At 67.7% G+C, this 112,988-nt stretch carries 103 protein-coding genes, 1 tRNA gene, 1 other RNA gene and 1 riboswitch (2 of these 106 running past the window's edge); of the genes, 56 read left to right on the top strand and 49 right to left on the bottom strand.

Annotated features, from left to right (window positions below; all coding sequences use genetic code 11):
- The 5 genes from Q0P60_RS12425 to ilvC all read right to left on the bottom strand — a co-directional run.
- On the bottom strand, positions 1-1,149 hold the 5' portion of the coding sequence (locus Q0P60_RS12425; RefSeq protein WP_294993575.1) for a 2-isopropylmalate synthase. The gene continues 438 nt to the left of window position 1, outside the view; the window shows 1,149 of its 1,587 coding nt (coding positions 1-1,149); the start codon lies at positions 1,147-1,149; the stop codon falls past the left edge of the window.
- Positions 1,146-2,237 (bottom strand): threonine dehydratase, encoded by a 1,092-nt coding sequence (locus Q0P60_RS12420; RefSeq protein ID WP_294993573.1) that lies wholly within the window; start codon positions 2,235-2,237, stop codon positions 1,146-1,148. The genes Q0P60_RS12425 and Q0P60_RS12420 overlap by 4 nt, the downstream gene beginning before the upstream one ends.
- A 96-nt stretch (positions 2,238-2,333) precedes the next feature.
- Entirely contained in the window at positions 2,334-2,585 is a 252-nt protein-coding gene (locus Q0P60_RS12415; RefSeq protein WP_049428486.1) for an ACT domain-containing protein, read from the bottom strand.
- On the bottom strand, positions 2,569-4,305 hold the full coding sequence (ilvG, locus tag Q0P60_RS12410) for an acetolactate synthase 2 catalytic subunit (protein WP_294993568.1): 1,737 nt from the start codon (positions 4,303-4,305) through the stop codon (positions 2,569-2,571). The genes Q0P60_RS12415 and ilvG overlap by 17 nt, the downstream gene beginning before the upstream one ends.
- 39 nt (positions 4,306-4,344) lie before the next feature.
- The gene (gene ilvC / locus Q0P60_RS12405; protein WP_294993565.1) at positions 4,345-5,319 is read right to left on the bottom strand and encodes a ketol-acid reductoisomerase; all 975 of its coding nucleotides are present in this window, start codon (positions 5,317-5,319) and stop codon (positions 4,345-4,347) included.
- A gap of 675 nt (positions 5,320-5,994) precedes the next feature.
- Here ilvC and ggt point away from each other — a divergent pair.
- Positions 5,995-7,713: a gamma-glutamyltransferase gene (gene ggt, locus Q0P60_RS12400; protein WP_294993562.1), complete on the top strand. Its 1,719-nt coding sequence runs from the start codon at positions 5,995-5,997 to the stop codon at positions 7,711-7,713.
- Positions 7,714-8,107: 394 nt separating this feature from the next.
- On the opposite strand, the gene Q0P60_RS12395 is transcribed toward ggt, so the two are convergent.
- Positions 8,108-9,685, bottom strand: coding sequence for a BCCT family transporter (locus Q0P60_RS12395; RefSeq protein ID WP_294993559.1), 1,578 nt, complete (start codon positions 9,683-9,685; stop codon positions 8,108-8,110).
- Positions 9,686-9,996: 311 nt separating this feature from the next.
- Positions 9,997-10,098, top strand: a riboswitch (TPP riboswitch).
- An 82-nt stretch (positions 10,099-10,180) separates the two neighbouring features.
- Here Q0P60_RS12395 and thiC point away from each other — a divergent pair.
- The 6 genes from thiC (at position 10,181) to Q0P60_RS12365 (ending at position 19,804) form a co-directional block, all read left to right on the top strand.
- Positions 10,181-12,025 (top strand): phosphomethylpyrimidine synthase ThiC, encoded by a 1,845-nt coding sequence (thiC, locus tag Q0P60_RS12390; RefSeq protein WP_294993556.1) that lies wholly within the window; start codon positions 10,181-10,183, stop codon positions 12,023-12,025.
- Between the two features lie 93 nt (positions 12,026-12,118).
- Entirely contained in the window at positions 12,119-12,790 is a 672-nt protein-coding gene (locus tag Q0P60_RS12385; RefSeq protein WP_294993553.1) for an ion channel, read from the top strand.
- A gap of 269 nt (positions 12,791-13,059) precedes the next feature.
- Entirely contained in the window at positions 13,060-15,360 is a 2,301-nt protein-coding gene (locus Q0P60_RS12380) for a winged helix-turn-helix domain-containing protein (RefSeq protein WP_294993548.1), read from the top strand.
- A 144-nt stretch (positions 15,361-15,504) separates the two neighbouring features.
- A complete protein-coding gene (locus Q0P60_RS12375) occupies positions 15,505-16,404 on the top strand; it encodes a helix-turn-helix transcriptional regulator (RefSeq protein WP_294993545.1) in 900 nt (299 codons plus the stop codon).
- Positions 16,405-16,453: 49 nt separating this feature from the next.
- Positions 16,454-19,417, top strand: a complete 2,964-nt coding sequence (locus Q0P60_RS12370) for a TonB-dependent receptor (protein WP_294993542.1) — start codon at positions 16,454-16,456, stop codon at positions 19,415-19,417.
- A gap of 180 nt (positions 19,418-19,597) precedes the next feature.
- Entirely contained in the window at positions 19,598-19,804 is a 207-nt protein-coding gene (locus Q0P60_RS12365; protein ID WP_294993539.1) for a hypothetical protein, read from the top strand.
- A 57-nt stretch (positions 19,805-19,861) separates the two neighbouring features.
- Here the strand turns inward: Q0P60_RS12365 and Q0P60_RS12360 are convergent, their stop codons facing one another.
- Together Q0P60_RS12360 and ppa are read right to left on the bottom strand one after the other, a co-directional pair.
- On the bottom strand, positions 19,862-20,983 hold the full coding sequence (locus Q0P60_RS12360; RefSeq protein ID WP_294993536.1) for an HDOD domain-containing protein: 1,122 nt from the start codon (positions 20,981-20,983) through the stop codon (positions 19,862-19,864).
- A gap of 151 nt (positions 20,984-21,134) precedes the next feature.
- Positions 21,135-21,671, bottom strand: coding sequence for an inorganic diphosphatase (ppa, locus tag Q0P60_RS12355; RefSeq protein ID WP_005410935.1), 537 nt, complete (start codon positions 21,669-21,671; stop codon positions 21,135-21,137).
- Positions 21,672-21,856: 185 nt separating this feature from the next.
- Here ppa and Q0P60_RS12350 point away from each other — a divergent pair, with 185 nt between their 5' ends.
- The 4 genes from Q0P60_RS12350 to Q0P60_RS12335 all read left to right on the top strand — a co-directional run bounded on the left by Q0P60_RS12350 (position 21,857) and on the right by Q0P60_RS12335 (position 27,098).
- Entirely contained in the window at positions 21,857-22,330 is a 474-nt protein-coding gene (locus Q0P60_RS12350; protein ID WP_294993532.1) for a hypothetical protein, read from the top strand.
- Between the two features lie 72 nt (positions 22,331-22,402).
- On the top strand, positions 22,403-22,903 hold the full coding sequence (locus tag Q0P60_RS12345; RefSeq protein WP_294993529.1) for an RNA polymerase sigma factor: 501 nt from the start codon (positions 22,403-22,405) through the stop codon (positions 22,901-22,903).
- A gap of 104 nt (positions 22,904-23,007) precedes the next feature.
- A complete protein-coding gene (locus Q0P60_RS12340) occupies positions 23,008-23,943 on the top strand; it encodes a FecR domain-containing protein (RefSeq protein ID WP_294993527.1) in 936 nt (311 codons plus the stop codon).
- A 236-nt stretch (positions 23,944-24,179) separates the two neighbouring features.
- Positions 24,180-27,098, top strand: coding sequence for a TonB-dependent receptor (locus Q0P60_RS12335; protein ID WP_294993525.1), 2,919 nt, complete (start codon positions 24,180-24,182; stop codon positions 27,096-27,098).
- 282 nt (positions 27,099-27,380) lie between these two features.
- Here the strand turns inward: Q0P60_RS12335 and Q0P60_RS12330 are convergent, their stop codons facing one another.
- The gene (locus Q0P60_RS12330) at positions 27,381-27,638 is read right to left on the bottom strand and encodes a DUF2789 domain-containing protein (protein WP_010483993.1); all 258 of its coding nucleotides are present in this window, start codon (positions 27,636-27,638) and stop codon (positions 27,381-27,383) included.
- 108 nt (positions 27,639-27,746) lie between these two features.
- On the opposite strand from Q0P60_RS12330, the gene Q0P60_RS12325 reads away from it, so the two are divergent.
- Genes Q0P60_RS12325 through Q0P60_RS12305 form a run of 5 tightly spaced genes read left to right on the top strand, consistent with a single transcriptional unit; the run spans position 27,747 to position 30,699 of the window.
- Complete coding sequence (locus tag Q0P60_RS12325) at positions 27,747-28,334, top strand: biliverdin-producing heme oxygenase (RefSeq protein WP_294993522.1); 588 nt, start codon at positions 27,747-27,749, stop codon at positions 28,332-28,334.
- A gap of 31 nt (positions 28,335-28,365) precedes the next feature.
- On the top strand, positions 28,366-28,833 hold the full coding sequence (locus Q0P60_RS12320; RefSeq protein WP_294993520.1) for a YbaN family protein: 468 nt from the start codon (positions 28,366-28,368) through the stop codon (positions 28,831-28,833).
- Positions 28,820-29,548, top strand: coding sequence for a tonB-system energizer ExbB (exbB, locus tag Q0P60_RS12315; RefSeq protein WP_294993518.1), 729 nt, complete (start codon positions 28,820-28,822; stop codon positions 29,546-29,548). Before Q0P60_RS12320 ends, exbB begins: the two co-directional genes overlap by 14 nt.
- A 9-nt stretch (positions 29,549-29,557) precedes the next feature.
- A complete protein-coding gene (gene exbD / locus Q0P60_RS12310) occupies positions 29,558-29,983 on the top strand; it encodes a TonB system transport protein ExbD (protein WP_294993515.1) in 426 nt (141 codons plus the stop codon).
- The gene (locus tag Q0P60_RS12305) at positions 29,980-30,699 is read left to right on the top strand and encodes an energy transducer TonB (protein WP_294993513.1); all 720 of its coding nucleotides are present in this window, start codon (positions 29,980-29,982) and stop codon (positions 30,697-30,699) included. The genes exbD and Q0P60_RS12305 overlap by 4 nt, the downstream gene beginning before the upstream one ends.
- A gap of 40 nt (positions 30,700-30,739) precedes the next feature.
- Here the strand turns inward: Q0P60_RS12305 and Q0P60_RS12300 are convergent, their stop codons facing one another.
- Positions 30,740-32,767 carry a sodium-translocating pyrophosphatase gene (locus Q0P60_RS12300; RefSeq protein WP_294993511.1) on the bottom strand — a complete coding sequence of 676 codons (2,028 nt, stop codon included), beginning with the start codon at positions 32,765-32,767 and terminating at the stop codon, positions 30,740-30,742.
- 300 nt (positions 32,768-33,067) lie between these two features.
- Here Q0P60_RS12300 and Q0P60_RS12295 point away from each other — a divergent pair, with 300 nt between their 5' ends.
- Positions 33,068-33,571: a hypothetical protein gene (locus Q0P60_RS12295; RefSeq protein ID WP_294993509.1), complete on the top strand. Its 504-nt coding sequence runs from the start codon at positions 33,068-33,070 to the stop codon at positions 33,569-33,571.
- 87 nt (positions 33,572-33,658) lie between these two features.
- Here the strand turns inward: Q0P60_RS12295 and Q0P60_RS12290 are convergent, their stop codons facing one another.
- The 4 genes from Q0P60_RS12290 to Q0P60_RS12275 all read right to left on the bottom strand — a co-directional run bounded on the left by Q0P60_RS12290 (position 33,659) and on the right by Q0P60_RS12275 (position 36,140).
- Positions 33,659-34,048, bottom strand: coding sequence for a DUF488 family protein (locus Q0P60_RS12290; RefSeq protein ID WP_294993506.1), 390 nt, complete (start codon positions 34,046-34,048; stop codon positions 33,659-33,661).
- 63 nt (positions 34,049-34,111) lie between these two features.
- The gene (locus tag Q0P60_RS12285; RefSeq protein WP_294993503.1) at positions 34,112-34,567 is read right to left on the bottom strand and encodes a KUP/HAK/KT family potassium transporter; all 456 of its coding nucleotides are present in this window, start codon (positions 34,565-34,567) and stop codon (positions 34,112-34,114) included.
- Positions 34,530-34,787 carry a KUP/HAK/KT family potassium transporter gene (locus Q0P60_RS12280; protein WP_294993607.1) on the bottom strand — a complete coding sequence of 86 codons (258 nt, stop codon included), beginning with the start codon at positions 34,785-34,787 and terminating at the stop codon, positions 34,530-34,532. Before Q0P60_RS12280 ends, Q0P60_RS12285 begins: the two co-directional genes overlap by 38 nt.
- Before the next feature lie 96 nt (positions 34,788-34,883).
- Positions 34,884-36,140 carry a 6-phosphofructokinase gene (locus Q0P60_RS12275; RefSeq protein WP_294993500.1) on the bottom strand — a complete coding sequence of 419 codons (1,257 nt, stop codon included), beginning with the start codon at positions 36,138-36,140 and terminating at the stop codon, positions 34,884-34,886.
- Positions 36,141-36,276: 136 nt separating this feature from the next.
- Here Q0P60_RS12275 and Q0P60_RS12270 point away from each other — a divergent pair, with 136 nt between their 5' ends.
- The 3 genes from Q0P60_RS12270 (at position 36,277) to Q0P60_RS12260 (ending at position 39,108) form a co-directional block, all read left to right on the top strand.
- The gene (locus Q0P60_RS12270) at positions 36,277-36,840 is read left to right on the top strand and encodes an adenylate kinase (RefSeq protein ID WP_014038375.1); all 564 of its coding nucleotides are present in this window, start codon (positions 36,277-36,279) and stop codon (positions 36,838-36,840) included.
- Positions 36,841-37,168: 328 nt separating this feature from the next.
- Positions 37,169-38,533, top strand: coding sequence for a UDP-N-acetylmuramate:L-alanyl-gamma-D-glutamyl-meso-diaminopimelate ligase (gene mpl, locus Q0P60_RS12265; RefSeq protein WP_294993495.1), 1,365 nt, complete (start codon positions 37,169-37,171; stop codon positions 38,531-38,533).
- Positions 38,530-39,108, top strand: coding sequence for an LON peptidase substrate-binding domain-containing protein (locus tag Q0P60_RS12260; protein WP_294993492.1), 579 nt, complete (start codon positions 38,530-38,532; stop codon positions 39,106-39,108). The genes mpl and Q0P60_RS12260 overlap by 4 nt, the downstream gene beginning before the upstream one ends.
- A gap of 132 nt (positions 39,109-39,240) precedes the next feature.
- On the opposite strand, the gene Q0P60_RS12255 is transcribed toward Q0P60_RS12260, so the two are convergent.
- On the bottom strand, positions 39,241-41,235 hold the full coding sequence (locus tag Q0P60_RS12255) for a bifunctional DedA family/phosphatase PAP2 family protein (RefSeq protein ID WP_294993488.1): 1,995 nt from the start codon (positions 41,233-41,235) through the stop codon (positions 39,241-39,243).
- Between the two features lie 85 nt (positions 41,236-41,320).
- On the opposite strand from Q0P60_RS12255, the gene Q0P60_RS12250 reads away from it, so the two are divergent.
- Positions 41,321-41,983, top strand: a complete 663-nt coding sequence (locus tag Q0P60_RS12250; RefSeq protein WP_294993485.1) for a serine/threonine-protein kinase — start codon at positions 41,321-41,323, stop codon at positions 41,981-41,983.
- Positions 41,980-42,486 carry a DUF2867 domain-containing protein gene (locus Q0P60_RS12245; RefSeq protein ID WP_294993482.1) on the top strand — a complete coding sequence of 169 codons (507 nt, stop codon included), beginning with the start codon at positions 41,980-41,982 and terminating at the stop codon, positions 42,484-42,486. The genes Q0P60_RS12250 and Q0P60_RS12245 overlap by 4 nt, the downstream gene beginning before the upstream one ends.
- 59 nt (positions 42,487-42,545) lie before the next feature.
- Here Q0P60_RS12245 and Q0P60_RS12240 read toward each other — a convergent pair whose 3' ends face one another.
- On the bottom strand, positions 42,546-43,229 hold the full coding sequence (locus Q0P60_RS12240; RefSeq protein WP_294993478.1) for a hypothetical protein: 684 nt from the start codon (positions 43,227-43,229) through the stop codon (positions 42,546-42,548).
- A 108-nt stretch (positions 43,230-43,337) separates the two neighbouring features.
- On the opposite strand from Q0P60_RS12240, the gene Q0P60_RS12235 reads away from it, so the two are divergent.
- Both Q0P60_RS12235 and Q0P60_RS12230 read left to right on the top strand, forming a co-directional pair.
- The gene (locus Q0P60_RS12235; protein WP_294993475.1) at positions 43,338-44,156 is read left to right on the top strand and encodes an NAD(P)-dependent oxidoreductase; all 819 of its coding nucleotides are present in this window, start codon (positions 43,338-43,340) and stop codon (positions 44,154-44,156) included.
- A gap of 93 nt (positions 44,157-44,249) precedes the next feature.
- On the top strand, positions 44,250-45,242 hold the full coding sequence (locus tag Q0P60_RS12230) for a YiiG family protein (protein ID WP_294993472.1): 993 nt from the start codon (positions 44,250-44,252) through the stop codon (positions 45,240-45,242).
- A gap of 67 nt (positions 45,243-45,309) precedes the next feature.
- Here the strand turns inward: Q0P60_RS12230 and Q0P60_RS12225 are convergent, their stop codons facing one another.
- On the bottom strand, positions 45,310-46,182 hold the full coding sequence (locus tag Q0P60_RS12225; protein WP_294993469.1) for an ion transporter: 873 nt from the start codon (positions 46,180-46,182) through the stop codon (positions 45,310-45,312).
- A 63-nt stretch (positions 46,183-46,245) separates the two neighbouring features.
- On the opposite strand from Q0P60_RS12225, the gene Q0P60_RS12220 reads away from it, so the two are divergent.
- Positions 46,246-47,472, top strand: a complete 1,227-nt coding sequence (locus Q0P60_RS12220; protein ID WP_294993466.1) for an acetylornithine transaminase — start codon at positions 46,246-46,248, stop codon at positions 47,470-47,472.
- 73 nt (positions 47,473-47,545) lie between these two features.
- On the opposite strand, the gene Q0P60_RS12215 is transcribed toward Q0P60_RS12220, so the two are convergent.
- Entirely contained in the window at positions 47,546-48,148 is a 603-nt protein-coding gene (locus Q0P60_RS12215; protein WP_294993463.1) for an HAD-IA family hydrolase, read from the bottom strand.
- A gap of 123 nt (positions 48,149-48,271) precedes the next feature.
- Between Q0P60_RS12215 and azu the strand changes: the two genes are divergently transcribed.
- On the top strand, positions 48,272-48,721 hold the full coding sequence (azu, locus tag Q0P60_RS12210) for an azurin (RefSeq protein ID WP_294993461.1): 450 nt from the start codon (positions 48,272-48,274) through the stop codon (positions 48,719-48,721).
- Between the two features lie 82 nt (positions 48,722-48,803).
- Here the strand turns inward: azu and hemL are convergent, their stop codons facing one another.
- Together hemL and thiE are read right to left on the bottom strand one after the other, a co-directional pair.
- Positions 48,804-50,093: a glutamate-1-semialdehyde 2,1-aminomutase gene (hemL, locus tag Q0P60_RS12205; protein WP_294993458.1), complete on the bottom strand. Its 1,290-nt coding sequence runs from the start codon at positions 50,091-50,093 to the stop codon at positions 48,804-48,806.
- Positions 50,094-50,109: 16 nt separating this feature from the next.
- Positions 50,110-50,736 (bottom strand): thiamine phosphate synthase, encoded by a 627-nt coding sequence (gene thiE / locus Q0P60_RS12200; protein WP_294993455.1) that lies wholly within the window; start codon positions 50,734-50,736, stop codon positions 50,110-50,112.
- Between the two features lie 34 nt (positions 50,737-50,770).
- Here thiE and Q0P60_RS12195 point away from each other — a divergent pair, with 34 nt between their 5' ends.
- Complete coding sequence (locus Q0P60_RS12195; RefSeq protein ID WP_014038358.1) at positions 50,771-50,995, top strand: rubredoxin; 225 nt, start codon at positions 50,771-50,773, stop codon at positions 50,993-50,995.
- Between the two features lie 59 nt (positions 50,996-51,054).
- Here the strand turns inward: Q0P60_RS12195 and Q0P60_RS12190 are convergent, their stop codons facing one another.
- The 8 genes from Q0P60_RS12190 to Q0P60_RS12155 all read right to left on the bottom strand — a co-directional run bounded on the left by Q0P60_RS12190 (position 51,055) and on the right by Q0P60_RS12155 (position 55,215).
- A complete protein-coding gene (locus Q0P60_RS12190; protein WP_294993450.1) occupies positions 51,055-51,900 on the bottom strand; it encodes a SirB1 family protein in 846 nt (281 codons plus the stop codon).
- Between the two features lie 180 nt (positions 51,901-52,080).
- Positions 52,081-52,524 (bottom strand): DUF192 domain-containing protein, encoded by a 444-nt coding sequence (locus Q0P60_RS12185; RefSeq protein ID WP_294993447.1) that lies wholly within the window; start codon positions 52,522-52,524, stop codon positions 52,081-52,083.
- Between the two features lie 21 nt (positions 52,525-52,545).
- Complete coding sequence (gene rpiA / locus Q0P60_RS12180; RefSeq protein WP_014648291.1) at positions 52,546-53,193, bottom strand: ribose-5-phosphate isomerase RpiA; 648 nt, start codon at positions 53,191-53,193, stop codon at positions 52,546-52,548.
- Positions 53,194-53,215: 22 nt separating this feature from the next.
- Positions 53,216-53,695 (bottom strand): EVE domain-containing protein, encoded by a 480-nt coding sequence (locus tag Q0P60_RS12175; RefSeq protein ID WP_294993442.1) that lies wholly within the window; start codon positions 53,693-53,695, stop codon positions 53,216-53,218.
- A complete protein-coding gene (locus tag Q0P60_RS12170) occupies positions 53,692-54,285 on the bottom strand; it encodes a 5-formyltetrahydrofolate cyclo-ligase (RefSeq protein WP_294993439.1) in 594 nt (197 codons plus the stop codon). The genes Q0P60_RS12175 and Q0P60_RS12170 overlap by 4 nt, the downstream gene beginning before the upstream one ends.
- Positions 54,286-54,368: 83 nt before the next feature.
- Positions 54,369-54,554, bottom strand: a non-coding RNA gene (gene ssrS / locus Q0P60_RS12165) — 6S RNA.
- A gap of 146 nt (positions 54,555-54,700) precedes the next feature.
- The gene (locus tag Q0P60_RS12160; RefSeq protein ID WP_005410899.1) at positions 54,701-54,997 is read right to left on the bottom strand and encodes a cell division protein ZapA; all 297 of its coding nucleotides are present in this window, start codon (positions 54,995-54,997) and stop codon (positions 54,701-54,703) included.
- Positions 54,994-55,215: a TIGR02449 family protein gene (locus Q0P60_RS12155; protein WP_058980528.1), complete on the bottom strand. Its 222-nt coding sequence runs from the start codon at positions 55,213-55,215 to the stop codon at positions 54,994-54,996. The genes Q0P60_RS12160 and Q0P60_RS12155 overlap by 4 nt, the downstream gene beginning before the upstream one ends.
- A 153-nt stretch (positions 55,216-55,368) precedes the next feature.
- On the opposite strand from Q0P60_RS12155, the gene Q0P60_RS12150 reads away from it, so the two are divergent.
- Together Q0P60_RS12150 and Q0P60_RS12145 are read left to right on the top strand one after the other, a co-directional pair.
- Positions 55,369-55,917, top strand: a complete 549-nt coding sequence (locus Q0P60_RS12150; protein ID WP_294993433.1) for a UPF0149 family protein — start codon at positions 55,369-55,371, stop codon at positions 55,915-55,917.
- A gap of 5 nt (positions 55,918-55,922) precedes the next feature.
- A complete protein-coding gene (locus Q0P60_RS12145) occupies positions 55,923-57,245 on the top strand; it encodes an aminopeptidase P N-terminal domain-containing protein (RefSeq protein ID WP_294993604.1) in 1,323 nt (440 codons plus the stop codon).
- A 279-nt stretch (positions 57,246-57,524) separates the two neighbouring features.
- Here Q0P60_RS12145 and pepQ read toward each other — a convergent pair whose 3' ends face one another.
- The 7 genes from pepQ to rph form a co-directional block, all read right to left on the bottom strand.
- Entirely contained in the window at positions 57,525-58,856 is a 1,332-nt protein-coding gene (gene pepQ / locus Q0P60_RS12140) for a Xaa-Pro dipeptidase (protein WP_294993430.1), read from the bottom strand.
- A gap of 75 nt (positions 58,857-58,931) precedes the next feature.
- A complete protein-coding gene (locus Q0P60_RS12135; RefSeq protein WP_294993427.1) occupies positions 58,932-59,306 on the bottom strand; it encodes a PilZ domain-containing protein in 375 nt (124 codons plus the stop codon).
- Positions 59,303-61,597 (bottom strand): DUF1631 family protein, encoded by a 2,295-nt coding sequence (locus tag Q0P60_RS12130; RefSeq protein ID WP_294993424.1) that lies wholly within the window; start codon positions 61,595-61,597, stop codon positions 59,303-59,305. Before Q0P60_RS12130 ends, Q0P60_RS12135 begins: the two co-directional genes overlap by 4 nt.
- Positions 61,598-61,718: 121 nt before the next feature.
- Positions 61,719-62,945 carry a radical SAM family heme chaperone HemW gene (gene hemW, locus Q0P60_RS12125; protein ID WP_294993421.1) on the bottom strand — a complete coding sequence of 409 codons (1,227 nt, stop codon included), beginning with the start codon at positions 62,943-62,945 and terminating at the stop codon, positions 61,719-61,721.
- A gap of 57 nt (positions 62,946-63,002) precedes the next feature.
- A complete protein-coding gene (rdgB, locus tag Q0P60_RS12120; protein ID WP_294993418.1) occupies positions 63,003-63,599 on the bottom strand; it encodes an RdgB/HAM1 family non-canonical purine NTP pyrophosphatase in 597 nt (198 codons plus the stop codon).
- Positions 63,596-63,985, bottom strand: a complete 390-nt coding sequence (locus tag Q0P60_RS12115) for a VOC family protein (RefSeq protein ID WP_294993415.1) — start codon at positions 63,983-63,985, stop codon at positions 63,596-63,598. Before Q0P60_RS12115 ends, rdgB begins: the two co-directional genes overlap by 4 nt.
- A complete protein-coding gene (gene rph / locus Q0P60_RS12110) occupies positions 63,982-64,707 on the bottom strand; it encodes a ribonuclease PH (protein WP_133935473.1) in 726 nt (241 codons plus the stop codon). Before rph ends, Q0P60_RS12115 begins: the two co-directional genes overlap by 4 nt.
- 124 nt (positions 64,708-64,831) lie before the next feature.
- On the opposite strand from rph, the gene Q0P60_RS12105 reads away from it, so the two are divergent.
- Complete coding sequence (locus tag Q0P60_RS12105; protein ID WP_294993410.1) at positions 64,832-65,692, top strand: YicC/YloC family endoribonuclease; 861 nt, start codon at positions 64,832-64,834, stop codon at positions 65,690-65,692.
- 57 nt (positions 65,693-65,749) lie between these two features.
- Here Q0P60_RS12105 and selD read toward each other — a convergent pair whose 3' ends face one another.
- The 8 genes from selD to fdnG all read right to left on the bottom strand — a co-directional run bounded on the left by selD (position 65,750) and on the right by fdnG (position 76,139).
- Positions 65,750-66,829, bottom strand: coding sequence for a selenide, water dikinase SelD (gene selD / locus Q0P60_RS12100; protein WP_294993407.1), 1,080 nt, complete (start codon positions 66,827-66,829; stop codon positions 65,750-65,752).
- 26 nt (positions 66,830-66,855) lie between these two features.
- Positions 66,856-66,951 (bottom strand) — tRNA-Sec (locus tag Q0P60_RS12095).
- Positions 66,952-66,974: 23 nt separating this feature from the next.
- Positions 66,975-68,906 carry a selenocysteine-specific translation elongation factor gene (gene selB, locus Q0P60_RS12090; protein WP_294993404.1) on the bottom strand — a complete coding sequence of 644 codons (1,932 nt, stop codon included), beginning with the start codon at positions 68,904-68,906 and terminating at the stop codon, positions 66,975-66,977.
- Positions 68,903-70,321, bottom strand: a complete 1,419-nt coding sequence (selA, locus tag Q0P60_RS12085) for an L-seryl-tRNA(Sec) selenium transferase (protein ID WP_294993400.1) — start codon at positions 70,319-70,321, stop codon at positions 68,903-68,905. Before selA ends, selB begins: the two co-directional genes overlap by 4 nt.
- Positions 70,322-70,324: 3 nt before the next feature.
- Complete coding sequence (fdhE, locus tag Q0P60_RS12080; protein WP_294993397.1) at positions 70,325-71,308, bottom strand: formate dehydrogenase accessory protein FdhE; 984 nt, start codon at positions 71,306-71,308, stop codon at positions 70,325-70,327.
- A 190-nt stretch (positions 71,309-71,498) separates the two neighbouring features.
- Entirely contained in the window at positions 71,499-72,146 is a 648-nt protein-coding gene (locus Q0P60_RS12075) for a formate dehydrogenase subunit gamma (protein ID WP_294993394.1), read from the bottom strand.
- Positions 72,143-73,060 carry a formate dehydrogenase subunit beta gene (gene fdxH / locus Q0P60_RS12070; protein WP_012481154.1) on the bottom strand — a complete coding sequence of 306 codons (918 nt, stop codon included), beginning with the start codon at positions 73,058-73,060 and terminating at the stop codon, positions 72,143-72,145. The genes Q0P60_RS12075 and fdxH overlap by 4 nt, the downstream gene beginning before the upstream one ends.
- A 10-nt stretch (positions 73,061-73,070) precedes the next feature.
- Entirely contained in the window at positions 73,071-76,139 is a 3,069-nt protein-coding gene (fdnG, locus tag Q0P60_RS12065; RefSeq protein WP_294993389.1) for a formate dehydrogenase-N subunit alpha, read from the bottom strand.
- 290 nt (positions 76,140-76,429) lie between these two features.
- Here fdnG and gmk point away from each other — a divergent pair, with 290 nt between their 5' ends.
- The 9 genes from gmk to Q0P60_RS12020 all read left to right on the top strand — a co-directional run bounded on the left by gmk (position 76,430) and on the right by Q0P60_RS12020 (position 86,228).
- Positions 76,430-77,095, top strand: coding sequence for a guanylate kinase (gmk, locus tag Q0P60_RS12060; RefSeq protein WP_006466566.1), 666 nt, complete (start codon positions 76,430-76,432; stop codon positions 77,093-77,095).
- Between the two features lie 110 nt (positions 77,096-77,205).
- Complete coding sequence (gene rpoZ, locus Q0P60_RS12055) at positions 77,206-77,505, top strand: DNA-directed RNA polymerase subunit omega (protein ID WP_005410877.1); 300 nt, start codon at positions 77,206-77,208, stop codon at positions 77,503-77,505.
- Between the two features lie 106 nt (positions 77,506-77,611).
- Positions 77,612-79,774, top strand: a complete 2,163-nt coding sequence (locus Q0P60_RS12050; protein ID WP_294993383.1) for a bifunctional (p)ppGpp synthetase/guanosine-3',5'-bis(diphosphate) 3'-pyrophosphohydrolase — start codon at positions 77,612-77,614, stop codon at positions 79,772-79,774.
- Between the two features lie 211 nt (positions 79,775-79,985).
- A complete protein-coding gene (locus Q0P60_RS12045; RefSeq protein ID WP_005410875.1) occupies positions 79,986-80,372 on the top strand; it encodes a RidA family protein in 387 nt (128 codons plus the stop codon).
- A 7-nt stretch (positions 80,373-80,379) separates the two neighbouring features.
- Positions 80,380-82,491 carry an ATP-dependent DNA helicase RecG gene (gene recG / locus Q0P60_RS12040; RefSeq protein WP_294993379.1) on the top strand — a complete coding sequence of 704 codons (2,112 nt, stop codon included), beginning with the start codon at positions 80,380-80,382 and terminating at the stop codon, positions 82,489-82,491.
- 321 nt (positions 82,492-82,812) lie between these two features.
- Positions 82,813-83,751: a nucleoside hydrolase gene (locus Q0P60_RS12035; protein WP_294993376.1), complete on the top strand. Its 939-nt coding sequence runs from the start codon at positions 82,813-82,815 to the stop codon at positions 83,749-83,751.
- A gap of 88 nt (positions 83,752-83,839) precedes the next feature.
- Positions 83,840-84,082 (top strand): type B 50S ribosomal protein L31, encoded by a 243-nt coding sequence (locus tag Q0P60_RS12030; RefSeq protein WP_005418951.1) that lies wholly within the window; start codon positions 83,840-83,842, stop codon positions 84,080-84,082.
- Positions 84,083-84,378: 296 nt separating this feature from the next.
- On the top strand, positions 84,379-85,656 hold the full coding sequence (locus tag Q0P60_RS12025; protein ID WP_294993372.1) for a citrate synthase: 1,278 nt from the start codon (positions 84,379-84,381) through the stop codon (positions 85,654-85,656).
- A 209-nt stretch (positions 85,657-85,865) separates the two neighbouring features.
- A complete protein-coding gene (locus Q0P60_RS12020; protein ID WP_294993369.1) occupies positions 85,866-86,228 on the top strand; it encodes a NirD/YgiW/YdeI family stress tolerance protein in 363 nt (120 codons plus the stop codon).
- A gap of 62 nt (positions 86,229-86,290) precedes the next feature.
- Here the strand turns inward: Q0P60_RS12020 and Q0P60_RS12015 are convergent, their stop codons facing one another.
- Positions 86,291-86,935, bottom strand: a complete 645-nt coding sequence (locus tag Q0P60_RS12015) for a hypothetical protein (protein ID WP_294993366.1) — start codon at positions 86,933-86,935, stop codon at positions 86,291-86,293.
- Positions 86,936-87,043: 108 nt separating this feature from the next.
- Positions 87,044-89,467: a penicillin-binding protein 1A gene (locus Q0P60_RS12010; protein WP_345780332.1), complete on the bottom strand. Its 2,424-nt coding sequence runs from the start codon at positions 89,465-89,467 to the stop codon at positions 87,044-87,046.
- A gap of 219 nt (positions 89,468-89,686) precedes the next feature.
- On the opposite strand from Q0P60_RS12010, the gene Q0P60_RS12005 reads away from it, so the two are divergent.
- From Q0P60_RS12005 to tkt, 13 genes are all read left to right on the top strand, one after another.
- On the top strand, positions 89,687-90,745 hold the full coding sequence (locus tag Q0P60_RS12005) for a pilus assembly protein PilM (RefSeq protein WP_345780331.1): 1,059 nt from the start codon (positions 89,687-89,689) through the stop codon (positions 90,743-90,745).
- On the top strand, positions 90,745-91,665 hold the full coding sequence (locus Q0P60_RS12000) for a PilN domain-containing protein (protein ID WP_294993360.1): 921 nt from the start codon (positions 90,745-90,747) through the stop codon (positions 91,663-91,665). Before Q0P60_RS12005 ends, Q0P60_RS12000 begins: the two co-directional genes overlap by 1 nt.
- Entirely contained in the window at positions 91,662-92,318 is a 657-nt protein-coding gene (gene pilO / locus Q0P60_RS11995; RefSeq protein ID WP_294993356.1) for a type 4a pilus biogenesis protein PilO, read from the top strand. Before Q0P60_RS12000 ends, pilO begins: the two co-directional genes overlap by 4 nt.
- A complete protein-coding gene (locus tag Q0P60_RS11990; protein WP_294993353.1) occupies positions 92,315-92,851 on the top strand; it encodes a pilus assembly protein PilP in 537 nt (178 codons plus the stop codon). The genes pilO and Q0P60_RS11990 overlap by 4 nt, the downstream gene beginning before the upstream one ends.
- Before the next feature lie 21 nt (positions 92,852-92,872).
- Positions 92,873-94,843 (top strand): type IV pilus secretin PilQ family protein, encoded by a 1,971-nt coding sequence (locus tag Q0P60_RS11985; RefSeq protein WP_294993350.1) that lies wholly within the window; start codon positions 92,873-92,875, stop codon positions 94,841-94,843.
- Between the two features lie 263 nt (positions 94,844-95,106).
- A complete protein-coding gene (locus Q0P60_RS11980; RefSeq protein ID WP_294993347.1) occupies positions 95,107-96,129 on the top strand; it encodes a MoxR family ATPase in 1,023 nt (340 codons plus the stop codon).
- A gap of 8 nt (positions 96,130-96,137) precedes the next feature.
- Positions 96,138-97,067 (top strand): DUF58 domain-containing protein, encoded by a 930-nt coding sequence (locus Q0P60_RS11975; protein ID WP_294993344.1) that lies wholly within the window; start codon positions 96,138-96,140, stop codon positions 97,065-97,067.
- Complete coding sequence (locus Q0P60_RS11970; RefSeq protein WP_294993341.1) at positions 97,064-97,513, top strand: DUF4381 family protein; 450 nt, start codon at positions 97,064-97,066, stop codon at positions 97,511-97,513. Before Q0P60_RS11975 ends, Q0P60_RS11970 begins: the two co-directional genes overlap by 4 nt.
- Positions 97,510-98,514, top strand: coding sequence for a VWA domain-containing protein (locus Q0P60_RS11965; protein ID WP_294993338.1), 1,005 nt, complete (start codon positions 97,510-97,512; stop codon positions 98,512-98,514). Before Q0P60_RS11970 ends, Q0P60_RS11965 begins: the two co-directional genes overlap by 4 nt.
- Positions 98,511-100,331 carry a VWA domain-containing protein gene (locus Q0P60_RS11960; RefSeq protein ID WP_294993335.1) on the top strand — a complete coding sequence of 607 codons (1,821 nt, stop codon included), beginning with the start codon at positions 98,511-98,513 and terminating at the stop codon, positions 100,329-100,331. Before Q0P60_RS11965 ends, Q0P60_RS11960 begins: the two co-directional genes overlap by 4 nt.
- Positions 100,328-102,043: a BatD family protein gene (locus Q0P60_RS11955; protein ID WP_294993332.1), complete on the top strand. Its 1,716-nt coding sequence runs from the start codon at positions 100,328-100,330 to the stop codon at positions 102,041-102,043. Before Q0P60_RS11960 ends, Q0P60_RS11955 begins: the two co-directional genes overlap by 4 nt.
- Positions 102,044-102,100: 57 nt before the next feature.
- Entirely contained in the window at positions 102,101-103,420 is a 1,320-nt protein-coding gene (locus Q0P60_RS11950; RefSeq protein ID WP_294993329.1) for a dicarboxylate/amino acid:cation symporter, read from the top strand.
- Positions 103,421-103,589: 169 nt separating this feature from the next.
- On the top strand, positions 103,590-105,587 hold the full coding sequence (tkt, locus tag Q0P60_RS11945; protein ID WP_294993326.1) for a transketolase: 1,998 nt from the start codon (positions 103,590-103,592) through the stop codon (positions 105,585-105,587).
- A gap of 118 nt (positions 105,588-105,705) precedes the next feature.
- Here the strand turns inward: tkt and Q0P60_RS11940 are convergent, their stop codons facing one another.
- Positions 105,706-107,658, bottom strand: a complete 1,953-nt coding sequence (locus Q0P60_RS11940; protein WP_294993323.1) for an acetyl-CoA hydrolase/transferase C-terminal domain-containing protein — start codon at positions 107,656-107,658, stop codon at positions 105,706-105,708.
- 296 nt (positions 107,659-107,954) lie between these two features.
- Here Q0P60_RS11940 and Q0P60_RS11935 point away from each other — a divergent pair, with 296 nt between their 5' ends.
- The 3 genes from Q0P60_RS11935 to Q0P60_RS11925 are packed head-to-tail and all read left to right on the top strand — an operon-like array spanning position 107,955 to position 110,114.
- On the top strand, positions 107,955-108,320 hold the full coding sequence (locus Q0P60_RS11935) for a BlaI/MecI/CopY family transcriptional regulator (protein ID WP_294993320.1): 366 nt from the start codon (positions 107,955-107,957) through the stop codon (positions 108,318-108,320).
- The gene (locus tag Q0P60_RS11930; protein WP_294993317.1) at positions 108,313-109,554 is read left to right on the top strand and encodes a TonB family protein; all 1,242 of its coding nucleotides are present in this window, start codon (positions 108,313-108,315) and stop codon (positions 109,552-109,554) included. Before Q0P60_RS11935 ends, Q0P60_RS11930 begins: the two co-directional genes overlap by 8 nt.
- On the top strand, positions 109,551-110,114 hold the full coding sequence (locus Q0P60_RS11925; RefSeq protein WP_294993314.1) for a hypothetical protein: 564 nt from the start codon (positions 109,551-109,553) through the stop codon (positions 110,112-110,114). The genes Q0P60_RS11930 and Q0P60_RS11925 overlap by 4 nt, the downstream gene beginning before the upstream one ends.
- A 73-nt stretch (positions 110,115-110,187) precedes the next feature.
- On the opposite strand, the gene Q0P60_RS11920 is transcribed toward Q0P60_RS11925, so the two are convergent.
- The 3 genes from Q0P60_RS11920 to Q0P60_RS11910 form a co-directional block, all read right to left on the bottom strand.
- A complete protein-coding gene (locus tag Q0P60_RS11920) occupies positions 110,188-110,988 on the bottom strand; it encodes an MBL fold metallo-hydrolase (RefSeq protein WP_294993311.1) in 801 nt (266 codons plus the stop codon).
- An 11-nt stretch (positions 110,989-110,999) separates the two neighbouring features.
- Positions 111,000-111,818 carry a S1/P1 nuclease gene (locus tag Q0P60_RS11915; protein WP_294993308.1) on the bottom strand — a complete coding sequence of 273 codons (819 nt, stop codon included), beginning with the start codon at positions 111,816-111,818 and terminating at the stop codon, positions 111,000-111,002.
- A gap of 288 nt (positions 111,819-112,106) precedes the next feature.
- Positions 112,107-112,736, bottom strand: a complete 630-nt coding sequence (locus Q0P60_RS11910; RefSeq protein ID WP_294993305.1) for an OmpW family outer membrane protein — start codon at positions 112,734-112,736, stop codon at positions 112,107-112,109.
- Between the two features lie 193 nt (positions 112,737-112,929).
- On the opposite strand from Q0P60_RS11910, the gene gap reads away from it, so the two are divergent.
- Positions 112,930-112,988, top strand: the 5' portion of a protein-coding gene (gene gap / locus Q0P60_RS11905) for a type I glyceraldehyde-3-phosphate dehydrogenase (RefSeq protein WP_005414333.1). 946 nt of this gene lie beyond the right edge of the window; only the first 59 of its 1,005 coding nucleotides appear in the window; the start codon lies at positions 112,930-112,932; its stop codon lies beyond the right edge, outside the window.

Here is a 112,988-nt window from a genome sequence, read left to right as displayed (position 1 = left end):
GGTGACCACGCGCTGCTGTTCGCACAGCCCCTTGAACTGCTCGAAGACCAGCTTCAGCTCCTCCTCATCCAGCCAGAAGCCCAGCGCACGCAGGCGGGCCTCGACGGCGGCGCGGCCGCTGTGGCGACCCAGCACCATCTGCGAGTCCTCCCAGCCCACGTCTTCCGGGCGCATGATCTCGTAGGTGCCGCGGTGGCGCAGCATGCCGTGCTGGTGGATGCCCGATTCGTGGGCAAAGGCATTGGCGCCGACGATCGCCTTGTTGCGCTGTACCGGCATGCCGACCAGGCGCTGCAGCAGCTGCGAGGTGCCGACGATGCGCGGGGTATTGATCGCGCTGTCCTGCTCGTAGAAGGCCTGGCGCACCTTCAGCACCATGGCGATCTCCTCCAGCGAACAGTTGCCGGCGCGCTCGCCGATGCCGTTGATGGTGCATTCCACCTGGCGGGCGCCGCCTTCGATGGCGGCCAGCGAGTTGGCCACGGCCAGGCCCAGGTCGTTGTGGCAGTGGGCGCTGAAGATCACGTTGGCGGCGTTCGGCACGTCGGCGACGCCGGCGATGACCTGCTGGAACATCGCGCGGATTTCCTCCGGCGTGGTGAAGCCGACGGTGTCGGGCAGGTTGATGGTGGTGGCGCCGGCGGCGATGGCCACGCGTGCGACTTCGATCAGGTAGTCCAGCTCGGTGCGGGTGGCATCCTCGGCCGAGAATTCGACATCGTCGATGTACGAGCGGGCCAGCGATACGTGCTTGCGTACCGACTCCAGTACCTGCTCGCGGGTCATCCGCAGCTTGTGCTCGCGGTGCAGCGGGCTGGTCGACAGGAACACGTGCAGGCGCGGATTGGCGGCCGCTTCCAGTGCACGTGCCGAGGTCTCGATATCGGCCTGCAGGCAGCGCGACAACACGGCCAGGCTCAGGCTCGGGCGGCGCAGTTCGCGGCCGATCAGTGCCATCGCCTCGCGGTCGGACTGCGAGCTGGCCGGGAAGCCGGTCTCGATGATGTCCACGCCCAGTTCGTCCAGCGCACGCGCCATCACCAGCTTCTGCGGCGGGCTCATGCTGCAGCCCGGGGACTGCTCGCCGTCGCGCAGGGTGGTGTCGAAGATGCGGATGCGCGGGGTGGTAATTCGTTCAATGGTGGTCACAGGGAAATCTCCTCGACAGCGGGTGCGACGGCTTGCAGGGGGGAAGGGGAAGACATGGGGGACGCGGAGGCGCTGGCCCGGGTGGGCGAGCGCGGGGTTTCACTGCGCCGTCGCCGCGGCTTGCGCGGCGGGCGCGGACGGATGTCGGTGAGCAGGCCGGCCAGCACGCCAGCGTCGATGTTGCCGCCGGAGACCACCGCGCACTTGCGGCGCCCGGCGACGCGGCGCCCGGCGGCCAGTGCCAGCGCACCGGCGCCCTCGGCGATGATGTGCTCTTCCAGCGCCAGCCGGACCAGGGTTTCGCGCAGCTCGGCCTCGCGCACGATCACCACGTCGTCCAGCAGCGAGCTGCACAGGCGGCGGGTCAGGTAGCCGGGAATCTTCACCCGTACGCCATCGGCCAGCGAGGCGACCGGGGCGATCTCGCGGACGTCGCCGCGGATTGCACGCGCCATCGAATCGACCCCTTCCACCTGCGCGCCGACCACGCGTACGCCCTGCGACTTCAGTGCCAGGGCGACGCCGGAGGCGAGGCCGCCGCCGCCGATCGGCACGATCACCACATCCGGTGCATGGGCGGCCAGTTCAATGCCGACCGTGCCCTGGCCGGCGATCACATCGGCATCGTCGAATGCCGACAGGAAGCGGTAACCGTGGCGCTGCGCCAGTTCAACCGCGAAGGCATAGGCCTCGTCGTAGCTGTTGCCGTGCTGGCGCACGGTCGCGCCCCAGTGGGCGACGCCGGCGATCTTGGTGGCCGGTGCGCCGTGCGGCATCACGGTGATGGCCGGCACGTCCAGGCGGTAGGCAGCCCAGGCCACGCCCTGGGCGTGGTTGCCGGCCGAGGCACAGATCACCGGGCGGGTGTCGCCGCGCTCGCGGCCGGCCAGCAGCGCATTGAGCGCGCCGCGGACCTTGTAGGAGCCGGTGCGCTGCAGGTTCTCCAGCTTCAGCCAGGTGCCGAAGCGCTCTGCATGGTGCAGCGGGGTCGGTGGCAGGAAGCGGCGCAGGCGAGCTTGCGCCGCCAGTACGTCGGCGACGCTTACGTCGCCGACATCGCTTTCCTTGCTGGCATCAGCGGCCGGCATGGGCCACCAGCGCGGTGCAGGCGACTGCCGCATGCGGGCACGGGCGGCGAAGAAGACGCCTCCGTACCGGCACCGTGGTCGCTACGGTACGGGTGTTCATGGCGATACTCCTTCCACGGCGGTGACCTGGACGGACACGCAGTCGTAGATCTTCTCGATCTGCCGGCACAATGTTTCCGCCGGGCGCTGGCCATCCACCACCAGCTGCAGGTGCCAGCGGCCATCGTCGGCGGCCACCGGCGCGCCGCTGATCGCGCGCGGTGCGAATCCGCGGCGCTCGGCCATGCCGATCACGCGCAGCAGCGCGCCTTCGGCCGGGTGCAGCACCAGGTCAAGCCGGTAGTGCATTGGGGGTCTCCTGGCGGGCGTGGGCGGGGTTGCTCTCCAGCATCGTGCTGTTGGCGGTGTTCGGCGGCACCAGCGGCCACACGTTGGCGCGGGCATCGATGGCCACGTGCAGCAGGGCCGGGCCGGGCTCGGCCAGCAGTGCGGCCAGGCCACCCTCAACATCGTCGCGCGCATCGATGCGGGTCGCGGCGATGCCGAATACCTGCGCCAGTGCCACGAAGTCGGGGTTGTCGGACAGGTCGATCTCGCTGTAGCGCTCGGCGAAGAACAGTTCCTGCCACTGCCGCACCATGCCCAGCGAACTGTTGTCCAGCAGCACGATCTTCACCGGCAGGCGGCAGCGGGCGATGGTCGCCAGCTCCTGCACGTTCATCATGAAGCTGCCGTCGCCGGACACCAGCACCACGGTGCGCTCGGGGCAGGCGAACTGCGCGCCCATCGCTGCCGGCAGGCCGAAGCCCATGGTGCCCAGCGCGCCGCTGGTCAGGTGGTTGCGCGGGTGGTTGAAGCGGCAGTGCTGCGCCACCCACATCTGGTGCTGGCCGACATCGCAGGCGATCACCGCATCGGCCGGTGCCAGCTCGCTCAGGCGCTTGAGCAGCGCCGGCGCGTAGATATGCTGGCCCGGGGCGTCGTAGCGGGCGGCGAAACGATCGCGATGCTGCGCACAGCGCTTGCGCCATGCGTCCTGATGGGCCCTGGGGGAGGGGAAGGCCGCACGCAGGGCGCGGATGGCATGGCCGACATTGCCGGGCACGGCGACGTCGGCACTGCGCAGCTTGGAGATCTCGTAGGCATCGGCGTCGATATGGACGACGCGCGCGAACGGTGCGAATTCGGCCAGCTTGCCGGTGGCCCGGTCGTCGAAGCGCGCGCCCAGCACCAGCAGCAGGTCGCTTTCCTGCACCGCCATGTTGGCCGCGCGGGTGCCGTGCATGCCCAGCATGCCCAGCGACTGCGGGTGGTTGGCCGGCAATGCGCCCAGGCCACGCAGGGTCATCACGGTGGGGATGGCACTGGCCTCGACGAAGTCGCGCAGGTCCTGCACGGCATCGCCCAGCGCGATGCCGCCGCCGGCGTAGACCACTGGCTTCTCGGCGGCCGCCAGCGCCGCGATGGCCTCGGCGATGGCGGCCTCGGCCGGTGCCGGTGGCGGTTCGACGCTGCTCGGCAGGTGCGCCGGCAGATGACTGGCATCGGCCAGCTGCACGTCCTTCGGCAGGTCGATCAGGACCGGGCCCGGGCGGCCTTCGCGGGCGATACGGAAGGCGTCGGCCACCACGCGCGGCAGGTCATCGACGCTGCGCACCAGCCAGCTGTGCTTGACGATCGGCATCGTCAGGCCGAACACATCCAGTTCCTGGAAGGCGTCGGTGCCCAGCAGTGGCGTGCCGACCTGGCCGGTGATGCAGACCATCGGTACCGAATCCAGCATCGCATCGGCGATGCCGGTGACCAGGTTGGACGCGCCCGGGCCGGAGGTGGCCACGCACACGCCCACCTGGCCGCTGGCGCGTGCAAAGCCGTTGGCGGCCAGCGCCGCCCCCTGCTCATGGCGCACCAGGATGTGCTTCAGCGACGAATCCACCAGCGCGTCGTAGAACGGCATGATGGTGCCGCCGGGATAGCCGAACAGCGTGCGGACGCCTTCGGCTTCCAGTGCCTGGGTCAGCCAGCGCGCGCCGTTGGGCGGCGCGCTGCGGTGTGTCGGAGAGTTCATGGGGGAACCTTGCAAAGCGGGTGGGGGAGGGCCGCGTGGTTACGCGGCCTGTCCTTGCAACCAGACCATCTTGGCGCGCAGTTCCTTGCCCACCTTTTCGATCGGATGCTCCAGGTCGGCCTGCTTGAACCGGTTGTAGTTGGGCAGGCCCGCTTCGTACTCGGCCACCCAGTTCTTGGTGAAGGTGCCGTCCTGGATGTCCTTCAGCACTTCCTTCATGCGTGCCTTGGTGCCGGCATCGATCACCCGCGGGCCGCTGACGTAGTCACCGTACTGCGCGGTCTCGGAGATGAATTCCAGCATGCGCGAGATGCCGCCTTCGTAGAACAGGTCCACGATCAGCTTCAACTCATGCAGGACTTCGTAGTAGGCGATCTCCGGCTGGTAGCCGGCTTCGACCAGGGTCTCGAAACCGGCCTGCACCAGCGCCGAGGCACCACCGCACAGCACGGCCTGCTCGCCGAACAGGTCGGTCTCGGTCTCTTCCTTGAAGGTGGTCTGGATCAGGTTGGCGCGGGCGCCGCCGAGCCCGGCCGCATAGGCCTGCGCATGCCTGGCCGCGTTGCCGCTGACATCCTGGTAGACCGCCCAGATGCACGGCACGCCGCGGCCGATCTCGTACTCACGGCGCACCAGCGCGCCCGGTCCCTTCGGCGCGACCAGCACCACGTCGAGGTCGGCGCGCGGTTCGATCATGCCGTAGTGCACGTTCAGGCCATGCGCGAACAGCAGGCAGGCGCCCTGCTTCATGTTCGGGGCCAGCACGTCGTTGTAGAGCTTCTTCTGCACCATGTCCGGGGTCAGCACGGCGACCAGGTCGGCGTCCTTCACCGCATCGGCGGGCGCGATCACGGTGAAGCCATCGGCCTGCGCCTTGGCTTCGGTCGGGCCACCCGGACGCAGGCCTACCACCACGTCGAAGCCGGATTCGCGCAGGTTCAGTGCGTGGGCGCGGCCCTGGCTGCCGTAGCCGATGACGGCGATCTTGGTCTGGGGCAGGTCGTTGGTGCTCATGGGGGAGGTTCCTTGCGGTGGGAAGAAAAAAGAACGGCCGGTCGTCGAGGTGACGTGCCGGCCGGTCAGGGGAAAGCGGTGGAGGAGGCGCCGCGCATCGCACGGGCACAGCCACCACGAGGCGTCGTGGTGCTGCAGGTCCGGGTTGTGCGGTAGGCGTTGGTCATGGTGGTTGCGTCTGAAACCAGGTTCTGAAATGAAAAAACCCGCACCTGGGCGGGTGCGGGTTTTTGATCGAGTTCCGGTGTGTTTTCTGCTTACACGCTGGCTCGTCCCGCACCTGTTGGTTGGGTAATAAGTACGAGCACAAGAATCGAACGCAGCGAGGCGGCGCCGATGTCGGCGGCTTCGAAGTGGGTTCGCGGTGGCGTGTTGTGTTGCAGCATGTGATCGAGAGAAACACAGCCATTTCCGCGATGTCAACCCTCACGGAAGATTTTTTATCGGTTTCCGCTGCATCCAGCGCAATCGCCTGTGGCACAAGGATGGTTGCCGCTGAAAGTGATTCGGTGAACCCGAATTCACTCCTTTCGACGGGTTTTTTGCGCGGATTCCGCAGGTTCTGCCCCTGTGTCCGCAACGGCTGGCCCGGTGCCGGCCATGACCTCTGCCCGATACCGCGTGAAGGCTGCAGCGGCGAAGATCGCAGGACCACCCTTCCATCGGAACCCGACCGTGTCCCGACGCCTTGCCCGTTCCCTGCTCGCCGCCGCCGTGCTGGCTGCCGTGCCCGCGCTGTCCATCGCCGCCGATCGCATTACCGGCCATACTTTCGCCACCCGTTCGGAGGTGATCGCCCCGCACGCGATGGCGGCCACTTCGCAGCCGCTGGCCACCCAGATCGCGCTGGACGTGATGAAAGGGGGCGGCTCGGCGGTGGATGCCGCGATCGCCGCCAACGCCGCCCTTGGCCTGATGGAGCCGACCGGCAACGGCATCGGCGGCGACCTGTTCGCCATCGTCTGGGACCCGAAGACGCAGAAGCTGTACGGCTACAACGGTTCGGGCCGATCGCCGAAATCGCTCACCCTTGCCGAGTTCCAGCGTCGCGGCCTGAAGGACATCCCGGCGACCGGCCCGCTGCCGGTATCGGTGCCCGGCGCGGTCGATGGCTGGTTCGCCCTGCACGATCGCTTCGGCCGCAAGCCGATGGCCGACAACCTGGCACCGGCCATCCGCTATGCCCGCGAGGGCCACCCGGTGGCCGAAGTGATCGCCTATTACTGGGACCGCTCGGTGCCGAAGCTGTCGCAGTACCCGGGGTTCAAGGAGCAGTTCACGATCAATGGCCACGCGCCGCGCAAGGGCGAGATGTGGAAGAACCCGAACCTGGCCAGCACCCTGCAGAAGATCGCCGACGGTGGCCGCGATGCCTTCTACAAGGGTGACATCGCGCACACCATCGGCGACTACTTCAAGGCCAATGGCGGCTACCTGAGTTACCAGGACATGGCCGACCATCATGGCGAATGGGTTGAGCCGGTCAGCAGCAACTACCGCGGCTATGACGTGTGGGAACTGCCACCGAACAGCCAGGGCATTGCCGCACTGCAGATCCTCAACGTGCTGGAAGGCTACGATTTCTCGAAGATTCCGTTCGGCTCGCCCGAGCACGTGCACCTGTTCGTCGAGGCGAAGAAGCTGGCCTTCGCCGACCGCGCCCGCTTCTACGCCGACATGGCATTCCAGCCGGCACCGGTGCAGAAGCTGATCTCCAAGCAGTACGCCGCCCAGCGCCGCGCGCTGATCTCGATGGACAAGGCGTTGAAGGAAGTCCAGCCGGGCACGCCGAAGCAGCTGGAGGAGGGCGACACGATCTACATGACCGTGGCCGATGCCGACGGCATGATGGTTTCGCTGATCCAGTCCAATTACCGCGGCATGGGCAGCGGCATGGCCCCGCCGGGGCTGGGCTTCATCCTGCAGGACCGCGGCGAGATGTTCGTGCTGCAGAAGAACCATCCCAACGGCTACGCCCCCGGCAAGCGGCCATTCCAGACCATCATCCCGGCGTTCATCACCAAGGGTGGCAAGCCGTACGCCAGCTTCGGCGTGATGGGCGGCGCGATGCAGCCGCAGGGCCACGCGCAGATCGTGATGAACCTGGTGGATTTCGGCATGAACCTGCAGGAAGCCGGCGACGCGCCGCGCATCCAGCACGAAGGCTCCACCGAACCGACCGGGCAGGCTGTGGCGATGACCGATGGCGGCGAGGTGAACCTTGAAACCGGCTTCCCGTACGAGACGGTGCGCGCGCTGATGCGCAAGGGGCATCGCATCGTGTTCGCCGACGGCCCGTACGGCGGCTACCAGGCGATCATGCGCGACCCGGACACGGGCGTGTATTACGGAGCGTCGGAGAGCCGCAAGGATGGGCAGGCGGCGGGATATTGAGGTTTCCCGGCCACGGACAGTTTCCGTGTCCGTCACCGCAGGAAAAGAAAAGAGAAGAGCAAGAGCAAAGGCAACAGCCGCGTGCTGTGAGTTGGGGTCGGATCCGTTTTCCAGAGGAAAACGGATCCGACCCCTTCCTGTTTTCCGATGCATCTCATCCACGCATGGCGTGGAAAACCCACCGTCACCGGGAAATTGTCGGAGGCGGGGAGGGGACCGATGGCGGGACCGTCCACGGCATGGATGCCGTGGCCGAGCCTACAGGGACGTACTTGCGGCGTGTCCCGCCATCGGTCCCCTCCCCGCCAGACCCGCAGAAATCCAGAGCCGCCTTTGACGTTGCTGTTGCCGTTGCCTGAAAGAAGCGCTGCAGCCGCAAGGCTGCAAAACACCCTCAATCCTGATCCTGCGCGCGTGCGGCCTCCGCCTGGGTCTCCTCCTGCGCCGCCATCTCCCGTGCGATCCACGCATCGATCATGTGCCGCTGGCGCTGCGCCTGCCGCCGCTCGCGGGTGTACTCCTGGTCCAGTACCCGGTACAGCGACACCATCACCAGCACCATGAGCAACGCGAACGGCAGCGCGGCGATGGTGATGACGCCCTGCAGTGCATCCAGGCCACCGGCCAGCAGCAGCGCGGCGGCGATCAGCGCCACGCCCACGCCCCAGGCCAGCTTGCGCTTGGGCGGTGGATCACCGGCCTCATCGGTGGACATGCTGGCCAGCACCAGTACCGCCGAATCGGCCGAAGTCACGAAGAAGATCATCAGCAGAACCAGTGCGATGCACGACAGCAGCAACGGCAGCGGCATGCTGTCGAACAGGGTGAACAGCACCGTCTCATAGCCATTGCCCAGCGCCTGCAGCAGGTCGGCCTGGCCGAACACCTGCATCCAGATGGCGGTGCCACCGAACACCGAGAACCAGAAGAAGCCCAGCAGTGTCGGTGCCAGCACCACGCCGATGACGAACTCGCGCACGCTGCGCCCGCGCGAGATGCGTGCGATGAACGAGCCAACGAACGGCGCCCAGGAAATCCACCAGGCCCAGTAGAAGATCGTCCAGTCGGCCACCCAGGTGCTGGACGAGAACGGCGACATGCGCAGGCTCATCGTTACCAGCTGGTTGAGGTAGGACCCCAGCGTGGTGGTGAAGGTGTTGAAGATCGCGCCGGTCGGGCCCAGCACCAGTACCAGCGCCAGCAGCAGGGCTGCCAGCGCCAGGTTGAAGTTCGACAGCCACTTCACGCCGCGCTCGACACCGCTGAGGGTGGACGCCATGTACAGCACGAACGCGACCGCGATGACGGTCAGCTGCAGGGGGACGCCCGCGTGCAGGCCGAACACGCGCTGCATGCCGGCGGCGATCTGGATGGTGCCGAAGCCCAGGGTGGTGGCGACGCCGATCGCGGTGGCGACGACGGCGGCGATGTTGACCACGCGCCCGATCCAGCCACGGTGGTGGCGGCCGATGATCGGCTGCAGCATGTCGCTGACCAGGCCCCGGCCATTGCGGTTGAACTGGAACCAGGCCATTGCCAGCCCGATCAGCGCATAGATGGCCCAGGGATGCAGGCCCCAGTGGAAGAACGCGTAGCGCATCGAGGCACGCGCGGCCTCCATGCTTTCAGGCGCGAGCCCTTCCGGTGGCTTGCTGAAGTGCGAAATGGGCTCGGCGGCGCCCCAGAAGACCAGGCCGATGCCCATGCCGGCGGCGAACAGCATCGACATCCAGCTGGCGCGCGAGAACTCTGGTTCGGCGTCTTCGCCACCGATGCGCAGGTTGCCGAAGCGGCCGAAGGCCAGGTACATGAGGAACACCAGCGCCAGGAACACAACCAGCAGGTAGAGCCAGCCGATGCCGCGGATGAGTTCGCCGAGGATGCTCTGCACCACGGCATTGAAGGGGCCCGGTGCAACACCGGCGAGCAGCACCAGCAGCAGAACCAGTGCGATGGAAACGCGAAACACCATGAAGGAGCTTCTCCGATCAAGGGATTGAGGGGAGCGAGCAGAGCTTGCAGCGAAGGGCCGGCAGCATGCAGTGCAGACCGGGCAGAGCAGGCGCCGCGACGGCGGCGAAAGGAGCAGCGGTCGTAACGACACGATGCGCGTGCACGTTACTGAACGCGATGTCATGGTTCTGTTAATGCGCGCCTTGATGGGGTCAGATCCCTTTCCACAGGAAAAGGGATCTGACCCCTGATCTGACCCTGTTCCACTGCATTCGGCCCAGGCGTGCACGAACGGCACCGGGGCCGGGCGCTTTCTATGCTCTAATGCACGCCAAGAAGCGGGGGTACCGCGGCCATCTGGCCACGGTTGAGACAGTCCCTTGGAACCTGATCCGGCTCATACCGGCGTAGGGAAGCTTTGCAATGCTGCCATGCCCGGACTGCGCCCAAGGAGCGTCCGTGCGCGGCGGCAGTGCGCCGCCGCTTCGTCCCTGAACTCCCTGGACGATGCCCGATGAACGCACAGCTCTCCGCCCTGCAGCAACAGGCCCAGCAACTCTCCGAATCCGTGACCCGGCCGATTCCCGGTTCGCGCAAGATCCATGTGCCCGGCTCGCGCCCGGACCTGCTGGTCCCGATGCGCGAGATCGCGCTGACGCGCACGCCCACCTTGTTCGGTGGCGAGGAAAATGCACCGGTTACGGTCTACGACACTTCGGGCCCGTATACCGATCCGCAGGCCCGGATCGATCTGTCTGCCGGCCTGCCGGCACTGCGTCGCGGCTGGGTGGAAGAACGCGGCGATACCGAGCAGCTCGATGGCCTCAGCTCGTCGTTCGGCCGCGACCGCGAGCATGATCCGAAGCTGGATGCGGTGCGCTTTCCGGCGCGCAGCCTGCCACGGCGCGCACGCGCCGGCGCCAATGTCACCCAGATGCACTACGCGCGCCGCGGCATCATCACGCCGGAAATGGAGTTCGTTGCCATCCGCGAGAACCAGCGGCTGGAGGCGATCCGCGACGCCGGCCTGCTGCAGCAGCACCCCGGCGAGGCATTTGGTGCCTCGATCCAGAAGATCATCACCCCGGAGTTCGTGCGCGACGAGATCGCGCGTGGCCGCGCGGTGCTGCCCAACAACATCAACCATCCGGAAAGCGAGCCGATGATCATCGGCCGCAACTTCCTGACCAAGATCAACGCCAACATCGGCAACAGCGCCGTGTCCTCCGGCATTGCCGAGGAAGTTGAAAAGCTGGTGTGGGCGATCCGCTGGGGCGGCGACACGGTGATGGACCTGTCCACCGGCAAGCACATCCATGAGACCCGCGAGTGGATCATCCGCAACTCGCCGGTGGCAATCGGAACCGTGCCGATCTACCAGGCGCTGGAGAAGGTCGACGGCCGCGCCGAGGCGCTGACCTGGGAGATCTTCCGCGACACCCTGATCGAGCAGGCCGAGCAGGGCGTGGACTACTTCACCATCCATGCCGGCGTGCTGCTGCGCTATGTGCCGCTCACCGCCAAGCGGGTCACCGGCATCGTCAGCCGCGGTGGCTCGATCATGGCCAAGTGGTGCCTGGCGCACCACAAGGAGAACTTCCTCTACACGCATTTCGAAGAAATCTGCGAAATCATGAAGGCCTACGACGTGACCTTCTCGCTGGGCGACGGCCTGCGCCCGGGCTGCATCGCCGATGCCAACGACGCGGCACAGTTCGGCGAGCTGGAAACGCTGGGCGAGCTGACCCGGATCGCCTGGAAGCATGACGTGCAGACCATGATCGAGGGCCCCGGCCACGTGCCGATGCAGCTGATCAAGGAAAACATGGACAAGCAGCTGCGCGAGTGCGGCGAGGCGCCGTTCTACACGCTGGGACCATTGACCACCGATATCGCGCCGGGCTACGACCACATCACCAGCGCGATCGGTGCGGCGATGATCGGCTGGTTCGGGACCGCCATGCTCTGCTACGTGACGCCGAAGGAACACCTCGGCCTGCCCAACCGCCAGGACGTGCGCGACGGCATCATGGCCTACCGCATCGCGGCGCATGCGGCCGATCTGGCCAAGGGCCATCCGGGCGCGCAGGTGCGTGACAACGCACTGAGCAAGGCGCGCTTCGAGTTCCGCTGGGAGGACCAGTTCCATCTTGGCCTGGATCCGGAAAAGGCCAAGGAGTTCCATGACGAGACCCTGCCCAAGGATGCGCACAAGCTGGCCCATTTCTGCTCGATGTGCGGCCCGCACTTCTGTTCGATGAAGATCACCCAGGACGTGCGTGAGTACGCCGAGTCCGGGATGAAGGAGAAGGCGGAAGAGTTCCGCGCCGCAGGTGCCGAGGTGTACCGCCAGGGGTGACGTGCAACGGGTGGTGCCGGTCACTGGCCGGCACTGCCGTTCCTCACGCGGGTCCCGGCTATGCTCTGCGCATCATTCCGGGGAAAGGACGCCATGCCCGTTGCCTTGACCACCCGTTGGCTGGCGATTGCCCGCCGCCATCCCTCGGCCTGGCTGCTGGGGGCACAACTGCTGGCGGTGCTGCTGTATCCGGCGCTGGATGACACGGCTGCCGGCCGCGCGGCGCTGGGCATGTTCGGCATGGCCGTGCTTGGCCTGGCGCTGTGGGTGGTCCAGCGCAGCCCACTGGGCAGCTGGCTGGCGCTGCTGCTCGCGATTCCCTCGGTGGTGTTCTCGCTGGCGGGCGCCCTGCTGGACCGCAGTGCGCTGCTGACCACGGCGCAGTTGCTTGAGAGCCTGCTGTATTTCTATACGGCGGGGGCGTTGATCGCCTACATGCTGCAGGACCACAAGGTGACCCGCGACGAGCTGTTTGCGGCGGGGGCGACCTTCACGCTGCTGGCCTGGGCATTCGCGTTTACCTTCGCGGTGTGCCAGCAGTGGTATCCGGGCAGTTTCCAGGGCAGCGGCGGTGGTCCGCAGCGAAGCTGGATGGAGCTGCTTTATCTGAGCTTCAGCTTGCTGTCCGGAGTTGGATTGAGCGACGTGGTGCCACTACACCCGCAGGCGCGGGCCCTGGTAATGCTGGAGCAGTTTGCCGGCGTCATGTATGTCGCGCTTGTCGTGTCGCGACTGGTCGGTTTGACCATGCTCCGACGCATGTGAAAATGAACGCCAGATAAAAATTTCGCGCCCAAAAGGGCGCGAATGGTGATGCAGATTATGTGAATTCGTCGGCGAGAGAGAGCCTGAGTGTCGACCCCGTCATAGGCGGGGTAACCGGCTTAGGCTAATATCCGGGGGCGTTATTGTTTTTGCGGTATGCGCCGATGCTTTGTGCGGAATCTGGCTTTTCGATGGCCCTGTCCAGGGACGGTGGGGGCGGTATTGCTGGTGAACCCTGCCCAGGTCCCGTCCCTACTGTATAGCGGAAAATGAACAGCAGCGAAGTCATGCCCATCGAGGCCGACCGCGTCCGGGTCGGTGAGTGCGTCATTACCTTGTCCTCCCGGGAGGTCGAGGTCGAAGGCGCGCGTCGGCCGCGCCGGCTGACGCCAAAGGCACTGGGCGTGCTGCGCGTGCTGATGCGGCAGCCGGGGCGCGTGGTGACCCGCGAGGAGCTGTTCGCCGAGGTCTGGCCCGATACGCTGCCGACCAACGATGTGCTGACCCAGGCCGTCACCCAGCTGCGCAAGGCGTTCGCCAACGACGACGACAATGGCCAGGCCTATATCGAGACGATCGCCAAGAGCGGCTACCGGCTGCTGGTGCCGGTGCAGGTGCTGGAGGATCCCGAGCCGTTGCTGGAGGCCGAAGCGGTCGCAGTGGCGGACGTGATCCCGTCCCTGGCGGGGGCGGGCGGCGTGCCCATGGCGCCGATGCTGGCAGCTCCCTCGGGTCGTCGGGGGTGGCGCCAGCTGCGGCGCCAACTGCTGTGGGTGCTCGGCCTGGTGATGCTGGTCGCACTGGTGGTCATGGCGATGCTGCTGCTGCGCCGCACGCCCGAGCCGAGTTCGCCGGTGGATGCGGCGGTCGAGAACGGTGTGCGCGTGATCGGCAGTCCGCAGCGGCCCTATCGGCTGATCACCGCAACCAGCGGTTTTGAGACATACCCCACACTTTCGCCGGACGGATCCCAGGTCGCCTATGAAGGCGCCAACGAGGACGCCGGCGGCGGCGGTGCGATCAAAGTGCAGACCTCCGGCAATGCGCCGGCCAGGCAGCTGGCGCTGCCGCCGAAGGGGGCCAGCGACCGTTTTCCGAGCTGGTCGCCGGACGGGCGCGAAATCGCCTTCGCCCGCTTCGCTGCCGATGGCGGCTGCCAGGTGCTGATCGCCAGCGCGACCGGCGGTGGCGTGCGCCAGGCCACGCGCTGCGACGGCACCGAACTGCTCAGTTTCGACTGGACGCCGGATGGGCGTGGCCTGGTCTTCGGCAGCATGGTGGGCCGCTATGCCCATCGGGGCATCCGTGTACTCGATCTGGCCAGTGGCCAGTGGCGCGCGCTGGAGTACGCGGTCGACCAGGATGATTTCGATTACGCGCCCCGCTATTCGCCCGACGGCAAGTGGCTGGTGTTCGTACGCAATCCGCAGATGGGAGATCTGTGGCGCATGCCGGCCAATGGCGGCGAACTGGAACAGCTGACCAACGAGTCGGCCGAGCAGCGCGGCTGGGCCTGGCTGGGGGATGGTCGCAGCATCGTGTTCGGCCGTCGCGTCGACAGCGAAGTGCGGCTGTACTACCTGGATGTCGAGCGCCGCACGCTGCGCGATGCCGGCCTCGATGATGCGCAGTGGCCTGCGGTGTCACGCCATGGCGATGTGCTGGCCTTTGTCCATCGCCGTGCCCAGTTCGGCGTGTTCAAGGTGCCGATGGCAGGTGGCAGCGCCGAGCGCCTGTTTGCCTCCAGCGGACGTGACGGGCAGCCGATGGCGGCGCCCGACGGTCGCCAGCTGGTCTTCACCTCCGACCGGTCCGGCAGCTTCGCGTTGTGGTGGGCGGACATGCAGCGGCCGGACTCGCTGCGGCCGATCGAGGGCCTGCGCCCGGAAGGCCGGCAGGCGCCGGACTGGTCGGCCGACAGCCGCCAGCTGCTGGTGGTGGGACGCGACGAGCACGGCCGCACCGTGGTCTACGAAATCGCACCGCGCGACGAACACCTGCAGCCTTTGCCGGTTCCGGTCGATCAGCCGCTGCAGGCGCTGTACGGTGCCAGCCCGGATCAGCTGCTGGTGGTGGAACGCGATGCTGAACAGCGCACGCGATTGAGCCTGTTCGATCGCAGCGTGACCCCCTGGCGCCGCCTCGCCAGCATCGACGGTGTCTCCCAGGCGCGCTTCGACCGGGGCCAGGGCCGGGTGCTGTTCACCCGCCTGGCGTCCGGTGGATTGTGGTCGGTGGACGCGGCGCTGTCCGCGGCCAGCGTGCAGCAGGTCAGTGAAGACCGGCCCAGCCGTTGGCGCTACCGCACCTGGACCGTGGCCGGCAGCGGCGGCATCGGCTACCTGGGCACTTCGTCCGAGTGCGGAACAACCCTGGTCCATATCCAGGCCGGGGCCGAAGCTCCCGAACGCTGCCTGGACAAGCAGCGCCTGAGTGCCGGCAACGGCATCAGTGCCAGCGCTGACGGCCGTGACCTGTTCGTCGCCCTGGCGGTCAGTGATGGGGCCGATATCGGCGTCATGCAGTTGCCGCGGTCGACGCCGGCGCTGTTCCCTGCCTTTCTCAAGTGAATGATAACCAAGGAAATTTTTCCTTCGTAATTTCTTCGTGCAGTTCTCGCCGCGAATTCGTGGCGATCTCGGCGGTTTTTCCTGACGGTTTCACGCCTGATTGGGCAAAACGGAAACCTGTATCAGGCAAACCCGTGGTGCCCCATGCGTCAACTCTCGCTGGCCGATCGTGGCCAAACCGTCTCCCTCGACAAGGCGCTGGACGATGTCGCGCCGACCTGCATGGGCGTGGCCCGGCTGGGCAGCCTGCAGACTGCAGGGACCAGCTTCACGGTCTGGCTGCAGGTTCGCGGCAGTTCCTGGGTGGAAGCCAAGGAGGGGCGGTTCCGCCTGCGCCATGGCGAGTGGATCGCCTTCGAGAAGGAGTCGCGGCCACTGGTCCAGGCCGGTCGCAACGGGCTGTGTGTCGGCCTGAGCCTGAATGCGGAGGCGATGCGGGTGCTGTCCGAGATGGCCGATTGCGGCCTTTACGCCGGTCGTGGCCGGATGAGCCGAGGCGACGCGCGTGTCGCCCTGCGCCTGTGGCGTGATGCCCTTGCCAGCGGCTTGCCGGCGCAGGCGCTGCGCCCCCTGCTGCTGCATCTTGCCGGCCTGCAGCGTGACCTGGCTGACAACGTGCAGCGCTGCCCGGGCCGCTCGCGCAGCCGCAAGCGGCAGGTGTTCGGCCGCATGCAACGGGCCCGCCTCTACCTGGAAGGCAACAGCCACCGCGTGGTCCGCATCGGCGAACTGGCCGAGCTGACCAACTTCTCCAGCTGGTACCTCTCCAAGACCTTCCAGAGTCTCTACGAAGAGAGCCCGCAGTCGCTTTCGGCACGGTTGCGCCTCGAACGGGCCGCCGATCTGCTGCGTGACACCGACATGATGGTGGGCGAAGTGGCCGCAGCCAGCGGATTCGACAACTGCTGCAGCTTCGCGCGGGCCTTCCGCGCCCGCTACGGCCAGTCCGCTTCCCGGTTCAGGGAAAACGGCGGCTTGCTCCCGCCACAATCTGCAAAGTCTCCGGTTGGGTCGCGCAAATACAGCATCGCAACGCAATCGTAACGTGCTGGGGCGTTTTAACACGCTACTAACACGTACCTTGGAGAGATTGATGAACGTTCGCACCCCTGCCGTGCGGCTGGGCCTGCTGCCCGCCGGCATCGCGCTGGCGCTGGCACCGGCATTTGCTTCCGCACAGGAAGCCAGTGCCCCGACCACCCTTGATCGCCTGGAAGTCACCGGTTCGCGCATCCGCTCGGTGGATGTGGAGACCTCCCAGCCGGTCCTCACCGTCAGCCATGAGGACATTCAGCGTTCGGGCCTGGTCAGCGTCGGCGACCTGCTGCAGAACCTGTCCGTGGCAGGCACGCAGACCTTCAGCAAGGCGGCCGTGCTGGCGTCCAACCCGGAGCAGGGCGGCCAGTACGTCAGCCTGTACAACCTGGGTGAGCAGCGCACGCTGGTGCTGGTCAACGGCAAGCGCTGGAGCACCAGCCTGGCCGGCTTCACCGACATGTCGACCATCCCGACCTCGCTGATCGAGCGCATTGAAGTCCTGAAGGACGGCGCCTCGGCGATCTACGGTTCCGACGCCATCTCCGGCGTGGTCAACATCATCCTGCGCAAGAACTTCGACGGCGCCGAGGCCAGTGCCTACTACGGCCAGAACAGCCACGGTGACGGTGCCAAGACCCAGTACAGCCTGACCCTGGGTGCCACCGGCGAGCGTTCCTCGATCGTGTTCGGTGCGAACTACATCAAGGAAGATCCGGTGTGGGCCAAGGATCGTGGCCTGACCCAGTACTCCTATGGCCAGGGCCATAAGGAAGACGGCCTGAGCCCGGCCGGCCCGTGGGGCCGCTTCACCGATCCGCGTGCCGAAGGCACCGCCGGTGCCGGCGCCTACAACAAGGCTGGCAAGTGGGTCCCGAACACCTGGGTGATCAACCACACCGGTTCGTGGGACACCCCGGTCGGCGTTGGCCAGGCGTCGAACAACTTCAACAACTATCACGAGATCGGCCTCGACGACTATTACAACGCCTCGCAGCAGATGATGCTGAACCAGGGCGCTGAGTCGAAGACGATGTTCACCTCGGTGAGCTACGACATCAACGACAACCTGCGTCTGAAGTCGACGGCGATGTACTCCGAGCGCGACTCCAAGCGCCAGATCGCCGGCTACCCGCTGACCGGTACCTCGCAGCCGCAGTTCCCGGTTGTGATCAGCAAGGACAGCCTCTACAACCCGATGGGCAACTGGGCCAACCCGGGCGCCGGCGTTGACATCCCTGGCTGGGGCCGCCGTATCTTCGAACTGCCGCGCATCACCCAGAACAACGTCAAGTCGCTGCACTTCGACGCGGCCCTGGAAGGCAACTTCGACTTCAACAACCGTCCGTTCGACTGGGATGTGGGCATCAACTACAACCAGTTCGATGTGACCCAGACCAGCTCGGGCAACATCAACCTGCTGGCACTGAAGAACGCCCTCGGCCCGTCGTTCATCAACGCCAACGGCGTTGCCCAGTGCGGCACCGCGGCCAACCCGATCGCGCTGGGCACCAGCCCGGGCAGCTGCGTTCCGTTCGACCTGCTGGGCGGCGCCACCGGTGCCACCCCGGACGCGCTGAAGTACATCAACACCCTGCTGAACTCGACCGGCCAGAGCAAGAGCAAGCAGTACTTCGCCAATATCACCGGTTCGCTGTTCGACATGCCGGGCAACGCGGGTGAGTTCGCCTTCGCTGCCGGCTACGAGCACCGCGAAGTGTCGGGCTACGACCACCCGGACGCGCTGTCCTCCTCGGGTTACACCACCGAGCTGGCTGCCCGCCCGACCGAAGGCAAGTACAAGACCAACGAGTTCTACCTGGAACTGATGGTCCCGCTGCTGCGTGACCTGCCGGGTGCCAAGGAACTGTCGCTGGACGTCGCCAGCCGTTACTCGGATTACGACAAGTTCGGCAACACCATCAACAGCAAGTTCAGCGTGACCTGGAAGCCGATCGACGACCTGCTGGTGCGTGCGACCTACGGCGAAGGCTTCCGTGCCCCGACCCTGGACGACACCTTCGGTGGTGGTTCGCAGACCTTCGACAAGTTCACCGATCCGTGTGATGCGGTGTTCGGCCAGCGCAGCAACCCGGCCGTTGCCGCCCGTTGCGGTGCTGAAGGCCTGGCGTCCGACTTCCGTCAGACCGATGCCGCCGGTCGTCCGATCAGTGCCCGTGACACCCAGGGCAACAACCCGTTCAACTCGGGCGTGGGCAATGACAAGCTGCAGCCGGAAACCAGCAAGACCCGTACCGCGGGCCTGGTGTGGAGCCCGAGCTTCGTCAGCGGCCTGAACGTCTCGCTGGACTGGTACAAGATCACCGTGGACAACGTGATCACCGCGCTGTCGGCCAACTACGTGCTGAACCAGTGCTACCAGAACGGCGTGCAGGCCTTCTGTGACCAGTACAGCCGTGGCGACGTTGCCAACGGCCAGCAGGTCACCGGCCTGAGCCGCGGCAATGCCAACCTGGGCTCGCTGGAAACCGAAGGCTACAACTTCGGCGTCCGCTACCGCATGCCGGAATACAGCTTCGGTACCCTGTCGTTCAACCTGGACACCAACTACCTGACCAGCTTCCGTCAGCAGGCCACCAAGGGTGCTGCATGGGATGACTACGCAGGCTACTGGAACTACCCGCGTGTCCGCGGCACCCTGGCGACCACCTGGACCAAGGGCGACCTGTCGGCCACCTGGACCATGCGTTACTACGGCGGCTTCCGCGACTTCTGCTACGACCAGGAAAATGGCCTGGAGTGCAACCAGCCGAACTACTACACCGAAAACGGTGGCTGGAGCGGCGGCCTGGGTGCCAACAAGAAGGGCGCGATTGTCTATCACGACATCTCGGCCACCTGGCAGGCTCCGTGGAACGGCAGCGTGACCGTCGGTGCCCGCAACGTGTTCGGCAAGACCCCGCCGATCACCTACGCGGTGACCAACGCCAGCGCCGTGCAGCTGGACCCGATGCTGGATTACGATCGCTTCCTGTTCATCCAGTACAACCAGCGCTTCTGATCCATCGAAGCCTGAAGGCAATACAGGGAGGGCGGGCCGCAAGGCCCGCCCTTTTTGCGTTTATCCGCCGCGAGGGTCGGGAAATTCTGAATTCGGCGTTTCGGCGACGCAGTTCACGTTTGCTGCGGTTGAGCCGCTGCTACGTTCGAAGGGTCCATCCCGGACAATGGAGAGCGCGGAATGAACAAAGCAACGCCACGGATGTTCGCTGCTGCGGTTCTTGCCCTTCTGAGCCTGGCCGGCAGCGTTTCGGCCGGCCCGCTGGTCTGTGCCAACGGCCGCTACTGTGCCGAAGTGCGCAGCAACTGCATCAAGGCCGGCGAAGATGCGGCCTATTGCCAGGTCCTGTTCGAGCGCTGCGTGTACGACCACTGCGCGCAGCCCTGATGCAACGAAGGCGCGTCCCTGCGGACGCGCCTTCATCGTGTGCCGCAGCGGTGGCTGTCAGGCCTCGCTGGGTACCAGGCCCATCAACGCATTGGCGTGTTCACGCCACTGCGGCAGCTTGTTGAGCACGCCCGCACGCTGCAGGTAGTCCTCATCCACCGGGTCGCCATTGACCAGTGCCAGCGCCACGTGCACCGCACCGGTCACCCAGAAGCTGCGGGTATTCGCACGCTGCGGCTGCAGGTGGAACGCCACCGCCTCGATGATCGGCATCGGCAGGCCCCACAGGCCGAGCAGGTAGGCACCGGCTTCGGCGTGGCCTGGACGGGTGTCGCCGGCCAGCGACGGCTCGCTGCGCTCGTTGCGCACGCCGGGCAACAGCAGGCCGATATCGGCCAGCAGCGCGGCCGTCGCGCCGAGTTCGGCACTGGATTCGGGCAGCAGGCGTGCGGCCAGGCGTGAGGCGAGCAGCGCACGCTGCTGCAGCGAATTGCGTTCGGCGGTCGACAGTGTCGGCGCCGAGAACACTTCGCTGGCCAGCACCAGGTCGCGCAGCGTGGCCAGCCCCAGCCGGGTCACGGCGGTGCGCAGGTCGGCGATGGTGCGGCCCTGGCTGAAGAACGCCGAGTTCGACAGCTGCAGCACCTTGGCCGCGATGGCCGGATCGGCCGCCACCAGCTTGGCCACGTCGGCGCTGTCGGCGTCGTCGTCATGCTCCAGCGCCTGGGTCAGGCTCAGGTACAGGTGGGGCGGCGAGGGCAGCTTCTCGATGCGGCCGATGGCGTCGCGCAGGCGCGGGCTGTCCAGCACCTCGCGCAGCTCTTCCAGGCTGGTCAGTGCTTCCAGCAGCACTTCCGGCGCCAGTGGCAGCGGCAGGAAGCGATGCGCAACACCGATCAGGCGGGCCGGCGGCGGCCGGTTGCCATGCTGGGCATCGACCAGCGCGATACGGATGGTTTCCGGGCGCAAGGTCCGGATCTGGCCCAGCAGCGTGGTGGCATTGAGGTCCGGCAGCTGCGGGCAGACGATCACCGCATCCACGCCCTGGGTGGCGACCGCGGTCATCGCGGTCTGGCCATCGGTGGCGGTCAACGGCTGCCAGTCTTCCCCAAGATCGGCAATGAATTCGGTCAGCTCAGCCGGCAGGCTGGCTGCATCCCCTACAAGCAGAATACGCACGACACATTCCCCTGGCTGTCTCGACGATGGATGTCGACGACGTGTGAAGTGACGCAATTTACCTAATACGACAGCAAGAGTGATGTGCCGTCGTCGTGAAACGTGACCCGCATCGCTCCGGCAGGGCATGCCGGAGCGATCCGGTTCAGGCTCAGGCCTTGCTGTCGAGATGGCGCTGGTGCGCCTCGATCAGGATCTGCTTGGCCTCAGCGGCGCCGCCCCAACCGTCCAGCTTGACCCACTTGCCCTTCTCCAGGTCCTTGTAGTGCTCGAAGAAGTGGCCGATACGCTCCAGCCAGTGGCTCGACACCTGGGCAATGTCTTCGACGTGGGCGTAGCCACTGAAGATCTTCGAGACCGGCACGGCCAGGATCTTCTCGTCGCTGCCTGCCTCATCGCTCATCTTCAGCACGCCGACCGGACGGCAGCGCACCACCGAGCCCGGCACCAGCGGCAGCGGCAGCACCACCAGCACGTCGGCCGGATCGCCGTCGCCGCACAGGGTGCTCGGCACGTAGCCGTAGTTGCACGGGTAGCGCATCGGGGTGGAGAGGATGCGGTCGACGAAGATCGCGCCGGTTTCCTTGTCCACTTCGTACTTCACCGGCTCCGAGTCCTTCGGGATCTCGATGATGACGTTGATTTCTTCCGGCGGGTTCTTGCCGGGCGAGACGAGTTCCAGGCCCATGATCGTGCTCCAGGTGGGGGGATATAGACGGATAGCCCCCCATTTTATGCCTTTGCCGGGCGCTGTGCAGGGGAGGGCGCTGACGCCATTGCGGGGCAGGGCCCCACGCAGCCGGCCGGGGTTGACCGATGGGTTCGGGCGGCGCTGGAGCGCAGGCTGGAACCACCTACCCAAGGAGTCTGCGCATGAACGCATCCGCCCTGTCATTCGGCCTGTCCTGTGCATTGCTGGTCGTGCCGTCGGTCCAGGCCTTCCCCTACGTGGATCTGATCGACTACCCGCAGCAGGAAGCCAACTGGGACCGCTTCTTTGCCCTGGAGGGGCGCCTGCAGCGTGGCTTCGACACCATCTGCGGCGATACCTTCTGCGAGGGCGAATACAGCGACATCCGCGCCCTGCGCCTTCGTTGTTCGGTGGATGCGGCGCGTGGCACCGTCCACGAGTGCCTGTGGGCCTTCGCTGCCAGTGATCTGCAGGTTTCCCGGGCCGACGGCGCGATCGTGGTCCGGCAGCCGACCTGGCTGTGCCGATTGCCGCTGCAGCCGGGAACGCCGGTGGAGGCCTTGCACGCCGCGCTGGCGGCCCGCGATCCATTGCATGACCCGCTGCCGGGGACGTCGCAGAGCGTCTACGACGGCTTGGTCGGCTGCATCCACTGATGCGAACGTGACTGATTCGCATTAACGGAGTAGCATGCGCGGCGCCTCCCGTCTGTCGTCCCGGTTCCGCGCATGCCCTCCAATGCCGCTTCCCTCACCGAACTGCTGATCCGCGAGCGGCCTGCGCTGCTGCGCCGGGTGCAGCGCATCCTCGGCGGCGACAACGGAGCCGAAGACGTGATCCAGGCCGTGTGGTTCAAGGCGCGCGGGGTTGATGACAGCCAGTCCATCGACAATCCGAGGGCCTATCTGTACCGGTTGGCCGCGAACCTGGCCACCGACCACGGCCGCGAATCGACCCGGCGCAACCGCCTGCTGGCCGACCACTACCTGTGGGGGCCGGACGAGGTGATCTCGACCGAGGAGCAGGCCATGGCACAGGACGAGTTGCAGCGGGTGCTGGACGCAGCGGGGCATCTGCCGGAGCCAACCCGCACGATCTTCCGGCTCAACCGCCTGCAGGGCCTGACCCAGGCCGAGATCGCACGTCGCCTTGGCGTGTCGGTGACCACGGTCGAGAACCATGTGCGCACCGCGCTGCAACGCCTGGCGTGGGCCCGCAGCGGTCGATGATCGCCCCGCCTTGGGGCAGCGCCTCGTTGAAACGTCTTGATCACTGGACCGTGGATGCGGTCTAGTTCCTTCGCCCGCGCTTGAATGCGCCTGTCCGCCAGCCGATGAGCCCGCCGAACATGCTGCCCGCCGCCAATGACGATGCCCTGGCCGAACAGGCCCGGGGCTGGGTCGCGTGGCTGGCCTCGGGCGAGCTCAGCGATGCGCGCATGCACGAGTTCGAGCGCTGGCTGCAGCAGCCGGGCCACCGTCGAGCCTTCGAGTACGAGCGCACGCTGTGGCGCAGTGTCGGGCCGCGCCCGCAGGCCCGGCCTGCGGCGCCGCGCCGGCCGCGACGGCTGCGCTGGGCCATGGCCATGGCCGCGGCACTGGCCATGCTGGTGGTGTGGCCAGAGGCCTGGCTGCGGCTGCAGGCCGATCATCGCAGCACGCACGTCGTGCAGGACGTGCAGCTGCCCGACGGCAGCCGTGCGGTGCTGGATGCGGACAGTGCGATTGCGGTGCGCTTCGATGCGCATGCGCGCCAGATCGAGCTGCTGCGCGGGCGTGCCTGGTTCCAGGTCAGTCCGGATGCGCAGCGGCGTTTCAGCGTGCGTGCCGGCAATGGCGTGGTCGAGGACATCTCCACGGCGTTCACCGTCGCGCGTGGCGAAGACCAGGTGGAAACCCAGGTCGGGCAGGGCCGGGTGCGCGTGGCCAGCCCGGCCGATGGTGGCTGGACCTATCTGCAGGTGGGCCAGCGCGCGGTCTATGGCGGGCACAGCGGGGTGACGCGGCTGGAGGATGTAGCGGCAGACAGTGTCGGCGCGTGGCGGCAGGGCGAGCTGCTGCTGGAGCAGGCCAGCGTCGCCGATGCCGTGCAGTGGGTGGGCCGCTATCGCGCGGGCCCGACGTTCGTGCGTGGTGACCTGTCGCGGCTGCCAGCGGTGAGTGCGGCATTGCGCATCGATCGGCCGGAACAGGCGCTGGATGCGCTGGCCGCCACGGCAGGATTGCAGGTGACCCGCCTGCCGCTGGGTGTTGCCATCGTCCACCAGTAGATCCACGCCATGCGTGGATGCTCGTCCCAGTGTGCCGACCCACGGTCGGCACCCACCTCTGCCATATGCCGGCCGACGATCGGCGCGCACCGCGACCGCACATTCCTCTTGGGGTTGCCACGTTCCCATTCGTCTTACCCCGCGAACGTACCCGCCGCCGCCACGTACGTCGCCGTGTCCGCCCATGTTGCGGATGACGCCGCGCCTGCGGCACCGATTACCTGACAGGTTTCCCCATGTTCGACTCCCATCGCCCGGGCCGCACGCTGCGCCCGTCCCGCCTGTGCATCGCCCTGCTGGCGGCCGGCCTCGCCAGCGCGGCGCCGTCCGTGCTGGCGCAGAACGCCGGCAGTGCCCATTCCGCCGTGCAGCGCTTCGACATTCCTGCGCAGCCGCTGGACGACGCGCTGCGCAGCTACATGCGCCAGTCCGGCGTGCAGGTCGTGTATCCGGCGACCCTGGCCCACGGCGTGACCTCGCGTGCGGTCAACGGCAGCCTGTCGGCCAACGAAGCCCTGCAGCACCTGTTGCAGGGCAGTGGCCTGGCGGTGCGCCGGGTCAGCGCCGACGCCGTGACCCTGGAGGCAGCACCGCCGGTGCAGGCCGACGCTGGCGTGATCGTCACCGATACGCTGAGCGTGGCTGGCGACCGTGTCGATGCCGGCGCGAACAGTGATGAGGCGCGCCTGCTCGACAGCTACCGCAGCGTCGGCTCCACCACCACGCTCAACCGCACCCAGCTGGAACGTTTCCGCGGCACCTCCAACGGCGACATCGTCAAGGGCGTAGCGGGTGTCACCGCCGGTGATCCGCGCGTGGGCAACGGTTTCGACGTCAACATCCGTGGCATCCAGGGCCAGGGCCGGGTACCGGTGATCATCGATGGTGGCCAGTCCAGCATGGACACCTACCGTGGTTATGCAGGGCAGTCGCAGCGCACCTACCTGGACCCGGACCTGATCTCCAGCCTGATCATCACCAAGGGCCCGAGCCTGCAGGCCAATGCCTCCGGAGGCATCGGTGGCGTGGTCGAGATGGAAACGCTGAAGATCGGCGACGTGCTGCGCGAAGGCCGCGATTTCGGCGTGCGCGTGCGGGGTGGCCTGGCCAACGCCAGCGCCAACTCGCTGCCCGCCTACAGCGCGGTGCCGCGCAGCGATCGCAGCGCCACCGGCAGCCAGTTCTTCAACCTCGCTGCGGCAGGGCATTGGGATCGCTTCGACCTGGTGGCCGCCTATGCCTACCGCGACAACGGCAACTATTTCTCCGGTCGGCATGGCTACGACGACTTCCCGCAGACACGGCGCACGCTGGCGCCGCTGAATCCACCGCGGACCGAGGTGTTCAACACCTCCTCGCGCTCGAAGTCGGCGCTGCTCAAGGGCACCTGGCGCATCGACGACGTGCAGACGCTTGAGGCAGGCTACCGTCGCTACGAAGGCACGGCCGGCGAGATCATGGCTTCGCAGATCATCCGCGTCGACCGCGACCGTATCCCGCAGTGGGACCCGGGCCATGTCGACATGGACAGCTATACCCTGCGCTACCGCTTCAACCCGGACAGCGAGCTGGTCGACCTGCGCATCAACGCTGCATACACCGACACCGACAGCGTGATGTACAACAGCCTGACCGGCATTACCCCCTGGTACTTCGACCGCCGCACCGAGTGGTACGACGCGCCCAGCTTCAGTGGCGACCCCGGCTACAAGGACGCCTACCGTAATCCGCTGCGGCAGAAGCGCTTTGGCCTGGATGCCAGCAACACCTCGAAGTTTGACACCGCGGCCGGTGCATTCACCCTCGACTACGGCCTGTCCTACAGCGACGAAGACATCGCACCGGGCAGCTCGGGCCCGGTGATGCACGATGACCTGGTCAACAACCGCTTCCTGCGCAATGCCGAGCGCAAGGAATACAGCGCCGTGGCCTCGCTGAAATGGCAGCCCGACGAGCATTGGGAGCTGTTGGCCGGTGGCCGCTGGAACCGGGTGGATGTGCATGACCGCAATCGCCTGGCCACGCCCGACGGCTACGAGGTGCAGGGCCAGTACCGTTATACCGAGCTGCTCAACGGCAATCCGGCGCTGCCGTCGTGGCGCGCCAAGCGCATCGCGCTCCTGAACTGGTATCCGGACGCCAACGGCAATTTCACCCAGGCCTCGCTGCTGGCCTCGCCGTACAAGAAGGGTACGGTGGCGGACATCGCAGGCTGGAACTTCTATGACGCCGGCAAGGCGCAGGATCTGGAAGTGCCGGTCAGCTGGACCTGGTCGCAGCCGATCCGCCGCCGCGACACCGCGTTCTCGCCGACCGCCAGTGTCGCCTACCGTTTCAGCGAAGACACCATGGTCTACGTGAAGTATGCGGAGGGCACCAAGCTGCCGAGCCTGTTCGAGACCACGCTGGGCCTGTTCACCGCCGCCAAGCCGGTGGGTGAGCTGAAGCCGGAACGCGCACGCAGCTGGGAAATCGGCGTCAGCACCATCCACCATGACCTGTTCACCGCCGGCGATCGCCTGGCGCTGAAACTGGCCTACTTCGATACCCGCATCGACGACCTGATCACCCGTGACTACCGCACGTTGTCAGCGGGCCTGATCCGCAACGTCGACCGCTTCAAGGTGTCGGGCATGGAGTTCCAGTCCAGCTATGACAGCGGCAAGGTGTTTGCCGATCTGTCCGCGCACTACTACTTCAAGGCCAAGACCTGCGCGCCGGACATTGCTGCGGAGCGTCGCGCCTACGGTGCGCAGCGCAGGAACAACGAGCTGGCCAACACGCCGGACTGCGTGGATGGTGGCTTCGAGGGGTCCTACACCAATACGCAGAATCCGCCGCGCTACATGGTGAACCTGACCCTGGGCTCGCGCCTGTTCGACGAGCGCCTGACCTTCGGCACCCGCGTGGTCCACAACGCCGGCCCGATCAGCAAGCTGGACAAGGACTGGAACGTCGGCCTGTCGGCGATCCAGCAGCTGTACCGGCCGAACACCCTGGTCGACCTGTTCGCCAGCTGGAGCTTCAATGACCAGCTGTCGGTGGAAGCGGGCGTGGACAACCTGACCGACCGCTACTACCTGGATCCGCTGGCGCTGGGCGTGATGCCGGCACCGGGCCGCACCGCGCGCCTGGCGCTGACCTGGCGGTATTGATCGGAGCGGCGCATGGCGGCGGGGTCGGATCCCTTTCCATCGGCAAGGGCGCTGACCCGATCAGGCCTGCCATCCACGCCTGGCGTGGATCTACGGCTGGCGGGGCTGCGGCGGGGTCGGATCCCTTCCCATCGGGAAGGGCTCTGACCCGATCAGGCCTGCCATCCACGCATGGCGTGGATCTACGGCTGGCGGGGCTGCGGCGGGGTCGGATCCCTTCCCATCGGGAAGGGCTCCGACCCGATCAGGCCTGCCATCCACGCCTGGCCTGGCGGCACGCTCTTACAACCCGGTGGCCGCCTTCACTGCATCTTCGTGCAGCGACTCGTTCAGCTCGTCGACCACGGTGCTCCATGCTGCATCGGCCTGCAGCGACTCGGACAGGAACTGGCGCTGGGCGTCGTTCCAGTACGGCGCCTCCACCACCTCCACGTCAGTGGCCAGCTGGTGTTCACGGATGAAGCGGGCGATGCCCTCGGCGCTGGCGTCCAGGCCCAGCTGCAGGAACAGGTTGGTCATGCGCGGTTCGGTGGTGATCATCAACGGTTCCTGCTGGAAGTGGGGATGCCCCATTATCGGTGCACATGGCCTTGGGGAAAGCCCCGTGGCGAACGTCTACAGCAGGACGACCTCCTTGGCATTCCCCCCATGAACGCACACATCGCCCCTGAAGACAGCCGCAGCCTGCGCCTCAAGGCCGCCACCCGCGACAGCCACGGCGCGTTGGACAAGCGCATCATGGCCGGCGACATCTTCGCCGACCGCAGCAACTTCGCCCGCTTCCTGCGCGTGCAGTACCGCTTCCATCGCAGCATCGACGCGCTGTATGCCAATCCGGCGCTGGACGCACTGCTGCCGGATCTGGGCGAGCGCCGCCGCCTCAAGCAGGTCGCGCGTGACCTGCAGGACCTGGAACAGACCCTGCCGGGTACGGACATCACCCCGTTGCCGTCCGACCTCGCGCTGCCGGCCGCGCTGGGCTGGCTGTACGTCGCCGAAGGCTCCAACCTGGGCGGCACCGTGCTGTACAAGATGGCCGCCAAGCTCGGCCTGGACCGTGATTTCGGTGCCCGCCACCTTGCCGCGCATCCGGACGGTGCGGCGCGCCACTGGCGGGAATTCACCGCGGCGCTGGACGCGGTCGCGCTGAGTGCCGAGCAGGAGCAGCAGGTGATCGATGCCGCCGACGCCGCGTTCCGCAGCGTGCACGGCCACGTCGAAGTGGAATTCGCCTGATGCACGGGCTCCGCCCGCAGGCGCAACGCTGATGCGCTGGCTCTGGTTCGCACTGGGCTGGCTGATGGTCGGCCTCGGGGTGATTGGTGCGCTGCTGCCGGTGATGCCGACCACCATCTTCCTGATCCTGGCGGTGGGCTGCTTCGCGCGCAGTTCGCCGAAGTTCGAGCAGCGCCTGCTGGCGCACCCGCGCTACGGCCCGTCGCTGCGGCTGTGGCGCGAGCAGGGCGCGGTCTCGCGCAAGGGCAAGGCGTTCGCCAGCGCTGGCATGGCAGTGGGCTTCGCCCTGTTCTGCTGGGGCGCGCATCCGTCGTGGCGCCTGCTGCTGGGCGTGGGCCTGTTCTTCGCGGTCAGTGCGGGCTATGTGCTCAGTCGTCCGGCCCCGCGCCTGGAGCCCACGCCGCTGGTGGAAGTGGACGACGCCCAAGATCCACGCGCCGCGCGCCGCCGCGCGGCGTCCCCTGAAACTGATGGAAACCGAGACGATGCTGCCTGCTGACCTGGCCCCCGTGGCCGCCCCCGCACTGACCCCGTGGGGCATGTACCTGGCCGCCGACGTGGTGGTGAAGGCGGTGATGATCGCGCTGGCACTGGCATCGTTGGCCACCTGGACCGTACTGCTGGCCAAGGGCTGGGAACTGGCCCGCCAGGCGCGGCAGCTGCGGGCGGCACGCGCCGTGCTGCTGCAGGCTCCGAGCCTGCCCGACGGCGGCGTTGAGGGCAGCCTGCAGCAGGGCATTGCGCAGGCCATGCTGGATGCGGCGCGCACCGAACTGCGCCTGTCGCAGGACCTGGACAGCCGCGACGGCATCAAGGAACGCGTCGCCTCGCGGCTGGATCGCATCGAGCTGGAGAGCGCACGCGTGCAGCGGCGCGGTATCGGCGTACTGGCCAGCATCGGCGCCGTGGCGCCGTTCGTGGGCCTGTTCGGCACGGTGTGGGGCATCATGAACAGTTTCATCGGCATCGCCCACAGCAACACCACCAACCTGGCCGTGGTCGCCCCCGGCATCGCCGAGGCCTTGCTGGCGACTGCACTTGGCCTGGTTGCGGCGATTCCGGCGGTGCTGGTCTACAACCACTTCAGCCGTGTGTTGGCGAGCCTGCGCAGTCTGCTGGGGGATCTGTCGGCGGCCGTGCAGCAGCTGGTCTCGCGCGATCTCGACCGCGTCGTTCCGCGCACTGCAGCGACGCCGCTGCGCGCGGTTCACTGAGCGGCGACGATGGCGATCAGGACCGCATCCGGCCGCGATGACGCGCCGGAAGAAGCCCATGAGATCAATGTCACGCCCTTCATCGATGTGATGCTGGTGCTGCTGATCATCTTCATGGTGGCCGCGCCGCTGGCGACGGTATCGGTACCGGTGCAGCTGCCGGCCAGCAGTGCCAGCGCCACGCCCCCGGAGCAGGCCCCGGTGTACGTGACCGTGCAGGCCGACCTGTCACTGCGCGTCGGCGAGCAGCCGGTGGCACGCGAGGGGCTGGCCGCCGCCCTGCGCGCGGCCACCCACGATGACACCGCGCAACGCATCTTCCTGCGTGCCGATAGCCGCGTGCCTTATGGCGAGTTGATGGCGACGCTGGATGCACTGCGTGCGGCGGGCTACCTGAAGGTGGCGCTGGTCGGCCTGGAGCAGGGCACGCGATGAAGGGGCTGCAGCGCTGGGCGACCAGCCTGGCGATCGTGCTGCTGGTGCATGCGGCGCTGATCGGCGTGGCCTGCGGGTGGGCGGCGCAGGCACCGGCGGTGGCCGCGGCTGCGGCACCGGCGGCGTTGATGCTGGAACTGGCACCGATGGCACAGGCGCCGCCAGCGCCGCCGCGCGAGGTCGCTACCGGTCCGCTGCAGCAGCAACAGCAGCGCCAGGCGACAACACCGGCACCGCGCGAACGGCCGAAGGCACCCGTGCTGCCGCAGGGCGACCTGCCGCCACCGCGCGCACCGGAACCGGCGCCATCGCCGGACAGTGCCGACGCCAACGTTGCGCAGACCAGTGCTCCGCCGCAGGTGGCGGCCGACGTGGCAACGCGCTACACCGCACCGCAGACCACCGCTGGCGAACGCAGCCGCGCCGAGGCGAGCTGGGAAGGTCGCCTGCTCGGGCACCTGCAGAAGCACCGGCGCTATCCACGCCAGGCCGAACGTTTGCGCCAGCAGGGCGTGGTCTACGTGCGTTTCGCGGTGGCCCGGGATGGCGTGGTCTCCGCTCTGGGGCTGGGTCGCAGCAGCGGTTTCGCCTTGCTCGACCAGGAAACGCTGGATACCGTGCGGCGCGCCAGCCCGGTGCCGGCGCCGCCGGCCGAAGTGGTCGGCGACCCGGTGGAAGTGATGGTGCCGGTGTCGTTCTTCCTGCGCGGGCGGTGACCTTGTAGAGCCGAGCATGGGCTCGGCTCTACAGGGGCCCTTAAAGCAGCGGCACCAGCAGCAGCGCTACGATGTTGATGATCTTGATCAGCGGATTGATCGCCGGTCCAGCGGTGTCCTTGTAGGGGTCACCGACGGTATCGCCGGTCACCGCGGCCTTGTGCGCCTCGCTGCCCTTGCCACCGAAGTGGCCATCCTCGATGTACTTCTTGGCGTTGTCCCAGGCACCGCCGCCGGTGGTCATCGAGATTGCCACGAACAGGCCGGTGACGATGGTGCCGATCAGCAGGCCGCCCAGCGCGCGCGGCCCGAGCAGCAGGCCGACCACCACCGGCACCGCGACCGGCAGCAGCGAAGGCACGATCATTTCGCGGATCGCCGAGCGGGTCAGCATGTCCACCGCCTTGTCGTACTGCGGCTTACCGGTGCCCTGCATGATGCCGGGAATCTCGCGGAACTGGCGGCGGACTTCCTCGACCACCGCACCCGCGGCGCGGCCGACCGCCTCCATCGCCATCGCACCGAACAGGTAGGGGATCAGGCCGCCGATCAGCAGGCCGATGATCACCGTGTGGTCGCTGAGGTCGAAGCGGAACTCCTGGCCGGGATGCGCGGCCTGCAGGTTGTGCGTGTAGTCGGCGAACAGCACCAGCGCCGCCAGCGCTGCCGAGCCGATCGCATAGCCCTTGGTGACGGCCTTGGTGGTGTTGCCCACCGCATCCAGCGGATCGGTGATCTCGCGGATCTCCGAGGGCAGCTCGGCCATCTCGGCGATACCGCCGGCGTTGTCGGTGATCGGTCCGTAGGCATCAAGCGCGACGATCATGCCGGCCATCGACAGCATCGCGGTGGCGGCAATGGCGATGCCGTACAGTCCGCCCAGCGCGAACGCGCCCCAGATTGCCGCGCACACCGCCACCACCGGCAGCGCGGTGGACTTCATCGAGATGCCGAGGCCGGCGATGATGTTGGTGCCATGGCCGGTGGTCGAGGCCTGCGCCACGTGTTGCACCGGCTTGTACTGGGTGCCGGTGTAGTACTCGGTGATCCACACGATCAGGCCGGTCAGGACCAGGCCGATCAGCGCGCAGCCGTACAGCGCCATCGGGCCATGCACGTTGTCGGCCATCAGCCCGGTGGTGATCGGGTAGAACGCGATCGCGGCCAGCACGCCGGAGACGATCACGCCCTTGTACAGCGCGCCCATGATCGAGCCGCCCGGCTTCACCTTGACGAACAGTGCGCCGATGATCGAGGCGATGATCGACACGCCACCCAGCACCAGCGGATACAGCACCGCGTTGGCACCGGCCTCGGCCAGCATCAGGCTCCCCAGCAGCATGGTGGCGATCACGGTCACCGCGTAGGTCTCGAACAGGTCGGCCGCCATGCCGGCGCAGTCACCGACGTTGTCGCCGACGTTGTCGGCGATCACCGCCGGGTTGCGCGGGTCGTCCTCGGGAATGCCGGCTTCGACCTTGCCGACCAGATCGGCGCCGACGTCGGCACCCTTGGTGAAGATGCCACCGCCCAGGCGCGCGAAGATCGAGATCAGCGACGAGCCGAACGCCAGGCCGACCAGCGCGTGCAGCGCCTGGTCCATCTGCAGGCCCATCCGCAGCAGCAGCGCGTAGTAGCCGGCCACGCCCAGCAGGCCCAGGCCGACCACCAGCATGCCGGTGATGGCACCGCCGCGGAAGGCGACGTCCATCGCCGCGCTGATGCCATTGCGGGCGGCTTCGGCGGTACGCACGTTGGCGCGAACCGAGACGTTCATGCCGATGTAGCCGGCCGCGCCGGACAGCACCGCACCGATGGCGAAGCCAATGGCGGTGTACCAGCTGAGGAAGATGCCGACCAGCACGAACAGGACCACGCCGGCCACGCCAATGGTCAGGTACTGGCGGTTGAGGTAGGCACGCGCCCCTTCCTGGATCGCGGTGGCGATTGCGATCATGCGTTCATTGCCGGTGGGTTGGCGCAGGATCCAGCGCGCCGAGACGATTCCGAACAGGATCGCGAGAATGGCGCAGCCCAGCGCCAATGACAGCCCGTGACGTTCCAGCATTAGACCCCTCCGCAGAATGGATGTAGGCATCCAGTGGCGATGAACGGCACCACGAGGGGGACGACGGGCTGCAGCCTGGAACCAACCCGTACCGACCTGGCGGTCGTCCGACGTATGGCGGTGTTCAGCATTCCCTGGTGACCGCAGTATGCGTGTGGCCATCTGTAGAGTCGAGCCGTGCCCGACTGGCGTTTGCGATCCGCGCGTGATCGTCCCCGGAACCCGGCCCGAGCGGCCGGCCTTTGCACCCCGTTAAGCCAGCCTCTGCAAGCCTGAGCGGCGTCCTGTAGGAGATTGCTCATGCGCCTGTCCCTGTTGATGCTTGCCGCCCTGGTCCCGGCCGTGCCGGCCATCGCCGCGGAAACCCCGGAACTGCAGCGCGCCGTGGGCGCCCCCCAGGCGGTGGGCGCGGTGCACACCCTGCGGCAGATCCCTGAAGCCTGCGCGCGACTGGAAGGCGCGTTCACCGGCGAGGCCGCCGCGCCGTACCGCTTCTCTGCCGTGCGCACCAGCGAGCAGTGCCAGCCGCGTGCGCGCTTCGTCGACTTCGACAAGGCACAGCCGAGTGCCGACAAGGGCTGGAAGCTCAATGACGTCATCCGCGTGCCGAGCGCCGCGTGCCCGGCGCAGCAGGCAGTGGTGCGGGTGTGGCGCCTGCCCTCGAGCAACAAGGTCGAGCTGGATGGCCAGGGCCAGTCGCGCATCTACCTTGAGGAAGCAAAGAAGCAGGCGGCGGCTGGGCAGATTCCGCAGGTGACGATGTTCGCCGCGCAGCTGCAGGTGGAAGGCAAGGCCTGCAATTGAGGCTGCCCGGCAGCGCGAATCCACGCATGGCGTGGATCTACTGAAGCCATGCCCGGTAGTGCCGGCCGCTGGCCGGCAGCCCTGCGATCACTCCGCCAGCTTCGCCCCGCGCGCAACGAGCAGTTCGCGCAGCGCCCTGCGGTGGCAGTGCGCCTCGTCCTCGCAGTAGCAGCCCACGCTGATGTCGCTGTGCTGCGACATCGCCGCCAGCAGGTCCAGTGCATGGGCCGCGTCAGGGGCTTTCATCTCTGCCTTGTAGTGGCGGAAGAAGGCATTCCAGTCGGCCGCGGTGCTGGCCTCGTGCGCCTGCTTCACCAGTTCCGCGCTGGGTGACAGGGTCGGGAACCAGACGTCGTACCAGTCCTGTCGCGCGAACTCGCTGCGTGGCACGCCGCGCGGCGGCCGGCGCACGGTACCGATGCGCAGCCCTTCACCGGGTTGGCGCGGGCTGCCAAGACGGACTACGTGCAGGGCCATGACGTTCTCCTGGCGGGTAGTGTGAGCATCGTGGCAGTGGCGTGCGGCAGGCGTGAACCGCGTTCACACCGGGACCTGACGTCCGATCAGCACCACGTTGTCTTTCGGCAGCTGCAGGACATCGGCGGTGTGCAGGGAATTGCGCGCCATGAACGCGAACAGGCTCTTCTGCCAGCGCGGCGGGCCCTGATGCGATTCACCCGGTACCACTTCCAGATAGCCGATGTAGTAGGTGGCATCGGCCAGGGCCAGCTCCGGCGCTTGCGCCGTGGTCAGCTGCAGGGCGGCGGGCACGTCGGGTTTTTCCATGAAGCCGAAGCGGGTGGTCGCGTGCCAGTAGCCCGGCCGCAGCTGCTGCAGCTGCAGGCGTTGGCTGTCGGCGACCCACGGGACGGACTCGTTGACCACATTGACCACCAGCAGATGCTGGTGCAGCGCACCGTTGTGGCGCACGTGCCAGGCCATCACCGGCGGTACGCCCTCATCGCTGCGCGACAGGAAGATTCCGAGCAGCGACATCAGCGCCAGGATGCCCCCCCTCGCCATCGTTGGTGATGCGCATGGCCAGGGTCACGTACTTCACCGAGGTGATGATCAGTGTCCACGCGATCAGCGACAGTACCCCGAGGGCGACCGTGCCGGTGGCGGCTCCGGCGCTGTGGCTCATGCCGAGAATGGTCTTGAGGGTGTACAGCGGGCTGGTGCCGATGTCGCCAAAAACGACACCGAGCGTCGCCAGGCCCGAGGCCCGAGGCCGAGAGGCCGGCGCCGCGCAGGGAGCTTCATGCGCGCGCCGTTGTGATGCGGTGAAGCCGCGCAGGTGCGCGGCGTCGGCTCAGCCTTCGAAGGCTGGCAGCTTCTTCTTCACTGCCACGTTCTTCAGCGTCACGTACTTCGGCAGGCCATCGGCGCCATACGGAAGGGGAGCTTCGCCCTTGATCAGCGGCGACAGGTAGGCACGTGCGCGGGCGGTGATGCCGAAGCCATCGCGGCGGATGAAGCCGGCCGGCATCTTCTTCTCGTGGTTGGCGATCTTCGACAGCGGTGCCGCCTCGATCTTCCAGCGGTACGGCGCGTCGCTGCTGCGCACGATCACCGGCATCACCCCGTTCTGGCCCTTCAGGGCCAGCTGCACCGCGGCCTTGCCGACGGCCTGGGCCTGCTCCCAGTCGGTCTTGCTGGCCAGATGGCGGGCCGAACGCTGCAGGTAGTCGGGCAGTGCCCAGTGCACCTTCAGGCCCAGCTGGTCCTTGACCCGACCGGCCAGGTGCGCGGCCACCCCGCCCAGCTGCGCGTGCCCGAACGAGTCCTTGCCGCCGCCGGCGTCGGCGACGAAGCGGCCATCGGCGGTGGCGATGCCTTCCGAAGCCACCACCACGCAGTAGCCGACGCGTTCGACCACCGCCTTCACCTTGGCCAGGAACAGGGCTTCGTCATAGGCGCGTTCGGGCAGCAGGATGATGTGCGGCGCTTCGTCATCGCCGTTGCCGGCCAGGCCTGCGGCGGCCGCCAGCCAGCCGGCGTGGCGGCCCATCGCCTCGTAGATGAAGACGCGGGTGGAGGTTTCGGCCATCGCCGCCACATCCAGTGCCGCCTCGCGCACCGACACCGCGGTGTACTTGGCCGCCGAGCCGAAGCCGGGGCAGGTGTCGGTTACCGCCAGATCGTTGTCGATGGTCTTGGGTACGCCGATGCAGGTCAGGTCATAGCCGGAGGCCTTGGCCAGCTGCGAGACCTTCAGCGCGGTATCGGCCGAGTCGTTGCCGCCGTTGTAGAGGAACCAGCGCACGTCGTGCGCGCGCAGCACCTCCAGCAGGCGGTCGTAGCGGGCGCGGTCGGCGTCCAGCGACTTCAGCTTGACCCGGCACGAACCGAACGCACCGCCCGGGGTGTGGGCGAGGGCGCGGATGGCGGCGGCGCTCTCCCTGCTGGTGTCGATCAGCTCTTCGCGCAAGGCCCCGAGGATGCCGTTGCGGGCGGCCAGGACCTTGATGCCCTTGGCCCGGGCCTGTTCGATCACCGCCGCGGCGGTGGCGTTGATCACCGCGGTGACGCCGCCGGACTGGGCGTAAAGAAGAGTACCGTTGCGCATGCTTCTACCTGCTCGGGGGAGGGGACATTGCAGGGACATTACCCGGATGCGGTAAAGTGGCGCTATTGCGGTGCAGCGATACCGGTCCGTCCGGGACGCGAACCTTCTTTGTTTTCAACACGTTGGAGTCAGGTCAATGCGATTGGTTCTGTTGGGACCGCCCGGTTCGGGCAAGGGGACACAGGCGACGCGCCTGAAGGAAAAGCTGGGTATCGCCCACATTTCGACCGGAGACATGCTGCGCGCGGAAATCGCCGCCGGCACGGAGCTGGGCAAGCAGGCCAAGACGGTGATGGATGCCGGCAACCTGGTGTCGGACGACATCCTGCTGGGCATGCTGGAGTCGCGCCTGACCCAGGCAGATGTCGCCAAGGGCTTCATCCTCGACGGCTACCCGCGCAATGTGGCGCAGGCCAATGCGATGGACGGCCTGCTGGCCAAGATCGGCCAGCCGCTGGACGCCGTGGTGCAGCTGGACGTGGCCACCGAGCTGCTGGTCGACCGCATCGCCGGCCGTGCCAAGGAGCAGGGCCGTGCCGATGACAACCCGGAAGCGGTGCGCCAGCGCCTGCAGGTCTACAACGACCAGACCGCCCCGGTGGTCGATTTCTATGCCGGCCGCGGCACCCTGGCCCGCGTCGACGGCGTCGGCGAGCTGGACGAGATCGAAGCGCGCATCCTGGCGGCGATCAAGGCCTGATCCGGTCGGGCCGGCGGATTGCCGGCCCCTCGGGCACAAAAAACACAGGCCTGGTCCGCGAGGATCAGGCCTGTGTCGTTTGATAGGCGCCAGCAGAGGGCTTGCTCAGGGCCCCGCAGCATGAGCTCCCTTGGGGATGGCCTCTTGGGGAGTAGGACCGGTTCGGGTACTGCGGCTGGCAGTTCGAATTGTGTCCGGGTTCACAGAACATCGCTATCGGGAATTCCCTGACAGAAGATTGGAGTTTTCTCACATCCTGTGTAGGAGTTGTCTTACCCGGGAGCGGACATTGGCCCTATACAGCCGTCATCGGTCACAATCCTCGGTCATGAGCAGCGTACATATCCTTGCAATCGCCGGCACCTTCATGGGCGGCGTGGCCGCCCTGGCGCGGGAACTCGGCCATCCGGTCAGCGGCAGCGACCAGGCCATCTATCCGCCGATGTCGACCCAGCTCGAGCAGCTGGGCATCACCCTGGACCAGGGCTACCGCGCCGACAGCGTGCCGCCGGGCACCGATGAGGTGGTGATCGGCAATGCGCTGTCGCGCGGCAATGCGGCCGTGGAGGCGGTCCTCGACGCTGGCCAGCGCTACATTTCCGGTGCGCAGTGGCTGTCCGAGCAGGTGCTGCCGGGGCGCGACACGCTGGCCGTGGCCGGGACCCACGGCAAGACCACCACCACCACCATCCTGACCTGGCTGCTGGAAAGCGCCGGGCGTTCGCCGGGCTTCCTGATCGGCGGCGTCGCCGAGGACTTCGGTGTCTCCGCGCGGCTGGGCCAGGGCCGTGAATTCGTGGTCGAAGCCGATGAATACGACACGGCGTTCTTCGACAAGCGCAGCAAGTTCGTGCACTACCGGCCGCTGGTGGCCATCCTCAACAATCTTGAGTACGACCACGCCGACATCTTCCCGGACGTGGCTGCGATCCAGCGCCAGTTCCACCATCTGGTGCGCACGGTGCCGGCGCGTGGCCGCCTGATCGTCAACGGCGAGGACCCGCATCTGGCCGAAGTGCTGGCGATGGGCTGCTGGACACCGGTCGAGCGCTTCGGTTTCGACCCGTCGCTGGAATGGCATGCCGAGCTGCTGGCTGCCGATGGCAGCGCGTTCCGCGTGCACCATCGCGGGCAGGCGCTGGGCGAGGTGCGGTGGTCGTTGCTGGGCCGCCACAACGTGCTGAACGGGCTGGCCGCGCTGGCTGCCGCGCATGCGGTGGGCGTGGCGCCGGCCGAGGTGATTCCGGCACTGGCGCGCTTCCGCAGCGTCAAGCGCCGCATGGAAGTGATCGGCAGCCATGACGGCATCACCGTCTACGACGATTTCGCCCATCACCCGACCGCGATCGCGACCACGCTGGAAGGCCTGCGGGCCAAGGTCGGCGATGCGCGCATCGTGGTCGCGATGGAGCCGCGCAGCAACTCGATGCGGCTGGGGGCGCACGCGCAGGCGCTGGCCCCCTCGCTGTCGCTGGCCGACGAAGTGGTGTTCCTGCATCGCCCGGAACTGGCCTGGGATGCCGCCACGGTGATCGCAGCGGTGCGCGGGCAGGCACATGCGGTGCCGGATACCGACGCACTGCTGGCCCAGCTGCAGTCCAGCGTGCGCCGCGGCGACCATGTGGTGTTCATGTCCAATGGTGGCTTTGGCGGTGCGCCGCGCCGCTTCCTCGCCGCCCTGCAGGCGCGATGAGCAGCGGTAATCCGCTGCCGCTGTTTCCGCTGCACACCGCGCTGGTACCGGGGGCGGTAGTGGGCCTGCGCGTGTTCGAGCGGCGCTATCTGGATCTGGTCCGCGACAGTGGCCGCAGTGGCGAGGGGTTCGGCGTCTGCCTGATCCTGGAGGGCGACGAAGTGGGCGCACCGGCGACGCCCGCGGCCTACGGCGTGCAGGTGCGCATCGAAGATTTCGATGTCGGTGCCGATGGCGTGCTGCAGCTGCGCCTGCGCGGCACGCGCCGCTTCCATGTCGAGCGTACCCGGGTGCGTGACAACGGGCTGGTGGTGGCCGATGTGCGCTGGTGCGAGGCAGATCCCGACGACGAACTGCGGCCGCAGCATGCGCTGCTGGCCACGCTGCTTGGTCACATCATCGAACAGGCGGGCGAGGCCTATGCACCGGCCAACCCGGCGTTGCTGGACCAGGCCAGCTGGGTCGGCTGGCGGCTGGCCGAGCTGCTGCCGCTGAGCGAACAGCAGCGCCTGCAACTGCTGCAGATGGACGACCCGCACCAGCGCCTGCAGCAGTTGCTGGGCTGGATGCCGTAACCCCATCCACGCGTGGCGTGGATCTACTGCAGCGCCGGGCCATCCACGCGTGGCGTGGATCTACTGCAGTGCCGGGCCATCCACGCGTGGCGTGGATCTACTGTAGAGCCGAGCCATGCTCGGCTCCGGCCATCACGGGGCGGTCTTCAACCGCAGTACCGGCAACCCGGTTTCGCTGTGCACGTCCTCGCGCTGCGGCAGGCCCTGCACGGCTTCCTTCACCGCGTTCATGGCCGGATCAACCCCGCGCAGCGGGTGCCACATGCCGATCCACTCGAAGTGGCGCTCGTAACGCAGGGTCTGTGCACTGCCCAGCCACAACGGCGTGTTGCCCGGCTGCAGCTGCGCCGGTGCAGGCCACAGCCGCAGCACGTAGCGCTCATCCGGCTGCGCGCCCTGGCGCACCATCAGCAGGGCTTCCACACGGGTATCCAGGGTTGCCGGCAGCACCGGCAGTTCGTCGGCGCCGGTGTTCTTGTCCAGCATCAGCAGCGCCTGCTGCCAACCGGCCTGTTCCTGCAGCTTCCAGCCGCGCGCTTCCAGCTGCGCCTGCAGCGGTGCCAGCGGGCCGGCCACCTGCACGTCCAGCGGCCAGCGCTGGTCGTCGTCGAATTCGTTGCGGCGTGCCGGCAACGTCGCCCAGTCGTGCTGCCACCAGGCCTGCATGTCCATCGCCTGGGGTGCCGGCAGGGTCGGCTCGAAGCGCTGCAGCTTCACCGGGATGTTGCGCGGCGCGTACCACATCGCCGCCAGCGCGAACACGCCGTAGAACAGCCACGCCACCGGCTTCACCCAGAACGAGCGGTTGAAGCGGCGGCGGTAGGCGATGCCCAGCACCAGCAGCCAGAACGTGCCGAACAGCATGCCGCCGATCACGTCGCTCAGCCAATGCGCGCCCAGGTACAGGCGCGAGAAGCCGATCAGGCTGACCACGATGCCCGACACCAGGTACGGCCAGACGCGGGTGCGGCCGGGCATTTCGCGCGCGATCAGCACCGCGAAGAAGCCGAAGGTGATGGTGGCCATGGTCACCGACACCGACGGGAAGCCGAAGCCGCTGCTGGCATCGACCGGGCGCACCACGTCGACGGTGGCGCCGAGCAGCATGGTCAGGGCCAGGCCGAACGCGAGCGCCGCCAGCCAGTGCGCGGCGGCCATCCAGCGCCGGCGCCAGACCAGGTAACCCATGGCGGCTGCGGTGGCCGGCAGCAGTACCTGCCAGGCACCGAGCGACGCCAGTGCGGCCATCGGGTAGTCGGCCAGCGGATTGCGCAGCGCCAGCATGGCCTGGTGCACCAGCAGGTCGATCGCCAGCGGTTCGCCATGGGCGACCACCACGGTCAGCAGCGCGAACCAGCCCCAGCCCAGCACCAGCAGCATCAGCGCCAGCATCGCCAGCGGCACCGATTCGCGGCGCTTCGGGTCCAGCACGCCCACGGTGTAGCGGCCCAGTGTCGGGTGGCGGTTGGACCAGTCCAGCAGGCGGGCCAGCCAGTTGTCCATGCGCGCGGCGGACCAGCGATAGCCGTACAGCACGATCGCCCAGACCAGGCCGAGGATCACCGCCAGCAGGCCGACCACCACCACCAGGCGCCCGGCGACGGCGGCAACCGCGTCATAGGCTTCGCCCAGCACCCAGCCCGGCGCCAGGAACAGCACCGCCCAGGAAAGGCTGGCGATGCCGCTGGCCTGCACGTAGCGGCCGGCCGGCATCTTCATCATGCCGGCGATGGCGGGCACGAACGGGCGGATCGCGCCCACGTAGCGGGCGACCAGGATGCTCTTGAACGCATTGCGGCGGAACAGGTTCTCGCCGCGGTCGAGCAGCTGCGGATAACGACTGAACGGCCAGATGCCACGCAGCCGGTCGCCCCAGCGGCGGCCGATCCAGTAGCTGATACCGTCACCGGCAAATGCACCCAGTGCCGCGGCGGCGACCGCGTACGGTCCGGAGATCTGGCCCAGGCCGATGAACACGCCGACCGCGAACAGCAGCGGCAGGGCCGGCACGATGGCACCGAGAATGATGACCGCATCGCAGAACGCGATGAGGAAGATAACGGCACCCGCCAGCACGGGGTGAGCGGCAATCCACGCGAGGGTGGTGTCGATCCAAGAAGAGTCCATTGCCCGATTATAGGGGCGTGAAGGTGACTGGTTCCCAGCCCCTTCGTGACCGTTTGCAACCGTCGCCATCGCCTAGAATGGGCCCATGCCGCAGATGCCAGACGCTCCATCCCATGCTTTGAAGGCCGACAGCTTCGGCCGCATCCTCCTCGTGAAAGGGCCCGACGGCCCCTTCGTACGCCGTGATCTGGGAGCGACGCCACTGTGGCTGCGGCTGCCTGCCTGGTGGCTGGCGCGCCGCGAAGCGCGCGCGCTGCAGCACATCCACGGCATGCCCGATGTGCCGCAGCTGCTGGCGTGGAATGGCCGTCACCTGGACCGCAGTTTCATGGCCGGCGACGCCATGTACCAGCGCCCGCCACGCGGTGACCTGGCCTGGTTCCGTTCCGCGCGCCGCCTGCTGCAGCAGCTGCATCGGCGTGGCGTGGCCCACAACGATCTGGCCAAGGAGGCCAACTGGCTGGTCACCGAAGACGGCCGGCCGGCGTTGATCGACTTCCAGCTGGCGGTGATCGGCAACCCGCGTTCGCGCTGGATGCGGTTGCTGGCCCGCGAGGACCTGCGCCACCTGCTCAAGCACAAGCGCATGTACTGCCGTGAATCGCTGACCCCGGTGGAGAGGCGCGTGCTCAAGCGCACCTCGTGGGTACGCGAACTGTGGTTCGCCACCGGCAAGCCGGTCTACCGCTTCGTTACCCGGCGCATCCTGCACTGGGAAGACAATGAAGGGCAGGGACCGAAGCCATGAGTCCGGCACCGGTGGTGACCACCGCGCCGAGCGCGGGCAATGTGCTGCGCCCGCGCTTGGCCGGTGCCGGCTTCGTGCATGCGTGCCAGGCCCGCACCCGGCGTGACGGACGCTCGGCCCTGCAGGCCTATCGCGACATGGCGGCGACGATTCCGGGCTGGTTTGATGGCCTGATGGCGCTGCGCAACCACGGCATGCGCCTGCTCGGCATGAAGGACCTGGGCTCGCTGCGTGCGGTGCAGGACACGCGATCCCCGCTGCCGGGGCAGCGCCTGGGCATCTTCACCCTGCAGTCGCTGGAGCACGACGCCATCGTGCTGGAAGACGACGATCGCCACCTGCGCGTGCAGCTGGCCCTGCAATGGCAGGGCGACATGCTGGAAGTGGCAACGGTGGTGCATACGCACAACGCGTTCGGGCGCCTCTACATGCTGCCGGTGGCCCCCGTGCACCGGCTGATCGTGCCGCACCTGCTGCGCAGGCAGGTACAGGCCTACCGGTAGATCCACGCCGTGCGTGGATCTACCTGGATCCACGCCATGCGTGGATAGGCCGCGGACGGCTACGGCGTCGCCGGCACCACCTGCTGGCCGATGAAGTTGCGCTTGGCATCGAAGTCATAGGCGATCTGCAGCTGGCCCACGTCCGGGCAGGCGTGGCAGTCGCGCAGCGGCGTGCGGTACAGCACGCGGATCCCGCCGTTCTCCAGCGGGGTTGCACCGGCCGACTGCGCGGGTGCGAATGGCGTGGCCTGCGGGCTGGCCTTCAGCAGTTCCTGCACGGTCGGGTCGGCGCGCAGGCCGTCGTCCAACTGTACCGCGTCGACGTCGATGCGCTTGCCGCCCGCATCGACCAGGCGCGTGCCTTCATTGGTGTTGGCGCGGAACGGATACTCGACCGTGGCCACGCCGAGGCCGTCGTTCTCATGCCATGCGGTGACATAGGCCAGTTCGCCGGCGCTGGACAGCTGCTCGGCGGCGGTGATTGCATCGGCGCTGGCACCGCCGGCGCGCATCGCATCCCGCAGGCAGTCGCGGGTGGCCGTGTTCTCGCCCTGGCGGCAGGCATTCAGGTCACCATCCCAGACCACCGCCTCGCTCCAGCGCATCCTGCCGTCAGCGGCCGCCTTCTCCGCGCTGGGCGCGTCACCGGCGGGCGGCTCCTTGCCGGGTTCCGGCGAACGGTCCTGGCAGGCGGTCAGCAGGGCAAGGCCCAGGGCAGGCAGCAGCAGACGGGAACGGCGCATGGCGTGGACCTCGTGCGTTGACGGGAGGCCCGAGTATCGTCAAGGCCGGGTGAACTCCACGTCGGCGCGGCATACTAGCGGCTCATTGCATACGCTGGAGTGTGGAACGTGGGCAGTCTGCAGGGCAAAACGCTTTTCATCACCGGTGCCTCGCGTGGCATCGGCCTGGCCATCGCGCTGCGCGCTGCGCGCGACGGCGCCAACGTGGCCATCGCGGCCAAGTCGTCGGTGCCCAATCCGAAGCTGCCGGGCACCATCCACACGGCGGCCGAAGCGGTGAATGCCGCTGGCGGCCAGGGCCTGGCGCTGAAGTGCGACATCCGCGAGGAAGAGCAGGTGCAGGCGGCGGTCGCGGCCACGGTCGATACCTTCGGTGGCATCGACATCCTGATCAACAACGCCAGCGCGATCTGGCTGCGCGGCACGCTGGATACGCCGATGAAGCGCTTCGACCTGATGCAGCAGGTCAATGCACGCGGCAGTTTCCTGTGCGCGCAGGCCTGCCTGCCGTACCTGCTGCAGGCACCGAACCCGCACATCCTCACCCTGGCGCCGCCGCCGAGCCTGGAGCCGAAGTGGTGGGGCGCGCATACCGGCTACACGCTGGCGAAGATGGGCATGAGCTTCGTCACCCTGGGCCTGGCCGCGGAATTCGGCCCGCAGGGCGTGGCCGTCAACGCGTTGTGGCCGCGCACGGTGATCGCCACCGACGCGATCAACATGATTCCGGGCGTGGATGCGGCGGGCTGCCGCACGCCGCAGATCATGGCCGATGCCGCGCACGCGGTGCTGGTGCGTGACGCCGCAGGTTTCCACGGCCAGTTCCTGATCGATGATGAAGTGCTGGCGCAGGCCGGCATCACCGATCTGTCCGGCTATGCGGTGGATCCGTCGCGGCCGTTGCTGCCGGACCTGTTCCTGGATTGACCTCGGGTCGCGAGAAGAGGCCGAGGGCTGCGACCCTCGGCCTGCTGCGTTAGAATGCGAGGCTGTAATCGTTTTCAACAGGGATGTGAACACATGTCACGCACTCTTCCCCTCGCGGCGCTGGCCGCTTCGCTGTCGTTGATCCTGACTGCCTGCGGCGGCAAGGCCCCCGCTTCGGGCGGCGACGCGGCTTCCTCCACCAACCCGGGTAGCACTGCGGCACCGGCCGATGCTCAGCAGCAGTTGACCGCGAAGCTCAACGCCTATATCGGCTGCTTCAACGCGCTGGATTCCAAGACCCACAACAGCCTCCAGTCCTACACGCGATGGATCAAGGATGTCGACGCCGGCCCGACCGGGCGCGAAACGCACGTGTACGGCCCGTTCGTAATCAGCGATTACGACATGAAGCAGTGCGAGGCCCCGGTCACCGAGGCGATTGCCGCCACGCCGGTACTGGCCGAGCTGGATGCCGCTGCCGGCCGTTACCAGAAGGCGCTGAAGGCGCTGGTGCCGCTCAGCAAGGATGCGCACGACTACTACGATCGCCAGGACTACGAAGACGACCAGTTTGCCAAGGGCAAGCAGCTGCACGCGCCCTTGATGGTCGCTTTCAAGGATTTCGTGGCCGCCAGCGAAACGTTCAACGCCGAGCTGGAGCGCCAGAACGACGCTGCCCAGCGCGAGCAGCTGAAGGCGCTGGAACAGGCAGAGGGGCGCACGCGCGAGTACTACCGCCTTGCGATGATGCTGGAGGCCAAGGCCATCGTGGATCTGATGACCGAGGACGATTTCGACCAGGCCCGGGCCCGCGAACATCTGGATGCCTTCAACCGCATTTCCGATGAGGCCCACGCCAAGGTTGCCGACCAGGAACCGGGCAAGACGGACTGGGAAGGTTTCGAGCGCGAGGCCGAGAATTTCCGCCGCGAAGGCAAGGAGCGACTGCAGCGTGTCAGCGAGAAAAAGCCGTACACCGATTTCGAACGTCGCATGCTCGATTCGCCTTCGATGGCGCCGCGCGGCTCCGCCAGCAAGCTGATGCAGGAATACAACACGCTCGTCTTCCAGAGCAACCGCCAGTAGCGCGTCGACCGGCTGCCGTCACTGCAGGACGTCAGCGTACGCGCCGGCCACATTGCCGGCGTGTACCTCAATGGCTGAACGCGTCCGGCAGCGGACCACCGCATTTGCGGCAATGGCGGGCATCCGGCTCGTGGCCCTCCAGGCCGCAGTGCGGGCAACCGCGTGCATCGCGGCGCGCGGCCAGCTCGGCCTCGCGCATGGTGCTGGCCAGTTCGGCGGTATAGATGCCGGTGGGCACGGCAATGATGCTGTAGCCGATCAGGATCAGCACCGAGGTGACGAAGCGGCCGAGCACGGTCTGCGGCACGATGTCGCCGAAACCGACCGTGGCCATGGTCACCACCGCCCAGTACATGCTGGCCGGGATGTTGCTGAAGCCATGCTCGGGGCCTTCGATCACGTACATCAGCGCACCGGCGATGATGGTGATGGTGATCACCGTGAACAGGAACACCAGCACCTTGCGCCGGCTGCGCCACAGCGACTGCATCAGCACGCCGCTTTCTTCGATGTAGCGGGTCAGCTTGAGGATGCGGAACACGCGCAGGATGCGCAGCGCGCGCACCACCAGCAGGCTCTGCGCGCCGGGGATGAACATCGACAGGTAGGCCGGCAGGATCGACAGCAGGTCGATGATGCCCCAGATGCTCACCGCATAGCGCAGCGGCCGCTTGACCACCGCCAGCCGCAGCAGGTACTCGGCGGTGAAGATGACGGTGAAGCCCCATTCGAGGATGTACAGGCCGGTGGACCACTCGGCGTGCAGGTGCTGCACGCTGTCGATCATCACCACCAGGATGCTGGCGATGATCGCGATCACCAGGATCAGGTCGAAATTGCGCGACGGCCTGGAGTCGTGGCGGTAGATGATGTCGAACCACCGGCGGCGCCAGCCGGTCTCGGTGGCGGGGTTCAGCTGGGGGGCGGAAAACGGTCGCATGGGCGCATTGTGCCGCAGGGGTTCCGGCGCGAGAATGGGGATTCCTGAACCCTGCCGACTGCCATGACCGCCGCTACCGATCCGCTGATCTCCCTTTCGCACTATTACCTGCCGGTCTACAAGCCCCGCCAGGTGGTACTGGAGCGAGGCCAGGGCGCCCGCGTGTGGGACAGCCAGGGCCGTGAGTTCATCGACCTGGCCGCCGGCATCGCCGTCTGCGGGCTGGGCCACAACGATCCGGACCTGGTGGCCGCGCTGGTCGAGCAGGCCGGCAAGCTGTGGCACACCAGCAACGTGTTCTACAGCGCACCGCCGCTGCACCTGGCCGAGGAGCTGGTGAAGGCCAGCCGCTTCGCCGAGCGCGTGTTCCTGTGCAACTCCGGCGCCGAAGCGAATGAAGTGGCGATCAAGATGGTCCGCAAGTGGGCCTCCAGCCAGGGCCGCCCGGCCGACAAGCGGGTGATCATCACCTTCCGTGGCAGCTTCCACGGCCGCACCATGGGCGCGGTGACCGCCACCGCGCAGCCGAAGTACCAGGAAGGCTACGAGCCGCTGCCCGGTGGCTTCCGCTACATCGATTTCAACGATGAAGTGCAGCTGGAAACCGCGATGGCGGCGGGCGACGTGGCGGCCGTGATGCTGGAACCGATCCAGGGCGAAGGCGGCGTGATGCCGGCCCGGTCGGGCTTCCTCAAGCGCGTGCGGGAACTGTGCGACCAGCACAACGCGCTGCTGGTGCTGGACGAGATCCAGGCCGGCATGGGCCGCACCGGTACGCTGTTCGCGCACTGGCAGGATGACGTGGTGCCGGATATGGTGACCCTGGCCAAGGCGCTGGGCGGTGGCTTCCCGATCGGTGCGATGCTGGCCGGCCCGAAGGTCGCCGAGACGATGCAGTTCGGCGCGCATGGCACCACCTTCGGTGGCAATCCGCTGGCCGCTGCCGTCGCCCGGGTGGCGCTGCGCAAGCTGGCCTCGGCGGAAATCGCCGCCAACGTCAGCCGCCAGTCGAAGGCGCTGCGTGATGGCTTCGCCCGCATCAACGAGGAGTTCGGTGTGTTCAGCGAGGTGCGCGGCCGTGGACTGATGCTGGGCGCGGTGCTGGCCAAGGACTTCGCCGGACAGGCCGGCGCGATCCTGGACCATGCCGCCGAGCAGGGCCTGCTGACCCTGCAGGCCGGCCCGGATGTGCTGCGCTTCGTGCCGTCGCTGAACATCACCGATGAAGAAGTGGCCGAAGGCCTCAAGCGCCTGCGCGCGGCGATTGCTGCGTTCATCGCCGCACGTTGATGCCAGAGGGGGCGGCAGTCCCCTCTCCGCAGCATCCCTGTAGCGCCGAGCCTACGCTCGGCTCCGCAGGCCATCACCCGATCCGGTAGCGCTTCAGCACCTTTCCCAGTCCACGGCCATCGTGCACGGTTTCCGCGTGCAGCCCGGCCAGCCGCGCGCCGCGCACATTGGTGAACAGGTCATCGACGAACAGCGTGTGCGCAGGTGCCACGCCAAGCGCCTCCAGGGTACGCAGGAATACCGCCGGCGCGGGCTTGCGCAGGCCGAAATCCGCGCTGCAGAACACGCGGCCCTGCAGGGCCGGGAACAGCTCAGGCAGCAGGGTGGGCAGCGCCTGCGCCAGCAATGCGCCATTGTTGGTCAGCACCGCCAATGGCAGCTGCAGCATCTGCAGCCGTTGCAGCACCGCCGGTTGGGGATGGCTGGCGGCCTGCCGCGCGGCCATCCAGGTCTGCGCATCGACGCGGCGGCCCAGCTGCTCGCCCAGCCGCTCCAGGTAGGACGCGGCGTCCAGCGTGCCGCTGTCGTGCGCTGCTTCCAGGCCGCTGTCATACAGCGCCGCCTGTACTGCCGCGGCAGGCACGGCCAGCGCCTGTGCCAGGTGCAGCACACGTTGCGCGCGCTGGTAGTGCACCAGCACGCCATCCACATCCAGCAGCAGCAGGTCGATGCGCATCGGCCGAGCATGCCATTGCGGCGAGCGCGCGGGAAACCCTGAAGCGGTCATGCGACAGACGGTCGCAGACGGGGCTGCACGGGCCTGCCTAGAATGAAGGTTGAATCTGCAGGAGATGCAACGATGAAGGCTTGGATGGTAGCGGTGGGAGTGGGTGCGCTGATGCTGGCGCCGTCGGCAATGGCGCGGGTCTGTGCGGTGAGCATCGACAGTACCGACCAGATGAGCTTCAGCAGCCGTGAGATCAAGGTTGCGGCCGACTGCAGCGCGGTCGATCTGACCCTGCGCCACACCGGCAAGCTGGCCGCCACCGCCATGGGCCATAACTGGGTGCTGACCCGCACGGCGGATTACCAGCCGGTGGCGATGGCGGGCATGCGCATGACCCTGGCCGACAGCTACCTGCCCAAGGCCGACAAGCGCGTGCTGGCGCACACCAAGGTGATTGGCGGTGGCGAGACCACCCGCGTGCGTTTCTCCACCCAGGGCCTGCAGAAGGGTGGCGATTACACCTTCTTCTGCTCGTTCCCCGGTCACTTCGCGATGATGAAGGGCAAGTTCGTCTTCGGCTGACGCATCGCAAGAAAAAAGGGGACGGAGGGGATTAAGTCGTAAATGCATAAACGACTTAATCCCCTCCGTCCCCTTTTTGCTGTCAGCCCTTGGCGGCCTTGAAGGCGACGCGTGCGGCGGCCAGGGTTGCTTCGATCACGGCATCATCGTGCGCGCTGGACAGGAAGCCGGCCTCGTAGGCCGACGGCGCGAGGAACACGCCCTGCTCGAGCATCGCGTGGAAGAAGCGGTTGAAGGCCGGAATGTCGCAGGCGGTGGCCTGCGCGTAGGTCTCGACCTTCTGGTCGGTGAAGAACAGGCCGAACATCGCGCCCACGCGGGTGGTGGTCACCGCCACCCCGGCTTCGGCGGCGGCGGCTTCCAGGCCGGCGCACAGGCGTGCCGTGCGCTCGGCAAGATCGGCATGGAAACCCGGCTGCTGGATCAGTTCCAGCATGGCCAGGCCAGCGGCCATCGCCACCGGGTTGCCGCTCAGCGTGCCGGCCTGGTAGATCGGGCCGGCCGGCGCGATCTGCTGCATCAGTTCGCGGCGACCACCGTAGGCACCCACCGGCATGCCGCCGCCGATGATCTTGCCGAAGGTGGTCAGGTCCGGCGTGATCCCGTAGTGCGCCTGCGCACCGCCGAGGGCGACACGGAAGCCGGTCATCACTTCGTCGAAGATCAGCAGGGCGCCGTGCTTCGTGCACAGCTCGCGCAGGTGCTGCAGGTAGCCCTCGCGCGGCGGGATGCAGTTGGCGTTGCCGACCACCGGTTCGATGATCAGGCCGGCGATGTCATCACCCTGTTGCTCGAACAGTGCGGTGGCGGCCTCGAAGTCGTTGTAGGGCAGGGTCAGGGTCAATTCGCTCAGGCCGGCCGGCACACCCGGCGAGGTCGGTACGCCGAGGGTCAGCATGCCGCTGCCGGCCTTGACCAGGAACGAGTCGCCGTGGCCGTGGTAGCAGCCTTCGAACTTGACGATGCGGTTGCGGCCGGTGGCGCCGCGCGCCAGGCGGATCGCCGACAGCGTGGCTTCGGTTCCGGAGTTGACCATGCGCACCATCTCGCAGGACGGCACCAGGCGGCTGAGGGTCTCGGCCATGGTTACTTCCGCCGCGCACGGCGCGCCGAACGAGAGGCCGTTGTCGATCGCCTTCTTCACCGCCTGGCGCACCGCCGGGTGGTTGTGGCCGACGATCATCGGGCCCCAGGAACCGACGTAGTCGATGTAGCGGTTGCCATCGACGTCGTACAGGTAGGCGCCGTCGGCGCGTTCGACGAAGAACGGCTCGCCGCCGACCGACTTGAACGCGCGCACCGGCGAATTGACGCCGCCCGGGAGCAGCTGCTGGGCACGGGAGAACAGGGCGTGGGACTGGTCGTGGTTCATGGGGCTTTCCTGGGCATTACGCGAACTGGGCGAGGTAGGCGCGCTGGACCGCAACCGGGTCTTCGGCGGCGAACACGCTGCTGACCACGGCGACCAGATCGGCGCCGGCGTCGATGATGGGACCGACATTGTCCGGCGTCAGCCCGCCGATCGCCACCCGCGGCACACCCAGTGCGGCGCTTTGCCGCAGCAGGTCGGCATGGGCGCGGCTGGTGGTGACCTTGGTGGTGGTCGGGAAAAATGCGCCGAAGGCCACGTAGCTGGCACCGGCGGCGACGGCCTGCTCGGCATTGGCCAGCTGGTCGTAGCAGGAGGCGCCGATGATGGCATCCGCGCCGAGCAGGGCACGCGCGCTGGGGATGTCGCCGTCGGTGCCGCCCAGGTGCACGCCGGCGGCACCGACCGCCTGCGCCAGCGCCGGGTCGTCGTTGACGATCAACGGCACGCCGTGCTCCGCACAGAGCGCCTGCAGGGCGGTGGCCTGTTCCCGCCGCAGCGCATCGCTGGCGGTCTTGTTGCGGTACTGCAGCCAGGTGGCGCCGGCGGCCAGCAGCGGCGCGGTGCGGGCCAGCAGGCGCGCGGTATCGGGCTCGTCCGGGGTGATCAGGTAGACGCCGCGGGGCGCCGGGGAAGCAGAAGTCATCGATGGCTACCGGTGAGAGGACCGCGATGGGACAATGGCGGCCCGTGAATCCAGTCCCGATTATCCGATGAGTGACGCCACCCCCACCACCTTGCGCACCTGGATGTGCGTGGTCTGCGGCTTCCTTTACAGCGAAGCGGAAGGTTTGCCGGAGGAGGGCATCGCGCCGGGGACGCGCTGGGAGGACATTCCCGAGACCTGGACCTGCCCGGACTGCGGGGTGACCAAGGCCGACTTCGAAATGGTCGAGGTCGACTGACGGCTGGGCCACCCGGCCCATCTGGTGGGTGTGGACCGTGGGTCCACACACCGACACCCTCAATGCAGCCGCGGCATCGGCCCACCGAGGTCGATCAGCTTCTCGCGCAGCCACTGCGCATCGCTGGCCTCCGGGTTGCGCTTGAGGTAGTGCCCCAGATCGTGGCGAGCGCCGGCCAGGTACTCCAGCTGCAGGTAGGCCAGGCCGCGGTCGCGCAGCGCATCGTCCTGCTCCGGGGCCAGCTTCAGCAGGCGGTCGGCACTGCGTGCTGCACGGTCCCACTCGCCGGCTTCGGCGTACACGCCATGCAGGTTGCGCAGCATGCGCATCAGGATCGCGCGTGCCGGTGCCGGGTCCAGGATCTGTGCCAGCACCTGGTCGTCGGGCATCTGCCCGCCCAGATGGGATTTGGCCCGCTCGCGCAGTTCGTCCACGTCCAGCGGGCGGCCGCCGTTGAAGGGGTCCATGACCAACACGCCGTCGTCCACCGGCAGGCGCACCAGGAAGTGGCCGGGGAAGGACACCCCGTCGAGCGGGATGCCCAGCCGCCGTGAGACTTCCATCTGCACCAGCGCCAGCGAAATCGGGTTGCCCAGGCGGCGCTCGAACACCTGGTTGAGGTAGCTGTTGCGCGGATCGTAGTACTCGTCGTGGTCGCCGCTGTAGCCCAGTTCGTCGAACAGGTGGCGGTTGATCGCCGCCATCTTCAACGGGCTGTTGTCGATGCTGTCCACCTCCGAGCGGAGATGGTCGACGTGGCTCTGGATCAGCGCGTCGTAGGTCGACGGCTGCAGATCGGGGTATTCATCGCGCGCGATCAGCAGCGCGGTCGGCAACAGTGGCAGCGCCTCGTCTTCGAGGTCGGCCAGTGCATCCCAGTCGGGGAGTGTGATCCGGTCCTGCATGGCCACAGACTGGCGGCATTCGCAGGCGGTTTCAAGCGGTGGGGCGTGAAAAAGTGGCGTCCCGTGCATGTGCTGCCGGCACAGGCCGACCTGGATCCAGAGTGGGGCCAGGTCGTGCATCGAAGGCCGGTGCCGACCAGGGTCGGCACCGGCCATTCCTCATCCACGCAGGGCGTGGGTTTACGGGATGCCTGGCCCAAAGGTCAGCTGGGTGCCGTCCTTCAGCTTGAGCTTCTCGGCCTGGCCGGCGTTGAGCTCCAGTACGTACCGCGCCGGGCCACCGCTGGGGTAGGGCGGGCACATGTCGCCGGCCGAGCACGGCGGAACGTCGCGCTGCTGGCTGACCAGCTTGCGCTGGTTGTCGAAGTACAGGATGTCCAGCGCGATCTTGGTGTTCTTCATCCAGTACGCCTGCATCTCTTCGCGGTCATGGATGAACAGCATGCCGTGGTCGGTGGCCATCTGGTCGCGGAACATCAGCCCGCGCGCGCGGGATTCATCGTTGGTAGCCAGCTCCACCTGGTAGCGGGCACCATCCAGCTCGACCCAGTGGCGGGCCGCATCGGTGGCACAGCCGGCCAGGGCCAGCAGCGGAAGCATCAGCAGCGGGCGCAACAGCGACATCGTCAGGATCCTTGCAAAGGGTCAGAGTACGACCGGCGGCTCGCCACCGACGATCACCACATCGGCACGGCGGCGCGCGAACAGGCCGACGCAGACCACGCCCGGCAGCTGGTTGAGTTCGCGTTCCAGCTTTTCCGGATCGGTGATCTGCAGGTTGTGGATGTCCAGGATCTGGTTGCCGTTGTCGGTGACCACGCCTTCGCGCCAGGTCGGCTGGCCGCCGGTCATGTCGCGGATCTGGCGGGCGACCAGGCTGCGTGCCATCGGGATCACTTCCACCGGCAGCGGGAAGCGGCCCAGCACCGGCACCTGCTTGCTCGGGTCGACGATGCAGATGAAGCGCTCGCTGGCCTCGGCGATGATCTTCTCGCGGGTCAGTGCGGCGCCGCCGCCCTTGATCAGGCACTTGTTCGGGTCGCACTCATCGGCGCCGTCCACGTACAACGACAGGTTGCCGCTGTGGTTCAGCTCGATCACCTCGATGCCGTGCTGCTTCAGGCGCGCGGTGCTCTGCTCGGAGCTGGACACGGCGCCCTTGATGCGGTGCTGGATGCGGGCCAGGGCATCGATGAAATAGGCAACGGTGGAACCGGTGCCGACACCGACGATCATGCCGTCTTCAACGTACTCGATGGCTTTCTCGGCGGCCAGGCGCTTGGCTTCGGACATGGGAGAACTCTCAGGCAGGGAATCAGGATTTCTTTTCCAGCGACAGCAGCAGCTTCCACTGCGCGGCCGTCACCGGGAACACCGACAGGCGGTTGCCCTTGGCAACCAGCGGGAAGCCTTCGCCCAGCGCATCGGCATGCAGCTTGATCTCGTCGAGCGCGATCACCTGCTTGAGCTTGCGGTCGAAGGCCACGTCCACCAGCATCCAGCGCGGGTTTTCGCGCGTGCTCTTGGGGTCGTGGTAGTCGGACGCCGGGTCGAACTGGGTGTCGTCCGGATAGGCCGGGCTGGCCACGGTGGCCAGGCCGACGATGCCGGGCACCTTGGTATTGGAGTGATAGAACAGGATGCCGTCGCCGACCTGCATGCCATCGCGCATGAAGTTGCGCGCCTGGTAGTTGCGCACCCCGTTCCAGGGTTCGACCTTGACCTTGGCCAGGTCATCGATGGAGAAGGCGTCCGGTTCGGACTTCATCAACCAGTAGCGCTTGCGGGCGGTCATGCGTTCACGGGGGCAGCGGAGGGGAACAGGGTGCCGTCTTCGGTGCAGATCGCATCCACCGGCACGTCCCACGACGCCACCGGCAAGGACTCGACCTGCTGCACCGCGAACGCAGCACCGACCAGCCAGGGCGGCGCCGGCCGGTCGTGGCGGAAGGCGAAGCTGCGATCATACCAGCCGCCCCCCATGCCCAGCCGCCGGCACTGCGTGTCGAAGCCCACCAGCGGGGTCACCACCAGCGCCATCTGTGCCGGTTCCAGGGTGTCTTCCAGTGCCACGTCCGGCTCGGGAATGCCGTAGCGGTTGCTGGTCAGCGGCTGGCCGGGCCGCCACGGCGCGAAGCGCAGTACCTCGCCGGCCAGCACCGGCAGGCAATAGGTGAGTGCTTCGGGCAGTTGCAGCTGCCAGCGGTGCAGGGCGATTTCACCATCCAGCGCCCAGTAGCCGGCCACGGCACCTTCGCGCGGAGCGAACGGCAGGCTCAGCAGGGCGTCGGCCAGCGATTCGGCAGCGGCGATGCGTTCACCGGCAGAGAGGTGGCGGCGGCGTTGCCGCAGGTCGTGGCGCAGGGCCTGGCGCGGATCGGTCATGGCAGCGTGCGGCGGGGAACAGCCGTCATTGTGCCGGAAAGAACAAGGGCGACGCCCGAAGACGTCGCCCTTGCTGGAATATTGCATTCTCCGCAATGTCGATGCATGCGAAACGACCTTGAACCCGGGGGCTCAAGTGGGAACGCTGGAGAACCATCGGGCTTCCCGCTACAAGGCGGACCTGCACTCCCGGCGCTGTCGCGCTCCCGGTGTCGTTCTTAAGGGACAAGGCGAATGTTTGCACATGCCGTCGAGTACCGCAGAGAACGCGTGACCATTATAGCCAGCGCGCAGCATCTGGATAGGCCGTTCGTCGGCAACAGTCCGTACCAATTCAGAAAAGGGGACGGAGGGGATTAAGACGTTTCCAGCACGGAAGGGGCGAATGCGCCTTAATTCCCTCCGTCCCCTTTTTCTAGGGGGTGCCGTCGATGGCGCGGTCCAGGCGCCGGTTCAGGTCGGCCAGGGTCTGCTGCAGGGCGACCGCCTGGCGGGCGTTCTCGTCGCGCAGCAGCTGCAGTTCGTGGGCGAGGTTCAGCGCCGCCAGCACGGCGACGCGGTCGACCGCGGCCATGCGGTTGCTGCCGCGGATCTCGCGCATGCGGGCATCGAGCAGGCGTGCGGCCGCCATCAGGCTGTCGCGCTCGTCGCCGCCAACGCCCACGGTGTATTCACGATCGAGGATGCGGACACTGACCGGTTCGGCGCTCATGTGTGCTGCTCCAGGGATTTGAGCCGGCTGATCATCGCTTCCACCCGCGAGCGCGCCTGCTCGTTCTTGGCCAGCAGCGTCGAACGCTCGGCCACCAGCTGTTCCTGCTGATGGCGCAGGCTGCGGTTTTCCTCGGCCAGGCGCTGGTTGCGTTCAAGCAACGCTTCCACGCGGGCGGCGAAGTCCTGCAGCTGGGCAAGGGGATTGGCGGGTTCCATGCGGGCACGATAGGCAAGCGGGGCAAGGGCGGTCAAGCGCTGCCGCAGCAAGGCTGGGCGGCCACGGGGAGGATGCCGTGGGGTTGCTACACTACGGGGTCTCACGGGCGCGCGCGTGCGCGCCCCGGGTTTCCTTTCCGAACGAGCCGCACGATGACCGAACTTCCCTCCGTCGACGACGTATCCCGCGCCAGCCAGGCGCTGGGCCTGGGCGCCACCGCTGCCGAGCTGCACGGCGCCCTGTGCGGCTGGCTGGCCGCCGGCGGTGCACCCGGCAACGACTGGCCGGCGCGCGTGCTGGCCGACGACAGCCTGCCGCCGGTGGCCGCCGACAGCGTGCTGGGGCAACTGCTGCAGGCCACCATCAAGCAGCTGGAAGACCGCGATTTCGCCTTCGAACTGCTGCTGGCCGATACCGATGACGTCGCCGCGCAGGCCGATGCGATGTTCAGCTGGACCCGCTCGTTCCTGGGCGGCTTCGGCCTGGGCAGCGGCGGCCGCCGCCCGGCGCTGTCCGAGGAAGGCGAGGAGGCGCTGACCGACATGGCCAGCCTGGCCCGCGCCTCCAGCGAGGATTTCGAGGCCGGTGGTGACGATGATGACGAAGCGCTGTCGGAGATCGAGGAATTCATCCGCGTGGCGGTGCTGTTGCTGCACGGCGACGTGGTGCTGGCCTCGCGTCATCGGCAGCGCCTGAACTGATGGATATCAAGCAGCGCACCGGCATCGCGGCCGGCGAATACAAGCGCCGGCGCCGCCAGTTGATGGACATGGCCGGCGAGGACGCGATCCTGGTGCTGCCGGCCGCGGCGGAAAAGGTGCGCAGCCTGGATACCCATTATCCGTTCCGGCAGGACTCGGATTTCCAGTACCTGAGCGGCTTCCCGGAGCCGGAGGCGGTGCTGGTGCTGATACCGGGCCGCCGCCATGGTGAGGCCATCCTGTTCTGCCGTGAGCGCGACGCCGAACGCGAGGCCTGGGATGGCAGCCGTGCCGGCCAGGAAGGCGCGGTGGCGCAGTTCGGCATGGATGATGCGTACCCGATCGATGATCTGGACGACATCCTGCCGGGCCTGCTGGAAGGGCGCTCGCGGGTCTATTACCACTTCGGCCGTGATGCCGATTTCGACCTGAAGCTGATCGGCTGGGTCAACCGCGTGCGCTCGCAGGTGCGCCACGGCGCGCAGCCGCCGCACGAATTCCTGGAACTGGGCCACCTGCTGCACGAGCAGCGCCTGTTCAAGTCCGGCGCGGAAGTGGCGCTGATGCATCACGCCGCGCAGATCAGCGTGCGCGCCCATCTGGCGGCAATGAAGGCGGCCAGCGCGGGCATCCACGAGTACGAACTGCAGGCCGAACTCGAGCGCGTGTTCCGCGCGAGCGATGCGGTGCCGGCGTACTGCAGCATTGTCGGTGCCGGGCGCAATGGCTGCATCCTGCACTACCGCGACAACAACGCGCGTACCCGCGAGGGTGAGCTGGTGCTGATCGACGCCGGTGCCGAGTACCGCGGTTACGCCAGCGACATTACCCGCACCTTCCCGGTGAACGGCCGTTTCAGTGCCGAACAGCGCGCACTGCATGACCTGGTCGGCGCGGCGCAGGCGGCGGCGCTGGCCCAGGCGCGGCCCGGCGTGCCTTACGAGGCCGGGCACCTGGCTGCGGTGCAGACCCTGACCGAAGGCCTGCTGCGGCTCGGCCTGCTCAAGGGATCGCTGGAGAAGAACCTGGCCGAAGGCCTGTACCAGCGCTTCTACCGGCACAAGACCGGGCACTGGATCGGGCTGGACGTGCATGACGTGGGCGATTACCGCCTGGCGGGCGATTCGCGCCTGCTGGAGCCGGGCATGGCGTTCACCATCGAGCCGGGGCTGTACATCGGCGTGGATGACACCACGGTGGAGCCGCGCTGGCGCGGTATTGGCATCCGTACCGAAGACGATGTGCTGATCACCGATGAGGGCCATCGCGTGTTGACCGAAGGCCTGGCACGCAGCGCCGACGAGATCGAAGCGGTGATGGCGGGGTAAGCGGTTTGGGCAGGGCTTGCAGCCCTGCACCCGCAGACGCAACAGCAAGAGCGGCATTCCGTGGGGTGGCCCACCTTCGGCAGGTTCACGCGGCTGTTGGTAGGTGTCGACCTTGGTCGACACAGAGCGGGCAGGGCTTGCAGCCCTGCACCCGCAGACGCAACAGCAAGAGTGGCATTTCGTGGGGTGGCGGGGCACTGTGGGTTTACGCGTGTCCTGCAAACCCACTCGCCCGGCCAAGCGCGGCTTCTACTTCAGATGCACCCAGCCACGCGGGGCTCAGCCGTTCGCCGCTGCGAACACCGGCCGCGTCAGGTTGTCCGCTTCGGCCTCGGTGCACAGCACTTCGTCTTCGATGCGGATGCCGCCATACGGACGGAAGAAGTCCACGCGCTCCCAGTTGATCGCATCGCCGTGGCCGGCGTCCTTCACTTCGTTCAACAGCATGTCGATGAAGTACAGGCCCGGCTCGATGGTCACCACCATGCCCGGCTCCAGCACGCGGGTCAGGCGCAGGTACGGGTGGCCGGCAGGACGCTCGATGCGGCCACCTTCGTCGCTGGCCGCGAAGCCGGCCACGTCGTGCACCTGCAGGCCGATCAGGTGGCCGATGCCATGCGGGAAGAAGGCGGCGCTGACGCCGGTTTCCACGGCGGTCTGCGGCGAGACCCTGATCACGCCGAAGTCCTTCAGCACGCCCATCAGCGAAAGATGCGCGTCCACGTGCAGCTGCTTGTAGTCGAAGTCCGGGCGCACCGCCGCGCACATCTGCTGCTGGGCCGCATCGACGGCGGCGATCATCGCGGCGAACTCGTCGTGGCCGTGTGCGGCATAGGTGCGGGTGATGTCGCTGGCATAGCCATGCGCGCTGGCGCCGGCATCGATCAGGAAGCTGCGCAGCGGCTGCGGCGCCTTGCGGCCCAGCTCGGTGTAGTGCAGCACCGCGGCATGCTCGTTGAGTGCCACGATGTTGCCGTACGGCAGTTCGTTGGCATCCTGGCCGACGGCCTGGCAGTACGCCATGTGGATGCTGAACTCGTCGGCGCCGTTGCGGAACGCGGCCTCGGCGGCGCGATGGCCACGCACGCCCAGCACCTGTGCCTGGCGCATCAGTGCGATCTCATACGGCGTCTTGCGGCCGCGGTGCCATTCCAGGTAGTTCACCACCGGCGCCGGGTTGTTGGGCACGTAGGCGCCCAACGCACTCTGCGGTTCGCCGAGGATCGCGCAGCGCGCCGGGTCGGCCGGCAGCAGGGCCAGCGCCTCTTCGGGGGTGCGGATGATGTGGATGTCGAAGTGCTCCACCCACCAGCCGCTGGGTGCGTCCGGCACCACGTGCCAGTAATCGAACGGCTGGTGGAAAATCACCGCCGGGCGCTTGCCGGGGGTGAATACGATCCAGCTGTTGGGCACGCGGGTCAGCGGCAGCCACGCCTTGAACTGCGGATTGACCGCGTACGGATAGTCGCGATCATCGAACACCTGGTAGTGCAGGGTGCCGCTGGGCACCACCAGATGATCAAAGCCGCCGCGGGCCAGCGCCTGTTCGGCGCGTCGGCACAGCACGGCCAGGTGGTCGGGATACAGGGCGCCGGGGTCTTGCTGGATCATTGCGGTGGCTCGACACGGAAAACGGCCCTAGATTCTGCCGCATACCGCGAAAAACCGCTGTGCCGGAACCGGCACTCAGGCCGTCGAAAGCGGTCCCTCGTCGCTGTCTTCGCCCACCCACTGGCGCAGCAACTGCCGATGCTCGCGCGACAGGGTGAGGAAGCGGAAGCCGGTCCAGCTCTGCCCGGGTGCATGCGCGGGTTCGCTCCACAGCAGGTGCACGCCCACATCGATGGCTTCATGGCGGCCATCGCCCATCGGCAGCGGGAAGCGCAGCTGGTACAGCGCATCCTCGCGCAACGGTGCACTGGCCAGCATCAGCATGCCGGTCTCGGAGACGTTGCCGAGGCGGCCGATCACCGATTCGCGCATCTGGTCGGTGACCGGCACCAGGTCCGAGACCTGGCGGCGCGGCGCGCGACGGGTGTCCTGCGGCGGTGGGGTGTTCATGCGGAGGTCTCCGGGGCGTGGCCACCGGCCAGTTCGCGCAGCGTGTCGAGGCTGGCCTGCCAGGCGCGATCGACCAGCCGGCCCTTGTCTTCGGTGATCAGCTGCGCGCGGCCGGCACTGATCTGCCGGGCCAGGGTATCCAGATCAGTATCGGCGACCTTCTGCCCGCGGGGATTGACCAGCAGTGCGTGCCCGGTCAGCAGGCTGTACCAGGACAGGCGCTGGCGGCGCAGGGTGCCGTCGCCACTGTCGATGTCGAACCAGCTGCCGAAGGGCAGCGCGCACAGCTGCTGGTAGGCGGCTTCCTCGGCACTGCTGCGCGGGCCGGATGCCGTGCTGGCGCTGATCGCCGCCTGCTCCCCCAGCCGCGCGCGTGACTTCAGGCGTGCGCTGAGTTCGGTACGCGACGTGCTTTCGTCCTCGCCGCCGGGCGTGGCCAGGCGGCGCGCGACCGCCGCGGCTTCCTCGGCGTGGTAGCCCACCTGGACCAGCGCGGCTTCCACCTCGGTGGCCAGCGCAGCGTCGATGCCAGCGGCGGCATCCACCGCCTGCGCGGTCACCGCCGCGATGCGTGCGGTCTGCTGCAGGCGTTCCTGCCATTGCGGTGAATCGTCGCCATGACGCAGGCGGGTCAAGGTCAGCGCATCGGCCCAGGCCTGGCGCAGCAGGGTCTGCACGAAGCGGGGCGGTGCCTGCGTATCGCAACACTGGTCGATCTGCGCATTGGCCTGGCGCCGGGCCAGCTCCAGACGTTCCTTGCCGCGCGCGGCCTCGACGTGGCGGCGTTCGGTCAGCTCGGCACGATGCACCGCTGCACGCTGGTGCTGCTGCACATCCTCGTTGGCGGTGGCGAAGGCTTCCGGTGCGCGCGCATCCTGGCCGAGCAGGCCCTGTACGCTCTGCGCCATGCGCTGCAGCAGCTGCGGATCGACATCATCATCGCCCAGCCAGCTGGCGCCGGCCTCGGCGACCTGGTTGAGCAGTTCACGCGCGGGATGCTCGTCACGCACGAAGAAGCCCGGGTCGGCTATTGCCGCGCGCGCCAGCGGAACCTGCAGGCGCGCCAGCAGCGCAGCCGGTACCGGGTCCGGGCGCTGCCGCTGTTGCACCTGCTGCATCAGCAGCCGCAGCAGGTCGAGGTTGTCACGGTCGTGGCTGCCCAGCTGCGCCTGCGCACCGTGCTCGCTGCGCAGCTGGGCGACCAGGGCTGCCTGCAGGTCGGCAACGCCGGTGGCCGCGCTGGACTGGGCCTGCAGGCGCGCCAGCACGGCATCCACGGCGGCGCTGGGTATCGCCGCATGCGGCGCCGGTGCCGCGCTGGCCGGGTGGCTCTGACGGGCCTGGCGGGCCTGCTGCAGCAGGTCGTGCAGCGCGGTCGCGCTGGCGCTGGTCACGCCGGCAACGGCCGGGCCCGCGCTGCCGGCCTCCTGCACCGCCTCCTGCAGCAGGTTCGACCATGAGCCTGACGGCGCCGAGCCATTCCAGCCGGTCAACGGTGCCGCGGTGCGCTTGGCCGGCTGTGTCGCGCGGCCACCGCCCACCGACTGGGTGATGATGCGGCGCGTGCTCGACGAGCGCGCCAGGTACGGGGTGTAGACCAGTCCCGGCAGTACGCCCTGCTGGGACAGCAGCGCATTGGCACGGTCGAGCACATCACCCAGGCGTTCAAGCACCTGGCGTTCGAAGCTGCGATACAGCGCCAGCTGAACCTCGGCGCCGAGCGCATCCTGTTCCGCCAGCCGCCGCACCATCGCGCACAGCGCCTGCGGCGCCAGGGGCAGGGTCTCGGCATCGAATGCCGGCGCTGCGGCCAGCACTGCCAGGCGCTGGCCCAGCAGGTTCAGCGTATTGGTGGAGCGCAGCGTTTCACGCCGCACCATTTCGGTCAGCAGCAGATCGCGGTCGACATCGTGTTCGGCCACCAGCGACAGCCCCAGCATGCCGGGCAGGGGCGGCGGCGTGCTGGACGCTGCGGGCGCTGCCGCAGGTTCGCGCAGGCGCGCCAACGCATCCGCAACCGCATCGAGCATGCGATCGGGGAAATGCCCGGCAAAGGCCTGCAGCTGCCCGCGCTGCGCCATCAGTTCGGCCTGCTGCAGGGGATTGCGTGCGCGGTCGGCGTCGTGCAGCAGGGTCTGTTCCAGCGCCTCGACGGTCAGGATCAGCGGTGCGATCAAGGTCTGCCGGCACAGGCCGATCAAGGCACCCAGCAGCCCACGCACCCGCGGCGGCAGGTCGGCGGCGGCGAGGCGGGCGTTATCGGCAGGGGTAGGGGAAAAGACAGCTGACATCTGCGAGTGGTACCCGGATTCCCGCGGATCGATCTGGTGAATCTACCGTGTCGGCCGCTGCCGGCGCTACTTTAGGGCCGAGGTGCACGCCGGCTCGAGGCTCGTGCCGGCCGCAGCCGGCTCATTCTTCCAGGAACAGGCTCACCACATCGTTGGTGAAGCGGCGGCCCAGTTCGGTCGGTTGCACATGGCCGTCCACCTGCGCCAGCCAACCGCGCTGCACGGCCTCGGCCAGCGCGGCATCGAGCACGCTGCGCGGCAGGCCGGTACGCGATTCAAAATCGCGCAGGCTGAAGCCCTCGTGCAGGCGCAGCAGGTTCAGCATGTACTCGAACGGCAGCCGCGCGGGCGCGATCACCTCGTCGCCCCCGAACGAGGCCGGCGTGCCGGCGCTGTCCAGGTAGGCCTGCGGATGCTTCAGCTTCCAGCGCCGCAGCACGTGTTCCTCGGCGCCGGAGCTGATCTTGCCGTGCGCACCGGCACCGATGCCGAGGTAGTCGCCGAAGCGCCAGTAGTTCAGGTTGTGCGCGCTCTGGCGGCCGGGCCGCGCATAGGCGCTGACCTCGTACTGGCCGAAGCCGGCCTGCGCCAGCAGCGCCTGGCAGTGTTCCTGCATGTCCCAGGCGTTGTCTTCATCGGGGATGCCCTGCGGCGGCCGTGCGAAGAACACCGTGTTCGGTTCCAGGGTCAGCTGGTAGTGCGAGAGGTGCGCCGGCTGCAGCGCGAACGCTCGTTCCAGGTCAGCCTCGGCGCCGGCCAGGGTCTGTTCCGGCAGCGCATACATCAGGTCGATGTTGAAGTTGTCGTAGCCCGCGTCCTGCGCCATCTTCACCGCGCGCTCGGCTTCGCCGCTGTCGTGGATGCGGCCCAGGCGCTTGAGCATCGCATCGTCGAAACTCTGGATACCGAAGCTGAGGCGGTTCACGCCGGCCGCGCGGTAGCGGTCGAAGCGGCCATGCTCGGCAGTACCCGGGTTGGTCTCCAGGGTGATCTCGGCGTTGGGCGCGAAGCGCAGGCGGGCACTGGCCTGCTGCAGGAAGCGGTCGATGGCGTCCGGCGGGAACAGGCTGGGGGTGCCGCCGCCGAAGAACACACTGTGTACCACCCGGCCCCAGACCAGCGGCAGGTCCTGGTCGAGGTCGCGCAGCAGCGCGTCGATGTAGGCATCGAACGGCAGCTCGCCCTTGACCTGGTGCGAATTGAAATCGCAGTACGGGCATTTGCGCACGCACCACGGCAGGTGCACGTACAGCGACAGCGGCGGTGGCACCAGCCGCGGCGGGGTGTCGTGGTCACCCGGACAGGCTTCGCCGGGCAGGTGGTTGCAGTGGTCGTGGGCGTGCGGCATGGCGTTCATCGGTCGTGCCGGCCACTGGCCGGCTTCCCAGGGAAAATCAGCAAAGCTTCAGAGCCAGGTGGCCAGCTGCTGCTTGAGCTGCTGCAGGGCGAGGGCACGGTGGCTGATGGCGTTCTTCAGGGCCGGCTCCATTTCCGCGGCGGTCAGCCCGTGCACGGTATCCAGGAACACCGGGTTGTAGCCGAAGCCGTTGCTGCCGCGCAGTTCGCGGATGATGCGGCCTTCCCAGCGACCCTCGCAGATCAACGGCTGCGGGTCGGTGGCGTGGCGCAGCAGCACGATCACCGCATAGAAGCGGGCGCTGCGCTGGCCATCGGGCACATCGGCCAGCGCGTCCAGCAGCTTGGCGTTGTTGGCCGCGGCATTGGTCGGGTGGCCGGCATAGCGCGCGCTGTACAGGCCCGGTGCGCCACCGAGGGCATCGACGATCAGGCCCGAATCATCGGCCAGCGCCGGCAGGCCGGTCGCTTCGCAGGCCGCACGTGCCTTCAGCAGGGCGTTCTCGACGAAGGTCAGCCCGGTTTCCTCCACGTCACCCAGGCCCAGCTCGGCGGCCGAGGTGATCTGCAGCGGCAGGTCGGCAAGGATCTCCTGCATTTCCACCAGCTTGCCGGCGTTGTGGCTGGCCAGTACCAGTTTCTTCATTGACGGGGCTCCAGCAGGTCCCAGGTGTTGCCATACAGGTCGCGGAACACCGCCACCGTTGCATAGGGCTCTTCGCGTGGTGCTTCCAGGAATTCGACACCGGCCGCCCGCATCGCCGCGTGGTCGCGGTGGAAGTCGTCGGTGTTGAGGAAGAACGCGACGCGGCCGCCGGTCTGGTTGCCGATGCGGCTGCGCTGAGCGTCGTCGCTGGCACGGGCCAGCAGCAGGGCGGCGGCACTGCCGTCGGTCGGGCCAACCACCACCCAGCGCTTGTGGCCCTGGTCGATGTCTTCCAGCAGCGCGAAGCCGAGCTTGCCGGTGTACCAGGCGATGGCCTCGTCGTAGTCGGCCACCACCAGGGTGGCCAGGGCAAGGCGGCGGTTCATGCCGACAGCGCCGCCTGCTGCGCGTCCAGCAGTTCGCGCACGCCCTTTTCGGCCAGGCCCAGCAGCGCATCCAGTTCATCGCGGCGGAAGGCATGGCCTTCGGCGGTGCCCTGCAGTTCGATGAAGCCGCCGCCGTCGTTCATCACCACGTTCATGTCGGTGTCGCAGTCGCTGTCTTCGGCGTAGTCCAGGTCCAGCACCGGGGTGCCGCGGTACACGCCCACCGAGACCGCCGCCACCGCACCCAGGATCGGGTTGCGCTTGATCTCGCCGCGCTTCATCAGCACGTTCACCGCATCGACCAGGGCCACGTAGGCGCCGGTGATGGCGGCGGTGCGGGTGCCGCCGTCGGCCTGCAGCACGTCGCAGTCGAGGGTGATGGTGCGCTCGCCGAGGGCATTGCGGTCCACGCAGGCACGCAGGCTGCGGCCGATCAGGCGCTGGATCTCCAGCGTGCGGCCGCCCTGCTTGCCACGCGCCGCTTCGCGGTCGCTGCGGGTGTGGGTGGCGCGCGGCAGCATGCCGTATTCGGCGGTCACCCAGCCTTCGCCCTTGCCGCGCAGGAAGCCGGGCACGCGGTTCTCGACGCTGGCGGTGCACAGCACGCGGGTTTCACCGAAGCACACCAGCACCGAACCTTCGGCGTGGCGGGTGAAGCCGCGTTGGATGACGACCGGGCGGAGCTGGTCGGGCTGGCGGCCGCTGGGGCGGGAATCGGACATGGTGCGGGTTCCGTAATGGCGAGGGAGTACGCCGCCACGCCCGCGGCCTTCACGGGGCGGGCAAGGGGGCTCTGGTGAGGGCGCTAGGGTACCATTCCCCCTTTGCAAGCACCGGACACAATCCATGATTCGAAGCATGACCGCCTACGCCGGCGGCGAGCGGGTCACCCCGTTGGGCACGCTGGGCTGCGAGCTGCGCTCGGTCAATCACCGCTTCCTGGAGGTCGGCACCCGCCTGCCCGAGGAACTGCGGGCGCTGGAGCCGCAGCTGCGCGAGCGCATCGCCGCGCGCCTGAGCCGCGGCAAGCTGGATCTGGTGATGCGCCTGCGCGCGCCGGAAGCGGCCGCCAACCTGCAGGTGGACGAAGCCCTGCTGGGCCAGCTGGGGCGCCTGGCGCACCGCCTGACCTCCGATTTCCCCAACCTGCAGGTCAGCTTCACCGACCTGCTGCAGCTGCCGGGCGTGACCCGCGGCGAGGCCGCCGATGCGGCCGCCCTGCAGGCCGAGGCCCTGGCCCTGCTGGAGCAGGTGCTGGATGGCTTCGTCGAGGCCCGTGAACGTGAAGGCGGCAAGCTGGCGACGGCCATCAGCGAACGCGTGGACGGCATCGAGCGCATCGCCAGCGAAGTCCGCACCCTGATCCCGGCGATCCGCGACGGCCAGCGCGCCAAGCTGGCCGCGCGCCTGGCCGACCTGCCGCACCCGGTCGATCCGGGCCGTGCCGAGCAGGAACTGGTGCTGTGGCTGCAGAAGCTGGACGTGGACGAGGAACTGGACCGCCTCGGCAGCCACATCGTCGAGATCCGCCGCGTGCTCAAGCAGCGCGAGCCGGTCGGCCGCCGCCTGGACTTCCTGCTGCAGGAATTCAACCGCGAGGCCAACACGCTGGGTTCGAAGTCGGTGGACAGCCGCACGTCCAATGCCGCGGTCGAGCTGAAGGTGCTGATCGACCAGATCCGCGAACAGGTGCAGAACATCGAGTGATGCTGCACGCACCGGCATGACGGGGGCGCCTTGCGGCGCCCTTGTCGTTGCAGCGCCTCAGCGCACGCTGACGCCCGGCACTCCCGCACCCAGGCGGCCCACCACCGCCGCCTGCGCGAAGCCCGCGTTGTGGAAACCGGCCAGTACCGCATCCAGCGCTTCCGGCGCACACGACACCAGCAGGCCGCCGCTGGTCTGCGGATCGGTCAGCAGTGGTTGCCAGTGCGCGGCCACGCCTTCGCCGAAGCGCACCTCGGCACCATACGAGGCCCAGTTGCGGGTGGAGGCGCCGGTCACGCAGCCGCGCTGCAGCAGCTCCAGCGCCTGCGGCAGCAAGGGGACCCGTGCACTGTCCAGTTCGGCGGCGACGCCGCTGGCGCGGCACACTTCCAGCAGATGGCCGAGCAGGCCGAAGCCGGTGACGTCGGTCATCGCATGCACGCCGTCCAGCGCGGCCAGGGCCACGCCGACGGTGTTGAGGCGGGTGGTTGAATCGAGCATCTGCCGGTAACCGTCAGCATCCAGCAGTTCCTTCTTCAATGCCGACGAATACACGCCCACGCCCAGTGGCTTGCCCAGCACCAGCACGTCGCCGGCGCGCGCATCGGCGTTGCGCTTGAGCCGCTGCGGGTCGAGCACGCCGATCGCGGCCAGGCCGTAGATCGGCTCCACCGAATCGATGCTGTGGCCGCCGGCGACCACGATGCCGGCATCGGCGCAGGCGCGTTCACCGCCCTGCAGGATGCCGCGGATGGTGTCCTGCGGCAGGCTGTTGATCGGCATGCCCACGATGGCCAGCGCGAACAGCGGCCGCGCGCCCATCGCGTACAGGTCCGACAGTGCGTTGGTGGCGGCGATGCGGCCGAAGTCGAACGGGTCATCGACGATCGGCATGAAGAAATCGGTGGTGGCGACGATCGCCTGGCGGTCATCGAGGCGGTACACCGCGGCGTCGTCGCTGGTCTCGCGGCCCACCAGCAGCTCGGCCGGCGCCGGCAATGCAGGCGCGCCGCGCAGCAGCTCGGCCAGCACGCCCGGCGCGATCTTGCAGCCGCAGCCGCCGCCGTGGGCCAGCGAGGTCAGCCGCTGCGGGGCATCGGCGGAGGACGGAGCGGGGGACTGCACGTGGGTGGCCATGCCAGCATCTCCTGCGGAAACACGAATGGCGGAAGACAGCAGGAGTCGAACCTACCAGGGAACGATCGACGCCCCCTACTGGGTTTGAAGCCCAGCCGCATGCCCGGATGCGCATGCCTTCCGAAAGTAAGGCGGTGCGGTGGGTTCAACCGCGTGCCGCATTCCACTGCAGATCGCTGCGCGGCCGATGCTGGTCACCGACACGCCGAGTGTAGCCAACGCGATTGAAGAACTCCAAGATCTGGATGCTGCGCTTGCGGCCCAGGCCGATGGCATCGCGGAATGCCGCCGCATCCAGCGTGCCGGTGGCCTGTGACAGCTGTGCAACGATCGCCGCCAGCTCGGCGATGCGGGGCGGTGCGTAGAACAGGTCGGGCACCACCTGGAACAGTTCGCCGCGCGCCGCGGCCCGGCGCAGGACGGCACGGACCTCGTCCTCGGCGAGGCCGAGGTCGGCGGCCAGGGTGCGCACCCAGGGGGGATCGAATCCTCCGGCCTGCAGCGGCGGCAGCAGGCGCTCGAGCAGCAGGCGCTCGCGTTCCGGTGGGGCGTGGTCATGCCCGGGCAGGCGCCACCAGGCGCCCACGCGTTGCAACTGGCCGTCATCCAGCAGGTCCTGCAGCAGCGCGTTCCACAGGCTTGCCGGCAACGCCGGAAGGGTGCTGCGGTGCAGCCGGCCGCTGTCGACACCGGCTTCGTCCGGGCGCCGCGCGTGCCAGCCGTGCAGCGAAGCGGTCACCTGCCCGCGCAGTGCCTGCCAGTGCGAAGCGAGGATGACCACCGTGTCGTCGCGGGTGAGGATGCGCCGCGCGTTCGGCGGCAGTTCGATCTGTTCCGCGGCGCGCCGGCAGTAGCGCTGCAGGGCCGTGAGCGGGATGCCGGCAGGTGCCTGCTGCAACAGCGGGCCAACCCCGGCGCCGCCGGCCAGCTGCTGCAGTGCCCGCAGCCACGCCAACCGTGCCGGGCTGCGACGGCGCCGCTGTGGCGGGTCCGGATCGAGCACGATGCCGCCGCCCAGCGTGTGCGTGGCGGCCGAGTCGCGGGCGATGAAACGGTCGCCGCACATCGCGCAGACCGGTGCCGCGAACACCAGCTGCACGAGTTGTCCATGGCCGTGATCTTCGTCCTCAAGCAGCACCACATGGGCCTGCCGATGCATCGTGCCCCAATGGATGTGCAGTGGCGCCCAGTCGCGCAACGGCGCGGCCAGCGCCGACAGCCGCAGGCGTACATCAACGCGGGTGGTGGCCAGCAGGGCGCGCGGGTCGGCAATCCAGTCGCCACGATTGATCTCGTCGCGGGCGATGGCGGCCAGGTTCAGGGCGCAGCGCTGCCCGGCCATCGCGCGCTCGCTGGCCCGGTTCTGCGCATGGATGCTGCGCACGCGCACTTCGGTGGCAGCCGGCATCAGCTGCAGGTGTTCACCAACCGTGGCGATGCCGCCATGCACCGCGCCGGTGGCCAGCGTGCCATGGCCGGCCAGCGAGAACACGCGGTCCACCGGCATGCGGAACAATTCTGCGCGCAGTCCGGCCTGGCGCGTGCTGGCATCAGCGGCGGCCCATGCATGCAGCTGGCTGCGCAGCGCGCTGACGCCGGCGTCGTCGTCGGCGGTGCTGTTGCAGGCAAACAAGGGAGCGTCCTGCAGCGGCGTGCCGGCCAGCAACGCGGCGATCTCGATCTCGACCCGGGCGATGCGTGCGGCATCCACACGATCGATCTTGGTCAGGGCCACTGCTCCGCGATCAACACCGAGCAACTGCAGGATGGCCAGGTGCTCGCGGGTCTGCGGCATCACTCCGTCGTCGGCGGCGACCACCAGCAGCGCGACGTCGATGCCGGTCGCGCCGGCCACCATGGTGTGCACGAAGCGCTCGTGGCCGGGGACGTCGACGAAGCCCAGCATGGCGGCAGGTCCTTCGGCGCTGGTGCTCGCGACCGCAACATAGGCATAGCCCAGTTCGATGGAGATGCCGCGTGCGCGTTCTTCCTGCAGGCGATCGGTCTCGATGCCGGTCAAGGCCCGAACCAGCCGGGTCTTGCCATGGTCGATATGCCCGGCGGTGCCGACGATCATGCCTGCAGCGCGTTCCACTGCGAGAGGAAACCCGCTTCGTCGTCAGGTTGCAGGCAGCGCAGGTCCAGCCACAGGGCGTCATCGGCGATGCGGCCCAGTACCGGCTGCGGCAGCTGCCGCAGCTGCCGGGCGAGGCGATCCAGCCCGCCTCGACGCGTGCTGGTGATGCGTAGGCCGGCGCTGGCCAGCTGTGCCTGCGGCTGCGCACCGCTGCCGATCTGGCTGTGCATCAGTGCCGGCTCCAGGGTGTAACCCGGTGCCAGCGCGGCACGCATCGGCTGCAGCAGGCGCTGTGCCTGCGCATCGATGTCCTGCTGCGCGCGCGCCAGGGTACGCAGTGTCGGCAGCCGCTGCACCAGCAGCTCAGGCTCGCGGTACAGGGCCAGCACGGCTTCCAGTGCGGCCAGTCCCATCTTGTCCATGCGCAGCGCGCGCTTGAGCGGATTGCGGTTGATCCGTGCGATCAGGTCGGCACGGCCGGCGATGATGCCGGCCTGCGGCCCGCCCAGCAGCTTGTCGCCGCTGAACGAGACCAGGTCGGCACCGGCCGCCAGTGTTTCCTGCACGGTCGGCTCGTGCGGCAGCCCGAACATGGCGAGATCGCACAGGCTGCCGCTGCCCAGGTCCACCACCAGCGGCAGGCCATGTTCATGCGCGATCGCCGCCATCGCGGCGGTTCCGACCTTGGCGGTGAAGCCGGTGATCGCGTAGTTGCTGGCATGCACCTCCATCAGCAGCGCGGTGCGCGCGCCGATGGCGCTGGCGAAGTCGGCCGGATGGGTGCGGTTGGTGGTGCCCACTTCCAGCAGCCGTGCGCCGGCACTGCGCATCACATCGGGAATGCGGAAGGCACCGCCGATTTCCACCAGTTCGCCGCGCGACACCACCACCTCGCGGCGGTTGGCCAGGCTGTTGAGCAGCAGCAGGACCGCTGCCGCGTTGTTGTTGACCACGGTGGCGGCTTCGGCACCGGTCAGTTCGCAGAGCAGGGCCTGCACCCGTGCATCACGGTCACCGCGGCGGCCGCGGGTGATGTCGAATTCCAGATCGACCGGCGCGGTCATCGCGCGGGTGACCGCCTGCACCGCGGCATTGGGCAGCAATGCGCGGCCGAGGTTGGTGTGCAGCACGGTGCCGGTCAGGTTGAACATCGGCTGCAGATCCAGCCGGGCATCGGCTGCCAGCAGGGCGTCGAGTGCGGCCACCAGTGCCGGACCCTCAATGGCCTGCTGCAGGTGCACGGCCGAAAGCTGGCCATTGCCGATGTGCTCACGCAGCGCCTGCAGGTGCGTGCGCAGCAGCCGGGTGACGTGGCTGCGCCCGTGCCGGTCGATCAGCGTGGACAGGGCCGGCAGGCGCAGCAGCCGGTCCAGCGAGGGCAGGGCGGAAGCCGATGCGGGAGGCGTCGCGGGCATCGGTCAGTCGTCGTCGGATTGCCACAGCAGCGGGTTCTGGCTCGCACGCGCGTAGCCTTCCTCGCCCAGCAGCAGGTCCAGTGCCAGTGTGCCGAGATCATCGGCGACCGGTTCCAGCGCCGGGTCCTTTTCCAGGTACAGGATCTTGCGGTAGCTGCGGCAATGGTCGCAGGTCTCGGCACGCACCGCGCTCTCACGGATGGCCTCGCCGCTGTCACCGTCGACATCTGCGAGGGCGCGGTAGGCGATGTCCTTGCCGGCGGCGCCGCACTGGCTGCACTGCACGCGGACGTAGTGCCACTGGCAGGCGCATAGTGAGCATGACAGGTAGCGGTAGGAGGCATAGGGCGGCCGTGCCTGCACCACGCTGGCCACCGGCAGGCTGCCGCACAGCGGGCACAGCCCTGGCGCGTCGGCCAGCGGCTTCAGCTCGGTGGGGCGGAAGCTGGCGGCCAGCACTGCCCAATAGACCTGCAGTGCGTTCATCACCAGCAGCGCAGCGACCGCGTCCAGCGAGGGCGCATCGTCGCGCTCCAGCACCGCATGTGCCTGCGCATCCAGCCAGGCGTCATCGGCGGCGGCAACGCGCAGCAGCTCCTGCCGGGTCTCCGCCGGCAGCCCGGCTTCATCGGCGCAGTGCTGGCACAGCGTGCGCAGCCACTGCCGCCAACGGCCATCCAGCTGGAGCGTGTTGGCCGGCCGCAACGGCATGCCGGCACTGGCTGCCGCGCTCGACTGCTGCGCGCGCGCCTGTGCCTGCAGCGCTTCGCGATGCTGCGGTGACAGTGCTTCCAGAACTGCCTGCTGTGCATCGGCCAGTGCCGCCAGCAGCTGCAGGTAGCCGCCGATGGCGCTGTGTGCGGACAGGCTGCGCAGCCGCGCCGCACGCGCGGCGAACAGCGAATCGACATCGGGCAGGATGATGCGCGGAACATCGCGCGAGGCCAGCGTCTCGATTTCACCGGGTTCAAGGATGCGTTGCGCCATGCGGGGCCAGCCGGAAGAACCAGGCTCCATCCTCGCCGTTGTCGGCGCCGGCGTCCAGCGTGTTTGAAGCAGCGCCGTCGGGCATGGCTGGACGCTACAGACGTCCGGTTTCGATCATGGCCGCGTTCATCCACGCATGGCGTGGATCTACTGCACATCGCAGAGTTCTATCGAAGGCAGGGTGGGGCCGCTAGCCCTGCTCGCGGCGGCCACGCAGGAGGTCGCGGAACCACTGCCGGTGGTGCTTGTACGCCCAGCCGTAGGTCACCTTGCCCTGGGTCATCGCCCGTACCGAGCCCTTGATCCAGATGGCGGCATAGATGTGCACCACGATCGCGCAGACCAGCACCCAGCCGAACAGCGCATGGGCAAGTACCGAGAAGCGGATCAGCCCGATCGGGAAGAAGTGGCTGAAGTACTGCCGCCAGATCACGAAGCCGGTCAGCAGCAGCGCCGACAGGCAGCCGATGATGGCCCAGAACAGCAGCTTCTGGCCGGCATTGAAGCGGCCCACCGGCGGCAGCTTCTCGTCCTCGTTGCGCAGCACGTCACGCATGCCGCGCATCCACGCACGGTCATCCGCGGTAGGCAGGTTGTCGCGCCACATGCGGAGTGCGAGCAGGGCAAAGCCGATCACCATGGCCAGGCCGATGAACGGGTGCAGGATGCGCGTCCACGGCCCACCACCGAACAGCTGGGTCAGCGGGAACAGGGCAGGGTGGAACAGCGCCAGCCCGGACAGCGCGGTCAGCACGAAGCAGATCGCCACGATCCAGTGGTTGATGCGGGTCGGCGCGCGGTAGCGGATGATCTGCCGCGGGTGCGGGGCGTACTTCATGGCCGCTGCTCCTCTTCGATCTTCTTCGCCTCGTGCTCGGCTTCCTCTTCTTCCTCGTCATTGACCGTGTTGCGGCCGATGCCGATGTAATGCAGGAAGCCGGCGAAGGCGGTGGCGGCGATCGCCAGCACGCCGAGCGGTTTGGCCACGCCCTTCCAGACCTCCACCATTGGGCTGATGCGCGGGTCCTTGGGCAGGTCGGCGTACAGCTCGGGCTTGTCCACATGCTGCAGCACGTACATCACGTGGGTGCCGCCGACGCCCTGTGGGTCGTACAGGCCGGCGTTCTCATAGCCGCGCGACTTCAGGTCTTCGACGCGGCCGGCGGCATGCTCGGTCATCGCCTGCTTGCTGCCGAAGGTAATCGCGCCGGTCGGGCAGGTCTTCACGCAGGCCGGTTCCTGGCCTACGGCCACCCGGTCCGAGCACAGCGTGCACTTGTAGGCCTTGTGGTCCTTCTTGGAAATGCGTGGCACATCGAACGGGCAGCCGGTCACGCAGTAGCCGCAGCCGATGCAGTTCTCTTCCTGGAAGTCGACGATGCCGTTGGCGTACTGGATGATCGCACCGGGCGACGGGCAGGCCTTCAGGCAGCCCGGGTCGCTGCAGTGCATGCAGCCTTCCTTGCGGATCAGCCATTCCAGCTTGCCCTTCTCATCCTCGTACTCGCGGAATTTCATCACCGTCCACGACTGCTCGCTCAGGTCGGGCGGATTGTCATAGCTGCCAACGCAGCTGCCGACTTCGTCGCGCAGGTCGTTCCATTCCATGCAGGCGACCTGGCAGGCCTTGCAGCCGATGCATTTGCTCACATCGATCAGCTTGGCGACCTGGCCGGTGTGCGCGCCACGCGCTTCCGGCGAGGGCGTGGTGGTGGCCGAGCGGCGGATGATGTCCAGCGATTGCAGTGACATGACGTGTCTCCTACACCTTCTCGACCTTGACCAGGATGCACTTCGATTCCGGCGTCTGCGAGTTGCCGTCACCGATGGCGTTGGTCAGCGTGTTTGCGATGTAGCCGGGCTTGGCCGCACCGAGGAAGCCCCAGTGGATCGGCACGCCTACCTGATGCACGGTCCTGCCGTCGATCTGCAGGGCCTTGATGCGCTTGGTGACCATGGCCACCGCTTCGATATGCCCGCGCTTGGAACTGACCCGCACGCGGCTGCCGTTGTTGATGCCCAGCTCGTCGGCCAGGGCCGCGCCGATCTCCACGAACTGCTCGGGCTGGATGATGGCGTTGAGCTTGCCGTGCTTGGTCCAGAAGTGGAAATGCTCGGTCAGGCGGTAGGTGGTGGCCACATGCGGGAACTCGTCCGGCGAGCCGATCTGCGCACGGTCACTGGCGAACACGCGTGCCGCCGGGTTGTTCAGGGTCAATGCCTGGCCTGGGCTGAGCGGGTTGCTGCGCAGCGGTGTATCGAACGGCTCGTAGTGTTCCGGGAACGGCCCCTCGGCCATGCCGGCCTTGGCGAAGAAGCGGGCGATGCCTTCCGGGTTCATGATGAACGGGCCCATGCCACCGGCGGGGTCTTCATCGGCCTTGAAGTCGGGCACGTCCACGTTGCCCCAGTTCCTGCCATTCCATGCCAGCAGCGTGCGCCGTGGATCGAACGGTTGCCCGGCCACGTCGCACGAGGCGCGGTTGTACATCACACGGCGGTTGGCCGGCCACGCCCAGGCCCAGCCCAGCGTGTTGCCGATGCCGGTGGGGTCGCTGTTGTCACGTCGCGCCATCATGTTGCCGGTCGGTCCCCAGGCGCCGATGTAGATCCAGCAGCCGGACGCGGTGCTGCCGTCATCGCGCAGGTCACCGAACGCGGCCAGCTGTTCGCCAGCCTTGCGCACCAGCTTGGTCGGGTCCTTCGGATCGAACACGTCGGCCAGCGCCTTGCCGTTGTATTCCATCGCCAGTTCTTCCGGGGTCGGCAGTTCCGGGTTGGAGTACTTCCAGGCCAGGTCGCGCACCGGCTCCCACCAGGCACCCCCGTCCTTCTGGTACATCGCCTTGATGCGATGGAACAGCTCGGACATGATCTCGATGTCGCTGCGCGCTTCACCCGGCGGATTGGCCCCCTTCCAGTGCCACTGCAGCCAGCGCGAAGAATTGACCACCGCGCCGTTCTCCTCGGCGAAGGAGGTGGTTGGCAGGCGGAACACTTCGGTCTGGATGCTGGCGGGATCGACGTCGTTCAGCGCGCCATGGTTCTGCCAGAAGGCGATGGTCTCCGTTTCCAGCGGGTCCATGCTGACCATGAACTTCAGCTTGGAGAACGCGCTGATCAGCTTGCCCTTGTTCGGTGCCGAGGCCAGCGGGTTGAAGCCCTGGCAGATGTAGCCATGGATCTTGCCTTCGTTCATCAGCTCGTACGCCTGCAGCATGTCGTACGGCTTGTCGAGCTTGGGCAGGTGGTCGAAGCACCAGTTGTTGTCGGCGCTGGCGGCATCGCCCCACCATGACTTCATCAGGCTGACGTGGAACTTCGGGTAGTTCTGCCAGAACGACATCTGGTTGGCGCGCAGCGGTTTCTGCGTGCGCTTGGCGATGTAGGCGTCGTAGTCCTGCTCATCCTGTTTCGGCAGGGTCAGGTAGCCGGGCAGCAGGTCCGACATCAGGCCGATATCGGTCAGGCCCTGGATGTTGGAATGCCCGCGCAGCGCGTTCATGCCACCACCGGCCACGCCGATGTTGCCCAGCAGCAGCTGCACCATGGTGCCGGCACGCACGTTCTGCGCGCCGATCGAGTGCTGCGTCCAGCCCAGCGCGTACAGGATGGTCATCGCCTTGTCCTTGCCCGCGGTGGACGCGATCATGTCCCACACCTGGCGGATGCTGTCGGCCGGTGTGCCGCAGATGCGCTCGACCATGTCCACGGTGTAGCGCGCGTAGTGCTGCTTGAGCAGGTTGTAGACGCAGCGCGGGTCCTTCAGGGTAGGATCGCTGCGCACGAAGCCATCGTCACCGTAGGCGTAGTCCCAGCTGGAACGGTCGTAGCTGCGCTTCTCCTCGTTGTAGCCCGAATACAGGCCATCCTTGAAGGCGAACTCGTCCTTCACCAGGAACGACATGTCGGTGTAGTTCAGCACGTACTCGTGCTGGATGCGGTCCTCGGTCAACAGGTAGTTGATCAGGCCACCCAGGAACACGATGTCGGTGCCGGTGCGGATCGGCGCATACACGTCGGCCACCGCGGCCGAGCGGTTGAAGCGCGGATCGACCACGATCAGGCGTGCCTTGTTGTGTGCCTTGGCCTCGGTCACCCATTTGAAGCCGCACGGGTGTGCCTCGGCGGCATTGCCACCCATGATCAGGATCAGGTCGGCATTCTTGATGTCGACCCAGTGATTCGTCATCGCACCACGGCCTAGCGTCGGGGCAAGACCTGCCACCGTCGGGCCGTGTCAGACACGTGCCTGGTTGTCGAATGCCAGCATGCCAAGGGAGCGCACGACCTTGTGGGTCAGCACCGCGGTTTCATTGCTGGTGGCCGAGGCGGCCAGCATGCCGGTGGTCAGCCAGCGGTTGACCGTCTGCCCGGCTTCGTTCTTCTGTACGAAGTTGGCGTCGCGGTCTTCCTTCATCAGCCGCGCGATGCGGTCCAGCGCATCGTCCCAGCTCAGCCGCCTCCATTCGTTCGAGCCCGGCGCGCGGTACTCGGGGTAGAGCAGGCGCGACTTGCTGTGGATGATGTCGGCCAGGCCGGCACCCTTCGGGCACAGCGTGCCGCGATTGACCGGGTGGTCGGGGTCGCCCTCGATATGGAAGATGCTCGGCTCGGCGTTCTTGGCGCCATCGCCGAGGCTGTACATCAGGATGCCGCAGGCCACCGAACAGTACGTACAGGTGTTGCGGGTCTCGGTCGCGCGGGTCAGCTTGTATTGCCGGACCTCCGCGAGCGCGATGCCGGGCGCGAAGCCCATCAATGCCAGGCTGGAGCCGACCAGGGTGGTCCCGGTCACCTTCAGGAACTGGCGGCGGCTCATCGAGGGCATGCCGTTCTCCTAGGATGGCGAGGAGGCGCAGGCCTCCGGGCTGTCGGTGGGTACGGCCCGGTTATAGCACAGGGCCCCGGATGCCCATGTGGCACAAGGCCCGGCGGTTGCCGGACGGGCGCGCAAAGGGGCCGCTCTGGTAAAGTTGCGTGCCCGCCCCCCGGGGAGCCGTCTGCCGGGCCTGCTTCCAGGATGTTCCGCGCAGCCTCCGCCATCCTGGCGCGATCCTCCGCGCCGGATCTGGAACATCGAGGAAAAATTTTGCGAAATCAACCAGTTGGGTTCCGTGCATGAGCGCCCCGTCTCCTTCGTCGGACGCCGTCGCGCGCGGCACGCTGTACATCGTTGCCGCCCCCTCCGGTGCCGGCAAGAGCAGCATCGTCAACGCCACCCTGGCACGTGACCCGCAGATCGCCCTGTCGATCTCCTTCACCTCGCGCGCGATGCGCCCGGGTGAGGTGAACGGCCAGCACTACCACTTCGTCAGCGCCGAGAAGTTCGAGCAGATGATCGCTGCCGGTGACTTCTTCGAGCATGCCTGGGTGCACGGCGACTGGAAGGGCACCGCCCGGCAGTCGGTGGAACCGCAGCTGGCGGCCGGCCAGGACGTGCTGCTGGAGATCGACTGGCAGGGCGCGCAGCAGGTGCGCCAGCTGGTGCCGGGTACGGTCACCGTGTTCATCCTGCCGCCGTCCAAGCAGGCCCTGCAGGACCGCATGCGCAAGCGCGGCCAGGACAGCGAGGCGGTCATCGCCCAGCGGCTGGGGGCTGCCCGCGATGAAATGCTGCACTTCAACGAGTTCGACTACGTGATCGTCAACGAGGTGTTCGATACCGCGGTGGACGAGCTGTGCGCCATCTTCACCGCCAGCCGCCTGCGCCGTGAGGCGCAGAAGGTTCGCCACGCCGGCCTGATCCAGGCCCTGCTGACCCCCGATCCGGGCGCAACTGACTGATTCCAAAAGAATCGGGTGGGGGTTGGCTTGATTTTGTCCAGCCCCTGCCGGTACACTCCGTCCCCTTTCCCTCATTCGACTGAGCGGCCGACCGGTCGCCGGGAGCCCGTATGGCCCGCATCACCGTAGAAGATTGCCTGGAAGTCGTTAACAACCGTTTCGAACTGGTCATGATGGCTTCCAAGCGTGCCCGCCAGCTCGCCAACGGCGTGCAGGCCACGCTGGACAACAGCGAGACCGAGGACAAGCCGACCGTGCTGGCGCTGCGCGAAATCGCTGCCCGCAAGATCGACAACGCGCTGATCGACGAAGTCGAGAAGGCCGAGCGTGAGCGCGCCGAGCGCGAAGCGCTGGAGTGGGCGGCCGCTGAAGTGGTGGCCGACGAAGACATGTCCAAGAACGACGATTGATCGTATCGATCAACGTAATTGTTGGAGATGCCGAACAGCCCGCGCCGTGCGGGCTGTTTCGCATTCAGGATTTGCCGTAAACGTCGCGCTGGAATAGGCTTCGGGCATGAACCCAGGCCCCACTGCCAAGGTCGCCGCAGCTCCCGCTGCCGCCGTACCCGACTACGTCCTCCAGCTCGAACGCGCCGCCCATTACCTGCCGCCGGAGCAGCTGCCGCTGCTGCGCCGTGCCTGGGAAGTCGGGGCCGCCGCGCACGCTGGGCAGACGCGCAAGTCGGGTGAGCCCTATATCACCCATCCGGTGGCGGTGGCGCAGGTGCTGGCCGAGCTGGGCCTGGACGTGGAAGCGCTGATCGCCGCGATCCTGCACGACACCATCGAAGACACCCCGCTGACCCGCGAGGCGCTGTCGGCCGAGTTCGGCGAAGCCGTGGCCGAGCTGGTCGATGGCGTAACCAAGCTGGACAAGCTGAAGTTCCGCGACCGCCAGGAAGCGGCCGCCGAAAGCTTCCGCAAGATGCTGCTGGCGATGTCGCGCGACCTGCGCGTGATCATGATCAAGCTCGCCGACCGCCTGCACAACATGCGCACGCTGGGCGCGCAGAGCCGCGAAGCGCGCGGCCGCATCGCCCGCGAGACGCTGGAGATCTATGCGCCGATCGCCCAGCGCCTGGGCATGAGCCTGGTCAAGAGCGAACTGCAGAACCTCGGCTTCAAGGCGCTGTACCCGTGGCGCCACGCCATCATCGAGAAGCACATCCGCAGCCAGCCGGTGGTGCGCCGCGAGGCGATGGCGCAGGTGGAGGTGCAGCTGTCGCAGCGGCTGGCCAAGGAGGGCATCGAGCACCGCCTGGTCAGCCGCATCAAGACGCCGTGGAGCATCTACAACAAGATGCGCGACGAGAACAAGAGCTTCGACCAGGTGATGGATGTATTCGGCTTCCGCCTGGTCGTGCGCAGCGTGCCCAGCTGCTACCACGCGCTGGGTTCGGTGCACGCCACCTTCAAGCCGCTGGATGGCCGGTTCCGCGATTTCATCGCCATTCCCAAGGCCAACGGTTACCAGTCGCTGCACACCGTGCTGTTCGGGCCGTACGGTTCACCGATCGAGGTGCAGATCCGCACCGAGGAGATGGACCTGATCGCCGAACGCGGCGTGGCCGCGCACTGGACCTACAAGTTCGGTGGCGATTCGCCCAACAGCGCGCAGAGCCGTGCGCACGCCTGGATCGTTGAACTGATCGATTCGCAGCGCGCTGCCGGGTCCTCGCTGGAGTTCCTCGACAACGTCAAGGTTGACCTGTTCCCGGACGAGGTCTACCTGTTCACCCCGAAGGGCAAGATCCTGGCCCTGCCGCGCAATTCCACCGCGCTCGATTTCGCCTACGCCGTGCATACCGACGTCGGCAACATGGCGGTGGCCTCGCGCGTGGACAAGAAACTGGTGCCGCTGCGCACCAAGCTGGTCTCGGGCCAGTCGGTGGAAATCATCACCGCCCGCTCGGCCACGCCGAAGCCGCAGTGGCTGGAATTCGTGGTCACCAGCAAGGCGCGCACCGCCATCCGCCACCAGCTCAAGCAGCTGGAACACGAAGATGCCGTGCAGCTGGGCCACCGCATGCTCGATCGCGCGCTGGAGGCGATGGATTCCTCGCTGGAGCGCCTGCCGAAGGGCCGCCTGGACGCATTCCTGGCCGAACACCGTTTCCCGCGCCTGGAGGCACTGCTGGCCGAGGTCGCACTCGGCAACTGGATGCCGACCCAGGCCGCGCAGGCGCTGATGGCCTACGCCGAACTGCGTGGCGGCCCGCATTCGCGCCACCACTCGCAGGAAAAGATCCTGATCAACGGCAGCGAGCGTGGCGTGGTCACCTTCGCCGGCTGCTGCCAGCCGATCCCCGGCGACGAGATCATGGGCTACCACACCGCGGGCAAGGGCATCGTGGTGCACCGCATGGACTGCCCGAACCTGGCCGAGCTGCGCAAGTCGCCCGAGCGCTGGGTGCCGATCGGCTGGGACACCACCGTCTCCGGCGACTACGACACCTCGCTGGTGGTGGAAGTGGAGAACGGCACCGGCGTGCTGGCGCAGTTGGCCGCCGCGATCGCACAGAGCCATTCCAACATCGAACGCGTGGACTACCTGGATCGCGACTTCAACGCCGCCGTGCTGGCGTTCAACATCCAGGTGCGCGACCGCAACCACCTGGCCGAGGTGATGCGTCGCCTGCGCCGCCTGTCGGTCGTGCAGTCGGTGCGCCGCCAGTAGATCCACGCCCTGCGTGGATGATTCCTGTAGCGCCGAGCCCAAGCCCGGCTGCTCCCGGTAGTGCCGGCCGCTGGCCGGCAACCTCCTGGTGCTTCCGGATTTCACGGGATTGCCGGCCAGCGGCCGGCACGCCCCTCATGTGTGCAGGGTCAAAGCCGGCCCCAGCCGGTACAATCACCGCTCTGTTTTCCCCCAAGCACCGGAGCGACCCATGTCCCGCCAGATCATCAACACCGAAAAGGCTCCCGCCGCCATCGGCCCGTACTCGCAGGCCGTGCGCGCCGGCAACACCGTGTACTTCTCCGGCCAGATCCCGCTCGACCCGGCCACCGGCGACATCGTCGGCGCCGGCGACGTCGAAGCGCAGGCCCGCCGCGCCTTCGACAACCTGAAGGCCGTGGCTGAAGCCGCGGGCGGTTCGCTGGACAAGGTCGTGCGCCTCGGCCTGTACCTGACCGACCTGGGCGAGTTCGCCAAGGTCAACGCGGTCATGCAGGACTACTTCCAGGCGCCGTATCCGGCCCGTTCCACCATCGAAGTGTCCGGCCTGCCGAAGGGCGCCAACTTCGAGGTCGACGCGGTGATGGTCATCGACTGACCCCTCCGTGGCACGCAAGGCGGCGGTCACCCCGGTCCTGTCACCGTCCGGCGAAGCATCCCTGGCGATGCTTGCTGGCGTCGGTCCGGCCGTGGCCGCCAAGCTGCAGGCGCGTGGCCTGGCCACCCTGCAGGATCTCTGGCTTCACCTGCCGTTGCGCTATGAAGACCGGACCCGGCTGACCCGCATCGAAGACCTGCGCAACGGCGTGCCGGCGCAGGTGGAAGGGCGGGTGGTCGCGGTCGAGCGCGGCATGCGCTACCGGCCGATGCTGAAGGTGGCGGTGGAGGACGAAGGGCAGGGCACCCTGGTGCTGCGCTTCTTCCATTTCCGCCAGCAGCAGGTCGGCCAGTTCGCGGTGGGGAACCGGCTGCGCTGCTTCGGTACGCCCAAGCCGGGCCACCTCGGCCTGGAAATCGTCCACCCCAGCTACCAGGTGCTGGGACGCAACGATGATCCCGAACTGGGTGACCGCCTCGACCCGGTCTATCCCACCGTCGAGGGTGTCGGCCCGATGACCCTGCGCAAGCTGATCGGCCAGGCCCTGGACCGCCTGCCCGAAGAAAGCACGCTGGAACTGTTGCCCAGCGGCTGGCTGGATGGTCTTGGCCTGCCGTCGCTGCGCAGCGCGCTGCTGACCGTGCACCGGCCGCCGCCCGACGCCGACCTGGCCGCATTGGCCGCAGGTACCCATCCGGCGCAGCGGCGCCTGGCGATGGAAGAACTGCTGGCCCACCACCTCAGCCTGCGCCGCCAGCGCATCGCGTTGCAGGCGCACCATGCGCCGCCACTGGCCGGCCCCGGCAGGCTGGCCAAGGCGCTGCTGAAGCAGTTGCCGTTCGCGCTGACCGGCGCGCAGGCGCGCGTGTTCAAGCAGATCCGCGAAGACCTGTCGCGTCCCAGCCCGATGCTGCGGCTGGTGCAGGGCGACGTCGGCTCAGGCAAGACCGTGGTCGCGGCGCTGGCCGCCATGCTGGCGGTGGAGCAGGGCAAGCAGGTCGCGCTGGCGGCGCCCACCGAACTGCTGGCCGAACAGCATCTCAACAACCTGCGTGGCTGGCTGGAGCCGCTCGGCCTGCGCATCGCCTGGCTGGCCGGCAAGGTCACCGGCAAGGCGCGCGCCAAGGTGATGGAGCAGGTCGCCAACGGCGAAGCGCAGGTGGTGGTTGGTACCCACGCGCTGATGCAGGAAGCGGTCGTGTTCCAGGATCTGGCCCTGGCCATCGTCGATGAGCAGCACCGCTTTGGCGTGCATCAGCGGCTGGCCCTGCGCGACAAGGGTGCGGGTGGCAACAGCGTGCCGCACCAGCTGGTGATGACCGCCACGCCGATTCCGCGCACGCTGGCGATGTCCGAATACGCCGACCTGGATGTGTCGGCCATCGACGAACTGCCACCGGGCCGCACGCCGGTGCAGACCGTGGCATTGAACAATGACCGCCGCCCCGAGCTGATCGAGCGCATCGCGCTGGCCTGCCAGGAAGGACGGCAGGTGTACTGGGTGTGCACGCTGATCGAGGAAAGCGAAGAGCTGGATGCCACACCGGCGCAGGCGACCTACGAATCGCTGCAGGCACTGCTGCCGGGCGTACGCGTCGGGCTGGTGCACGGGCGGCTGAAGGCCGCCGAAAAGCTGGCGACGATGGTGGCGTTCAAGGCGGGTGAGATCGATCTGCTGGTGGCGACCACGGTCATCGAAGTGGGCGTGGACGTACCGAACGCTTCGCTGATGGTGATCGAGAACGCAGAACGGCTGGGCCTGGCCCAGCTGCACCAGCTGCGCGGCCGCGTCGGCCGCGGTTCGGCGGTGTCGCGCTGCGTGCTGCTGTACCAGGCGCCGCTTTCGCAGATGGCGCGCGAACGCCTGCAGACCATGCGCGAAACCAACGATGGCTTCGTCATTGCCGAGAAGGACCTGGAGCTGCGCGGCCCGGGCGAACTGCTGGGGACCCGGCAGACCGGCCTGGCCGGCTTCCGCATCGCCGACCTGGCCCGCGACGCTGGCCTGCTGCCCGGCGTTCACGACCTGGCCGAACGCCTGCTGGCCCAGCAGCCGGCGCTGGCCGACCGGGTGGTCGCGCGCTGGATCGGCACGGCCGTGCGCTACGCCTCGGCGTAAAGAGCGGGGCCGCATCCACGCATGGCGTGGATCTACTGTAGAGCCGAGCCCACGCTCGGCTGCCATTCTCATCCACGCACGGCGTGGATCTACCGTAGAGCCGAGCCCACGCTCGGCTGCCATTCTCATCCACGCACGGCGTGGATGTGTCGACCAAGATCGATACCCACCAACGGCAGCCCCCCCCCTGCCATCACCAGGAAGCCAGCGTTTGCCGTTGCTCCGGCCTCTGCGGGTGCAGGGCGCAGCCCTGCCGCCCCCCGTACTTGCAACGGTCATCAAGCCGGTCCACACTTCGTTGCCGATCTGAAGACGGCAACGATGACCCACAAGATCCCCCTGTTGATCGACACCGACCCCGGTGTGGACGACGCCCTGGCCCTGCTGATGGCCTTCGCCGATGAACGGCATGACGTGGTCGCCCTGACCATCGCCGCCGGCAACGTTGGCCTGCAGTACACCGTCCGCAACGCCCTCAAGCTCTGCGACGTCGTCGGCCGCGCCGACGTGCCGGTGTTTGCCGGCAGCCCGGATCCGCTGCTGCACCCTTCCGTCGATGCTGCCCATGTGCACGGCCGTGATGGCTACGGCGATGTCGACCTGCCGCCGCCGAGCCGCCAGGCCGAAGCCGAACATGCCGCGCTGGCGATCCTGCGCCTGTCGCACGAACACGCCGGCGAACTGATGCTGGTGATGCTCGGCCCGCTGACCAACCTGGCATTGGCGCTGAAGCTCGATCCGACCCTGCCCGAGCGCATCAAGCGCATCGTGGTGATGGGTGGTGCGGTCACCTGCCACGGCAACATCACCCCGGCCGCCGAGTTCAACATCGCCTTCGACCCGGAAGCGGCGCACGTGGTGTTCACCTCCTTCAAGCACCTGCTGGTGTCGGACTGGGAGGCCACCGTTGCCCACGGCCTGCCGCTGCAGGACGCCGAGAAGTGGCTGCAGGCCGATTCCGATCGTGCGCGCTTCTACGAGCTGATCTCGCGCAAGACCCGTGGCCTGTCCGAAGACAGCAAGGGTGGCCGCTGGTACACCGCCGACGCGGTGGCCATGGCCTGGGCGCTGAACCCGGAAGGGCAGCTGCGGGTCGAATCGCGTCCGCTGAACGTGGAACTGAACGGTACGTTCAGCCGCGGCGCCACCATCGTCGACTGGAACCGCCAGACCGGCCAGCCGGACAACTGCGATCTGCTGATGGCCTACGACCAGGGGCGTTTCGAGGCCCTGGTGCGCCAGGCCCTGGGCGCGGACTGAAGTCCGTTTCCCGGCACCGGTTGCCCCGGGCGGCAACCGGTGCTTATAATGCCGCTCTTGACCACCAGCCCATTTACGGTGTGAGCCCATGAAGGCCGATATCCATCCGAACTACCGCGACGTCGTCTTCCATGACGTCACCTCCGATTTCAAGTTCCTGACCCGCTCGACCATGGGCACGAAGGAAACCATCCAGTGGGAAGACGGCAACGAATACCCGCTGGTCAAGGTTGAAATTTCCTCTGCTTCGCACCCGTTCTACACGGGCAAGCACAAGGTCATCGACACCTCGGGCCGTATCGACAAGTTCCAGAAGCGCTACGCGCGCTGATCTGTCGATCCAGCTTCGAACCGACGGCCGCGCTCTGCGCGGCCGTTTGTTTTTCCCCAACGCCTGCCCAACGGGCGTTTGGATGGACGGAACACTGCGTTCGCGTGACAACGCTTTTGCCGATCCGGGCCGCTTGCTGGCCGGGTTCTGGCCGCCTGCCGTCTACGACTTCTGTCTAGCGCCGGGCAAATGCTGCTGTGCGATAATGGCGTGATCCACGACACAGGTCGTGGACGTCATTCACGTGCCTGACCAATGCGCTTGGGCAGGCGCCTTCCCATGAAGGAGCGCACACAGTGTCCGATCTTGATCAGGTCACGCTCAACGCCGGCGATAAGTCGGTCGTTCTGCCCGTCATCAAACCCACCCTTGGCAACGACTGCGTCGACATCGCGAAGCTGACCAAGGAAACGGGGTATTTCACCTACGATTCCGGCTTCACCGCGACGGCCAGCTGCAAGTCCGCCATCACTTACATCGACGGCGACAAGGGCGTGCTGCTGTACCGCGGCTACCCGATCGAACAGCTGTCGGAGAAGTCGAGCTACGTCGAAGTGGCCTACCTGCTGATCAACGGCGAGCGCCCGAGCGCCGAGCAGCTGAAGGCCTTCACCGACGAGCTGACCGCCGAGGCCGACGTCGATGCGTCGATCAACACCCTGATCGGCAGCTTCGCCAAGGATGCCCACCCGATGGCGATCCTGGCCGCTGCGATCGCGCAGCTGTCGGCGATCTACCACGACTCGCTGGACCTGTCCGACGCCGAACAGCGCCGCAAGGCCGCCGTGCGCCTGATCGCCAAGGTGCCGACCCTGTCGGCGCTGATCTACCGCCACGGCAAGGGCCTGCCGGCCAACAAGCCGGACACCTCGCTGGACTACGTCAGCCGCTTCCTGAAGCAGACCTTCGAGTCGGCGGATGGCCAGTACGATCTGAACCCGGATGTGGTCAAGGCGCTGGACCTGCTGTTCATCCTGCACGCCGACCACGAGCAGAACGCTTCGACCTCGACCGTGCGCCTGGTCGGTTCGACCGGTGCCAACCCGTACGCTTCGGTCGCCGCCGGCGTCACCGCGCTGTGGGGTCCGGCCCACGGCGGTGCCAACGAAGCCGTGCTGAAGATGCTGGAAGAAATCGGCAGCGCCGACAACGTCGAGTCCGCCGTGCTCAAGGCCAAGGACAAGACCTCGGGCTTCCGCCTGATGGGCTTCGGCCACCGCGTCTACAAGAACTTCGACCCGCGCGCCAAGGTCATCGGTGAGATGACCAGCAAGGTGCTGAAGCAGCTGGGCGTGCAGGATCCGCTGCTGGACGTGGCCGTGAAGCTGGAACAGGCCGCGCTGCAGGACGAGTACTTCGTCGCCCGCAAGCTGTACCCGAACGTCGATTTCTACAGCGGCATCATCTACAAGGCGCTGCAGATCCCGACCGAAATGTTCACCGTCATGTTCGCCCTGGGCCGCACCTCCGGCTGGGTGTCGCATTGGCTGGAACAGCAGGTCGACCCGGAAATGAAGATCGGCCGTCCGCGCCAGGTCTACACCGGCAGCGACGTGCGCGACTATCAGGGCTGATCGCCCCGCGTAGGTTGTGCTGGAAACGCCCCGCATCCGCGGGGCGTTTTTTTTTGCCGGCGAAGGGGCTGGGGCCGGTCGATGGTGGATGTGGGCCGTGGGTCCACACATTTCCCGCGTCGCGTCTTCACCTCTTTTCGGATCTGTTGCATGGGCATCACATGCAAGGCGATAGAAACTTCAGGGTCTTTCCCTCCACGGAGTACACCATGAACCGACTGCTCGCCATTGCCCTCATCGCCGCGCCGCTGGCCGTGCTGAGCCCGCAGGCTTCCGCGCAGTACACCGGCCCGGGTGCGGGTACCGCTGCCAGCACGGTGGCCGATGCGCGTGCCCAGCGCGATGATCACCCGGTGGTGCTGCGCGGCACCCTGGTCGCCAAGCTGGGCAAGGAGCGCTACCAGTTCCGCGATGCCAGCGGCCAGATCGAGGTCGAGATCGACGACGAAGACCTGCCGCCGCAGGCGATCGGCGCCGATACCGTGGTCGAGCTGCACGGCAAGGTCGACACGCATCGCTTCAAGCCGACCGACATCGATGTCGATCGGGTCATCGTGGTACCTGCGCGCTGAGCAGGCACCACGCGTGCGGACGCAGCCGGGTGGCCCCGGCTGCGTTTCCAGCAGCCGGCGCGTCAGCCGCCGATGTACGCGGTGATCTCCGCCTCGGCCAGTACCTGCCGCAGCTGCGTGGCAGATGCACGTCGCATCGGCTTCTCATCCACCGGCGACAGCGGAGCCTGGCGCAGGGCGTCGTAGGGCAGCACGGCCAGGTCGAAGGTCAGCTCCTCGGCGCTGAACACCCACACCGGTACATCCAGGCTGCGCTCGCGATCCATGCGCAGGCGGCGCATCCGCGATTCGGCGGGAATGCCATGTTCGTCCAGGAAGCGGTGCACGGCTTCCGGATCATCGCTGTGCAGGTGCAGCTGCACGGGGCTGTTGGCATCGGCAGTGCCGTCCAGCACCGGGCCGGCCAGGCGCGGGGCGAAGCCGTGAAGGAATTCCAGCGCACGCATCGCCGCTTCGCGACGGCGCTGCAGTTCGTTGCCGTGGCGGGGGCCGGAGAACAGCCGCTGGTATTCGCGCAGCGCGTCTTCGATCTCGGTATTGCGGGGCAGGGAGGCATCGTCGTGGATGCCGAGCCGGCTGGCGGCCTTCAACTTGGCCTGGTGGTAGTCGCGGATACCGCCTTCGGCCATCAGGCGGGCGGCTTCGTGGGCGAGGCGATGACGCCGCTCGCGGGTCTGGCTGGCAGCATGCTGGCGGGCGCGATGCATGCGATGACTCCTGTTGCGACCTGGCTACAGACTAGCGCAAGGATGTGACATCTGCGTGGGGATTTCGCGGAGGTGCCAACCCACGGTTGGCACCCATCAATCCCTTCCTCAGAAGATATCGAACGCGGCGGCGTCGGCCTGCGGCGTATTGAGGTTCAGGTCGTAGTCGGTCAGGCGGTCCATGTCTTCCACCTTCACCCACTCGGTCGCGCCGTTGAGGGTGGCCTGGACCATGCCGCTGGGCGGATCGTTCTGCGCGATCGGGGTGTCCTTCAGCGCGGTGCGCATGTAGTCGATCCAGATCGGCAGCGCCGCCTTGCCGCCGTACTCGCGGTAACCCAGTGAACGGAAGTCGTCGCGGCCCACCCACACGGTGGTCACGTACGGACCGCCGAAACCGGAGAACCAGGCGTCACGGTGATCATTGGTGGAACCGGTCTTGCCGCCCACATCCTCGCGGCCGAGCACCTTGGCCTGGGCGCCGGTGCCGCGCTGGACCACGTCGCGCATCATCGAAACCAGCTGGTAGGCGGTGCGGGCATCGATCGCGCGCGGGGCGGTGCGGGCATCCGGGTTGGCCGGCGCCGCCGGGGTCTCAGCCTTGGCTTCGGCCTTGGCCGCCGCAGCCGGGTCCACCTTCGGCGCCGGGGCGCCGAAGTTGAAGCCGTCGACCACCTGGTTGACCGGCTGGTCACTGCTGCCGGCGCAGTCGCGGCAGGCCAGTGCCGGGTTTTCCTTGAACACCAGGTTGCCGTCGCGGTCGTTGACCTGGTCGATCAGCCAGGTGTCCACGCGCGAGCCGCCGTTGGCGAACACGGCGTAGCCGCGCGCCACCGACAGCGGCGTCAGCGAGGCGGTACCCAGCGACATCGACAGGTTCGGCGGCAGCTCCGATTCGGCGAAGCCGAACTCACTGATGTACTTGCGCGCGTAGTCCACGCCCATGCCGTCGAGCAGGCGCACCGAGACCAGGTTGCGCGACTGCACCAGCGCTTCGCGCAGGCGCATCGGGCCACGGAAGCCGCCGCCGTCGTTCTGCGGCGCCCAGGTCTTGCCGCGGCGGTCGCGGAACACCACCGGCGCGTCGAGCACGATCGAGGCCGGGTTGTAGCCCTTGTCGAAGGCAGCCGCATAGACGAACGGCTTGAAGCTGGAACCCGGCTGGCGACGGGCCTGGGTGGCGCGGTTGAACTTGTTGCCGGAGAAGCTGAAGCCACCCACCAGCGCCTTCAGTGCGCCGCTGTGGGCATCCAGCGAAACCAGCGCCGACTGGCCGCGCGGCAGCTGGTCCAGCAGCCACTCTCCGTCCTTGGCGCCGGCGCGCACGCGCACGATGTCACCGCGCTGCACCAGCTTGCCCGGGGTCTTGTTGGTCCACTTGGCGGCGCCGGCCGGCAGCACGATCTCGCTGCGGTTGGCCAGCACCACGGTGGCGCTGCCGTCGGCGCCGGTGCTGGCGACGATCGCCGGCAGCAGGCCGGCCTGGCCGAACATGCCGCGCAGGTGCTCGGCCAGGGCCGCGGCATCATCGCCTGCGCCCAGCTGTACCTGCTTTTCCACGCCGTGCCAGCCGTGGCGGTGGTCGTACAGCAGCAGGCCATCGCGGATGGCCAGGTTGGCCGCGGTCTGCAGGGTCGAATCGATGGTGGTGGTGACGTGGTAACCCTTGTTGACCACGTCGCCGCCGAAGCGGGCGATCATTTCCTGGCGCACCAGCTCGGCCACGTAGGGCGCATCGACCTGCACCGGCGGCTCATGCGCGCTGGCGTGCATCGGCACCGCCTTGGCGGCGTCGGCCTCGGCCTGGGTGACGAACTTCAGGTCGGCCATGCGCTGCAGCACATAGTTGTCGCGGCGCTGACGGGCACGTTCCGGGTTGGAGATCGGGTTGCCCGAGGACGGGAACTTGGGGATGCCGGCCAGCGAGGCCATCTCGTCCAGGTTCAGCTCGTTCAGCTTCTTGCCGTAATAGAACTCGGCCGCTGCGGCCACGCCGTAGGCGCGGTTGCCGAAGAAGCTCTTGTTCAGGTACAGCTCGAAGATCTCGTCCTTGCTCAGCTCGGACTCGATCTTCCGCGCCAGCAGGATCTCGGCCAGCTTGCGGGTATAGCTGTACTCGGAGCTGAGGAAGAACTGGCGGGCCACCTGCTGGGTGATGGTGGAGCCGCCCGGCACGCGCTTGTCATTGGTGGTGGCCAGCAGCCACACCGCGCGGCCGATACCCATGTAGTCGACACCGCCGTGCTCGTAGAAGCGGGCATCCTCGGTGGCCAGGAACGCCTGCTTCAGGCGCTCGGGCACGTCCTTCATGGTGACCGGGGTGCGGCGGGTCTCGCCGAACACGGCCATCAGCTTGCCGTCGGCAGCATAGACATACATGGGCTCCTGCATTTCCACGTCGCGCAGGGTCTGCACGTCGGGAAGCTTGGAGGACACGGCATAGTACAGACCGCCCACGGCGGCCGCGCCGATCAGCGCCAGGACCAGGACAATCAGGAAGATCCAGCGCAGCCAGCGGCGGAGTCGAGTCATCGGGTTCAGATTCCGATTGCGAATTTCGTGGTCGCAGAGTATAGATTACGCAAGGTGGCGGCTGGGGTCGGCACCGGGGAGCGCAAGGGGAACTGCCAGGGGCTGCATGGTGAATCCGTGAGGGACTTCACAGCAGGGCCGTTGCCATTTGCTAAGAATACGTTATTAATGCTCGGACGCAGGTCTTGCGTCCAAGTGCCCGTCGGCAGGGGAGAAACCGTGGGGCTCATCCCAAAAAGTCAGTCGCCGCTTGTAGGCGTCGACATCAGTTCGACTGCGGTAAAGCTTTTGCAGCTGTCCCGCAGCGGCAATCGTTTCCGTGTGGAACACTACGCTGTGGAACCTCTTCCGCCGAATGCGGTGGTGGAGAAGAACATCGTCGAAGTGGAGGCCGTGGGTGAGGCCATCCGCCGTGCGATGAACCGTTCAGGCAGCAAGGCCAAGCTGGCCGCTGCCGCCGTCGCCGGGTCGGCGGTGATCACCAAGGTGATCCCGATGCCGGCCGAGCTCGACGAGAACGACATGGAAGCCCAGATCGAGCTGGAAGCGGTCAACTACATTCCGTACCCGATCGAGGAAGTGAACCTGGACTTCGAGGTGATCGGGGCGATCCCGAACAACCCGGAGATGGTCCAGGTGCTGCTGGCCGCGTCGCGTTCGGAGAACGTCGAGCTGCGCCAGTCAGCGCTGGAACTGGGCGGCCTGCAGGCCAAGGTGATGGACGTGGAGGCCTTCGCGGTCGAGAACGCCTACGCCCTGGTTGCCAGCGAGCTGCCGGTGTCGATCGACGGCGTGGTCGCGCTGGTCGATATCGGCGCCACCATGACCACCCTCAACGTCCTGCGCGGCGGCCGCAGCCTGTACAGCCGCGAACAGGTGTTCGGCGGCAAGCAGCTGACCGACGAGATCATGCGCCGCTACGGCCTGAGCTACGAGGAAGCCGGACTGGCCAAGCGCCAGGGCGGGCTGCCGGAGAGCTACGAGGTGGAAGTGCTGGAGCCGTTCAAGGAAGCCACGGTCCAGCAGATCAGTCGCCTGCTGCAGTTCTTCTATGCCGGCAGTGAATTCAACCGCGTCGACCACATCGTGCTGGCCGGCGGTTGCGCCGTGCTGGGGGGCCTGCCGGAGATGGTCGAGGAACAGCTGGGCGTGCCGACCGTGATCGCCAACCCGCTGGCGCAGATGACCCTGGGCCCGAAGGTGAACGCGCATGCGCTGGCCCAGGATGCTCCCGCGCTGATGATCGCCACCGGTCTGGCGCTGAGGAGCTTCGACTGATGGCACGTATCAATCTATTGCCCTGGCGCGCCGAACGGCGCAAGCAACGCCAGCGCGAGTTCTACGCAATGCTGGGCATGGCCGCCGTGGGTGGCCTGCTGCTGTCGCTGCTGATCTGGTTCTACTACGACCGCCAGGTGAGCGGCCAGATGGACCGCAACACCTATCTGGAAGCCGAGATCGAGAAGGTCAAGGAACAGAACAAGGAGATCGATCGCCTCGACGCGCAGAAGGATCGCCTGCTGGCACGCAAGAAGGTGATCGAGGAACTGCAGGCCAAGCGCTCGCAGATGGTCCACCTGTTCGATGCGCTGGTGCGCACGATCCCGGACGGCGTGGTGCTGACCGCGTTGAAGCAGGAAGGCGACGTGCTGACCCTGGAGGGCCGCACCCAGTCCAATGCGCGTGTTTCGGCCTATATGCGCAACCTCGAGACGTCCGGTTGGATGACCAACCCGGAACTGTCGATCATCGAGGCGCGTGATCCCGAGAAGGACAAGGACGGCAAGGCCGGTCCGCTGGCCGACATCAAGGCGCTGCCGTACGTGTTCGTGGTCAAGGTGAAATTGCCGGCACAGAGCGAAGAGGTCACCGCGGCACCGGGGCTGAACGCCGATGGCACGGTCGCGACCGCCGCTACCGCACCACCGCCGGCACCGGCACCGGTGGCACCGCTCGCCGCAGGCCCCGACGCTGCCACGCCTGCCGCGCAGGTGGCTCCGGGCGCAGGCCCGGCAGCGAACCCGGCCGCGCCGGCGCCGGCAGCACCTGCTGCGGCACCGGCCAGTGCACCGGCCAAGCCGAACCAGCCGGTTGCCGCACCCGCACCGGCGGCCAAGCCCGCACCGAAGCCGGAGGGCAGCCGCCTGGCGCAGCCGCCGCAGGCCTTCATCGCCCCGTTGCAGGGGGATCGCGCATGAGCCAGAAAATCGACCTGAAGAACCTGGATTTCAACGACATCGGCAACTGGCCGCAGAAGGCCAAGATCGTGTTCTGCACGGTGCTGGCGCTGGTGATCATGTTCCTGGCGTGGATGCTGCTGATCAGCGGCAAGCGCGATGAACTGGCCGGCCTGGAGTCGAAGGAAGCCGAGCTGCGTGCCGAGTTCACCAAGCAGCAGGAACGCGCGGTGAACCTGGCACCGCTGAAGCAACAGCTGGCGCAGATGGAACAGGTGCTGCAGCAGATGCTGCGGCAGCTGCCGAGCAAGACGGAAATGCCCGACCTGATCATCGACATCTCGCAGACCGCGTTGTCCAGCGGCCTGACCAACGAGCTGTTCGAGCCCGAGCAGGAGCAGATCAAGGAGTTCTACGCCGAGAAGCCGATCAAGCTGCGGATGGTGGGCAGCTACCACCAGTTCGGTGCTTTCGTCAGCGGCGTGGCCTCGCTGCCGCGGGTGGTGATCCTGACCATGCACGACATCAACCTGAAGCCCAAGGACAAGACCAGCGGCAACGTCCGCAGCGGCGCGCTGGAACTGTCCGGCACGGTCAAGACCTATCGCTACCTGGACGAGACCGAGGTGCAGGAACAGCAGAAGGTTGAAGCCGGCAAGGAGGGCAAGAAGTGATCCGTTCCTTCCTTGTACGGGGTGCCCTGGTGGCCTCGGTCCTGTTGCTGGCCGCCTGCGGCCGCGACGTGACCAGCACGCCGGGCGATGCGCCCAACCTCGAGAAGTGGGTGGAAGGCGAGCGCGCGCGACCGGCGCAACCGCTGGAGCCGCTGCCGGTGATGCAGCAGTTCGAAACCTTCGAATACTCCGCGCAGGGCATGCGCGATCCGTTCACCGATGCCTGGACCAATCCGCAGCAGGGGAATGGCGGATTGCGTCCGGATCCGAACCGGCGCAAGGAGCCGCTGGAAGGCTTCCCGCTGGATGCGCTGGACATGGTCGGTACCATCGGCACCGGCGCAGGTACCGTGGCGCTGGTGATGGGGCCGGACAAGGTGACCTACCGGGTGCGCCCGGGCGGTTACCTCGGGCAGAGTGACGGACGGGTCACGGCGGTCTTCGAGGACCGCGTGGAGCTGATCGAACTGGTGCCGGATGGCGCGGGCGGCTGGCTGGAACGGCCGGCAACGCTCTCGCTTGAAGATCAATGATCGTTTACTGGGGATAGCACGATGACCTTTCACCAAGCCAAGGGGCTGCGTCCCATCCGGCGCTCTACCTTGAACCGTATCAGCGCGTTGGGAGTCGCGCTGATGCTGGCCTGCGCTCCGGCCCTGGCCGCCGCACCGGCGGAAAAGCCGGTGGGTGCCACCGTGGCGCCGGCGACCGCGCCGGCCGGCCTGTCGGTGGCCAAGATCGATTTCAAGCGTGGCGATGACGGCGCTGGACGCCTGATCGTCCAGTTCGACGGCCAGGGCGCGGTTCCGGACCTGCGTACGCAGGGCAACAGCGTGGTGGTCGATGTCGGCAATGCCCGGCTGCCGGCCAACCTGCAGAAGCCGATGAACGTCACCGACTTCGCCACGCCGGTGCAGCGCATCGACGCCAAGCCGTCCGGCGCCGGCACCCAGCTGGTGCTGAGCACCGGTGGCGCGGTGGAATCGCTGGCCTACCAGAGCGGCAACGAGTACGTGGTCGAGATCAGCCCGCGGCAGGCACCGGCCGCGGTCGGTGCAGTGACCGCCGGCAGCGTCACCCAGGCCGCCAAGGCCGTGGGCCAGCGCGGATTCACCGGCAAGCCGGTGACCTTCAACTTCCAGGACGTGCCGGTGCGCACGGTCCTGCAGTTGATCGCCGAGGAATCCAACCTCAACGTGGTTGCCTCCGATTCGGTGCAGGGCAATGTGACCCTGCGCCTGGTCAACGTGCCGTGGGACCAGGCGCTGGACATCGTGCTGCGTGCCAAGGGCCTGGACAAGCGTCGCGACGGCAGCGTGATCTGGGTCGCGCCGCAGGCGGAACTGGCCAAGTTCGAGCAGGAGAAGGAAGACGCGCGCATCGCCATCGAGAACCGCGAGGACCTGGTCACCGACTACATCCAGATCAACTACCACAGCGCCACCCAGATCTTCAAAGCGCTGACCGAAGCCAAGGGCATCGGTGGCAACAGCGGCGGCAGCGGTGCCGGTGGTAGTGGCTCGACGTCGCAGGAAGAGAGTGGCTTCCTGTCCTCGCGCGGCCGTATCGTCGCCGACGAGCGCACCAACACGCTGATGATCAGTGACATCCCGAAGAAGATCGCGCGCATGCGTGAACTGATCGGTGTGATCGACCGGCCGGTCGACCAGGTGCTGATCGAAAGCCGCATCGTCATCGCCACCGATACCTTCGCCCGCGAACTGGGCGCCAAGTTCGGCATCAGTGGCAGCCGTGACAACGTGTACTTCAGTGGCGACCTGAAATCCAACGCGGACACCCGCAAGTCGCAGGTCGATACCGAAGCGACCAATGCCAAGGCCTACCGCGACTGGCAAGCCGGTGGCAGTGTCGGCCCGCCGCCGGTGGCGCTGCTGCCGTCGATCGCCCGCGGCCTGAACTTCAACCTTCCGGCCGTATCGAACAGCGCACCGGGCTCGCTGGCGCTGTCGATCCTCAATGCCGGCTACCTGCTGGACGTTGAACTGTCGGCAATGCAGGAAGAAGCCCGCGGCGAAGTGATCTCCAACCCGCGCGTGGTCACCACCAACCAGCGTGAAGCACTGATCAAGCAGGGCAAGGAAATCGGCTACGTCACCATCAGCGGTGGCGGCAGCGGCGGCATTGCCACGCCGAACGTGCAGTTCAAGGAAGTGGTGCTGGAGCTGAAGGTGACCCCGACCATCACCAACGACAACCGCGTGTTCCTCAACATGCAGTTGAAGAAGGACGAGGTCGAGCGCCTGATCCAGCTGCAGGGCTACGGCACCGTGCCGGAAATCAACCGCCGCGAAGTCAACACTGCGGTGCTGGTGGATGACGGCCAGACCGTGGTCATCGGTGGCGTGTACGAGTTCACCGACCGCAGCAGCGTGAGCAAGGTGCCGTTCCTGGGCGACGTGCCGTTCCTGGGCAACCTGTTCAAGAAGCGCGGCCGCAGCAAGGACAAGGCCGAGCTGCTGGTGTTCGTGACGCCGAAGGTGCTGCGCGTGGCCAAGCAGAACTGAGCCCGCACCCGCTGCACCCCGAACAAGGGCCGCCGCGTGCGGCCCTTGTTCGTTTGCGCCGGCCGTAACCGCCGGATCCACGCCCTGAGCGGATGCCAGTAGATCCACGCCATGCGTGGATACCAGTAGATCCACGCCCTGCGTGGATAGCGGTAGATCCACGCCCTGCGTGGATGGCCATTCAGCCGTTCTTGATGCCTTCCCGGGAGCACCCTGCGATGATGGCGGGAACCCGTGCCGTCCCGCGCCGGTCAAAGGCCCCCATGAACCTGCCACCGCCGATGCCCGAAACCGTTCCGCCGCCTGCGCCGGCGTCCTCCCGCCTGCATCTGGCCTTCAACCAGCTGCGTGACGCACTGTCAGCCGAGATCGTCGGCCAGGCCGCGCTGGTTGAGCGCCTGCTGATCGCGCTGCTGGCGGACGGCCACCTGCTGGTGGAGGGCGCACCGGGGCTGGCCAAGACCACGGCCATCCGTGCGCTGGCCTCGCGCCTGGAGGCCGATTTCGCCCGCGTGCAGTTCACCCCCGACCTGCTGCCGGCCGACCTGACCGGTACCGAGATCTGGCGCCCGCAGGAAGGCCGCTTCGAATTCGTGCCTGGCCCGATCTTCCATCCGATCCTGCTGGCCGACGAAATCAACCGTGCGCCCGCCAAAGTGCAGTCGGCGCTGCTGGAAGCGATGGGTGAACGCCAGGTCACCGTTGGGCGGCATACCTATGCGTTGCCGCCGCTGTTCCTGGTGATGGCCACGCAGAATCCGATCGAACAGGAAGGCACGTTCCCCCTGCCCGAAGCGCAGCTGGACCGCTTCCTGATGCATGTGCGCATCGGCTACCCGGACCAGGCCGCCGAGTCGGAGATCCTGCGCCTGGCGCGCGAGCGTGCCCGTGGCGCGCTGGGCGAGGCTGCACCGGTGGCGGAGAAGATGCCGATGCAGGATGTGTTCGATGCCCGCCGCGAAGTGCTGGACCTGCACATGGCGCCCGCGCTGGAACGTTACCTGATCGAGCTGGTGCTGGCCTCGCGTGAACCGTCGCGCTATGACGCCGGGCTGGGCCGCCGTATCGCCTGGGGCGCAAGCCCGCGTGGCTCCATCGCGCTGGAGCGCTGCGCACGTGCGCGGGCGTGGCTGGCGGGGCGTGACTTCGTTACCCCCGACGATGTACGCGCGGTCGCCGCAGACGTGCTGCGCCATCGCGTGCTGCCCAGCTACGAGGCCACCGCCGAAGGCTGGGATGGCGAACGCCTGGTGCAGGAGCTGCTGGCCCGGGTGCCGGCGCCCTGAGCCTGCGCATGACCGGATCAACCCTGGAATCCGCATCCATCGCCAGCGACGGCGACGGACTGCGCCCGCAACTCTCTGAACTGGTGGCCCTGCGCCGCCTGGCACAGCGGCCACCGCCGCCGCGCCGGGGCCGTGCCGGCAACGCCGGGCAGGCACCGTCTCCGTTGCGCGGGCGTGGCATGGAATATGCCGAGTCACGCGAGTACGTGGCCGGCGATGATGCACGGCACATCGATTGGCGCGTGACCGCACGTACCGGTCGCGCGCATACCAAACTGTTCCAGGCCGAGCGCGAGCGGGTCAGCCTGATCGTGGCGGATACCTCGCCGGCGCTGTACTTCGGCACCCGGGTGCGCTTCAAGTCGGTGCAGGCCGCGCGCGCGGGTGCCGTTGCCGCATGGTCGGCGCAGCGTCGTGGCGACCGCATCGGGGCGCTGCGCGGCAGTGATCGCGAGCCGCCGGTTGCGCCTGCGGGTGGGCCGCGCGGCGTACTGCGCGTGCTCGACGCGCTGACGCGCTGGTATGCGCAGCCGCCTGCTGATGATCTGGGCCTGGAGCGTGCGCTCGATCACGCCGCCCGCGTGCTGCGCCCTGGCGCACGCATATTGGTGCTGGCCGACCCGCAGCAGGCGGCACGCATTCCCGCGGTGCGCTGGAGCGCGCTGGCCCAGCACCATGACCTCAGCCTGGTGCTGCTGGTCGATCCGCTGGAACTGCAGCCGCCGTCGGCCGCGTTGCAGTTCCAGACCGCGCAGCAGCGGATCGGGCTCGATCTGCGCCGCAGCGAGGTGCAGGCCCACTGGCAGGCGCACTTCGTCGAGCCGCTGCAGGAACTGCGGCGCCAGCTCGGTGCGCGTCGCGTCGATGTGCAGGTGCTGTCCACCGACGCGCCCAGTGATGCCTGGCTGGCGCCGTCGCCGACCGAGGTGCCGGCATGAGTGCCACCCTGCCGCTGCGCGATGTGCAGCTGCCGCCGGCGCCGCCGTGGTGGCCGCCGGCGCCCGGATACCTGATGATCGGCGGCGCGCTGGTGCTGGTGATCGTGGTGCTGGCCTTGCTGTGGTGGAAGCGCCACCGGCGGCGCCAGCGCTGGTTGCAGGTGTTCGACCAGGAGTTGGCGGCCTGCACCGAGGCCAGCGCGGAACTGGCGGCGATTGCGGGCCTGCTGCGGCGTGCTGCACGGCATGCACGGCCGGGCAGCGAATCGCTGCGTGACGCGGCCTGGTGGCAACGCGTGGACCCGCAGGGCACATTGCCCGAAGCGCGCCGCAGCCTGCTGGCCGAAGGTGCCTACCGCCCGCGAGTGGACGCCACCGAAGTGGCCTCCGTGCGCAGCTGGGCGCGTGAGCGCTACCTGGCGATGCTGCTGGAGCGCCGCCGATGAACCTGCTGGCAAGTTACTGGCCGTGGCCCGACCTGCAGCTGGCATGGCCGCTGGCGCTGCTGGCGTTGCCGCTGCCGCTGCTGATGCATCTGTGGAAGCGCCCTGCCGAGCCGGGTGCGGCGTTGCGCGTGCCCTATGCAGCCAGCGAACTGGAAGCGCTGGCCGGTGGTGGCCGTGTTGATGTGTCGTGGCTGCGCACGCTGCTGCTGTGGCTGGGCTGGTGCGCGCTGTGCGTCGCGCTTGCGCGCCCGCAGCAGCTCGGCGAAGCGATCACGCCCCCGCAGCAGGGACGGCAGATGATGCTGGCGATGGATGTGTCCGGCAGCATGAGCGAAGGCGACATGGTGCTGGGCGGCCAGGCCGTGGAACGGCTGACCGCCGCCAAGGCGGTGCTGGCCGACTTCCTCGACCGCCGCGCCGGGGATCGCATCGGCCTGCTGATCTTCGGTGACCGGGCCTATACGCTCACCCCGCTGACGGCCGACCTGACCAGCGTGCGTGACCAGCTGCGCGACAGCGTGGTGGGCCTGGCCGGGCGTGAAACCGCCATCGGCGACGCCATCGGCCTGGCCGTGAAGCGCCTGCGCAGCCAGCCGGCGGGCCAGCGCGTGCTGATCCTGTTGACCGACGGCGTCAGCAATGCCGGCGTGCTGGAGCCGCTGCGCGCCGCCGAAGTCGCGCGCGCCGAAGGTGTGCGGATCCACACCGTCGCGTTTGGTGGCGATGGCAGCATGCGTTTCCTCGGCATTCCCATTTCCGCCGACCAGGACCCGGTTGACGAGGCCACGCTGAAGCAGATCGCCGGCATGACCGGTGGCCGGTTCTTCCGTGCACGGGATACCGCGCAGCTGGCCGGCATCTATGCCGAGCTGGACCGGCTGGAGCCGATTGCGGCGAAGGGACCGAGCCTGCGCCCGCGCGAAGAGCGCTATGCCTGGCCGCTGGGCCTGGCGCTGCTGCTGGGCGCGCTGGCCTGGCTGTGGCCGGAGCGTCGCCGATGATCGCGCTGGTTTCCAATCTTCCTGACTGGAATGCGCTGCACTTCCTGCGACCGGAATGGCTGTGGGCGCTGCTGGCCCTGCCGGTGATCGTGGCGCTGGCGCTGTACCGGCAACGACGCAGCGACGTGTGGCGGCACAGCGTGGATGCACACCTGCTGCCGCATCTGCTGGCGGCGGGCGCACGCCGGCGTGCGCGGCTGCCGTGGGTGCTGCTGCTGGGCTGGACGCTGGCGTCGCTGGCGATGGCCGGGCCGAGCTGGCGCCAACAGGCACAACCGATGTTCCAGCCCAGCGCACCGTTGCTGGTGGTGCTGGACCTGTCCAGCCGGATCACCGCCACGGATCTGCCACCCTCGCGCCTGCTGCAGGCGCGGGCCAAGGTGGGGGAACTGCTGCGCGCGCGCCAGGGCGGGCAGGTGGGCCTGGTGGCCTATGCCGACGATGCCTATACCGTGGCACCGCTGACCGACGACGGCAGCAACGTGGCGCTGTATCTGGATGCGCTGTCGCCCGATGTGATGCCGCGCGATGGCCAGCGTGCCGATCGCGGTATCGACTGGGCGACCCGCTTGATGCGGCAGATCGCCGCGACGCAGGGCCAGATCCTGCTGGTCACCGACCAGGCTGACGGCGAAGCGGCACTGGCGGCCGCGCAGGCCCGCGGCCTCGGCATGCAGGTATCGGTGCTGGGCCTGGGTACCCCTGCCGGTGCCGCCTATCGCGATGGCAGCGGGCAGATCCGCCAGGCGGCACTGGATGAAGGCAGCCTGCGTGCGCTGGCGACGGCAGGCGGCGGCCGCTATGCCCGCATCGCCGCCGACGACAGTGACCTGCGTGCGCTGGGCGTGCTTGATGCGCGCGAGGGCGCGGCGGCGCAGCGGCCGGGCGAAGCCAGGCAATGGCGTGATGAGGGCTTCTGGCTGCTGCCGCCGGTGATGCTGCTGGCGTTGTTGGCTTTCCGTCGCCGCGCGCTGCTGGCCGCGGTGCTGGCGGTCGGCCTGCTGCCGTGGATGGGCGACGTACAGGCGCAGACGCCGGCAACCGCGCCAACGCAGCCGGTGCCAGGCACCTTGTGGAAGCGCGCCGACCAGCTGCAGCACCAGCGCCTGGCGGCAGGCGTGCAGGCCTACCGCAACGGCGATTTCGCCGGGGCCCGCCAGCAGTTCGAGGGCATCGACAGCGATGCGGGCTGGTACAACCTGGCCAACGCGCTGGCACGCCAGGGCAACTACGACGAGGCCATCACCGCCTACGACCGCGCGCTGGCGCTGCATCCCGGCATGGCCGACGCGGTGGCCAACCGTGCCGTGGTTGATGCCGCACGCAAGCGCAGGTCATCGGGCGGCAAGGGCCAGGGCCCGCAGCCGCCAGCGCGGAACGGGCAGCAGAAACAACAGCAGAATCCGCAACAACAGCCACCACAGCAAGGCCGCAATGATGCCGGGCAGGGCCAACCCCAGCCCGGCCAGCAGGGCCAGCCCAAGCCGGGTGAGGACCCGGCGCAAGCGAACCCGCAGCCCGGCGAACACAGCCGGGATGGCCAGCAGGCGCCGCCGCAGGTGGAGGATGCCAAGGCACAGGCGCAGGCCGACCAGCAGCAGCGCCAGCGCATGCAGCAGGCCATGCAGCAGTCACGCGAGGGTGAGGCCGGCAAGGACGGCAAGCCGGTGCCGGCCAGCGACGGACGCACGCCGCGCCAGCGCGAGGAGCAACAGGCGGTGGAGGCCTGGATGCGTCGCGTACCGGATGATCCGGGGGCCTTGCTGCGGGCCAAGTTCCAGCTGGAAAACGAACGCAGGAAGAGGGAAGGGCGATGACGCGGGCGATCAACATGCATGGGCGCTGGCCACGGCAGGTACTGGCGGCGCTGCTGCTGTGGCTGCCGCTGCTGGCGTGGGCGCAACCGCGGGCCTGGCTCGACCGTGAGCGGATCGCGATGGGCGAAACGGTCACCCTCAACGTCGAGAGCGACCAGGGCGCACCGGACTTCACGCCGTTGCGTACCGACTTCGATCTCAGCGGCCAGACCAGCAGCCGCCAGGTGGAATGGAGCAACGGCGCCATGCAGCAGCGCAACCTGTACGGCGTGGCGCTGACGCCCCGGCGCAGCGGTGCGCTGGTGGTGCCGGGGCTGCAGGTCGGGACGGTGCGTACCGCGCCGCTGACCCTGCAGGTGGATGCGGCCGCGGTGGCCGGCCCGGACAGCAACGCGATGGCGTTCATCGAGACCGTAGTCGATGACGAAACCCCGTATGTGCAGCAGAGCGTGGGCGTGGTGGTGCGGCTGTACTTCGCTTCGCAGCTGGCGTCCGGCGAACTGGTGCTGGATACGCCGGCCGGAGCATCGCTGCAGCGCGTCGGCGATGACCGCACCGACGTGCGCCAGCTCAACGGCCGCCGCTACAACATGGTTGAACGGCGTTTCCTGCTGATTCCCGAACGCAGCGGTGCATTGCGGCTGGCCGGTGCACGCTTCAGCGGACGCAGTGCCGGCGGCTTCTTCGATGATTTCTTCGGTGCTGGCGACGGGCGCATGACGGCCACCGGCGCCGACCGCACCCTGCAGGTGCAGGCGCAACCGGCACAGGCGCCGCAGCCGTGGCTGCCACTGCAGGGCCTGCAGCTGCGCTACACCAGCGCACCGACCAGCGCCCGCACCGGCGAGGCGGCCAATGTGGTGATCGAGGCGATTGCCGAAGGTGCCACCCGTGCGCAGTTCACCGATCTGCCGGTGCCCGATGTCGGCAGCGCGGCGCAGGTGTTCGCCGAGCCCGCCCAGTACGAGGAGACCTTCAACGGCAGCACGCCGCGGCTGAAGATCACCCGTCGCTATTCGATCGTGCCGCGCCAGCCGGGTTCCCTGGTGGTGCCGGGGCCGCGCCTGCCGTGGTGGGATGTGCGCAGCGGCAAGGCACAGCAGGCGACGTTGCCGGACCTGACCCTGGCGGTTGCGGCCGGCAATGGCGCTGGCAGCAGCGCACCGGCGGCGTTGCCGCCGATCGACACCGCTGCCGCGTTGCCCGGTACCGATGGCCAGGACAGCCGCATCGCGGCGACCGATCCGCGTGCCAGCGGCATGGCCGAGCGCCCATGGCCGTGGATGGCAGTCGCCATCGGCCTGGCGCTGCTGTGGGTGCTGACCCTGTTGTGGGGCTGGCAGCGTGGCCGCCGCCCGCGTGCGATGGCCCCGGTGGCAGGTGCGCCCGCTGTGCCGGTTGTGGCGGGCGGCCGTGCCGGCCTGGCCGAACTGCGCCGCGTGCTGGATGGCGAAGGGTTCGACCAGGTGGAAGCGCAGCTGTGCGCGATGGCCGGCGTTGAACGCATCGAGCAGGTCATCGCGCGGCTTGATGACCCGGCCCAGCGCCAGGTGCTGCAGGACCTGCAGCAGGCCCGCTGGGGCGGGCAGGGCGATCTGGCGTCGTTGCGGGCGCGTCTGCGCGGCGCCTTCCGTGACGGACCGCACTGGTCGACGGCAGCGACCGCCGCTGACACTGGGCTGGCGCCGCTGTATCCGCCACGGCGAACCTGAACCGGCGCCGCTTGCGCGCTTTGTTAGAGTGCATTCATTTTTCGAGGGAACCCGCGTATGACAGCAGCTGCTGCCGACAAGAAGAAGTTGCCCCTGCATTGGAAGATGGGCATCGGCTTCGCGATCGGCCTGGTCCTGGGACTGATCGTGCACGCCCTGGGCGGCAGCGTTGATGGTCTGCAGGCCGGTGCCAAGTGGGTAATGGACTACGTCACCACCCCGGCGTCGGGGCTGTTCCTCAACCTGATCTTCATGCTGATCGTGCCGCTGATCTTCTCGGCGCTGATCATGGGCGTGTCGGAAATGGGTGACATCCGCGCCCTCGGCCGCATCGGCTGGAAGACCCTGGCCTACACCGTGCTGCTGTCCGGCATCGCCGTGGGCATCGGCCTGGTGCTGGTCAACCTGCTCAAGCCGGGGGCCGGTGTCGATCCGCAGACCGCTGCCCTGATGCTGTCGGAAAACGCCGAGCGCAGCAAGGAGATCGTTGCGGGCATCCACGGCACGCCGAAGGGCATGGACATGCTGCTGTCGATCGTGCCGAGCAACGTGCTGCAGGCGGCGTCGGACAACGGCGCGATCCTGTCGCTGATGTTCTTCGCGCTGATGTTCGGCATCGGCATGGTGCTGACCGACAACGAGAAGGTCGCCCCGCTGCGCCGTGCCATCGAAGGCGTGTTCGAAATCTCGATGACCCTGATCAACCTGGTCATCCGCCTGGCGCCGTACGCGGTGGCCTGCTTCATGTTCAACCTGGCCGCGCTGTTCGGCTTCGAGCTGATCATCCGCCTGGGTGCCTACGTGGGCGTGGTGGTGCTGGCCCTGGGCCTGCACATGATCGTGACCTATGGCGCCGCGGTGTGGCTGTCCGGCCGTTCCCCGCTGTCGTTCTTCCGCGACACCCAGGAAGCGACGGTGATGGCGTTCTCGACCGCCTCCAGCAATGCCACCCTGCCGACCGCGCTGCGCGTGGCCGACCAGATGGGCCTGCCGCAGCGCGTGTCGCGCTTCGTGCTGACCGTGGGCGCCACCGCCAACCAGAACGGCACGGCGCTGTTCGAGGGCGTGACGGTGATCTTCCTGGCCCAGTTCTTCGGCGTGGACCTGAGCATCGGCCAGCAGATCATGGTGATGGCGGTCTGCATCCTCGGTGGCATCGGCACCGCGGGCGTACCGTCGGGCTCGCTGCCGGTGGTGGCGATGATCTGCGCGATGGTCGGCGTGAATCCGCTGGGCATCGGCCTGATCCTGGGCGTCAACCACTTCCTGGACATGTGCCGCACCGCGCTGAACGTGACCGGCGATCTGGCCCTGACCACGCTGGTGGCCAAGGGCGAGTCGCACGACGGCCCGGCGCTGACCCCGCACCAGGACTGATTCCAGGCCGCCTGCTGGCGGCCTGATCGGGGCCGGGTGCTGCTCCGCAGGGAGCGGTATCCGGCCCCTTTTCACATGGCGTCCGGGCGCCGGGCGAGCGCTCCGCCGCTCAAGCTGCGACAATAGGCCGCCCGCACGTCCGCGGCCGCCTCCCGATTCCGACAGAACCATGACGCAGCCTACCCGTCGCCAGTTGGCCAACGCCATCCGCTTCCTTGCCGCCGATGCGGTTGAAACCGCAAAGTCCGGCCACCCCGGCATGCCAATGGGCATGGCCGACATCGCCGAAGTCCTCTGGAACGACTACCTCCGCCATAACCCGAGCAATCCGCACTGGTTCAACCGCGACCGTTTCGTGCTGTCCAACGGCCACGGTTCGATGCTGCAGTACGCGCTGCTGCACCTGAGCGGTTACGACCTGCCGATCGAGCAGCTCAAGCTGTTCCGCCAGCTGGGCAGCCACACCGCCGGTCACCCGGAACGCCACGAGACCCCGGGCGTGGAAACCACCACCGGCCCGCTCGGCCAGGGTTTCGCCAATGCCGTCGGCTTCGCGCTGGCCGAGAAGCTGCTGGCACAGCGCTTCAACCGCCCGGAGCTGGAAGTGGTCGACCACCGCACCTGGGTGTTCATGGGCGATGGCTGCCTGATGGAAGGCGTTTCGCATGAAGCCGCTTCGCTGGCCGGTACCTGGGGCCTGCACAAGCTGGTCTGCTTCTGGGACAACAACCACATCTCCATCGACGGCAACGTCGAGGGCTGGTTCACCGACAACACGCCGGAGCGTTTCGAGGCCTATGGCTGGAACGTGGTCCGCGACGTCGATGGCCATGACCCGGAAAGCATCAAGGCCGGCATCGAGGCCGCGCTGTCGCAGAGCGACAAGCCGACCCTGATCTGCTGCCGCACCACGATTGGTTTTGGTTCGCCGAACAAGGCGGGCAAGGAATCCAGCCACGGCGCGCCGCTGGGCAAGGACGAGCTGGAAGCCACCCGCAAGCAGCTGGGCTGGGAGTACGGCCCGTTCGAGATCCCGCAGGCGATCTACGACGGCTGGCGTGCCAACGGCGCCGGCACCCTGCGCCAGGCCGAGTGGGAACAGCTGTTCGACAAGTACGCCAGCCAGTACCCGGCTGAAGCCGCCGAGCTGACCCGCCGTTCGCACGGCGAGCTGCCGGCCGACTTCGTTGCCAAGGCCGATGCCTACATCGCCCAGGTGGCGGCGGAAGGCCCGACGATCGCCTCGCGCAAGGCCTCGCAGCTGGCGATCGAAGCCTATGCGCCGCTGCTGCCGGAAATCGTCGGTGGCTCGGCCGACCTGGCGCACTCCAACCTGACCCTGTGGAAGGGCAGCAAGTCGGTGGCCAGCGACGACGCCAACGCCAACTACGTGTACTACGGCGTGCGCGAGTTCGGCATGACCGCGATTGCCAATGGCCTGGCCCTGCACGGTGGCTTCATTCCGTTCGATGCCACCTTCCTGGTGTTCAGCGACTACGCCCGCAACGGCGTGCGCATGAGCGCGCTGATTCCGGCCCATGCCATCCACGTCTACACCCACGACTCGATCGGCCTTGGCGAAGACGGCCCGACCCACCAGCCGGTGGAGCACCTGGCCTCGCTGCGCTACATCCCGAACAACGACGTGTGGCGTCCGTGCGATGCGGTGGAATCGGCGGTCAGCTGGAAGGCTGCGATCACCCGCCAGGACGGCCCGAGCTGCCTGGTGTTCAGCCGCCAGAACCTGCCGCACCAGCCGCGCGATGCCGGGCAGATCGCCCAGATCGAACGCGGTGGCTATGTGCTGGCCGATGCCGCCGGCACCCCGGACGTGATCCTGATCGCCACCGGTTCGGAAGTTTCGCTGGCCACCGAAGCGAAGGCCCAGCTGGATGCGGCCGGTATCAAGACCCGCGTGGTCTCGATGCCGTCCACCGACGTGTTCCTGCGCCAGGATGCGGCCTACCGTGAATCGGTGCTGCCGAACGCCGTGCGCAAGCGCGTGGCCGTGGAAGCCGGCGTCACCGGTTTCTGGCGCCAGTTCGTCGGCCTGGACGGTGCGGTGATCGGCATCGACACCTTCGGTGCCTCGGCCCCGGCCGACCAGCTGTACAAGCACTTCGGCATCACCACCGCGCACGTGGTGGAAGCCGCCAAGGCGCTGTAAGCCACGCCGCGAAGCAACACCGGAAAGGCCGGCACCCGCCGGCCTTTCCCTAAAAAGGGGACGGAGGGGATTAAGTCGTTTATGCATAAACGACTTAATCCCCTCCGTCCCCTTTTTTTCAGGCGGTGCGTGCCAGGGCCAGGCGCAGGAGCCGCGCGTCCAGGCGCTCGGCGAAGTCCTTCGGTGCCTGCAGGCCCATCCGCTGCAGGTACACCGCATCGCCATCGCCGGCCGGTTGGCGCAGGGCGGCCCAGACCGTGCGCAGCGTTTCGCCGCGGGTCCGGGTGTTGGCCTTCAACCAGCCCAGCGCCTTCACCAGGACCTGTTCGATCTCGTTGAAGTCACTACCCAGCGGGTAGTCGGGCAGGCTGCCATCGGCGCGGAACGGTGCCAGCGCAGCGGACAGCGCCTGCGGCGTGTTGCGCTGCTGGCGTTCGGGATCCGGCTGCGAAGCCTTCAACAGCTTGCGCGACGCATGTGCCTGCTGCAGCAGGCCGCCCTGGAACGGCGCCTCGGTGATCGCGGCCATCGCATGCACGCAGTCCTCGTCGGTCAGTCCGCGCAGATCGGCAATGCCGTACTCGTTGAGGTAGATGTCGCGCAGGTGGCGCGGAATGGTGGTGTGCCCGTAGTTCCAGCGCACGTTCGATTCGCGCTGGCCCTGGTCGTCGCGTGCGGCGCGGAACATCAGCACGCTGCGTGCTTCCGGCAGGGCGTGCGCCATCGCCACGAAGTTGTACTGGCCGCCCACGCCGGACACCACGCGCCCATCGTCCAGCGCGTCCGACACCGCCGCGCCCAGCGCAGTGGCCATCATGCAGGAGTTGAAGAAGCGCGCGTGGCGGCGTTGCAGCCGCTCCAGCGTTTCGTTGCCCCCGTACAGCTGGTTGATCTCGCTGATGCGGCGCATGCCGATCGCACGGCACTCGTCTTCCGGCAACGTGCGCAGCCACTCGTAGAATTCCGGTGAGCCCAGGTAGAAGGCGCCGTGCAGGTATTCGCCCTCGGCGGCCAGCGTGGCGTGGTCGATGGACAGCGTGCTGCCGTTCTCGATGCGCTGCATCAGCGCCAGGTCGTCATGCACCTTGCGCTTGATCACCCCGGTCTGCACCAGCCGGCGGAAGCCCTCGTTGAGCATTTCGCTGCAGCCGTACAGGCCCACTTCAAACGGGTCCAGGCCGCCGATTTCCTGCACCAGCGGATGGCGGGCCAGCTGCGGATCCAGTGCGTGCAGCACGCGGCGGTAGCGGGCATTGTCGGTATGCCGCAGCACCAGCGCATGGCTGAGCGCGTCGGCCAGCGTGCCGATGCCGATCTGCAGGGTGCCGCCATCGCGCACCAGGGTGCTGGCATACAGGCCGATGGCATAGTCGGCATCGCCGACCGGCTGGCGCGGCAGGCCGAACAGCGCCGGGTACGGCGGCGGCGGGGTGATCACCAGGTCGAAGAACGACACATCCACCGTTGCCGAGCCACCCAGGTAGGGTAGCTGCGGATCGATCTCGGCGATCAGCAGCGGTCGCGGCAGGCCACGTGCGGTCATCGCATCCAGCGTGTCCTGGGTGATGTCGTTGTTGCACGACAGCGACAGCCGGCGATCGTCCGGCCGCATCGCCACCTTCTGCACGATCACCTGCGGCGCGCGCTGGGCGACCGCATCGGCAGCATGGGTGTAGTTGAGGCTGGTGTAGCTGGACTGTGCCTGCCGCGAGCCGAGCAGGGCACCGGACTGCATGTAGAACTCTTCCACCTGCACGTGTGCCGGCAATGCATCGCGTGCGATCGCATCGGCATAGGCCAGTCGCGGAAAATCGTCGCCGAAATGACGCTGCGCGAAGGGCGCCATGAAGCGTGCTTCCAGGCCGTTGCCGCGTGCCTTCGGTGGGTTCAGCGACAATGCGGTGTACAGCTGCAATGGCCGCGACGGATCATGCTCGACGCGTGCGTACACGGCATTGAGCAGCCGGTGCGGCTTGCCCAGCGCCAGCGGTGCCCCGATCCGCAGCGGCCCGTCCACGCGCGCAAACAACCAGTCGACGGCGGCGTCCAGGTCGGTGAGGTGTTCGGTCATGCGTGGCGGTCCTGCGTGTGGGGAGTGCGGGCATTACAGCATGCCGGGCTTGAACGTCCGTCGACGCGGGACGTCCACGCCGGACACCCTGCGCCGGCCATCGCCGCGGTCATGCGGCGTGCACGGCGCATGACCACGGCGCAACGCGTGCACGCACGATCTTGCCTTTGTCGATCCCGTGGCCGCCGGGGCAGGCATGACCGATGTGGCCGCAACGGGGATGAATCCGGAGCCGAGGGGCTTGACAGGTCGATCGATTACGCGCGTAATCAATTTGTCGATTACGGATGTAAACCATGACCCCGATCAGCGAAGCCGAAGCCGTTGTGATGGAGGTGCTGTGGCAGCAGGCACCGCGTAGCGCCGAGGAGGTGGTCGCGGCGCTGGCCCACCGCGACTGGGCCGAGCCGACCATCAAGACTCTGCTCAACCGCCTGCTGACCAAGGGCGCAATTGCCGCCGAACGCGACGGCCGCCGTTACCTGTACCGACCGCTGCTGCAGCGCCAGGCATGGGTGGAGGCGCAGAGCCAGGATTTCATCGGGCGGGTCTTCGAAGGCCGGGTGGCGCCGCTGGTGGCGCATTTCAGCGAGCGTGGCCAGTTGAGCGCGCAGGACATCGCCGAACTGAAGAAGCTGATCCAGGAGCTGGACCATGAATGAACTGCTCGCTGGACTGTTCCAGGCCAGCCTGTGGCTGGCGGCGGGCGTGGCCCTGCTGGCGGCGCTGCGGCCGCTGCTGGTGAGGCTCGGCGGCGCAACGCTGGCCTACCGCAGCTGGTGGCTGCTGCCGTTGTTGCTGGTGGCATTGCGGCTGCCGCTGCCACAGGTGGCGCTGCTGCAGCAGGTGCCCACGCTGCCGCTGAACGTGGTGCCCGGTGCCGTCGAGGGCATCGCCGGGCCGTCGTTGCCCTGGGCGGGGCTGCTGCTGGTGGCCTGGGCGCTGGGTGCCGGCCTCTGCCTGCTGCGTGACCTGCGCGCGCAGCGTCGCTTTGAACGCAGCCTGGGCGCGTTGCAGCCGCGTGCCGATGGCAGCTGGCAGGCCAGCGCCGATCCCGGCCTGCCGGCGCTGGTCGGCCTGTGGCGCCCGCGCATCGTGGTCGGCCCTGACTTCGACCAGCAGTTCGATGCACAGGAACAGGCGCTGATCCTGCAACACGAGCAGAGCCACCGCCGTAACGGCGATCACTGGGCCAATGGCGCGCTGCTGCTGATGCGCGTGCTGTTCTGGTTCCACCCGCTTCTGCCATGGGCCGCACGCCGTTTCCTGCGCGACCAGGAACTGGCCTGTGATGCCCGCACCGTTGCCCCGCAGCCCGCGCTGCGCGGTCTCTACGCCAGCACGCTGCTGAAGGCGCAGCTGGTCCACCCGGTTGCGCCAGCGGTCTGCCATTGGCGCAGCCAACCCGTGTTGAAGGAGCGTATCGCCATGTTGAAGCAGTCCAAGCGGAAGGCATTGCCGTGGGTTTCGGGGCAGGTGCTGCTGGTCGGGGTCAGCCTGGGAATGGGCGCGGTAGCCTGGGCCAGCCAGGGCAGTGCGGCGGGGTCCCCAAGGATCGCCGTCGAACCGTTCGAGCACGCCCAGCAGGATGCGGCGAAGGCCGGGCTGGATCGTCCGGTCCAGGTCGACAAGATGCCACCGCCGTCCTATCCGAAGTCCGCCATCGAGCAGCGCCAGGTTGGCGTGGTGGATCTGCGCGTGGAAGTGGATGCCAACGGGCATCCCACCGATGTCCAGGTGCTCAGGGCGACCAATCCGGGAGTGTTCGATGCGGTGTCGATCGCGGCGGCGCGCAGCTGGAGCTATCGCCCGGCGATGAAGAACGGCAAACCGGTGGCGGCTGCCATCCGCGTTCCCATCACCTACGCCATGGACGAAACCGAGGAGACGAAGTGAGGTCCGCGCCGCTGTGGGCGGCGGTGGCGCTGCTGGCCGGGTGTGCGACCCCGGACCGCCTGGCAACCGTCGATACCCGCAGCGAAAGCGTCGGTCACCAGCGTCTGCAGCCGCAGGAGGGGGCTGGCGGCGGACAGGTGCAGGCGTACGCGCTGGGGGCGGGCGAAGGCTATCGGATGCCACAGTTGCACACGGCACCGGATCCGCAGGTGGGCGATCGTGATCCGCGGGTGGAACTGGCGCCGACCACCATCTGCCTGCAGGTGGTGGTCAGCGCCGAAGGCGATGTGGAGCGCAGCGTGCCATTGACCGATCGTCCTGACTGCGCGGCGGGTGCCGCAGCTGAAAACGCAGCCCTGCTGCAGGCAGCGCAGGATGCGGTGGCGATGTGGAAGTACTCGTCCGCAGCGGTCTGCCACTTCGCCGCCGGCAAGGTGCCCGCCAACCGCGGCGACTGCCGTGGCGCCGAGCGCATCGAGCCGGTGGCGGTGAGCCTGTTGTATGCCTTCACTTTCGAGATCGTGAAGGGGCAGCAGGTGGTGCGCATGCAGGGGCGCTAGGCGCGGCGCCGGCGTCCTGCCACGCAGGGCAGGCACTCGCGGGCATGTGCTGTCTGCGGGTGCTGCGCGCGCCTCAGGCGCCGCCCTGGATGTTGGCCTTCACTGCCGGCTGCATCAGTTTCGGTTCGGCCAGGGTCGCGTCGCGGGCCTGGCGCACGCTGACGAACTCGGCCTCGGCCACGCCGTCATGCACGTGGATGTTGTGCGCGCGTTGTTCGCCAATGGTGGTCTCGTTGGCGACCTCACGGCCGCCGGGACCGTAGTCGTGGCAGACGAACACGCGGGTGGCATCGGGCAGCGCCAGCAGGCGCTGGATCGAGCGGTACAACTGCGCGGCATCACCGCCGGGGAAATCGCAGCGGGCGGTACCGCCGTCGGGCATGAACAGCGAGTCGCCAGTGAACAGTGCATCGCCGATCAGGTAGGCGATGCTGTCGCTGGTGTGGCCAGGCACGGCGATCACCTGGCCGCGCAGTCCGCCGAGGGTGAAGGTCTCGCCGTCGGTGAACAGGTGGTCGAAGATCTGGTCGGCCGCAGCAAGCTGCAGGCCATAACGGGGGGCGAAGGTGGCCTGCACCGCGCGGATGCCTTCGCCGATGGCCAGCGTGGCCTGCGGGAAGTGCTGCTTGAGACGACGCCCGGCCGATACGTGGTCGGCGTGGGCATGGGTCTCCAGCAGCCAGCGCAGCTGCAGGCCCTGCTGTTCGATGGCCTGCAGTGCCGCACGCAGCGGCGATTCACTGCTGGCGTCGGTGTCCGGGTCGTAGTCCAGGACCGGGTCGATCAGCGCCGCCTCGCCGCTGGCCGGGTCGCTGACCAGGTAGCTGAAGGTATTGCTGTCACGGTGGAAGAACGACTGCACCTGGACCGACATTGGAACTCTCCTCAGCGCGTGCCGAGCACGCGGTTCAGCAACTGCGCCAGGTTTTCGCCGGCCAGTCGCAGCTGCGCTTCGGCCAGCGGCCGATAGCGCTCGGTGTACTCGTCACCGATCTTACGCGAGGCCGGATAAACGCCAGGTTGCATGGAGATCCGGCAGCTGGCCTCGGCCCAGGCCTGCGGGTCGCGCTGCGGGTTGGACTGGCGTGCCAGCTTCGGCGCGCGCTGGCTCTGCAGCAGCGGCAGATAGCCGGCGTCATCCAGCTTGCGGGTGTTGAGCATGCCGCTGTCCCACAGCGAGTGCAGGTTGGTACCGCGGTTGCCGAACTGCAGCTGGAAATCATTGCCGCCCTTGTCGTGGGCGTAGCCGGCGTGCATCGGCTGGTGGATGTCGCCGACCAGGTGCACGACGAACTTCAGCGCCTGCAGGCGCTCGCCGTCGGTCAGGCTGCGGTCGCCGAGGATGGCGCTCTGTGCCTTCAGGGCTTCGACGATGCAGTTGCCGTTCCTGCAGTGTTTGGGGGCTTCGTAATGGCAGTTGTCTTCGGCGATGTTGACGTAGTGCCAGCCGGCCGAGCGCCGGCCCAGGCCCGGGTCCTTGGCGCGCAGCTGGTCGGCCCAGGGCGCGATGCTGGCCAGGGTGGCGTCCGGTTCGGTGGCCAGCAGGCGGTCCACTTCGGCGCGGGCCGAGGGGCTGAGGCGGGCGTCGGCGACTTCGGCGACAAGGCGATGGCCTTGCGCGCCCCAGGCATGGGCGGGGGCGGAGGCGGACAGCAGGGCCGGCGCCAGGGCGGCGGCGAGGAAGAAGGAGTGCAGGGCTTTCATGCGCTCATTCTAGCGGGGTAGGTGGATTGAAGAGCGGCGTGTCCCTGTTCCGAAGTGGGAGCGCAGCGGGAGGGGCGGCGGGACACGCCGTAAACCCATCCATGGGGGCTCGATGGCGCCATCCATGGCACCAACGGTCCCGCTGCCCCACCCTCTCCGCCCAATTCCAGATGCCGGTACTTTTCGCGCAAACAAAAAAAGCCCCGGCGATTACCGGGGCAACATGCTGCGAGGGTTTTGCGTGTCGCGGGGGAGCGGGGGGCGAAGCCCCCGCGCTCAACACTCCGCTTAGAACTTGAAGACGTAGGAAACGCCGTAGACCAGCGGGTCGATGTTGACCGTGCCGATCTTCTCGCCATCCAGCTTCACCTTGCTGTCGATGTCGATCCAGCGCATGTCCACGCGCAGGGCGCCCTTCTCGCCGATCGCGAAATCCACGCCCGCATGCGCGGCCAGGCCCCACGAATCCTGCAGCTTCAGGCGGCTGTCCTTCAGCGCGCCGGTGGTGTCTTCGCTGAAGAAGGTCGTGTAGTTCACGCCGGCGCCGACGAACGGCGACACCTTGCCCTTGCTATTGAAGTGGTACTGCAGGGTCACCACCGGCGGCAGCTGCTTGGTGCTGCCGACGCGGCCGAGGCCGTTGATGTTGATGTCGTGCTTGAACGGCAGCGCGGCCAGCACTTCGATGCCCAGGTTGTCGGCGATGAAGTACTCACCGGTGATGGTCGGCTTCACGTCATTGTCGACGTCGACCTTCAGGGTGTGGTTGGCGAGCCAGCCGTTGTTCGACTTCGGCGCCACCTGGTGGACGCCGGCCGAGACGGTCCAGTCGCCCTTGGACTGGGCCATGGCCGGGGTGGCGGCGAGGGACAGGGCGGCGGCCAGGCTGGCCACGATCAGGGGGGAGGTCTTGCGCATGGGGGTGTTCTCGTTGCTGGGTGGATGGCCACAGTCTCGGCCTCACACCGTGCTAACGCTTTGATCCGGATCAAATCCTGTCTGCCGGCCCGGCGCCGGCTGCGGCTGGCCGGCGGTGGTCAGCCGCGGCCTGCTAGACTTGTGGGCCCTATCCATCCCGCCGCACCTGTCGCGGCTGCAGGAGCTTGAGAACATGGCAATCAAGGTTGGTATCAACGGTTTCGGTCGCATCGGGCGTAACGTCCTGCGCTC

Source organism: uncultured Stenotrophomonas sp., assembly GCF_945952405.1.
GTDB lineage: Bacteria > Pseudomonadota > Gammaproteobacteria > Xanthomonadales > Xanthomonadaceae > Stenotrophomonas.
The sequence above is the reverse complement of the archived record's forward strand: the minus strand, read 5'-3'. Positions and strand labels throughout refer to the sequence as shown.

Bases quoted from the DNA above. Each gene is read 5' to 3' on its own strand.
- Q0P60_RS12420 (WP_294993573.1), bottom strand. From the start codon at position 2,237: ATGCCGGCCGCTGATGCCAGCAAGGAAAGCGATGTCGGCGACGTAAGC.
- Q0P60_RS12415 (WP_049428486.1), bottom strand. From the start codon at position 2,585: ATGCACTACCGGCTTGACCTGGTGCTGCACCCGGCCGAAGGCGCGCTG.
- ilvG (WP_294993568.1), bottom strand. From the start codon at position 4,305: ATGAACTCTCCGACACACCGCAGCGCGCCGCCCAACGGCGCGCGCTGG.
- ilvC (WP_294993565.1), bottom strand. From the start codon at position 5,319: ATGAGCACCAACGACCTGCCCCAGACCAAGATCGCCGTCATCGGCTAC.
- Q0P60_RS12395 (WP_294993559.1), bottom strand. From the start codon at position 9,685: ATGGTGTTTCGCGTTTCCATCGCACTGGTTCTGCTGCTGGTGCTGCTC.
- thiC (WP_294993556.1), top strand. From the start codon at position 10,181: ATGAACGCACAGCTCTCCGCCCTGCAGCAACAGGCCCAGCAACTCTCC.
- Q0P60_RS12385 (WP_294993553.1), top strand. From the start codon at position 12,119: ATGCCCGTTGCCTTGACCACCCGTTGGCTGGCGATTGCCCGCCGCCAT.
- Q0P60_RS12380 (WP_294993548.1), top strand. From the start codon at position 13,060: ATGAACAGCAGCGAAGTCATGCCCATCGAGGCCGACCGCGTCCGGGTC.
- Q0P60_RS12375 (WP_294993545.1), top strand. From the start codon at position 15,505: ATGCGTCAACTCTCGCTGGCCGATCGTGGCCAAACCGTCTCCCTCGAC.
- Q0P60_RS12370 (WP_294993542.1), top strand. From the start codon at position 16,454: ATGAACGTTCGCACCCCTGCCGTGCGGCTGGGCCTGCTGCCCGCCGGC.
- Q0P60_RS12365 (WP_294993539.1), top strand. From the start codon at position 19,598: ATGAACAAAGCAACGCCACGGATGTTCGCTGCTGCGGTTCTTGCCCTT.
- ppa (WP_005410935.1), bottom strand. From the start codon at position 21,671: ATGGGCCTGGAACTCGTCTCGCCCGGCAAGAACCCGCCGGAAGAAATC.
- Q0P60_RS12350 (WP_294993532.1), top strand. From the start codon at position 21,857: ATGAACGCATCCGCCCTGTCATTCGGCCTGTCCTGTGCATTGCTGGTC.
- Q0P60_RS12345 (WP_294993529.1), top strand. From the start codon at position 22,403: ATGCCCTCCAATGCCGCTTCCCTCACCGAACTGCTGATCCGCGAGCGG.
- Q0P60_RS12340 (WP_294993527.1), top strand. From the start codon at position 23,008: ATGAGCCCGCCGAACATGCTGCCCGCCGCCAATGACGATGCCCTGGCC.
- Q0P60_RS12335 (WP_294993525.1), top strand. From the start codon at position 24,180: ATGTTCGACTCCCATCGCCCGGGCCGCACGCTGCGCCCGTCCCGCCTG.
- Q0P60_RS12330 (WP_010483993.1), bottom strand. From the start codon at position 27,638: ATGATCACCACCGAACCGCGCATGACCAACCTGTTCCTGCAGCTGGGC.
- Q0P60_RS12325 (WP_294993522.1), top strand. From the start codon at position 27,747: ATGAACGCACACATCGCCCCTGAAGACAGCCGCAGCCTGCGCCTCAAG.
- Q0P60_RS12320 (WP_294993520.1), top strand. From the start codon at position 28,366: ATGCGCTGGCTCTGGTTCGCACTGGGCTGGCTGATGGTCGGCCTCGGG.
- exbB (WP_294993518.1), top strand. From the start codon at position 28,820: ATGCTGCCTGCTGACCTGGCCCCCGTGGCCGCCCCCGCACTGACCCCG.
- exbD (WP_294993515.1), top strand. From the start codon at position 29,558: ATGGCGATCAGGACCGCATCCGGCCGCGATGACGCGCCGGAAGAAGCC.
- Q0P60_RS12305 (WP_294993513.1), top strand. From the start codon at position 29,980: ATGAAGGGGCTGCAGCGCTGGGCGACCAGCCTGGCGATCGTGCTGCTG.
- Q0P60_RS12300 (WP_294993511.1), bottom strand. From the start codon at position 32,767: ATGCTGGAACGTCACGGGCTGTCATTGGCGCTGGGCTGCGCCATTCTC.
- Q0P60_RS12295 (WP_294993509.1), top strand. From the start codon at position 33,068: ATGCGCCTGTCCCTGTTGATGCTTGCCGCCCTGGTCCCGGCCGTGCCG.
- Q0P60_RS12290 (WP_294993506.1), bottom strand. From the start codon at position 34,048: ATGGCCCTGCACGTAGTCCGTCTTGGCAGCCCGCGCCAACCCGGTGAA.
- Q0P60_RS12285 (WP_294993503.1), bottom strand. From the start codon at position 34,567: ATGTCGCTGCTCGGAATCTTCCTGTCGCGCAGCGATGAGGGCGTACCG.
- Q0P60_RS12275 (WP_294993500.1), bottom strand. From the start codon at position 36,140: ATGCGCAACGGTACTCTTCTTTACGCCCAGTCCGGCGGCGTCACCGCG.
- Q0P60_RS12270 (WP_014038375.1), top strand. From the start codon at position 36,277: ATGCGATTGGTTCTGTTGGGACCGCCCGGTTCGGGCAAGGGGACACAG.
- mpl (WP_294993495.1), top strand. From the start codon at position 37,169: ATGAGCAGCGTACATATCCTTGCAATCGCCGGCACCTTCATGGGCGGC.
- Q0P60_RS12260 (WP_294993492.1), top strand. From the start codon at position 38,530: ATGAGCAGCGGTAATCCGCTGCCGCTGTTTCCGCTGCACACCGCGCTG.
- Q0P60_RS12255 (WP_294993488.1), bottom strand. From the start codon at position 41,235: ATGGACTCTTCTTGGATCGACACCACCCTCGCGTGGATTGCCGCTCAC.
- Q0P60_RS12250 (WP_294993485.1), top strand. From the start codon at position 41,321: ATGCCGCAGATGCCAGACGCTCCATCCCATGCTTTGAAGGCCGACAGC.
- Q0P60_RS12245 (WP_294993482.1), top strand. From the start codon at position 41,980: ATGAGTCCGGCACCGGTGGTGACCACCGCGCCGAGCGCGGGCAATGTG.
- Q0P60_RS12240 (WP_294993478.1), bottom strand. From the start codon at position 43,229: ATGCGCCGTTCCCGTCTGCTGCTGCCTGCCCTGGGCCTTGCCCTGCTG.
- Q0P60_RS12230 (WP_294993472.1), top strand. From the start codon at position 44,250: ATGTCACGCACTCTTCCCCTCGCGGCGCTGGCCGCTTCGCTGTCGTTG.
- Q0P60_RS12225 (WP_294993469.1), bottom strand. From the start codon at position 46,182: ATGCGACCGTTTTCCGCCCCCCAGCTGAACCCCGCCACCGAGACCGGC.
- Q0P60_RS12220 (WP_294993466.1), top strand. From the start codon at position 46,246: ATGACCGCCGCTACCGATCCGCTGATCTCCCTTTCGCACTATTACCTG.
- Q0P60_RS12215 (WP_294993463.1), bottom strand. From the start codon at position 48,148: ATGCGCATCGACCTGCTGCTGCTGGATGTGGATGGCGTGCTGGTGCAC.
- azu (WP_294993461.1), top strand. From the start codon at position 48,272: ATGAAGGCTTGGATGGTAGCGGTGGGAGTGGGTGCGCTGATGCTGGCG.
- hemL (WP_294993458.1), bottom strand. From the start codon at position 50,093: ATGAACCACGACCAGTCCCACGCCCTGTTCTCCCGTGCCCAGCAGCTG.
- thiE (WP_294993455.1), bottom strand. From the start codon at position 50,736: ATGACTTCTGCTTCCCCGGCGCCCCGCGGCGTCTACCTGATCACCCCG.
- Q0P60_RS12195 (WP_014038358.1), top strand. From the start codon at position 50,771: ATGGCGGCCCGTGAATCCAGTCCCGATTATCCGATGAGTGACGCCACC.
- Q0P60_RS12190 (WP_294993450.1), bottom strand. From the start codon at position 51,900: ATGCAGGACCGGATCACACTCCCCGACTGGGATGCACTGGCCGACCTC.
- Q0P60_RS12185 (WP_294993447.1), bottom strand. From the start codon at position 52,524: ATGTCGCTGTTGCGCCCGCTGCTGATGCTTCCGCTGCTGGCCCTGGCC.
- rpiA (WP_014648291.1), bottom strand. From the start codon at position 53,193: ATGTCCGAAGCCAAGCGCCTGGCCGCCGAGAAAGCCATCGAGTACGTT.
- Q0P60_RS12175 (WP_294993442.1), bottom strand. From the start codon at position 53,695: ATGACCGCCCGCAAGCGCTACTGGTTGATGAAGTCCGAACCGGACGCC.
- Q0P60_RS12170 (WP_294993439.1), bottom strand. From the start codon at position 54,285: ATGACCGATCCGCGCCAGGCCCTGCGCCACGACCTGCGGCAACGCCGC.
- Q0P60_RS12160 (WP_005410899.1), bottom strand. From the start codon at position 54,997: ATGAGCGCCGAACCGGTCAGTGTCCGCATCCTCGATCGTGAATACACC.
- Q0P60_RS12155 (WP_058980528.1), bottom strand. From the start codon at position 55,215: ATGGAACCCGCCAATCCCCTTGCCCAGCTGCAGGACTTCGCCGCCCGC.
- Q0P60_RS12150 (WP_294993433.1), top strand. From the start codon at position 55,369: ATGACCGAACTTCCCTCCGTCGACGACGTATCCCGCGCCAGCCAGGCG.
- pepQ (WP_294993430.1), bottom strand. From the start codon at position 58,856: ATGATCCAGCAAGACCCCGGCGCCCTGTATCCCGACCACCTGGCCGTG.
- Q0P60_RS12135 (WP_294993427.1), bottom strand. From the start codon at position 59,306: ATGAACACCCCACCGCCGCAGGACACCCGTCGCGCGCCGCGCCGCCAG.
- Q0P60_RS12130 (WP_294993424.1), bottom strand. From the start codon at position 61,597: ATGTCAGCTGTCTTTTCCCCTACCCCTGCCGATAACGCCCGCCTCGCC.
- hemW (WP_294993421.1), bottom strand. From the start codon at position 62,945: ATGCCGCACGCCCACGACCACTGCAACCACCTGCCCGGCGAAGCCTGT.
- rdgB (WP_294993418.1), bottom strand. From the start codon at position 63,599: ATGAAGAAACTGGTACTGGCCAGCCACAACGCCGGCAAGCTGGTGGAA.
- Q0P60_RS12115 (WP_294993415.1), bottom strand. From the start codon at position 63,985: ATGAACCGCCGCCTTGCCCTGGCCACCCTGGTGGTGGCCGACTACGAC.
- rph (WP_133935473.1), bottom strand. From the start codon at position 64,707: ATGTCCGATTCCCGCCCCAGCGGCCGCCAGCCCGACCAGCTCCGCCCG.
- Q0P60_RS12105 (WP_294993410.1), top strand. From the start codon at position 64,832: ATGATTCGAAGCATGACCGCCTACGCCGGCGGCGAGCGGGTCACCCCG.
- selD (WP_294993407.1), bottom strand. From the start codon at position 66,829: ATGGCCACCCACGTGCAGTCCCCCGCTCCGTCCTCCGCCGATGCCCCG.
- selB (WP_294993404.1), bottom strand. From the start codon at position 68,906: ATGATCGTCGGCACCGCCGGGCATATCGACCATGGCAAGACCCGGCTG.
- selA (WP_294993400.1), bottom strand. From the start codon at position 70,321: ATGCCCGCGACGCCTCCCGCATCGGCTTCCGCCCTGCCCTCGCTGGAC.
- fdhE (WP_294993397.1), bottom strand. From the start codon at position 71,308: ATGGCGCAACGCATCCTTGAACCCGGTGAAATCGAGACGCTGGCCTCG.
- Q0P60_RS12075 (WP_294993394.1), bottom strand. From the start codon at position 72,146: ATGAAGTACGCCCCGCACCCGCGGCAGATCATCCGCTACCGCGCGCCG.
- fdxH (WP_012481154.1), bottom strand. From the start codon at position 73,060: ATGTCACTGCAATCGCTGGACATCATCCGCCGCTCGGCCACCACCACG.
- gmk (WP_006466566.1), top strand. From the start codon at position 76,430: ATGAGCGCCCCGTCTCCTTCGTCGGACGCCGTCGCGCGCGGCACGCTG.
- rpoZ (WP_005410877.1), top strand. From the start codon at position 77,206: ATGGCCCGCATCACCGTAGAAGATTGCCTGGAAGTCGTTAACAACCGT.
- Q0P60_RS12050 (WP_294993383.1), top strand. From the start codon at position 77,612: ATGAACCCAGGCCCCACTGCCAAGGTCGCCGCAGCTCCCGCTGCCGCC.
- Q0P60_RS12045 (WP_005410875.1), top strand. From the start codon at position 79,986: ATGTCCCGCCAGATCATCAACACCGAAAAGGCTCCCGCCGCCATCGGC.
- Q0P60_RS12035 (WP_294993376.1), top strand. From the start codon at position 82,813: ATGACCCACAAGATCCCCCTGTTGATCGACACCGACCCCGGTGTGGAC.
- Q0P60_RS12030 (WP_005418951.1), top strand. From the start codon at position 83,840: ATGAAGGCCGATATCCATCCGAACTACCGCGACGTCGTCTTCCATGAC.
- Q0P60_RS12020 (WP_294993369.1), top strand. From the start codon at position 85,866: ATGAACCGACTGCTCGCCATTGCCCTCATCGCCGCGCCGCTGGCCGTG.
- Q0P60_RS12015 (WP_294993366.1), bottom strand. From the start codon at position 86,935: ATGCATCGCGCCCGCCAGCATGCTGCCAGCCAGACCCGCGAGCGGCGT.
- Q0P60_RS12010 (WP_345780332.1), bottom strand. From the start codon at position 89,467: ATGACTCGACTCCGCCGCTGGCTGCGCTGGATCTTCCTGATTGTCCTG.
- Q0P60_RS12000 (WP_294993360.1), top strand. From the start codon at position 90,745: ATGGCACGTATCAATCTATTGCCCTGGCGCGCCGAACGGCGCAAGCAA.
- pilO (WP_294993356.1), top strand. From the start codon at position 91,662: ATGAGCCAGAAAATCGACCTGAAGAACCTGGATTTCAACGACATCGGC.
- Q0P60_RS11985 (WP_294993350.1), top strand. From the start codon at position 92,873: ATGACCTTTCACCAAGCCAAGGGGCTGCGTCCCATCCGGCGCTCTACC.
- Q0P60_RS11980 (WP_294993347.1), top strand. From the start codon at position 95,107: ATGAACCTGCCACCGCCGATGCCCGAAACCGTTCCGCCGCCTGCGCCG.
- Q0P60_RS11975 (WP_294993344.1), top strand. From the start codon at position 96,138: ATGACCGGATCAACCCTGGAATCCGCATCCATCGCCAGCGACGGCGAC.
- Q0P60_RS11970 (WP_294993341.1), top strand. From the start codon at position 97,064: ATGAGTGCCACCCTGCCGCTGCGCGATGTGCAGCTGCCGCCGGCGCCG.
- Q0P60_RS11965 (WP_294993338.1), top strand. From the start codon at position 97,510: ATGAACCTGCTGGCAAGTTACTGGCCGTGGCCCGACCTGCAGCTGGCA.
- Q0P60_RS11960 (WP_294993335.1), top strand. From the start codon at position 98,511: ATGATCGCGCTGGTTTCCAATCTTCCTGACTGGAATGCGCTGCACTTC.
- Q0P60_RS11955 (WP_294993332.1), top strand. From the start codon at position 100,328: ATGACGCGGGCGATCAACATGCATGGGCGCTGGCCACGGCAGGTACTG.
- Q0P60_RS11950 (WP_294993329.1), top strand. From the start codon at position 102,101: ATGACAGCAGCTGCTGCCGACAAGAAGAAGTTGCCCCTGCATTGGAAG.
- tkt (WP_294993326.1), top strand. From the start codon at position 103,590: ATGACGCAGCCTACCCGTCGCCAGTTGGCCAACGCCATCCGCTTCCTT.
- Q0P60_RS11940 (WP_294993323.1), bottom strand. From the start codon at position 107,658: ATGACCGAACACCTCACCGACCTGGACGCCGCCGTCGACTGGTTGTTT.
- Q0P60_RS11935 (WP_294993320.1), top strand. From the start codon at position 107,955: ATGACCCCGATCAGCGAAGCCGAAGCCGTTGTGATGGAGGTGCTGTGG.
- Q0P60_RS11930 (WP_294993317.1), top strand. From the start codon at position 108,313: ATGAATGAACTGCTCGCTGGACTGTTCCAGGCCAGCCTGTGGCTGGCG.
- Q0P60_RS11920 (WP_294993311.1), bottom strand. From the start codon at position 110,988: ATGTCGGTCCAGGTGCAGTCGTTCTTCCACCGTGACAGCAATACCTTC.
- Q0P60_RS11915 (WP_294993308.1), bottom strand. From the start codon at position 111,818: ATGAAAGCCCTGCACTCCTTCTTCCTCGCCGCCGCCCTGGCGCCGGCC.
- Q0P60_RS11910 (WP_294993305.1), bottom strand. From the start codon at position 112,736: ATGCGCAAGACCTCCCCCCTGATCGTGGCCAGCCTGGCCGCCGCCCTG.